Genomic DNA, 112,157 nt, shown 5'->3' on the forward strand with positions numbered 1-112,157 from the left:
AGCATGATGGGACAGTTATCGAGTGGGCAGGAGCGGCTGTTTTACTCGTTCAACCTTGAAGATCACATTCCAGCCAATCACCTTCTACGCAGCATTGATCGGTGTCTCGATCTGAGCGACCTGCGCCATTACCTCGCCGATTTCTATAGCCCGATTGGGCGTCCGTCGATTGATCCTGAACTGATGATTCGCATGCTGATCGTGGGCTACTGCTATGGCATCCGCTCCGAACGGCGGTTGTGCGAAGAGGCCCATTTGAACCTGGCGTATCGCGAATGGCGAGCCTTCAAGAACGAGCGTTCGCACGTCACAAAAGCCAACACCATCATCTTCCGCTCCAGGCAGACCGACTGCGTAGCCTGTCCGATGAAAGCCAAGTGCTGCCCGAACACTTCGATTCGCAAGATCGTCCGCAGCGTCCATGAAGCCGCTCGTGATGTGGCTCGACGCATCGCGGCGACGCCGGAGTACGTGCGCTCTCGCCACGAACGTAAGAAGGTCGAAATGTTGTTTGCCCACCTCAAGCGCATCCTGAGATTGGATCGCTTGCGACTACGTGGCATGAGCGGCGCGACCGATGAGTTCACGCTGGCCGCTGCGGTGTAGAACCTGCGACGGCTGGCCAAACTTACATCTCAAGGTCCGCCAGTTACGGGATAGGTGCGCTTGCACCAAGCAAAAAACCTCAAACTAACCCAATAATAGAGCCGCAAAGGTCAACGAAGGGCCGAAAAACCACTCAATGTGGCGAGTAGGTTCTCCGGTGGCGGTCGTGCCTGAGCTCAGGCGAGCTGAAAATCCGACTTTTTCAACAGAATCGGCCGATTGCGGTCAATCGATCTGAGGCGATGAGCTGGGTGGCGTATACCAGTGAACTCTGGAGGCGACATAAACGTGTTTTTGCTTCTGAGGCGTGAAGGGGGTGTCGAGTGTGCCCAGTGCTATCGAAACCCAATCGGAAAATTCACCTTGTGAGCGTGACCAGAACAAAGTTGAACCACACTGCGCGCAGAACTCGCGCAGCACCGATTCTGAAGAAGAATACCTAGTGATTTGCCCAGCGCCGTTGAGTATCCGTAACGCGCTACGGGGCACGCTACCATACGAAGCGAATGCTGCACCGTGACCTTTACGGCATTGACTACAGTGACAATGACTCACTGCCTTGGGCGTAGTCAGTAGCTGATAACTGATTGCTGTGCAAAGACAGCTTCCCTGGTAGACCTCTGTCATGCGTTCGTCCCTGTCGTTGGAAAAGGCGCCAGCTTAGCCACCTTGATCTGATCAGTCGAACGTCCGCTTCCGGGCCGATTCTTACCTTGCAGGAAGGGCAGAGATCGACCCAAAGCTGACAGTGGCGATAGGCAGAAATTTGCCAAAAGCAGCCCCGTCCCGACCACAGTTGCCGCCATTCCGTTGTTAGTTGCCAGCACTGAATATCAAGTATTTTCCTCTTCCACATAGAGAACCATCCCGGCGTGATAGAGAACCCCGTCACGGAACTCACCGTCGGCGGTGAAGCCTGTGTCGTCCACATACTCGATACGGTTTCCTTCGAGCCAGTAGCTTCCCTGGTAGGCACATTTCTTATCGCCACGGGCCTCGGCATAGCGGCCACCGGTAAGCAGCTCATGACGTATGCGGCCATCCACGGTAACCCACATACCGACATACTTGTTTTGATCGCTTGAAGAACCAGTCATATCGTTGCTCCTTGATAGGGTTAATACGCTGATCGCCTCCCATGGCATTCGGTATTGAAGCCAGTCAAATTGACGAGCTGGAGCGCCAGGCAGCGAGGCCTGCGTGGCAATTGCACATTCCGTTAGAAAGGGCTCGCCGTGGGCCGAACGATCAGTTCGCTTACATCCACATCCGCAGGTTGTTCCACGGCATAGGCAATCGCTCGTGCTATGGCGTCGGCCGAAATCGCGATTTTGCGAAACGCCTTCATTTCTGCGCGACCGCCCTCGTCAGAGATGCTGTCGGCCAACTCGGACTCGGTGACACCCGGCGCGATGACCGTAACCCGAATGTCGCCTCCAACCTCTTGGCGAAGGCCTTCCGAGATGGCCCGGACAGCGTACTTGGTGGCGCAGTAAACGGCCGCAGTCGGACTTACTGCATAGGCACCAATAGACGCTATATTGATGATCTGCCCGGCCCGTTGGCGCTGCATAAGCGGCAACGTAGCGGCGATACCGTGCAGAACTCCGCGAATGTTCACGTCAATCATACGGTCCCACTCATCCACCTTGAGTGCCTCGAGTTTGGAAAGAGGCATCACACCCGCGTTGTTCACTAGCACATCGACCCGATCGAACCGGGTAACGGCGAAGGCGATGAAGTCCTGGACATCCTTTCGGTCGGTGACGTCCAGCGCACGAAATTCCGCCTTGCCGCCGGAGGCATTGATCTCGCCAGCAATGATTTCAAGTCGGTCGGTACGACGAGCGCCGAGCAGCACTTTTGCGCCCTGGCTAGCCAGCAGTCGCGCAGTAGCCTCACCAATACCGCTGCTTGCGCCGGTGATTGCGATGACTTTGTCCTTGATGTTCAACATGATAGGTTTCCTCTGCCGTTTGCCCAGGAAGCGGGCCTCGAAACAAGGTTAGGGACGAGCAACATGTTTGCGTTAGTCGAATACTGCGTAACCCTTGCCCATTTCTGCAGCGGCGACTTCCGCCGCTTACCCCACCCGTTCATAGCGCATTTGTTCCCGGGCAGCTTTCAGGGCTCTAGCCCACCAATTGAGCTGTACCAGCATTCGAGCCATTGAAAGCCTGGCTTGATCAGTCTGAAATATTGCCTCAGCCCCCACGGTTAGCCCCCAGGGATCAGGGAAGGACACGAAATTGCAGATGGGTACCGCGTGCTGTCCGGCCAGGATCTGGCGAAGCTGACTGATCGCGCACAGTCCACCCGATACTCCGCCATAACCGATGAATGCCACCGGCCTTGCGTGCCAGCAATCCGAAACCTGGTCAATGAATGCCTTCAGCGCGCAGTGATGAACATTGCCCTGTTCCGAGGTAATGATCAGGAATGCATCAGCTTCGGCCAATTGGCGCAGAATTTCCCGTCGCTGTACGACTGCCGCATTGTCAGACCTGCCCAGGAAGTTGGCGGGTTCTAGTAACCAAGGTTCGAACTCTGCACGTTGCGCTAACACATCAGTCGCCCACTTCATCAGCGCAGGCTGTGAACCTTGTTCATCCTCACCACTGTGAATCAGGGCCAGTTTTATCTCGCTGTTCATCTCATCCTCCAGACTTGGTATCCAAGTGGTGGCACGTCATTTGCTGAAATTTACCTCCGTCTTTCAGCCTCTGGATTAGAGTATGAGTGGCAACACGGCAGATATAGCCGGGTCTGGGGCATACAACTTGTGACTTGAATTCATATGAGACGGCTGGACATAAACTGCTTCGCTGAAATGAACGTGTTCGTCAGGGTCGTTGAAGACGGCGGCTATACGGCTGCCGCCAAGAACTGTGCACTGACCCCATCAGCGGTCAGCAAGCTGGTCTCAAGGCTGGAAAACCGCCTGGGAGCGCGTTTGCTCAATCGCTCGACAAGGCGACAGTTGCTCACGCCTGAAGGCGCTGCATTCTATGAGCGCAGCCTGACGATCCTGGCGGCGCTTGATGAAGCTGAGCAGGAAGCAGCAGCCAGCTCCGCCCCCCAGGGAACAGTGCGGGTCAACTGCAACGTCGATATCGGGCGTTTGTACCTGCTACCGCTATTGTCGACGTTCCTGCAACATCACCCTGGCGTATCGGTGGAGGTTTTCCTCAGTGACGAAGTCGTCGACCTGATCAGCGCACGAGCTGACGTGGCCATTCGCAGCGGCCCACTCAAAAGCTCCAATCTCGTGGCCAGGCGCTTGGGCGAGACGAGAGGCCTCATCGTGGCATCACCGGCCTACCTTGCGGCACGCGGCACACCAAAAATTCCAGCCGATCTTGCAGACCACAACTGTCTGGGGTTCACCTTCAGTCAGCCGATGATGGAGTGGAGTTTCGTGAGCGATGGCGGCCAACTGACCCCGGTATCCGTTACCGGCAACGCACGGGTCAGTGACGGCAACGGAGTACGAGAACTTGCAATCCTCGGGCTCGGCCTTGCCCGCGTAGGGTTTTGCCAGGTTGAGCAAGATCTGGCGCATGGCCGACTGGTTTCGGTTTTAGAGGGTTTCATGCCCGTCGCGAAGACAGAGGTGCATGCGGTTTACGTAGGGCAAGGAGGAAAATTGCCCACACGTGTCAGAGCCTTCATGGATTTTCTGGCAACGAACCTCAAGATCCACTAATCGCAACGGGCTGATAACGCGCGGCCACTTTCGTGTGCAGGCGGATACGCAAGCGGGATGAGCGCCTCAAGGTGCAGAGCTCGCGGGACATGTCACGCTTGGCGGTAGGCGCTGGGTGTGACACCGACCTCGCGACGAAAAACCTGGGAGAAATGGCTGGGGCTGGAGTAACCCACTTCCAATCCAACATCAATAATGCTGCGATCGGTCTCGCGCAGTAGATGTCGGGCGCGACTCATGCGCAGGCGAATGAAATACTGTGATGGCGACAGTCCCGTGGCGCGCTTGAATATCCGGCTGAAGTGATACTCGCTCAAATCAGCGATATGAGCCAAATCCGCAAGGCGAAAGTCATCGGCCAGGTGCTCGTTCATCGCATCGATGACGCGTCGCAGCTTGTACGCTTGTAGTGCGTTGCCGCGACGGACAGTGCTATGCGGATCGAGATAACGGCGTATCAGGTGGACGGTCAGCGCCTGAGCCAGGCTGTTAACGAACAACAGGCTGGGCTTGCGCTCCTCGATCAACTCGAAGCGCAACTGATTCAACATGAAATTCACCCGCTCATCCTGGGCACCGGAGATATCGAGGAAGGTCACCGCAGCGGTGTGCTCGCCCAGAAGATCACGGGCAGCCCGGTCGATCAGGGGAAGGCCGAGATACAGATGCATCACTTCGAAGGTGTCGCACCCCGTTGTCTGCCAGCGCATTTCGTAGGGCTCGCTTGTGTTGGTGAGAAAGAAGTCGCCAGCCTGCACCTTGACGGCTTTCCATTCCCCACCAAGGGAGCGTTCCTCGACCCTGGCCATGCCTGCCAGGACCAATACCAGCAGAGGCTCCACCACGGCAGGCACCAGTATTGGCTCGACGGTGCTGTGATGGCTGAACAACTGCACCATCACATCCTGCATCTGCGGGAGAAGGGGCACCACCCGTGGTGTTCCCGGCAGATGATGCGGCATCGATTCGGCCGTGATGCGCTGAGCATCGATCGGTGTCAGGTCTTTATGATCAGGATGGTGCACAGGAGGCTCCATCGAAAAGCCCTCAGGCAGGGGCTGGCGTTGATAGAGTAACTTAGCATCGTCGTACTCGAGCATGGTTGCCCGGCGGGTCAGCACCCAAGGCAGTATCGGACGCGTAAAGCTTTATCGCTAGCGCAAAACTCCGACAGGTGCGGCAATCCCGCGAAAGCCCGGTTCTCCCCATTGCGAGACAGTAAAGCCGTCGATAACGACAGCGCCTCACGGGCGCTGAGCCGACGAATATCTCGTCGGCTCGCATGGCAGGAGAGCATCATGACCGAGATCAATCACAGCATTTCCAACGAAGTCGACGGCAAAGTCGCGCTGGTCACCGGCGCAGCAAGTGGCATCGGCAAGGCTATCGCACTGTTGCTGCACGCGCGTGGCGCCAAGGTCATTGCGGAAGACCGCAATCGCGCCGTCGAAGAACTTGCCCGCCCTGGGTTAGTGCCGCTGGTGGCCGACATCACCGAAGACGGCGCCGCGGAGCGCGCAGTGGGTTTGGCCGTCGAAACGTTCGGTCGGCTGGACATTCTGGTGAACAACGCCGGGATCATCATCAACAAGTTAGTCATAGACATGACCCGAGAAGACTGGGAGCGCATCCAGGCGGTCAACGCCACCGCCGCCTTCCTGCATTGCCGCGAAGCGGTCAAGGCGATGATGCCTAATAAATCGGGAGCGATAGTCAACATCGCTTCTTACGCATCCTATTTCGCATTCCCAACCATTGCCGCTTACACCGCGTCCAAAGGCGCATTGGCCCAGTTGACCCGCACGCTGGCGCTCGAGGCGATTGGGCATGGCATTCGCGTCAATGCCATCGGCGTCGGCGACGTGGTGACCAACATACTCAACGACGTGGTTGATGACGGCCCTGGCTTCTTGGCCCAGCACGGCGAAGCCGCCCCCATTGGTCGTGCCGCGCAGCCTGATGAGGTCGCCGAAGTTGTGGCATTTCTCGCTTCGGACCGCGCGAGCTTCATCGTCGGCTCCGTGGTCATGGCCGACGGCGGTATGACCGTCACCGCGGGCTGATCAACTGACTCGGCATTTAGCATTTTGAGCACATTGTCTGAAGCACTTTATGGACAATAGTTGATCAGGATTGCTTGCAGACATTAGGGCGTCTTTTCGGCGCCCCTCTTGTTACCCAAGAGCAGGGTAAGCTGAAATTTAGCTCAAGGGTTGCCAGTTTGATTGTTGAAGAATGATCGGTGAGAAACTGCCTTCGACGATGACTGAAAAGATCCTGGTTTCTTAGAGAGTACCAAGTTGATAGGCCGCTATTGGCCGATTGTTGCCTGTTGCAAAGGGCAGTTACCAACCCATAGCGACCGTTGAGAATGTGGAGCCATGAATTATATAGGCCTGTCTAAGTGAGTCGCCCCCAATTCCGTAAATATGGGCTTAATCAGCGCGAGTTCCTAAAGGCCACCGGCGCCAGCCATTTCGATTGAGATAATCGTGCTTTCTGAAGGGAGCGCTCGTTTCGCAGTCAAATACGAGTAGCGTTCTCGCCAGATGCAAAGATCGCGCGGCACAACACGGCGCAACAATTGCCGGCGAGGCTTATGTGGGGCAGGCCTGTAATCTTGTGCTCAGGGTGCGGCGCTCCCAGCCCCACCTTGCGAATTTCATGCATCAATCAAGGAGCGAGCGATGCACCTCACCGAGCAACAGTTACTCATGATTTTTCCAGGCGCCCGCACTCAAGCAGGGGCGTTCATCCTGGTCCTCAATAACGCCATGGCGCGCCGTAATATCAGTACCCCCGGGCGCATCGCCGCCTTCCTGGCGCAAATCGGCCACGAGTCCGGGCAGTTGCAGCATGTGCGAGAGTTGGGCAACGAGAAGTATTTCGAGAAATACGATACCGGGGACTTGGCCGAGCGCCTGGGCAATTCTCCTGAGCCCGACGGCGACGGACAACGCTATCGGGGTCGTGGCCTGATCCAGGTCACCGGCCGCAGTAATTATCTGCAGTGCAGTCGGGCGCTGTTTGCTGATGAGCGCTTGTTGCAACAACCCGAACTGTTGGAACTGCCACAGTGGGCCGCCGAATCCGCGGCCTGGTTCTGGGAGCGAAACGGCCTCAATGAACTGGCCGACGGCGATGAGTTCAACCGTATTACCCGACGTATCAATGGTGGCTTGAACGGGTTGCAGGATCGTTTGCTGCTGTGGGACCGGGCAAAGGCCGTGTTATGCCCGCCTGCAAGCCCGTGAGGCCTGTGTCAGAGCGCTTGCCCGCGCACATCTAGATAGTCCGTCACTTGCAAGCGCTACTCGCTCGTGTACGTTAGCCTCATTCCGTCCGATCAGGAGTTGACCGTGAAAGAAATCACTCAGCTGGCCGCTGAACTTGGCAGGCGTCTGCAGGTTCTCAATGCCCACGTCACCGCCGCCGAGTCCTGTACGGGCGGCGGTATCAGCGAGGCGATTACCCGGATACCGGGTAGCTCGGCGTGGTTCGAGGCCGGTTATGTCACCTATTCCAACCGCCAGAAGACGCTTCAGCTGAATGTCCCGACCGAGCTGTTTTCAACGGTGGGAGCGGTCAGTCGGGAGGTGGTCGAGGCCATGGTCCGTGGCGCACAGAAAAAAAGCAGTGCGCGTTTTGCCGTGGCGGTCAGCGGGGTGGCAGGGCCGGACGGCGGTTCTCCCAGCAAGCCGGTGGGCACCGTTTGGCTGGCGTGGGGCGTCGACGACCAGGTGTTCAGCGAGGTACAGCACTTCGCCGGTAACCGCGACGAGGTCCGCCGACAAACGGTGAAGGCCGCGCTAGAGGGGCTGCTGCGCCATGCCGCGGGAGAAATCTCAAATCAGGGGTAGGCGATCCGCAAACGCTGTGGAATAATACTGTCTACTTATACAGGTGTTGGCCGTCAGGCCTTATTGATTACGTGAGGACTTTAATGGACGACAACAAGAAGAAAGCCTTGGCTGCGGCCCTGGGTCAGATCGAACGTCAATTCGGCAAGGGTGCCGTAATGCGTATGGGCGATCAGGACCGTCAGGCGATCCCGGCCATCTCCACTGGCTCTCTGGGTCTGGACATCGCTTTGGGCATTGGCGGTCTGCCAAAAGGCCGCATTGTTGAAATCTACGGTCCTGAATCTTCCGGTAAAACCACACTGACCTTGTCCGTGATCGCCCAGGCCCAGAAAGCCGGCGCGACCTGCGCATTCGTCGATGCCGAGCACGCCCTGGACCCTGAGTATGCCGGCAAGCTGGGCGTCAACGTCGACGACCTGCTGGTTTCCCAGCCAGACACCGGTGAGCAAGCCCTGGAAATCACCGACATGCTGGTGCGTTCCAACGCGGTTGACGTGATCATCGTCGACTCCGTGGCAGCGCTGGTGCCAAAAGCTGAAATCGAAGGCGAAATGGGTGACATGCACGTGGGCCTGCAAGCCCGCCTGATGTCCCAGGCGCTGCGTAAAATCACCGGTAACATCAAGAACGCCAACTGCCTGGTGATCTTCATCAACCAGATCCGCATGAAGATCGGCGTGATGTTCGGCAGCCCGGAAACCACTACCGGTGGTAACGCGCTGAAGTTCTACGCCTCGGTTCGTCTGGATATCCGTCGCACGGGTGCGGTGAAAGAAGGTGATGAAGTCGTCGGTAGCGAGACCCGCGTCAAGGTTGTAAAGAACAAGGTGGCTTCGCCGTTCCGTCAGGCCGAGTTCCAAATTCTTTACGGCAAGGGCATCTACCTCAATGGCGAGATGATCGACCTGGGTGTGCTGCACGGTTTCGTTGAAAAGTCCGGTGCCTGGTATGCCTATAACGGCACCAAGATCGGCCAGGGTAAAGCCAACTCGGCCAAGTACCTGGCGGATAACCCGGATATTGCCGCAACGCTCGAGAAACAACTGCGTGACAAGCTGCTGTCGCCGGCTTCGGTAGCGGACGCCAAGGCTTCTGCGGTAAAAGAGACCGAAGACGATCTGGCTGACGCTGATATCTGATTGATCCGATGACCGCCGTACTCGATACCCTCGTCGCGGTGCGGCGAACCGCAATGGACCTGCTCGCGCGACGCGAGCACGGTCGAGTCGAGCTGACGCGTAAACTGCGTCAGCGCGGCGCTCTCCCCGACATGATCGAAACAGCACTCGACCGGTTGACGGAAGAGGGCTTGTTGTCCGAAGCCCGCTACCTTGAAAGCTTTGTTTCCTACCGTGCCCGTTCCGGCTATGGCCCTTTGCGCATTCGTGAAGAGTTGGGGCAGCGCGGCCTGCAACGCAGCGACATCGAACTCGCCTTGCGCGAGAGCGGCATCGACTGGCAGGAGCAGCTGCAGGACACCTGGCGGCGCAAATTCTCCGGGCACTTGCCTATAGACGCTCGGGAGCGTGCCAAGCAAGGCAGGTTCCTGGCGTATCGGGGATACTCCATGGAAATGATCAGCCGCTTGTTCAGCGGCCGAGGGATGGACGATTGACTGAAACGGCCCGCTATTTCGATAGCGGGCCGTTTTTTTTGCCTCACAGGACCTTTACTGGCTCTCGCGTACGCGGCTGCACTGTTGGTTGGTTTTGTGCCCAGTTTTCCGCCAGGTTGATGTAATCCACCAGCTCGCGCAGTCGGCCTTGATTACGGGCGGTGAAGGTGAAGGCCAGTCGCGCCAGGTGACTGAACTGTGCTTCATCGTGCTCTTCGCCGTTGTAGGCATGTTGATGGAATTGATCACTCAGGCACAGGTCGGCGAATGCCTCCTGCATGTGTTCGAGTGCCTGGTCACTGAGCTTGTGGTTCATGCGAATCACGAACTGATGCTTGAGCCAGCGGCTGGAGTGGTAATTGCTGTAGAACTGGTTGATCTGCTCCACCGCTTCTTCGGCACTGTAGACCAGCTTCACCAGCTTCATGTCGGCGGGCAGGATGTAGTGGTTTTCCTCCAGTTGCTGGCGGATGAAGTCCAGCGCGCCCTGCCAGAATTTGCCGCCCGGCGCGTCCAGCAGTACCACGGGCACCAATGGGCTTTTACCTGTCTGGATCAGCGTCAGGACTTCCAGCGCTTCGTCCAGGGTGCCGAAACCACCCGGGCACAACACCAGGGCATCCGCTTCCTTGACGAAGAACAGCTTGCGCGTGAAGAAAAAATGGAAGGGCAGCAGGTTGGTCGTGCCCTGGACGGTGGGGTTGGCATGTTGCTCGAAGGGCAGGGTGATGTTGAATCCCAGGCTGTGCTCAAGGCCAGCCCCTTCGTGGGCCGCGGCCATGATGCCGCCTCCCGCACCCGTGATGACCATCATGTCCGAGCGCGCCAGGGCGGCGCCGAGTTCCCGGGCGAGGCCATACAAGGGATGTTCCACTGGCGTGCGTGCGGAGCCGAAAACAGTGACCTTGCGTCGCCCCTTGAACTGCTCCAGCACCCGGAACGCGTGCTCGAGTTCGCGCAGGGCCTGCAGGGTTATCTTGGCATTCCAGCGGTTGTGGTCTTCCTGGGCCATGCGCAGCACAGTCAGGATCATGTCGCGGTAGATCGGGATGTTCGGGCTATTGGGTGAAACCAGGTTGAGCTGTTCTTCGACCTTGCTGATGAGGTCGTGGCCGCTTTCTTGAAAATGACGGCTCAGGAGGTCATTCGGTTGGTAAGGCATTCAACTTCTCCTTCTGCACAGAGCCATCGGCGTCGACCCTTCAGCGTCTACGCCACGCCACTTCATGTGGCGCTGTCTGCCCAGGCCCATGCCTGGGCGATCCACTTGACCCGACCGGTGATCGAGTCATCCATACCGGCTCTGTTTTTCCCTTGGATGAAAGAAACGTTCACACAGCGCAAGGTGTAACGGGCGGCACCTTTTCATGCCATGACAAATGAACGTGGATACCTGAAATCTAGACCCTCGCGATGATTCGTGCTGCCTTGATCATTGCGCCGCAAAGTCTTTCCTGGCAACCGTTTATTGACGATTTGCAAGGTGGTTTCACCGCTCGTCTGAACCCGCCCCGAGTGTGCTGTGCTCTGATTTACTAAGTTACAGGTACTACACGACAACTTGGCGTCAAGGGCAGGGCGCAAGGTACAAGCGGTTATAGGATTTTTCGTTCATTACGAGCGAAGTGCAGGGAGCCGGTAAGCCATGGCCAGGGTCATTCTGGAGATCGATACGCAACTGTATCGATTGCTGAAGTCATCAGCCGAGATCAATCATTTGAGTCTCGAGGAGGAGTGCTGCCGGCGTCTTATGGGCGCGGAGCGGCGTTCACGCTATTTGCAGGCGCTGGTGGCGGAACTGCGCGCCGAGGATGAACAGCGGCGCGCAAAATCCCACTGACTTACTTTTTCTTCTGGGTCGCTTTCGGGCAATCCGATTCCTGGTAGCTGGCAGAGCCCACCGCACGGTTGGTCTTGACCTCGGTGAAGTCATAACGCATGACCGCGCCCTTGGCCATCAGCTTGCGGAAGGACGGGTTGTTGCAGACCGAGGCGCCAAGCTGGAAGTACACGGCCTTGGGGTCGGCGCGCATTTTGTTGGCGTGACTGCTTTGCACGCTCAGGTGGTTGATCAGCGTATTGCCCTCGACCGTGTAGCCCTGATCGAGAATGTCTTCATTGATCGCCCGTGGAGTGCCGACGCTGCTCTGCGTGGCGACGTTGCGCAGCTCTCTGTTCAGATTCTGCTCACTCAAGGACGCAGCCTGAGCGTTGAAGGACGACGCCAGCAGAATGGCAGCGGTGGGAACGATAAGGCGCAGCATGAAACTCTCCTGGTGCAGTGATGGGGGTTTGACCCATCACATGACTGTGCGTTCAGTGGCGGCGAATTATAGGGGAGCGGGCCTGGACGGTACAGGTTTGCTCTGGTGGGTCTGGTAAACTGCCTGCACTTTCACCCTGCGAGTGCTTTTCGTGTCGATCTCTTTTTTCTGCCGTGGCCTGCGATGAACCATGCCCCCAACGCCGTAGCCCGTCTGCGCGACCAGCGCGAAGAGGAAGGCATCAAGCCGATCCAGGCCCGTGGCTGGCGGGCGACTCGTTGCCGCGCGTGCCGCGTGATCGAGAGTCACTGCCTGTGCGCCTGGCGTCCGCAGGTCGAGACCCGCTCCGGAGTGTGCCTGATCATGACCGGCAAGGAAGTGTTCAAACCCAGCAACACCGGCTGGCTGATTGCCGATGTGGTGCGTGACAACCATGCCTTCATCTGGTCGCGTACCGAGGTCGATCAACAGTTGCTGGCGTTGCTGTCCGACCCGCAATGGCAGCCTTATCTGGTGTTCCCGGGTGAATATGTCGCGCCTGAGCGGGTGACTCACAGCGTGGCAGTCGATGACACCCGGCGACCGCTGTTCATCTTGCTGGACGCGACCTGGACCGAAGCCCGCAAGATTTTCCGCAAGAGCCCTTATTTCGACGCGCTGCCGATCCTTAGCCTGTTGCCCGAGAAGCTCTCGCGCTATCAATTGCGCCGTTCCACCCGCAGCGAACACCTGTGCACCGCGGAAGTCGCGGCGTTGTGTCTCGATCTGGCGGGCGATGGCGAGGCGGCATCGGCACTCGATGCCTATTTCGATGTGTTCAGCCAGCATTACCTCGACGCCAAGCGTCAGCTGGAAATGAATGTTTCGACCCCGGCGCACACCGAGTTGATGGCCTATGTTCAGCCAGCAGTGGTATTGATGGACTGATTGTCGCCGATGCTGCAATAAAGTGTGCCGGCCATGTCGCTTGACCACCCCGGTTTCGCTGGGCATGCTTGGCGCCGATTAGGGTGCGGCCAGAGTTTGAAACGCCGTTTTTTGCGTTGAACGTGCCCTGTTGGTGCAGCTCCGTGGCTGTTACCTCGAGTTGTTTTGGCGATGCCCGAATGCATCGGGCGTCCCATGAAAAACAGGATCATTTGAAAAATGGCCACATACGAAATCCTGATTGCCGATGACCATCCGCTTTTTCGTTCCGCCCTGCATCAAGCGCTGACCCTGGGCCTGGGCCCGGATGTGCGCCTGGTGGAAGTGGCGAGCATTGCCGAGCTGGAGACCCGCCTGACCGAAAAGGCTGACTGGGACCTGGTGCTGCTGGATCTGAACATGCCGGGTGCGTACGGTTTTTCCGGGTTGGTGCTGTTGCGCGGCCAGTATCCGCAAATTCCTGTGGTCATGGTCTCGGCCCAGGAAGAAGCGACGATCATGGTGAAATCCCGGGAATTTGGTGCAAGCGGTTTCATCCCCAAGTCCAGCGACCTGAGTGTCATCCAGAAAGCCGTGCGCGCGGTGCTCGATGGCGATGTGTTCTGGCCACCGCAGGCGTTCGAAGCCGTCAGCGTTTCAGATGAAGCCAAGGCGGCGAGCGAAGGCCTTGCCAGCTTGACGCCGCAACAGTTCCGGGTGCTGACCATGGTCTGCGAAGGGTTGCTGAACAAGCAGATTGCCTACGAACTGAGTGTGTCCGAAGCGACCATCAAGGCCCACGTCACCGCGATTTTTCGTAAGCTGAATGTGCGCACTCGCACCCAGGCGGCGCTGCTGCTGCAACAACTTGAGTCAATTTCAAGCCATTAAGCGCTGGCACCTTCACGCTTTTTTGACTTTGGTTAATCTAGCTTTCCCACTCCCTTTTTTGGTCAGTTCCTACTCTATGTCACCTTTCAAAGGCCAGACCGGCCTGAAACGTATCCTCAATGCTTCCGGCTACTCGCTGGACGGCCTGCGCGCAGCCTTCACCGGCGAGGCGGCTTTTCGGCAACTGGTGTTGCTCAACGTCATCCTGATCCCGCTGTCGTTCTTCTTGAACGTGAGTCGTGTCGAGCAGGCGTTGCTGATTGCGGTCTGCCTGCTGGCGCTGATCGTCGAGTTGCTCAATTCGGCCGTGGAAGCGGCCATCGACCGCATTTCCCTTGAATTGCACCCGTTGTCGAAAAACGCCAAGGACATGGGCAGTGCCGCGCAATTCGTCGCCTTGACCATGATCGCGCTGGTCTGGGCGGTGATCCTGCTTTAAGCGATCGCTGGCAGGACGATCTCGTCGCTGCGCTGCACCCCGGCGGTGAACGCGCGGCACAGGTCGAGGAACTCACGCATCGCCGAGGTCTGGTACTTCTGCTTGTGCCAGATGAAATAGAACTGTCGCGCCAGGTCCAGGTCCGGGGTCTCCACCGCGACCAGGCTGCCGCGACGGAACGCATCCCGCAGCGCCAGCCGCGAGATGCAGCCTATCCCCAGGCCGGACTCCACGGCGCGTTTGATGGCCTCGGTGTGTTCCAGCTCCAGGCGGATGTTCAGCGCGCTACGGTGATGGCGCATGGCCTGGTCGAAGGTCAGGCGCGTACCTGAACCTTGTTCACGCAAGATCCACGCTTCATGGCTCAGTTCCTCCATGGTCGCGGTGCCGCGTTTGGCCAGCGGGTGCTGTGGCGCGCAAAAGACCACCAGCTCATCTTCGACCCAGCTTTGCACTTCGATGTCCGGGTGGCTGCAATCGCCTTCGATCAGACCCAGGTCAATTTCGTAGTGGGCGACCTGTTGCACAATGTTGGCGGTGTTCTGCACATGCAGCTTTACCTGGCTTTCCGGGTGGCGCTGCATGAAACCGCCGATCAACAGGGTCGCAAGGTAGTTGCCAATGGTCAGGGTTGCGCCCACCGCCAATGAGCCGAAACCCGACTTGCCATTGAGCAGGTCCTCGATCTCCTTGGCCTGGTCGAGCAGGGCGACCGCCTGGGGCAGCAGCTGTTTACCCAGGGCGTTGAGGCTCAGGCGTTTGCCGGCGCGATCGAACAGCTGGCAGCTGCACTGGCGCTCCAGCTCGGTGATCGATGTGCTCGCCGCCGACTGCGAGAGGTTGAGCAGGCCCGCAGCACGGGAGACGCTTTCCTGCTGGGCGACGGCGACGAACACTTGAAGTTGACGGAGAGTAAATCGCATATCGATATAACCGATAACCCTTATCTTAATAATCCAGTTAACAGATATTGTCGGCGCTATTAGAATGCGATGCAATTGCGCACCGCCGGTCTCTTCCTGAAAGAGCAAGCGCAGACCCAATCTCCAGGAGTCCCCGTACATGAGCAACATGAACCACGAGCGTGTCCTCAGTGTTCATCACTGGAACGACACTCTGTTCAGCTTCAAGTGCACCCGTGATCCGGGCCTGCGCTTCGAGAACGGTCAGTTCGTGATGATCGGCCTGCAACAGCCCAATGGCCGCCCGCTTATGCGCGCTTACTCGATCGCCAGCCCGAACTGGGAAGAGCATCTCGAGTTCTTCAGCATCAAGGTGCCTGATGGTCCGCTGACTTCCCAGCTGCAGCATCTGAAGGAAGGCGACGAGATCATCATCAGCAAGAAGCCTACCGGCACGCTGGTGCTGGATGACTTGAAGCCTGGCAAACATTTGTACCTGCTCAGCACCGGTACCGGCCTGGCGCCGTTCATGAGCGTCATCCAGGACCCGGAAACCTACGAGCGTTTCGAAAAAGTGATCCTGTGCCACGGCGTACGTTACGTCAATGAAGTCGCCTACCGCGAATTCATCACCGAGCACCTGCCGCAGAACGAGTTCTTCGGCGACGCGCTGCGTGACAAGTTGATCTACTACCCGACCGTGACCCGCGAGCCGTTCGAGAACGAAGGTCGCCTGACCGACCTGATGCGCAGCGGCAAGCTGTTCAGCGACATCGGCCTGCCACCGATCAACCCGCAGGACGACCGCGCCATGCTGTGCGGCAGCCCGAGCATGCTCGACGAGACCAGCGAAGTGTTGAACAGCTTCGGCCTGAAGGTTTCGCCGCGGATGCGCGAGCCGGGTGATTACCTGATCGAGCGTGCATTCGTAGAGAAATAAGCACCAGCAACCGCTTTTGTTTTACCTGTGGGAGCGAGCCTGCTCGCGATGGGGGTGTCAGTCGACATTAATGTTGGCTGTCACACCGCAATCGCGAGCAGGCTCGCTCCCACAGTTGTTTGCGGCGTTCAGGCTTTTGCGGGAATGATTTCAAGGACCCGGATCAGCTCCGGACTCGGATAGTGCCAGCGCACATCCACATCCCAGAACTGCGCACCATATTCCCGTTCCGGCGCAGGCGTCTGGTACGCCGGACGCGGATCTTGCGCCAGGCATTGCTCAATCAGCTCAACCAAGGGCTCTGCAAGGCGCTGAGCATGCCCGTGAGCCTGTTGCAGGGCCGAGTCCGTCCACTGCACGGCGATAAGCGACGGCGCAGCGCTGGCGATACTGTTGCTGGCTGTGTCGATGATGTCTGCATATGGCACGTAGGGTTTGATATCGAGGATCGGTGTGCCATCCAGCAGATCGATCCCGGATATCCACAGGCGATCAGCTTCGACCTTGTCCAGTTTGACCACGGACTGGCCAATGCCATTGGGCCGGTGGGTAGCGCGCGTGGCGAACACGCCCATGGATTTGTTGCCGCCCAGGCGCGGAGGGCGGACTTTGAGTCGTGGCTTTTCCTCCAGGGCATGGTGGAACAGGAACAGCAGCCACACGTGGCTGACCTGCTCCAGGCCCTGTACCGCGTCCCCTTTATCGAATGGTGCCACCAGTTCCAGTACGCCACGGGCGGCCGGGGCCAGTTGCGGCTGGCGAGGAATGGCGAACTTCTCCTTGAAGCAGGAGTGCACGAAGCCGATGGGGGAAACGCTGTAGGTCATGGTTTAGGGTCTAGGCAGAATTAAGGCGCGCATGATAACCCGTTCGACCAGCATTCAGTTGTGCCTGTGCCGGCCCCTTCGCGAGCAAGCCCGCTCCCACATTTGATATAGGGTACACAGGAGATCAGTGTGGGAGCGGGCTTGCTCGCGAAGGCCGTAACGCCGATTTCAGAGGCTGAACCCACCATCCAGCGGAATGATGTTGCCGGTCATGTAGGCCCCGGCCGTACTCGCAAGACTGATGGCCAAAGCCGCCATCTCTTCCTCGCGGCCCCAGCGCTTCATCGGGATCAACGCGGTGTCCTGCGCCAATGCCTGCTCATCATTGCCGATATGCTGGGTCATTTTGCTCGGAAAGCGCCCCGGTGCGATCACATTGACGTTGATGTGCTGGCTCACCAGTTCCCGCGCCAGGATCCGCGACAGTTGATGCAAGGCCGCTTTGCTCGGCCCGTAGGCATAGGCCTGTTCGCCAAAGGATGAAATCCCGGCGACTGAACCGATATTGATGATCCGTGCCGGGTTCGCAGGCGAACCCGCCTTGCGTAACAGCGGCAGAAATTGCTGGATGCAGTTGAATACTGACGTCACGTTCAGTTGCATGACCTTTTCCCAGCCCTTGATCGGGTAGCTCTCCAAGGGTGCCCCCCAGGTGGTCCCGGCGTTGTTGACCAGGATATCTAGGTGGGTCATCTGCTCTCCCAGTCGCGTGGCCAGTTGCTGCACGCCTTCTTCCGTGGCCAGGTTGGCGGCCACCGCGTGACAGCGTCCGAGCGCACCGAGCTCATCGGCGGTTTGCCGGCAGGCTTCGACATCGCGGGCACAAACGTAGACGGTAGCGCCAGCCTCGACATAGGCCTTGGCGATCATTTTGCCGATGCCACGGGTGCCGCCGGTCACCAGTGCGGTGCGGCCTTGCAGGGAGAAGTAGGGATGCATGGCGAATCCTGAGGGCTGAAGGTCATTACACCCTAGTCGTCAGTCGCGGTCAGCGGAGCCATTATTTTTGCGCGGAATGAGGGGTCATACGGCGTCGGCCCTTGTAGGAGCTGGCTTGCCAGCGAAGAGGCCCGAGAGCCTTGCGGCGATCAATCAGCCGCTTTCGCTGGCAAGCCAGCTCCTACAAGGTGTTGCAATCAGCCTTGGGGGTTATTGCGGGCGCACGCGCAGGGTCAGGCCCTTGAGGAAGTTGCGCAGCAACTGGTCGCCGCACGGGCGGTAGTTGGTGTGGCCGAACTTGCGGAACAGCGCGCTCAGCTCAGGCTTGGACACAGGGAACTCGGCGGCCTTGAGGATCGCGTGCATGTCGTCTTCTTTCAGTTCGAAGGCCACGCGCAGCTTTTTCAGGATGATGTTGTTGGTCACCGGCACTTCGATGGGCTGCGGTGGACGGCTTTCGTCCTTGCCGCGCTTGAAGATCACCAGGCCGTCGAGGAAATGCGCCATGACTTCGTCCGGGCAACGTACGAAGCCTTCCTCGTCTTCCTCTTTCTTGTCGAGGTAGGTCAGCAGGTCGGCCAGGGTCACGTCCATGCCGCCGAGCTTGATGATCTCGATGACTTTCTTGTCGCTGATGTCGAGCATGTAGCGCACGCTGCGCAGTACGTCGTTATGAATCATGGTGTGCAATCCTGATATTCAGCAGTGGGCGCCGCACAAGCCGCGGCGCCAAAATGTGTGGCGGCGTGAGAGGCCTTAGAACTTCTCTTTGCCGGACAGGTAGCGCCATTGCCCCAGGGGCACCTTGCCGATGGACACGCCGCCGATGCGGATGCGGCGGATGCCCACGACCTTCAGGCCGACGGCCTGGCAGAACAGGGCGATCACGCCCGGTTGCGGGTTCTTCATGGCGAAGCGCAGGCGGTTTTCGTTCTGCCAGCTGGCCTTGACCGGCGGCAGTTCCTTGCCCTTGTAGGTCAGGCCGTGGTTCAGGCGGTTGAGGCCGTGTGCAACCATCTCGCCTTCAACCTCCACCACATATTCCTGCTCGATCTTGCTGGAGTCGGCGGTGAGCTTGCGCAGGATCTTCCAGTCCTGGGTGAACACCAGCAAACCGCTGGCATTGGCCTGCAGGTCGGTGCTGGCGGTCAGGCGCTGGAAGTGGCCCTTGAGCGGGCGCTTGCCGTAGCGATGCTCTTCGCTCAGGGTTTCGGCGCTGATGGTCGCCATGGCGCTGTCCGCGTCCATGCCCGCGGGCACGTTGAGCAGGATGGTCACCGGCTCCGGCGCGGTGGCCTTGGCGTCCTTGTCGAGCTCGACTTTCTGGGTGCCGACCTTGAACTGCGGCTCGTCGACGACTTCGCCGTCGACGGTGACCCAGCCGCCCTCGATGAACAGCTCAGCCTCCCGACGGGAACAGCCGACGAGTTCGATGAGGCGTTTGGAGAGTCGAATCGGGTCAGTCATGACAGGGCCGTAACAAAAAAGGGGTGGGCATTGTACCTGCGTGGCGCCGGTTAATCGCGATTCCATTTGTACCATGCGTTTTTTTGTAGGAGCTGTGTTGTGTCAGCCGTTGCGCGTCAGCTGTTGAGCCTGCCGCAAACGCATATGCAACAACGGATAAGGCTGCCCCATGCCATCGACCTCCGAACGACCGATGACCTCGAAGCCCTGCTTGAAGTAAAACCCCAGGGCTTGCGGGTTCTGTTCGTTGACGTCCAGTTGATCGGCGTTGAGGTTTTCCAGGGCATAACGCAGTAACCGTTTGCCCAGACCCTGGCCGCGATGCGCCGGGTCGATGAAAAGCATCTCGATCTTGCCCGCCGCGACTCCGGCGAATCCGGTAATTCGTTGCTGCGAGTCCTTGGTGCAGATCAGCATCACCGCGTCGAGGTAGCGGGTCAGCACCAGGTTCTTCAACAGTTCGATATAGCTGTCCGGCAGAAAGTCGTGGGTGGCGCGGACCGAGGCCTCCCAGACCCTGGTCAATTCTTCGTAGTCGCTTTGTTTCGGTGTGTGAATGACCGAATGTTGGCGCATGCCAGCCTGCCCCTTGGGTTGTTGGAGATGAGAATCCGTTCCTCACCAAACGATAGCCGTAAAAAAGCCCCGCATCTCTCAAGAGAGCAGGGCTTTCCGTATTTTTTGCGTTTAGATCTGTTCAGCCCACAGGTCGTATTCGTCGGCATCGGTCACTTTGCACCAGACCTTGTCGCCTGGCTTCAGGTTGCTGCCGTTGTCGATGAACACGTTGCCGTCGATTTCCGGGGCATCGAAGAAGCAGCGGCCGACCGCGCCTTGCTCGTCGACTTCATCAACCAGCACTTCGATTTCACGGCCGATACGCATTTGCAGGCGCGCCGAGCTGATGGCCTGCTGGTGCGCCATGAAGCGCTCCCAACGGTCCTGCTTGACGTCGTCGGGGACCACTTCGAGATCCAGGTCATTGGCTGGTGCACCTTCGACCGGCGAGTACTGGAAGCAGCCGACGCGGTCGAGCTGGGCTTCGGTCAGCCAGTTCAGCAGGTACTGGAAGTCTTCTTCGGTCTCGCCGGGGAAGCCGACGATGAAGGTCGAACGGATGATCAGGTCCGGGCAGATTTCGCGCCAGTTCTTGATCCGCGCCAAGGTCTTGTCTTCGAACGCCGGGCGTTTCATCGACTTGAGCACTTTCGGGCTGGCGTGCTGGAACGGGATGTCCAGGTACGGCAGGATCTTGCCGGCCGCCATCAACGGGATCAGCTCGTCGACGTGCGGGTACGGGTAGACGTAGTGCAGGCGCACCCAGACACCGAGGGAGCTGAGGGCTTCGCAGAGTTCGGTCATGCGGGTTTTCACCGGCGCGCCGTTCCAGAAGCCGGTGCGGTACTTCACGTCGACGCCGTAGGCGCTGGTGTCCTGGGAGATGACCAGCAGTTCCTTGACGCCGGATTTGACCAGGCGCTGGGCCTCGTCGAGCACGTCACCGACCGGACGGCTGACCAGCTTGCCACGCATCGACGGGATGATGCAGAAGCTGCAGCTGTGGTTGCAGCCTTCGGAAATCTTCAGGTAGGCGTAGTGGCGCGGGGTCAGCTTGATGCCTTGCGGCGGCACCAGGTCGATCAGCGGGTTGTGATCCTGACGCGGCGGCACGACTTCGTGCACGGCGTTGACCACCTGCTCGTACTGCTGCGGGCCGGTCACGGCCAGCACGCTCGGGTGCACGTTGCGGATGTTGCCTTCTTCGACGCCCATGCAGCCGGTCACGATGACCTTGCCGTTTTCCTTGATGGCTTCGCCGATCACTTCCAGGGACTCGGCCTTGGCCGAATCGATGAAGCCGCAGGTGTTGACCACCACGACATCGGCGTCCTGATAGGTTGACACCACGTCATAGCCTTCCATGCGCAGCTGGGTGAGGATGCGCTCGGAGTCGACCAGTGCTTTCGGGCAACCCAGTGATACGAAGCCAACCTTTGGATTGGCCGGCGCAGGAGTGGTGGACATGTCTAACCTCGGTGTTTTGTGACGCCGCTTGCCGGGTTGGGCAAAACCGACGGACGGGCGCTTGAACTGCGCCTCTGATCAAAAAGTGCGCAATTCTAGCGATGAGACGTTCACTTGACCAGCTTTATGCAGGGAAATACGACGAGTGCTGCGCTATGCTTCGCGCCGTTGGGCTTTACCGATTTTTTACAGTCAACAAAACGTCTGTAACAGCAAGTAAAACAGCGCATGCTGCATGACAAAGCATAGTGCTTCTTCACAGAAGCCCGGGTCTGGGTAGTAGGAGTGGTGGATGGGTCAGGCAAGTAGTCAGGCTGAGGGTGCCGGTCATACGGCGGCCAAGCCTATTGGCATGCTGGTCGCGGCGGTCGGGGTGGTTTATGGCGATATCGGCACGAGCCCGCTGTACACCCTCAAGGAAGTCTTTTCCGGGGGCTATGGCGTACCGGTCAACCATGACGGCGTGCTGGGGATTCTGGCGCTGATCTTCTGGTCGCTGATCTGGGTCGTGTCGATCAAGTACATGATGTTTGTCCTGCGCGCCGACAACCAGGGTGAAGGCGGGATCATGGCCTTGACCGCGCTGGCCCGGCGGGCGGCAGCAGGGCACGCGAAATTGCGCACGATCCTGGTGGTCTGCGGACTGATCGGTGCGGCGCTGTTCTATGGCGACAGCATGATCACCCCGGCGATTTCTGTACTGTCGGCCATTGAAGGCCTGGGGCTGGCATTCGACGGCATCGACCACTGGGTGGTGCCGCTGTCGTTGATCGTGCTGGTGGCGTTGTTCCTGATCCAGCGCCACGGCACCGCGCGCATCGGCATCCTGTTCGGGCCGATCATGGTCACCTGGTTTGTGGTGCTGGGGGCATTGGGTGTCCATGGGATCATCCAGCACCCGGAAGTGTTGCAGGCGATGAACCCGGCGTGGGGCGTGCGCTTCTTCGTCGTGCACCCGGGCATGGGCGTGGCGATCCTTGGCGCGGTCGTGCTGGCGCTGACCGGTGCCGAAGCGCTGTATGCCGACATGGGCCACTTCGGCCGCAAGCCGATTGCCCGCGCCTGGTTCATCCTGGTGCTGCCGGCGCTGGTGCTCAATTACTTCGGCCAGGGGGCGCTACTGCTGGGCGATCCGGAAGCCGCGCGCAACCCGTTCTATCTGCTGGCGCCGAGCTGGGCATTGATTCCGCTGGTCGGTCTGTCGACCCTGGCCACGGTGATCGCTTCCCAGGCGGTGATTTCCGGAGCGTTCTCTCTGACCCGTCAGGCGATCCAGCTCGGCTACATTCCGCGCATGCACATCCAGCACACCTCCAGCGCCGAACAGGGCCAGATCTACATCGGTGCGGTGAACTGGGCGTTGATGGTTGGCGTGGTGCTATTGGTGTTGGGTTTCGAATCCTCCGGTGCCCTGGCCTCGGCCTATGGCGTAGCGGTGACCGGGACCATGCTGATGACCAGTATCCTGGTGTCGGCGGTGATACTGCTGCTGTGGAAGTGGCCGCCGGTGCTGGCGGTGCCGATCCTGCTGGGTTTCCTGCTGGTGGACGGGGTGTACTTCGCCGCCAATGTGCCGAAAATCGTCCAGGGCGGGGCATTCCCGGTCATCGCCGGTATCGCGCTGTTCGTGCTGATGACTACCTGGAAACGCGGCAAGCAATTGCTGGTGGAGCGTATCGACGAGGGTGGCTTGCCGCTGGAGATTTTCATCAGCAGCATCGCCGTGCAACCACCGCATCGCGTGCAGGGCACGGCCGTGTTCCTCACCGCGCGACCGGACGCTGTGCCCCACGCGCTGTTGCACAACCTGTTGCATAACCAGGTACTGCACGAGCAGGTGGTGTTGCTGACCGTTGTCTACGAGGATATTCCACGCGTGCCGGCGAGCCGGCGCTTCGAGGTCGAATCCTACGGCGAAGGCTTCTTCCGGGTGATCCTGCATTTCGGTTTCACCGACGAGCCTGACGTGCCGAAGGCGCTGAAACTCTGTCATCTCGATGAACTGGATTTCAGCCCGATGCGCACCACGTACTTCCTCAGCCGCGAGACGGTCATCGCCTCCAAGCTCGAAGGCATGGCCCGCTGGCGCGAGGGGTTGTTCGCGTTCATGTTGCAGAACGCCAACGGCAATTTGCGCTTCTTCAATCTGCCGTTGAACCGGGTGATTGAGTTGGGGACGCAGGTGGAGATGTAAGATCAAAAGATCGCAGCCTGCGGCAGCTCCTACAGGTGTACACATTCCCCTGTAGGAGCTGCCGCAGGCTGCGATCTTTTGGGGACATCACGCATCCATAAAAAAGCCCCCGCAACCAAAAGGCTGCGGGGGCTTTTTTGTGCGGCTCAGATCATTCCTGAGCTTCTGTTTCCTGCGCTTGGCGCTTCTGGATCACATCCACCAACCGCTGTGCCAGGGCCGGGTAGTTTTCGTCGAAGTGGTGGCCGCCGGGCAATTTGATGACTTCGCCCACGGCGGTCTTGTCGGTACAGCCGCTTTCATCCACTTCTTCTTCACCGTAGATGCACACCACTTTCGCGGCGGGCAGCTTGGCCATTTCCGGGCCGGTGGCGGCTTCTTTGCCGGCGTTGCCGAGCCAGCCTTCGACTTCGATCTCGAAGCTGCCGGTGCGGGCGAAGGCCAGCAGGATAATGGCGTCGACGCGCTGCTGCTCGGACTCTGCCAGGCGGTTGTAGATCGCTGGCAGCACATCGGCGCCGAACGAGTAGCCGGTCAGGATGAAGCGCTTGGTGCCCCATTTCTGCCGGTAGTGCTGCATCAGCTCGGCGAGGTCCAGGGCGCTTTGCTCGGGGCTCTTGTGCTGCCAGTAGTAGCGCAGGGTGTCGATGCCGACCACGGGGTAGCCGATCTTGGCCATTTCGCCTGCCACGTCGCGGTCGAGGTCGCGCCAGCCGCCATCACCCGACAGGAACAGGGTCACGGTGTCCTTGGCCTGGCCGGCGGGCACTTCTACCACTGGAATCTGCAAGCCGCCCGCGTCCTTGTCGCCACCGACCAGCAGTTTGCGCAGTTCGTTGTTCAGCACTTGCGGCAGGTTGATGTCGTAGTCGCTGATGCTGGTTTCGGCGTTGGGCTGGTCGCGCACGAAACCGGCGCTGGTGTCGTCCGGGTTGTCGTTCCACGCCACTAGCCAATGGCCATGGGCGGCGCTTTTCGGCAGCAGGTGGGTGCAGCCGGGTTTTTCCAGGGCCAGGTCCACCGACACGGCCTGGGCCTTGTCGTTCTTCTGCTCGGACAACCAGCGCCAGGCCAGCACCGCGCCCGGGCCGATGCCGCTGACCAGCGTGGCCGGGCCTTTCAGTTCCCGCAGGCCCGACTGCAAGGCACGGCTTTGCAGCAGGCAGTCCTTGGGCAGGATCACCTGGACAATCTCTGCCGAACCGCTGCGGCTCAGGGTCAGCAATTGCTTGTCGCTGAGTTTCTGTTCTTCATTGACCGCCACCAACACCTGAGCCTTTGCCGTGGTGCCAGGGATAACCCGGGTCATCGCGGCGCCGTCGTTCGGGGTCAATTGCTCAAGGGTCGGTTCCGGTGCCGGGCGTTTGAGGTACCAGTAGCCACCACCGAGAATCAGGGCAACCACTACCAGGGTGCCCAGTACATAGCGCAGGGAGCGTTGAATCATCAGCGTTTCACCAATCCAGTCAAGCCGCCCGCGATCAGGGCGGCAGTGTCGGCCAAGGCAACCAGCGGATCGAGTCCGGCGGGCACGGCCATATAACGGGGTTCCCAGTCAGGCTGGAACTTGTCTTTGAAGCGGCGCAAGCCTTGGAAGTTGTAGAGCTGCTCACCACGGCGGAATACCATCGAGCCCAGTCGCTGGGTCAGCGGTGCACCACGCCGGGGTTGCAACCCCGACAACGGCACCATGCCCAGGCTGAAGCGCGCGTATCCGTGACTCTTATAATGTTGGATCAGGCCGACCATCATGAACTCCATGGTCAGCTTGGGGGCGTCCGGGTGTGCGCGCATCAGGTCGAGGCTGGCCAGGTCATGACCGTAGGTCTCGAGCAGGTTGGCGAACGCCACCGGGCGTCCTTCGAAACGGATCACTGCAATGCGAAAGTGCTTGAGGTAATCGTCGCTGAAGCGGCCGAGAGAGAAGCCTTTCTCGCGCACGTTCTTGCCGGTCAGCCAGGCATCGGAAATCACCTTGAGCTCTTCCATTGGCGCCTGGCCCGGTTCATGGATCTCCAGCGACAGGCCGTCGCGGGTGCCACGGTTCCAGGTGTAGCGCAGGTCCTTCATCTCCTTGCCCTTGGCCTCGAGGTCAAAGCGCACGAGATCGACCCTGGCCTCTTCGCCAAGCTTGATCGCGGTCAGGCCGATGTCCATGTAGTACGGCAGGTTCTCCGCGCGCACTTGATAGAACACGGGGCGGGCGTGATGGATGTCGCACAGGTCGCGGAACTGCCAGATCATTTCCGCCCGTTGCTGCCCCGGACCGATCGGGTCATATAGTGCGACAAGGCTGCGGCCGCGGCGGGCGTACATCAGGAACGCCTCGTCGTTGGGGTGGAACAGCAGCGCCTTGTCGCCGGTCAGGGCCAGGCCGCCATCCGGCTGGGCGGAGGCCATGAGGATCTTGCTCGCGCGCGCAAGCTCATCGGGTGTCGGCAGGTGGATCACCGGGCGAGCGGTGCGCAGCAACCAGGTCAGGGACACCACCACCAGCAGGACCGCCGCGCCGAGCAGCGAGCGCAAGCCACGGGGGGCATCGGCATCCAGGGTGAACTGCCACCAGAGTTGGTGGCTGTACGGAACGTCCTGATAGGCGAACAGCAGCAGCCACATCGAGGCGCCGAGCACGCACACGCTGGCCACCAGGTAAAGGGGCGAGAACGGCAGTTCGGTCAGGCGGCTGGGGCGATAGAACGAGCGGCGGAAAACCCCCAGCAGGCTCGCCGTCAGCACCATCAGAGTGGCTTCCTCCCAGTCGAACCCTTTGAGCAGGGAGAGCAGGGCGCCGACCAGCAGCAGAATGGTGGTCAACATCCACGCCGCCGACAGGCGACGACGCAGGCCCTGGGCCAGCAACAGGCACAACACGCCGATCAGGCTGGCGCCAAAGTGCGAAGCGTCGACCAGGCGGTGCGGGATCAGAAAGCCGATGTGTTCAAGGCGCGTGTCGATTTCCGGAGTCGCGCCGGAGAACAGCAAGACCACGCCGGACAGGAAGACCAGCACCGCCAGGATAGGCGCGGCCAGGCCGGAAGCGGCGCGCAGGGTCTGGCGAGTCTGGAACAGACGCTGGCCTTCGCTGATCAGCAGGAACAGGCAGGCCACCAGCATCGGCAGCACCACATAGATCAGGCGATAGAGCAGCAGGGCGGCAGCCAGTGGTGCGGCGCCGAGTGTGTCGGAGAAGGCCGCGAGCAAGATGGCTTCGAACACGCCGACCCCGCCCGGCACATGGCTGAGCACGCCAGCGGCCAGGGCCAGCAGGTAAACCAGGAGAAACGCGCCGAACGGCGGCGCCTCCGGCAACAACAGATAGAGCACGGTGGCGGCGGCGGCCACGTCCAGTGCGGTAATGATCAGCTGGAGGAAGGTCAGGCGGCGCCCGGGCAGGCGCAAGGTGCGGCGGCCGATCCTGACCAGCAGGTTGTCGGAGTAGGGTTGTTCCGGCAGGCGACGGCGGTAGATGCCGATGGCCAGTACCGTGAACAGCAGCAACACAGCCGTCGCCAGGGTGCCCAGCAAGACTTGCGAAAGCCCCAGGGCGGCGGAAGCGTCGGGCAGGTCGCTGAGTGTTGCCAGCGCGGCGAGCGGGGGCAGGGCGCAGCCGAGCGAGAGGCTGGCGAACAGTGTCATGCGCGCGACTTCGGTCGCCCCAAGGCCATGGCGCGCATACAGGCGATAGCGAACCGAGCCGCCGGACAGCATCGAAAGACCAATGGCATTGCCGATGGCAAAAGCGGTGAAACCGCCCAGTGCCAGGGTTCGCGGGGCCAGGCTCACGCCGGCGTAGCGGCTGGCGGACCATTCGTAACCCAGCAAGATGATGAAACCGACGACGGTAGCGCCCAGCGCGCCCAGCAGTGCCGGTTGCGGAACCTCGAGGATCGAGTCGTGCAACGCGTTCAGGTCGAGTTCGCTCAACAGGTGACGACAGGCAATCAGCGCGATGGTGAACAACAACAGGGTGACCGCCAGGCCGATGGGTTGGCGATATTTGCTGATTCGATCAAGCAAGCGCAGGCGTTGCGCCTTGATCGGTTGTGTCGCTGTGACGGTGTCTTGTGGATCAGACGAGTTGGCGCGCATCAATCACCTCTTGGATTGTGCGCGACAGGATGGGGGTATCCAGCCAAGTTACCAATCCCTGTAGAAAAAAATAATCACAAATATTAACGCCTGGCACCGAGTCCCGGTAACGGTTCGTCGACAGTCGTAGAGGGCTCAGCCTGGGATTGAGCATAGTCGGAACTCAGTGAATCGGTGACCCGGAGGGCTCACTGAAGAGTGACAGGTCATTGTTGCGAAAGGACTTTTTCAACAGATACAAAAAAGGCCACTCTTTCGAGTAGCCTTTTTTGATGTTTGGTTGCGGGAGCCGGATTTGAACCGACGACCTTCGGGTTATGAGCCCGACGAGCTACCAGACTGCTCCATCCCGCGTCTGTGTGGCGGCATTCTATAGAGAATCGCCGGGGTGTCAACCGTTAATACCCAATTGGGTCAAATAAGTGTGAGAAAGGGCAAAACAGGGGAGGAGGTGACTTAAGTTTCGGAATCTGAACGATTTTTGATAATAGCGTGCTGCGAGTTGTGGCATGCCGATGACAAAACTGACGCGCACAAAAAAGGCCACTCTTTCGAGTAGCCTTTTTTGATGTTTGGTTGCGGGAGCCGGATTTGAACCGACGACCTTCGGGTTATGAGCCCGACGAGCTACCAGACTGCTCCATCCCGCGTCTGTGTTGGCCATTCTATAGAAATACGCGGGTGTGTCAACCTGCTATTTTGATAAAACCTGTTCCTGTTCAATCGCTTAGCTGTAAATTGCCGCACTCTGGAGGCCTGAGAGGCAGGCATGGCAAGGGCTGCGGCTCTATTGGAGTGAACTTCTCGATTGAGAAAATAAATTTCTGGCCGGTTCCAACGAATGAAAAAGATCCGTCCGGGTACTGGTGCTATATACAGTTGTCAGTGAGATACTGTTTTTCCTACACCGCGTGACGCTATTTCTACTTCATGAACACCGCGTTGAAATGACCCAGCGAAAGATCATCCACGTCGATTGTGACTGTTTCTACGCCGCCATCGAGATGCGGGACGACCCGCGCCTGGCTGGAAAACCCCTGGCGGTAGGCGGGTCGGCGGACCGGCGCGGGGTGATTGCCACCTGCAACTATGAAGCGCGGGCCTATGGCGTGCGGTCGGCCATGTCCTCCGGGCATGCCTTGAAGCTGTGCCCGGACCTGACGATCGTGAAGCCGCGCATGGAAGCTTATAGAGAAGCGTCCAGGGAAATTCACACGATCTTTCGCGATTACACCGAGATCATCGAGCCGCTTTCCCTGGATGAGGCCTACCTCGATGTGTCGGACAGCGCGCATTTTGGCGGCAGTGCGACGCGCATTGCCCAGGACATTCGCCGGCGCGTCTCCAATCAGTTGCACATCACCGTCTCTGCCGGGGTGGCGCCCAACAAGTTCCTGGCCAAGATCGCCAGCGACTGGAAAAAGCCCAACGGCTTGTTTGTCATCACCCCGGATCAGGTCGAGGCGTTTGTCAGCGGCTTGCCGGTGAGTAAGTTGTACGGGGTGGGTAAAGTCACCGCCGACAGGCTGGGCAAGCTCGGCATCGTCGACTGCTCGCAACTGCGCGAGTGGAACAAGTTGGCGCTGGTGCGCGAATTCGGCAGTTTTGGCGAGCGACTCTGGAGCCTGGCCCGTGGGATCGATGATCGCCTGGTGCATAACGACAGTCGCCGCCAGTCCATCAGTGTCGAAAACACCTACGACGTCGACTTGCCGGACCTGCGCAGCTGCCTGGACAAACTGCCGGAACTGCTGGAAACCCTCGCATCGCGCATGGCGCGAATCGACAGCAGCTATCGGCCGGGCAAACCCTTCGTCAAAGTGAAGTTCCATGATTTCACCCAGACCACGCTGGAGCAGGCCGGGGCAGGGCGGGATCTGGGCAGTTATCAGTTGTTGCTGACCCAGGCGTTCAACCGTGGAGGTAAACCGGTGCGGTTGTTGGGGGTGGGGGTGAGGCTGGAGGATCTGCGGGGTGGGTTCGAGCAAATGGAGTTGTTTGAGCGTTAAAAATCAAAAGATCGCAGCCTGCGGCAGCTCCTACAGGGGAATGTGACCCCCTGTAGGAGCTGCCGAAGGCTGCGATCTTTTAACAGGCGCCTCAGTTCGGTCGCGGATCCGCCGCCACCAGTCGCCCGGCATCCTTGGTCAGGGACTTGAGGAATTCGGTCTGCAACTCCGGATCGTTGCGGGTCAGCTCGATCAGGCTTTGTTCCAGCTCGGTGGCTTCTTCTTCCAGGCCCAGCTCCGACAGGCGCTTGACCCGGTGCACCCACTGGCTCACTTCGTCGTCTTCAAGGTCGTCGTAAATCAACCCGTGGGCTTCGAGCAACTTGCCGCGCAAGGTGCTGCTGACGGCCAGCGACGAATCGCTGTGCACATCGTCCTTGGCGTCCTGGACGTTGATCTGCAGCTTGCTCAGGTGGTTGAGGTCATGTTCGGCGAACGGGCTGTCCAACAGGTTCAGGCGCAATACGCCATTCTTGTCGGTGCTCATCTCGAAGGTTTCCTTGCCGGCCTTGACTTCGACCGGACGCTCGCTCCAGGGCAGGCTCGAATACTCCGTGCGCTTGTCGAGCTGGACTTCGTCGATGCCGGCCAGGTTCTGCTGGGCGCGTCCGTGGGACTGCACGTTCATGAACGGGTTGAGCCCGGCGAAGCCGTAGCTGAACCAGTCCCGGGTCATGCTGTCTGGCAGATTGCCCAGGGCGAACACGTTGGCCACATTGGCGCCGACACCGGCCACCACCGCGACCGCGCCCAGCGGGATCTCATAGACCTCCCGCCAGGGTTGGTACGGGGTGTAGCGATCGTAATGACGGGTGACCTCGAACTCGGTGACTTCAAAAGTCTTCTGCTCGTGGATTTTCACCCGGCGTTGCGGCAGCTCAAGCACCTTGGGCTCGCCAACATCGATCTGCAGGCTGTGATCGAGCAGTTTGCGCTCGACACGTTCCTCGTGCTCGCTGCGTTGTGACATGTGATTGGCACAGCCGCTGACCAGCAGGGCGCCGCACAGGGCGGCACCACCGAGGCCTAAGGTGTTTCGCTTGAACATGACGTCTCTATCTGGTTTCAGCGGCGGATACGGGCCTGAAGGAAAGGCAGCACGTCGGCGACCGGCAGCGCTTGCGGCTCGGCCTCGGTACGGCTCTTGTACTCCAGGTTGCCTTCGGCAAGACCGCGGTCGCTGACCACGATCCGGTGAGGAATGCCGATCAGCTCCATGTCCGCAAACTTGATGCCCGGGCTGGTTTTCTTGTCGCGGTCGTCCAGCAGCACTTCGAAGCCGGCGGCAGTCAGTTCTGCATACAGCTTGTCGGTGGCTTCGCGAACCAGTTCGGTTTCGTAGCGCAGTGGCACCAGGGCGACCTGGAAGGGCGCCAGGGTGTCGCTCCAGATGATGCCCTTGTCGTCGTTGTTCTGCTCGATGGCAGCCGCGACCACGCGGGACACGCCGATGCCGTAGCAACCCATTTCCAGGGTGACCGGCTTGCCGTTTTCGCCCAGCACTTCGCACTTCATCGCCTTGCTGTACTTGTTGCCCAGCTGGAAGATGTGCCCGACTTCGATGCCGCGCTTGATTTCCAGGGTGCCCTTGCCATCCGGGCTTGGGTCGCCGCTGACCACGTTACGCAGGTCGGCCACGGTCGGTACTGGCAGGTCGCGTTCCCAGTTCACGCCGAAGTAGTGCTTGTCGTCGATGTTGGCACCGATGCCGAAATCGCTCATCAGCTCGACGGAGCGGTCGATGATGATTGGCAGCGGCAGGTTCAACGGGCCCAGGGAACCGGCGCCGGCGCCAATGGCGTCACGCAGTTCGGCATCGCTGGCCATGACCAGCGGGCTGGCCACGCCTGGCTGGTTCGCCGCCTTGATTTCGTTAAGTTCGTGATCGCCACGGATGATCAGGGCAATCAGCTTGCCTTCTTCCTCGGCATGCACGATCAGGGTCTTGATGGTCTTCTCAATCGGCAGATTGAATTTTTCCACCAGCGCGGCAATGGTCTTGGTGTCGGGCGTGTCGACCAGGCGCAGTTCTTCGGTCGCAGCGGCGCGCGAGGATTCGCGTGGCACGGCTTCGGCCTTCTCGATGTTCGCCGCGTAGTCGGAACCGTTGCTGAAGACGATATCGTCTTCGCCGGACTCGGCCAGCACGTGGAACTCGTGGGAACCGGCGCCGCCGATGGAGCCGTTGTCGGCTTCCACAGGGCGGAACTTCAGGCCCAGGCGGGTGAACACGTTGCAGTACGCCTGGTGCATGCGGTCGTACGTAACCTGCAGCGAAGGCTGGTCAGCGTGGAACGAATAGGCGTCCTTCATGATGAACTCGCGGCCGCGCATCAAACCGAAGCGTGGACGGATCTCATCACGGAATTTGGTCTGGATCTGATACAGGTTGATCGGCAGCTGCTTGTAGCTGCTCAACTCGTTGCGCATCAGGTCGGTGATGACTTCTTCATGGGTCGGGCCTGCGCAGAAATCGCGACCGTGGCGATCCTTGAAGCGCAGCAATTCAGGGCCGTACTCTTCCCAGCGCCCGGATTCCTGCCACAGCTCAGCCGGTTGAGTGCTCGGCATCAACACTTCGAGCGAGCCGGCGGCGTTCATTTCTTCGCGAACGACGGCTTCGACCTTGCGCATCACTCGCAAGCCCATCGGCAGCCAGGTGTACAGGCCCGAGGCGAGTTTGCGGATCATGCCGGCGCGCAGCATCAGCTGATGGCTGATCACGACCGCGTCGGAAGGCGTTTCTTTCTGTGTGGCAAGCAAAAATTGACTGGTGCGCATGGTTGGCCGTTATCGATTGCTGATGACGAGAAATGACGGAGCATTGTACGGGCGAGTTCCGCTGGCGTACAGGCGTGCGGTCGGTGCGGTGGCAGCAGGACGGAATTGACTCCGTCCTCTGTAGGAATTCTGCGGGTGTTTCCTAGGATTCTTCAACGACCTGGGTCGGAACCGGTTCAGGCGTTGGTGTCGGACCGGCGCGACGGTTCTCCTGGAACCAGTGCAGGGCGATCAGCAGCAGCGTCGGAACGCCCAACAGGGCGGTGATCAGGAAGAAATTGTGATAGCCAAACTTCTCTACCATGACCCCCGAATAACCACCGATCAGGCGCGGCAACAAGAGCATGATCGAACTGAGCAGGGCGTACTGGGTGGCGGAGAACTTGAGGTTGGTCAGGCTCGACAGGTAGGCGACGAACGCCGAGGTCGCCAGGCCCGAGCTGAAGTTGTCCAGGGAAATGGTCAGGATCAGCATGTTCAGGTCGGCGCCCATGTCGGCGAGCATCAGGAACAATATATTGGTGCCCGCCGACGCGACACCGCCGATGAACAGGATCGGCAGGATGCCAAAGCGCACGATCAGCAGGCCGCCCATGCCGGCGCCCACCAGGGTCATGATCAGGCCGAAGATCTTGCTGACGCTGGCGATCTGGTCCTTGGTGAAACCCATGTCGATGTAGAACACGTTGGCCATCACGCCCATCACCGTATCGGACATCCGATAGGTGGCGATCAGCCCCAGCAGCAGCAGCGCTTGCCAGCGATAACGCAGGATGAAGTCGTTGACCGGCGTCAGCACCGGCGCCAGGCCCCGGCGGCCCATGGCCGACAGGCACAGGGCGGTGAGCGTGGTGTAGAGGATGGCGCGCAGGAACGCGCGGTCTTCGAGCAGCAGGTCGAGCAGGCTCACGCCTTCGAACAGCACGCTGGCAAAGTCGGTGTTGTACAGCTGGGTAAACATGGCTGGCACGGACACCAGCAGCACGATCAGGACGAACACCGAGGCCAGTTGATGGACGAAGCTGTAGCGCCCGGCTTGCAGTTGCGTACGCAGCGGTACGGCAGGTTCGCGCATGAACAACGAGGTGAGCAGTGCCGGGACCATCAAGGCGCCGAACAGCAGGTAAGTGCCGGCCCAGGCCGAATGCTTGTAGTTGAAGCCGGTGGAGCCGAAGCCTTCGGCGAAGAACAGCGCGCCGGCCGTGGCCAGCAGCGCCGCGATGCGATAACCGGACATGTAGCTGGCGGCGAGCGCCGCCTGGCGACTGTCGTCGGCGATTTCCAGGCGGTAGGCATCCACTGCAATGTCTTGCGTGGCCGAGGCGAAGGCGACGACCACCGCGATGGCGATCAGCCAGGACAAATGCTTTTGCGGGTCACAGAAGCCCATCCCGACCAGGCCGAGAATCACCAGCCCTTGCGACAACACCAGCCAGGAACGGCGTCGGCCGAGTTTGCCGAGCAACGGCAGGCGCCATTGGTCGAGCAGGGGCGACCAGACCCATTTGAAGGCATACGCCAGGCCGATCAGGCTCGCGTAGCCGATGGTTTCGCGCGCCACACCGGCTTCACGCAACCAGACCGAAAGCGTCGAGAACACCAGCATGTAGGGCAAGCCGGCGGCGAAACCCAGCAATAACAGTACAAGCGTCGAAGGGCTGGCATAGGCAGCAAGCGCGGCGCGCCAGGTTTTACGGGGCATGGGCTGGAGTCTGCCTCAAGAAATACGGAAACAAAGCGCGCACTCTAACCGCTGTGCTCTACCGGGCGCCACCCATGACGCTGAATATCAACACGATTGTTCTGGATACTGATGCCCTCCATGCGCAATCGTGCGCGCTGTTCGTCCCCGGAGGGACTGCCTGCGGGCAGGCTCAGGCGCCCGCCGGCACCGAGTACGCGGTGCCAGGGTAATTTGCTGTCGCCGGGCAGTTGGCTCAGTGTCCTGCCGACCCAGCGAGCGGCGCGTCCCAGTCCCGCCAGTTCGGCGAGTTGACCATAACTCACGACCTTGCCTTCGGGTACTGACGCGAGCGTCAGGTAGAGCGCCGTGCGTCGGATTTGCGCGGGACTGTCGGGTTGTTCTGTCGGCTCGATCACGTTCGCAGTTCCTGAAGTCGTTCGCAGTACCGTCTGTAGGGTAAATGCTGGATCGCCAATTGAGAAATGAACTCAATAGAAATAGTTGGGTCAGTCCTTGCTAGGGTCTTATTCCTGCGGATAATGCCGACTTTTTTTCGCGAACCTGAGCCTTTTATTTGCTTATGTTGTCCAGAACCTTGCTATGCCTCGCTGTCGTCACTGCCTCCACTCCCTTGCTCGCGGATACCGTCTGGTTGAAGAACGGTGACAAGCTGAGCGGCAAGATCATCCTGTTCGATGGCGGCAAGTTGCTGGTCCAGACCGAATATGCCGGTGCGGTGCCGATCGACTGGAAGCAGGTCAAGACCCTGGAAAGTGATCAGCAACTGCTGGTCAAGCAGGACGCCTACACCGGCGAGAAGGCCAAGTCGCTGCACGCGGCGGATGACGGCAAGGTGACCTTGGAAAACGGTGATGGGCCCAAGACGGTAGAGCTGGCGAGTGTCCAGCAAATCCTCAAGCCCAAGCCGGTGGTCGAGGATCTGGTGTGGAAAGGCAATATCGATGCGGCCCTCGATTACCAGCGTGCCGAGAAAGATACCGATGATTACGACATCGACTTCAAGACCACTGCGCGTCATGGCCGCTGGCGGCACATCGCAGAAGGCGAGTACAACCGCGAGTATCAGGATGACGTGACCACCACGGACAATTGGCGGGGAGAGTACTCCCTCGACCGTTTCCTGACGGACAAATGGTTCTGGCAAGGTCGCCTGGTGTACAAGCGTGACAAGGTCGAAGACCTTTCCCGCCAGCGCACCGTCGGTACCGGTCCTGGTTATCAGTTCTGGGATGACGAGCTGGGCGCATTCTCCCTGGGCTCGCTGGTCAATCGCACGGATTACCAGTTCAGCGATGGCAGCAAGGAGAACTTCTATTCTGTCGCGATGAAGTGGGACTACAACCGCTACCTGATTGGCAAGAAAGTGGAGTTCTTCACCAATGGCGAGGTGGGCAAGCCGCTGTCGGGCGTGGCCGAGTATGCGCTGGATGCCGAGATGGGGCTGCGTTACAAGGTGACGGATTGGGCGTCACTGAACCTCAAGGCCGAGCGAGACATCATCGACGGGACTGATGATGCTGACCTGGACAAGACCCGGTACACGGCAGGGTTTGGCGTGACCTGGTAAGACGCAAAAAGATCGCAGTCTGCGGCAGCTCCATGTAGGAGCTGCTGAAGGCTGCGATCTTTTTTTGCCTGTGAAAAACCTGCAGGCACAAAAAAGCCCCGCTGTTGAGGGCGGGGCTTTTTACTAAAGCAAGTACAAGTTAGATAACTTGAACTTCTTCAGCTTGCATGCCTTTCTGACCGCGGGTAGCGATGAAAGAAACCTGTTGGCCTTCTTTCAGGCTTTTGAAGCCGTCGGATTGGATAGCTTTGAAGTGAACGAACAGGTCGTCACCGGATTGTGGAGTGATGAAGCCGAAGCCTTTTTCATCGTTGAACCACTTAACGGTACCGGTTTGGCGATTAGACATGGTGTAACTCCTTGAACAAAGATAACTGCGACTCAGGAAAAACCCTGGCCGAGACTGAGTGCAAAGAGCAGGAAAAATTCTTGTAGATGGTTGGATCGAAATTCAACATATCGTGTAGAGATTCTCAGTGACACAAGCAGCACAGTGACGCCACCTTAACCCTTTTTCCGGAACGTGCCAATGCTTCTTGCGAAGGTTTCTCTGTTTTAAGGATCGACGGTGTGTCGGTTCGTCGCCAACGCAGGTAATTCCTGGATGTCCGGCGAGAATTGCAGCGCGCACTTTGAACCCGGCGGCGCGCCCGGTAAGATGCCGGACAGATTTTTTCCACCTCGCTATTCAGGACACCCGCCATGAGCATCAAATCGGACAAGTGGATTCGCCGCATGGCGCAGGAACACGGCATGATCGACCCTTTCGTCGAGCGCCAGGTGCGTGGCAGCGACGATAGCCGTGTGATCTCCTACGGCGTGTCCAGCTACGGCTACGATGTGCGTTGCACCAACCACTTCAAGGTGTTCACCAACATCAATTCGGCGATCGTCGACCCGAAAAACTTCGATGCGGGCAGCTTCGTCGACATCCACAGCGACGTGTGCATCATTCCACCGAACTCCTTCGCCCTGGCCAGCACCGTCGAATACTTCCGCATCCCGCGTAACGTATTGACCATCTGCCTGGGTAAAAGCACCTACGCCCGCTGCGGCATCATCGTCAACGTGACGCCGCTCGAGCCTGAGTGGGAAGGCCACGTGACCCTGGAATTCTCCAACACCACCAACCTGCCGGCGAAAATCTACGCCAACGAAGGCGTGGCGCAAATGCTGTTCCTTGAGTCGGACGAAGAGTGCGAAGTGTCTTACAAGGACCGTGGCGGCAAGTACCAGGGCCAGCGTGGCGTCACCCTGCCGCGCACCTGAGTCAGCCGTCTGACGAACCGTGGGAATTCCTGGGCGAGCGTACACTCTATGGAGTGTACTGTTCCGATCTGCGCAAGGCGGGTCGGGCCATCGCCCAGGAGTGCTATATGAAGATCGACCCCCGTATCAGTGCCGAACTGGCAAGGCTTGAGCCCAATCAGGTTGGCGTTTTGGCCTGGTCCTTGTTGGCACATCCGCCAATCAGCATGGCCGGTGGCATCCCCGGCCAGCCTGATCCCGATACCCCCAACGAACAACCGACCGAACCCGGTGAGCCGACGCTGCCCGACGAGCCGCCTCCTGCGCCGGTCGCCTGAGATATTCTCCTGTACCTGTGGGAGCGGGCTTGCTCGCGAAGGTCGTTAACGATGACGCGGGCTTCCTGACAATACGCGGTGCCCTTACGTCCATCGCGAGCAAGCTCGCTCCTACAAGGGCAAGGACACTGGCCATACTTCGTTGTCGCCGATGACAAAAATTCTGCAGTCGTCACCCCTTTCAACCTGATAGCCACCGGTGAACGCGCCGAAGGCCGGTAGCAGGCTGATTTCCTCGCCAAGCCTGAAACAGGCCAGCCGCAGGGTCTGCCGACCCCGACCGTGGAGCCGATAGACCGGATGCACGTGACCGGCAAGCACATGCCGATGCGGATGCGGCTCGGGTTCGTGCTGCAAGGCGAATGGCCCCAGCAACAACGGCTCAGGCACCACGCGAATGTTCAACGAGGCCGGCGGATCCCCGGCGCGCTTGTCGTGGTTGCCGCGAATCAGCGTGATGGCCAGCTCGGCGTTGCGTGCTCTCCAGTCAGCCAAGGCTTTCAGCGTGGCGCTCGCATGGGAGCCCGGACCGTGAAGAAAGTCCCCGAGGAAAATCAGCTGGCGGCAGGGCAGGGTGGCCAGTAGTCCATCGAGCACGGCGATATTGCGGCGGGTGGTGCCTTGGGGCACCGGTTGGCCAAGGCTGCGGTAAGCGGCGGCCTTGCCGAAATGCACGTCGGCGATCAACAGGGCTTGTTGCGCGGGCCAGTAGAGGGCTTTTTCCGGCAGCAGCCAGAGCTCCTCGCCGGCCAGTTGCACAGGGTAGGGCGTACTCATCAGGCTTTCCCTGTACTGGCGGTTTTCTCGAGGTCGCTGACCATGCGCCGGATGCGGTCGGCGAGTTTTTCTGAACTCATGCTCTCGCGCATGCGTTCCACCAGCAGTGGAAACCCAAGTGGCGTAGGACGTTTGACGTGATGCAGGTCGAGACTGAGTGAACTGATGTGCGTCAACGTCTGTTCCAGGCGATGAATATCCAGTTCCTCCCGTAGGACTTCTTCGCCGGCCTGGGCCAATAGCAGATTGCCTGCGTCGTACTGTTTGAACACTTCGAAGAACAACCCGCTCGAGGCTTGAACTTGCCGTGTGCTTTTCGGTGCGCCGGGGTAACCGGCGAACACCAGCCCGGCGATCCGGGCGATTTCTCGAAAGCGCCGCAAGGCCAGCTCTCCGGCATTCAGGCTGGCGACTACGTCCGCCAGCAAATGCTCTGGGCTCAACAACCCCGGGTTCAGTGCTTGTACCCAATCCACAGGGGTGGCGCTGAGCAGTTCCAGCCCATAGTCATTGACCGCGATGGAAAACGTCAGAGCCTGCTGCTGGCTGACTCGCCACGCCAGCAAACTCGCCAGGCCCAGGTGCACTTGGCGGCCGGCGAAGGGATACAGGAAAAGGTGCCAGCCCTCACGGGACTTCAGCGCTTCGGCCAGCAACGATTGCGACGTCGGCAAGCCAGACCAGCGTTGCTGCACCTCCAGCAGTGGACGCAATGCCTGCATTTCCGGGCCGCTGAACTCGCCGCGCGCCGCCGCACTGAACCGCTCCACCACCGCTTGCGCCAGTTCATTGGAAAGGGGCATGCGCCCGCCATTCCAGCGCGGTACCGCGGCTTTTTTCACGGTACTGCGCTTGACATAGGCGGTCATGTTTTCCACGCGCACCAACTCCAGCAGGCGACCGGCAAACAGAAAACCGTCACCCGGCTTGAGCCGCGCGATGAAGCCTTCTTCGACACTGCCCAGTTGCTTGCCACCGCCGCCCTTGCTCCAGAACTTCAACTGAATGCTCGCATCGCTGACGATGGTGCCGATGCTCATGCGGTGGCGCCGGGCCAGTCGCGCATCGGGTACACGCCAGATGCCCTGATCATCCGGTTCAACCCGGCGGTAATCCGGGTAGGCTGTCAGGGAAAACCCGCCATGGCGTACGAAAGCCAGGGCCCAGGTCCAGTCCGCCACGCTGAGATCGCGATAAGCCCAGGCTGTGCGGACCTCATCAAACAACTCATCGGGCACAAACCCACCGCCCAGGGCCATGCTGACCAGGTGCTGGACCAGCACATCCAGGGGTTTATGGGGGGAGCTTCGCGGTTCGATCCGGCGCTGCGCTACTGCATCCTGTGCCGCCGCGGCTTCGATCAGCTCCAGGCTGTGGGTCGGCACCAGGGTCACCCGTGAAATTCGCCCCGGCGCATGCCCGGAACGCCCCGCACGCTGCATCAGCCGCGCCACGCCTTTGGCCGAGCCAATTTGCAGCACCCGTTCCACCGGCAGGAAATCCACTCCCAGATCCAGGCTGGAGGTGCAGACCACCGCCTTGAGTTGACCTTCCTTGAGGGCGCGTTCCACCCAGTCGCGGGTTTCCCGGGACAACGAACTGTGATGCAGTGCGATCAGCCCGGCCCAGTCCGGCCGGGCTTCAAGCAAGGCCTGGTACCAGATTTCCGATTGCGCTCGCGTATTGGTGAAGACCAGGCTGCTGGCGCTGGCATCCAGTTGCGCGGCGACCTGCGGCAACATTTTCAGGCCGATATGTCCGGCCCATGGAAAGCGTTCGATCCCGGGCGGCAGCAGCGTGTCCACCTGCAGTTTCTTGGGCGTGCGGCCTTGAACGCTGATGCCGCCGCCCTGTGGGATCAATACCTGTTCGGCGTGGGACTGATTACCCAAGGTCGCGGATACGCCCCACACGATCAATTGCGGATGCCAGCGGCGCAGCCGGGCGAGGGCCAGTTGCAGTTGCACGCCGCGTTTGTTGCCAAGCAATTCGTGCCATTCGTCGACCACCACCATGCGCAAGGTCGAGAGCGCTGTTTGGGCGTCGGCTCGGGCGAGCATCAAGGTCAGGCTTTCCGGGGTGGTAATCAGCGCGGTTGGCAGGCGTCGGCTCTGGCGCGCCCGTTCGCTGCTGCTGGTATCGCCCGTGCGCAGGCCGACACTCCAGGGAATCTGCGAATCCTGCAGGGGTGCCTCCAGTGCGCGGGCCGTGTCGGCGGCCAAGGCGCGCATGGGGGTTATCCACAATACGGTCAGGGGAGCGGCCACAGGTTTGCGTTTGCGAGGTGTTTCAAGCGCAGGCGAAGAGTGGGCGAAGCGATTGAGCGCGCCAAACCAGACCGCGTAGGTTTTGCCGGCGCCGGTGCTGGCGTGCAACAAACCGGACTGTCCTTGTTTTACTGCGGCCCATACCTGTTTCTGAAAGTCGAACGGCTTCCAGTCGCGCGCGGCAAACCAGCGTTTTGCGAAGTCGGTGGTGGTTCCCATGCCGGCGGTGTGCGCTCTGAGAGTGTTCCTTCAGTGACCACGGCGCAGCGCGAAAGGTTTAATGACTGAACGCGATTCAGAATTTCTCATATTCGGAAATAACTGTGTGTTTGGTTGAAACCTATTGGCCGATTGGCCGTGGTTTTATCGCTGCGCTGTTGTCCATGAACATGAAAAGGAACATTCAGATGAAGTCAGTTCGTACGGGGCATTTGCACGCCGATATGATCACGGAGGGTGGGAGGCATCTCGCGTTTCGAGCAGCGCCAATGCTCGAATACTACGAGTTGCCAGGCCTGCACTGCCTTGGGGCGAGCAATGGTAAGGACAAAACGTTTTACATCTATCTGCCGCAGGGTATCGAGAGTGGCGGATTTCCTCTGGGGCTGTGTGAGCGCTCGCCCATGATCATTCATGTGACGGGCGACTCGGAAACGGAGTTGTATCGAGGGTCGCTTGATTTGATGGTAGGGGGCGACGCACAGTTTGCCGGAAGTTTCCGTGGCCTGGACGCCGAAGGTATCGAGGTGGAGAACGGCAGCTTCAGGCTCGAGCACGCCAGTGGCTGAACTTCAAATGAAAGGGAAGCCCGTGCTCCCCTTTCATCGGCGACCGTTACTTCAGGTTGCCGCTGAGGAACTGTTTAAGGCGTTCGCTCTTCGGGTTGCCCAGCACGTCCTCCGGCGCGCCTTCTTCCTCCACCAGGCCCTGGTGCAGGAACAGCACCTGGCTCGACACTTTGCGCGCGAAGCTCATTTCGTGGGTGACCATGATCATGGTCCGGCCTTCTTCGGCCAGGCCCTGGATCACCTTGAGCACTTCGCCCACCAGTTCCGGGTCCAGCGCCGAGGTCGGTTCATCGAACAGCATCACTTCCGGCTCCATCGCCAACGCGCGGGCAATCGCCACCCGTTGTTGCTGGCCGCCGGAGAGGAACGCCGGGTACTGATCCGCTACGCGCGCCGCCAGCCCGACCTTGTCGAGGTAACGCCGGGCACGGTCTTCGGCTTCCTGCTTGCTGCAGCCCAGCACCCGGCGCGGGGCCATGGTGATGTTTTCCAGCACCGTCATGTGGCTCCACAGGTTGAAATGCTGGAACACCATGGCCAGGCGGGTACGGATCCGTTGCAGTTCATCGGCATCGGCCACGTGCATGCCGTGGCGATCCTTGATCATGCGGATAGCCTGGCCGTCGAGGCTCATGGCGCCGTCGTTGGGTTGTTCGAGGAAGTTGATGCAGCGCAGGAAGGTACTTTTCCCGGAGCCGCTGGCACCGATCAGGCTGATGACGTCACCCGTGTTGGCCTTGAGCGAAACGCCCTTGAGCACCTCATGATCGCCATAGCTTTTATGCAGGCCTTCAATGGTCAGTTTGTACATGGAGCATGCATCCTCAAGGCGAAAGTAGGTAGCCGCTGCGATAGGCTTCGGCGCCCGCGACGTGGGCGATCACCATGCCGGCCGTGGCCATGCGGCGCAGCGAACGGGCGTACATCAAGCCGGCGGCGGTGCAATGGACAGGCGTGACGCGGTCGCTGATCGGGTCAATGATTTCGGCGATCAGTTGCCCGGCTTCGAGGTATTGCCCCGGCAGGGCACTGAACACCAGCAAGCCGCCGACCGGGGTCGCCACAGGTTCTACCCCGGCCAGGGGAGTTGCCGGGTAGGGCAGGTCGGGCAATGGCGCCGGTTCTCCGGCAATCGCGCCAAATTGAATCAGGTAATCGATCAGCGCCTGGCTGTCGAGGCTGGCCATTGGGTGACTGACGTCGCCCTGGCCGCGCAGTTCGACGGTGACCGAAAAACTGCCATGGGGAATGTCGAAGTGTTCGCCGAAGCGCTCTTTCAGCTGCCACCAAAGCAGGGTGAAGCATTCATCGAACGACTGGCCGCCGGAATCGGTCGCCAGAAGACTGGCCTGCGCACCAATGTAGCGGGCCAGCGGCTCGACCTGCGGCCAGGCCTCGGGCGTGGTGTACAGGTGGGCGACAGCCTCGAAATCGCAATGCAGGTCCAACACCATGTCGGCGTCGCAGGCCAGCCGTTGCAGGGTCAGGCGCTGGGATTGCAATTGGGTGCTGGCGGTTTGGCGCGCCAAGGCATGGCGCAGGCTGTCGCGGATCAGTTCGAGGTTGCGCTGCGGATCGTCGCCGAGTTGGCCCTCGATGGCGTTGCCGACCTCTTCGCTCAAATCAACGAACCAGCGGTTGAAGTTCTGCCCGCTTTCGAGCTCATAGCGGCCCAGCGGTACATCCATCAGCACCTGTTCCAGGCCGGCCGGGTTGGCCACGGGTACCAGGACGATTTCGCTGCGCAGCCGGCCGGCGGCTTCCAGCTCCGCCAGGCGTTGCTTGAGGTGCCAGGCCACCAGCATGCCGGGCATTTCATCGGCATGCAGGGACGACTGGATGTAGATCTTGCCCTTGGCCGGTTGTGGGCCGAAGTGAAAACTGTGGATCTGTCGTGCGGTCCCCGGCAAGGGGGCCAGCAGGTCGTGTATCTGGTGGCGCATTTTTCTTGTATCCCGAAGCGGGTCCTAGTGGGTCGGCCCGAGGAAGGCCAGCCAGCGGCGTTCGGCGAGGCGGAACAGGCCGACCAGCGCAAAGGTGACGGTCAGGTAGATCAGCGCGGCGATGCCAAACGACTGGAAGGTCAGGAAGGTCGCCGAGTTGGCGTCCCGCGCGACTTTCAGGATGTCCGGGATGGTCGCGGTGAACGCCACGGTGGTCGAGTGCAGCATCAGGATCACTTCGTTGCTGTAGTACGGCAACGAGCGACGCAGCGCCGAAGGCATGATCACGTAGGCATACAGCTTCCAGCCTGTCAGGCCGTAGGCCTTGGCCGCTTCGACTTCACCATGGGCCATGCTGCGGATCGCCCCGGCGAAAATCTCCGTGGTGTAGGCGCAGGTGTTCAGGGCAAACGCCAGGATGGTGCAGTTCATCGCATCGCGGAAGAAACTGTCGAGCACCGGTTGCGCGCGCACGGCGGCCAGGCTGTAGATCCCGGTGTAGCAGATCAGCAACTGGATATACAAAGGCGTGCCGCGGAACAGGTAGGTGTAGAACTGCACCGGCCAGCGGATGTAGGCGTGCGGTGAGACCCGGGCGATCGACAGCGGAATCGAGACGATGAAGCCGATGAAGATCGACGCACTGAGTAACCACAGGGTCATGGCCAGGCCAGTGATGTTCTGGCCGTCGGTGTAGAGGAAGGCTTTCCAGTATTCCTGCAGGAGTTCGATCATCGTACGGCCTCCCGGGTACCGGCGGCGTAGCGACGTTCGAGCCAGCGCAGAATGAAGTTGGAGGCGCTGGTGATCATCAGGTAGATCAGGGCGGCGAGTACCAGGAAGTAGAACAGTTGATAGCTGCTTTTACCCGCATCCTGGGCAGCCTTGACCAGGTCGGCGAGGCCGATGATCGACACCAGTGCAGTGGCCTTGAGCATCACCATCCAGTTGTTGCCGATACCCGGCAGGGCATAGCGCATCATTTGCGGGAACACCACGATGCGAAAACGTTGGCCGCGCTTGAGCCCGTAGGCAGTGGCCGCTTCGACCTGGCCGCGAGGCACGGCGAGGATGGCACCGCGGAAGGTTTCGGTGAAGTACGCGCCGTAAATGAAGCCCAGGGTCAAAACGCCTGCGCTGAACGGGTTGATCTCGATGTATTCCCATTCCATGTAGTCGGTGAGCGACGTCAGCCAGGTTTGCAGGCTGTAGAAGATCAGCAGCATCAGCACCAGGTCCGGTACCCCGCGGATCAGCGTCGTGTAGCACTGGGCAAGCAGGCGCAGCAATTTGACTTTTGACAGCTTGGCACTGGCGCCGAGCAGGCCGAGCAATACGGCCACCAGCAGCGACATCGCCGATAACTTGATGGTCATCCAGGTGCCTTCCATCAGCAGCGGGCCAAAGCCCTTGAGGCTGAAGGCGGAGAGCCCCAGGTTTTGTAAGAGGTTTTCGAACATAAATCAGCAACCTGATCGGATGAAAAAAGCGCCCATCGCGAGATGGGCGCCGGGCATTACTTGCCGCTGTACAGGTTCAGGTCGCCAAAGTGTTTCTTTTGAATGGTGGCGTAGGTGCCATCATCGTGTAACGCTTTGATACCTTTATCCAAAAGGGCTTTCAGCTCGGTGTTACCTTTCTTAATACCGATTGCAGTCTTGGCTGGCAGCAGTTCGCTGTCGACTGGCTTGCTGATTTCGTAGCCTTCGCCTTTTGGCGACTTCAGGAAGCCGAGTTCAGCTTGCAGCATGTCCTGGATCGCGGCATCGAGACGACCGGAAGTCAGGTCGGAATACACCTGGTCCTGGTTCTGATAAGCCTGGGTTTTCACCCCTGCCTTGTCCAGCACGGCCTTGGCGTAGGCTTCCTGGATGGTGCCTTGTTCGTAGCCGACGGTCTTGCCTTTCAGCGAAGCGACGTCTTCGGTCAGGCCAGAACCTTTCTTGAACACGTAGGCGGTCGGACCGGAGAACAGCTCGTTGGAGAAGTCGATGACTTTTTCGCGGGCTGGGGTGACGGTCATCGAAGAGATCACGCCGTCGAATTTATTGGCCTTGAGGCCAGGAATCATGCCGTCGAAATCGCTTTCGACCCATTTGCACTTGACCTTCAGCTCGGCGCAGATCGCGTTCCCCAGGTCGATGTCGAAACCTACCAGGTTGCCGTCGGCCGCTTTCGACTCGAACGGTGCATAGGAAGGGTCAACACCAAAACGCAATTCCTTGTATTCCTTTGCCAGCGCGGAACCGGCTGCCACGCACAACGCCAGTGCAGAAAGGGTCAGCAATGCTTTTTTCATTATTCAATCCCTAAGAACCAATATGAGCGCTTGTGGCGCAGAATTATTGTTACTGGTAAGCGTAAGCCCTGATGAAAGTAGCAATTTCCGAACCATAGTGCCGAACAAGCGTTTAAAAGGTTTTCGGGAAATTGCAGGAGGCGATTAGTGCACGAAATTGGGCGTGATGAAAAGCCCGCACTTTTTTGGTTCTGCGCGGTGCTCGCAAAGATTGGGTTCAGCCGAGCAAATCCTGCAATGTACCCAGGTGATCAGCTTCTTCGACCGACTTGTCCTGGCGCCAGCGCAGCATCCGTGGAAACCGCACGGCAATCCCGCTTTTGTGGCGTTTGGACAAGGCAATACCCTCGAAACCCAGTTCAAACACCAGGCTCGGCTTGACGCTGATCACCGGGCCGAATTTTTCCACCGTGGTTCTGCGCACGATGCTGTCGACCTGGCGCATCTGCTCATCGGTCAACCCCGAATAGGCTTTGGCGAACGGCACCAGCGCGCGCTCGCTGGCGTCCGGTGGCGCGTCCCAGACGGCGAAGGTGTAATCGCTGTAGAGACTGGCCCGGCGGCCATGACCGCGCTGCGCATAAATCAGCACTGCGTCGACACTGAAGGGGTCGACTTTCCATTTCCACCAGACCCCCATGTCCTTGGTGCGACCGACGCCGTAGAGCGCGTCCCGAGCCTTGAGCATCATGCCTTCGACCCCGAGCTTGCGCGATGCTTCCCGCTGCCGGGCGAGGTCGAACCAGTCTTCTCCGGTCAACAGCGGCGAGGCGAGCAGCAGTGGATTGTTGGCCTGGGCGATCACCTGCTCCAGCTGACTGCGCCGTCGGCTTTGCGGTTGGTTGCGCCAGTCCGCGCCTTCCCATTCCAGCAAGTCGTAGGCGAGGATGACTACCGGCACGTCATTGAGAATCTTGCGGGTGAGGTTCTTACGGCCGATCCGCTGCTGCAACAGGGCGAAAGGTTGCACGGCGGGGGCGTCCGGTGGCGGATCGAAGGCATCTTCGGTCGCCGATCGAGTGGTTTTCCAGGCAACGATTTCCCCGTCGATCACGGTGCCGTCGGGCAGGCAGTGGATCAGGCTGTCGAATTCCGGAAAGCGATCGGTGACCAGCTCTTCGCCCCGCGACCAGATCCACAGGCGCCCATCGCGCTTGACGATCTGCGCCCGGATGCCGTCCCACTTCCATTCCACCTGCCAATGGCTGGCGGCACCGAGCAGCGCTTCGAATTGTTCGACCGGTTGCGCCAGGGCATGGGCGAGGAAAAACGGATACGGCTGACCGCCGCGTTGCGCATGCTCGTCGGGCGATTGCGCGGCGATCAACTTCAGGTAGCTGGCGGCACTCGGCCGGTTGGACAGGTCGGTGTAGCCCACCATGCGCTGGGCCACGCGCTTGCTGTCCAGCTGCGCCATGGCGGCCAGGGCCCGGGTCACCAGCAACTTGGAGACGCCGACGCGAAAGCTGCCGGTGATCAATTTGATGCACAGCATCAGGCTGGGACGGTCCAGTTGCGACCAGAGCACCGGCAGGCGTTCGGCGAGCACTTGCGGGGATTCGCCGCGCAATGGCAGCAGTTTTTCTTCGATCCACACCGCGAGGCCGTCGTTGGAGCGGTAGGGCATCTCCGGCAGCACCAGGGAAATGGTTTCCGCCATGTCGCCGACCGCCTGGTAACTCTCTTCGAACAGCCAGGGTGAAAGCCCGGAATACGCGACGGCCAACTCCCGCAGCACGCGCACCGGCACCAACTGCCTGGGGCGACCTCCGGACAAAAAGTACACCGCCCACGCGGCATCTTCCGGTGCAGCCTGGGCAAGGTAATCCTGCATCGCCGCCAGCTTGGCGTTGCTCGACGTCGTGGCGTCGAGCTCGGCGTACAACTGGGCAAACGCCTTCATGGAGACGCCTCGATGGCTTCGGCTGTCGATGCCTCCTCTTCGTCGCCGTACTCGGTACTGAAGCCTTGGGCGTCCAGGCCTTGTTCACGCAAGTGGCGCACCAGTACTGCGACTGAACCGTGGGTGACCATCACCCGTTGCGCACCCGTCTGTTCGATGGCCCAGAGCAAACCGGGCCAGTCAGCGTGATCGGACAGCACGAAGCCGCGATCCACACCGCGTCGCCGACGTGCCCCGCGCAAACGCATCCAGCCGCTGGCGAAGCCGTCGCTGAAGTCACCGAAGCGGCGCATCCAGGTGCTGCCACCGGCGGAGGGTGGAGCGATGACCAGCGCTTTACGCAGGATTGGATCGTTTTTCTGGAAGTCGCCGGCATAGAGCGTCGGTGGCAGGTTTATTCCACTCTCGCGGTAAACACGGTTGAGCGGCTCGACCGCGCCATGGGCCAGGATGGGCCCCAGGCTGGCATCGATGCCGTGGAGGATGCGCTGGGCCTTGCCGAAGGAATAACAGAACAGCACGCTGGTTTTGTCTTGCGCGGCGTTGGCTTGCCACCACTGGTTGATCTCGGCAAACACCTGCGCCTGGGGCTGCCAGCGATAGATCGGCAGGCCGAAGGTCGACTCGGTGATAAAGGTGTGGCAGCGCACTGGCTCGAAGGCGGCGCAGGTGCCATCGGGTTCGATCTTGTAGTCGCCTGACGCCACCCAGACTTCTCCGCCATATTCCAGGCGCACCTGGGCCGAGCCGAGTACGTGGCCGGCGGGGTGGAAACTCAGGGTGACGCCGTGATGCAGCAGCCGCTCGCCATACGCCAGGGTTTGCAGGTCGATGTCCTGGCCCAGTCGCGCACGCAGAATCCCCTCGCCGGGTGCCGCCGCCAGGTAATGCTGGTTGCCAGTACGGGCGTGGTCGCCATGGGCGTGGGTGATGACCGAACGCTCGACCGGCCGCCACGGGTCGATGTAGAAATCGCCAGCAGGGCAGTACAAGCCTTCGGGTCGCGCGATGACAAGGTCCACGTTGTTATCCAGGTGGAGGGGCTTGTTAGCTAGGAGGCTGGCGCGCAGGGAGAAGTTCTATCGGGATTTCCCGGGTAAACCACCTACCCCTGTAGGAGCGAGCTTGCTCGCGAAAGCGGCCTCACATTCAACCTGTATGTTGACTGGTACTCCGCCTTCTCGAGCAAGCCCGCTCCCACATTTTGGCTAGGCGTTATTTGCCAGGCGTCAGGGTCAACCGCTTGGTCCCATACACCCGGTCAAAATTCACCGGCTGCATCGGCAAGCTCTGGTACTGCCCCTTCAGCCACGGCTCGATGCCGTTGAGGTAGTTCGGGCTGGCCGGGTTGCCGGACTGGCCGGTGGCGATCTGGCCCATCAACGGTTCGGGCTGGCCGAAGTCGACGATCAGACGCATGGCCGGTGCCCGCGTGGTGTTGAAGTCCTGGCCCACGGCGAACGCGGCCGTGTTGAGGGTCGTCTGGTCGCCGCCAGCCGGCTGAGGCCCGCGCACAGTCTGGCCACTGGCGTTCTTCCACTCATAGCGGTGAAGTTTGCCCCACTGCCAGGCTTTGTGATCGCCGCCCAACTGACTGTCACCTGCGCTGATCGCTGCTGCGAGGCTGCGGGCGAGGATCGCCGGTTTGTCTTCTTTCTGTGCGGTGTGCACATCGTCCCAGAACGGACTGTCTTCACGCCCCAGCAAGTGATCGGCCTGCGCCGCGTAGGACAGCGAGCCATTGGCGATGAAGGCTTGCCAAGCCGGGCTGCCTTGCGGTCCCAATTCATCGAGGAAAATCTGCCGGGTGCTTTCCTGCAGGAACAGCTGGTAGATCGCCGCTTCGGCAGAAGTCGGGCTGAGTTTGCCGTCAAACGCCATCAGGCGGGTCAAGGCCTCGCGAGCCTTGCCACGATCGGCCACTGGCAAAGCCTCGATGGCCTGCTTGAGCGGCTGGGACATACCCGGTGCCTCGAACATTTTCTTCAGCTTGGCGGCGAAGGTGGTGGTCTGGTCGTACTGCATGGCGATCAGGCTGCGGGTGTCATGTTTGCCCACGCCGGCCAGCTCGGCCAGGCGTTCGCCACGTTCCGGTGCCGACCAGGAATTGGACAGCTGCATGCCATAGCCATGGGGAATGACCCGCTGGTTGGCGGTGCCGAGCCAGCCCTGGGCCGGGTCCTGGTCGTAGGGGTGCAGCATCGGGTCGGCGTAACCGTCCCAATCGTAACGCCCCTCCCAACCCGGCGAGGGCAGCAGGCCTTCGCCTTCGCGGCGGTTCGGATAGCGACCGGTGACCTGCCAGCCAATGTTGCTGGCATCGGCAAACACCAGGTTCAGGGCAATGGCGCGAATTTCGCGGCTGGCGTCCGAGGCTTTCTCGACGTTCTGCGCACGGGACAAGTCAAAGAAGGCGTCCAGGCTCTTGTCGTCGGTAAAGCTTGGCGTTTGCAAGGCCAGGCCGAAACCGCTGCCCTGGGCCAGGCCCTGGGCACTGTTGAGCAGGGGACCGTGGCGGGTTTCGAACACGGCTTCGCGAATCGGCCGCTGGCCTTTGACGAAGTAGGTTTCGTTGCGCACGATCGCCGGCTGCCACTTGCCAGCGGTTTCGTAGGACAGCCCGTTGCCCTGGCGTTTGATTTTTTCCAGGAACAGGTCCTGGTTATCGCCCATGACGGTCGTCATGCTCCAGGCCACTTTGCCGTTGAACCCGTCCAATATCATCGGCAACCCGGCGATGGTCGCCCCGGAAGCCTGATACTTCGGTGCGCGGATCTGCACGTAGCTGAACAGCGACGGCACCCCCATCGGGCCATGGCTGTCGCTGGCCAGCAGGCTTTTACCGCTGCGGCTGCGTTGCGGGGCAATGGCCCAGTTGTTCGATGAAGTGGCGCCCAGCAGATTCAGCCCGGACAGCTGGTCGGTGGCCTTGCTGATGTCAGCCAGCCCCGGTACTTGGCCGTTGAGCTTGATGCCCTGAAGCTTTTCACTTTCGCCCAGGGGCAGTTTTTCATCCGGGGCCGAAGGGGTCAGCCACGGCAGTTTGTCGGTGGTGACGGTCTGGGCCAGCACCAGCGAGGCAATCTCCTCGGGCAGGTTGGCGGACTGGCTGAAGTTGAACAGGCAGAAAATCAGCGCCGAATCTTCCGGCTGCCAGTACTCGGGCTTGTACCCGGTGGCGACGAGGTCGGCTGGCAGCTTGTCGCGGTAGCGGAACAGATAGGCGTTGACCCCGCGGGCATAGACTTCGAAGAAGCGCTTGAGGCGCGCAGAAGAGGCCTTGTACAACTCGCCGGCGTTTTTCTTCAGGTTGACCGCGCGCATATAGCGGTCGGCGTCCAGCACGTCCGAGCCCTGCATCTCGGCCAATCGACCCTGGGCGAGCAAGCGCAGGGTGACCATCTGGGTAATGCGGTCACTGGCGTGCACATAGCCGAGGGCGAACAGCGCATCGTGAAAACTGTTGCTTTCGATCAACGGCATGCCCATGGCATTGCGCCGCACCGAAACGTTCTGCGCCAGCCCTTTGAGCGGCTGTACGCCAGAGGTGGGCGGGAGGGTGTCCTGGGCATTGAAGCTCTGACAACCGGTCAGGCTTAAAATACCCGCCACTGCTGCGGCAACGCCGAACCGGGGTAGAAAATGTGAAAGGGCTGGCGAGGCCATGGCAAAGCTCCTGCGGGGTAGAGGCGGCGGCGCGCAATAAAGGCGCTACGTTAGTGAGCAGGAGGGGCCCGCGCAAGCGGGGCGCGGGGTTATTTCAACAACCCGCCTGATGGTGCCATCCGTCGAGCCTGTTATTTCTGACAGTAGACAATCAATTGTGCCGAAGGGACTCTGGTTTCCTGCTCACGCTGAAGGTGTTCAGCGTTCCAGGCGACGGAGTTTGTGCATGAACAGCAAATGGCTGGTTAGCTTCGTGGCACTCTGCCTCGGTGTCGGCGCACTGTTCTTTTCGGCGAAGCAGGCGACGGTCGAGCGCAGCCCCTATGCCTTGTTTGAGCCGCACATGACGGTTGGGCAAAAAGCCGAGGTGCAACAGCAAATCGACCGACAACTCCTTAGTCAGTCCGGAGGGCATCAAGTCAGTTCGACTCAAGTGATTTACGACAACGGTGCCGTTGTGCTGACCTTTCCGGTACCCGGCGACGAAGGTCAGTCAGATCGCGCCTGTGATTACGGTTACGTGTGTCTGTGGAGCGCTGCGGATTTCGCAGGCAGGAAATTGTCGTTGCTCAGCACTTCGAAAAGCCGGCCGGTCAATCTGTCCGACTACGGTATGAGTGCCCAGGTCGCCTCCTGGCAGCACAACAACAAGGCCCATTCAGTGAAGATCTTCGGCGTGGATGGGCCTGGCGCCAGGGGCAACATGGTGATGAGCAATATCAGGGAGGTGATCCTTGGCAAGGGCTGCTGTCCGTTCAGTATTCCCGAAGATATCCGCATCATCGACACTTGGACGGAGATCACTGCCCAGCGCCGACTGACCGGGCATAACGCTCGGATCGTGAGCATCGCATTCGCCCCCATGTCCATGTTGTTTGCGCAATAGGCGGCCGGACAAAACGTTCACTCGCTGAACCGATTTTGTCCTCAATACTGGCCGACTAGTGGCCTTGCAAGCCCAAGGCCGATGTCTATGCTGACGCGTAACTAACCATGTCGACCGTTATCGGTGGATGTGGTCCCTCGAACCAGACTGTCAGAGTGCGCAACCCAAGGCACCAACACACTTGCAGGACGTTATCCGGAAATGGAGTTCGCTTATGAGCACGTTAGGGCTGGCCCGACCCCGGGCTATCAAGAGAAGGATGTCTTGATGAGAGTGTCGTTATAAGGACCCCCTCCGATCGAACATCACCAATCACCTGATGGGTTCCTCCTCCTTGGAGGAACGCGTGTGCCTGTTCTGTTGAACGTAGTGGTGGATTTGAAAGACCGGCAACTTTCATAAACGCGCAAAGGTGATACGACCATGTTTAACCTGCATCACAAGGCTGACCTGCTGGAAATCGAACGTTTCAGCTGCGCGCTGACCGAAGCCAACGCCAAGCTGGCTGCGGTCAGTCGGTCAATGGCGATGATTGAATTCACCCCCGATGGCATCGTCCTCGAGGCCAACGAGAATTTTTGCAAGGCCATGGGATACAGCGCCGAAGAAGTGCGCGGCAAACATCACCGGATATTCTGTGAAGAGGCGTTTTATCGCAGCGAGGAGTACGCCAGGTTGTGGCGTGATCTCGCCCGGGGGGAACCGATCAGCGGCACTTTCCTGCGCTTGAACAAGAGCGGCAAGGAGATCTGGCTCGAAGCCAGCTACATGCCGGTGCTGGGTCCCGACCGGCAGGTGCGCAGCGTGATCAAGGTGGCTACCGACATTTCCGCCCGGGTCAACCAGGACCACGAAAACCAGAGCAGGCTCGCCGCCATTGGCCGCTCCATGGCGGTGATCGAGTTCACCCCCGAAGGCCGTGTGATCACGGCGAACGACAACTTCCTGAAAACCACGCAATACTCGCTCAATGAAGTCGTCGGTCAGCATCACAGCATGTTCTGCCATCGCGCCGAAGCGGAATCCCAGGGCTACAAGAACTTCTGGGCCTCGCTGAACCGCGGCGAATATCATTCCCATCGTTTCGAACGCAAGAACAAGCAGGGCCAGACGATATTCCTGGAGGCCTCCTACAACCCGTTGTTCGACGCCAAGGGCCGCCTGTACAAGGTGGTCAAGTTCGCCAGCGACATCACCCAACAGATGACCACCCTGCAATCCGCCGCGGATTCGGCCCACAGCACCTCGGTGCAAAACGACGCCTGCGCGCGCAAGGGCTCCGAGGTCGTGCAGCAGACGGTGCAGATCATCCAGGACATCTCCAAGGACTTGAACCAGGCGGCGCTGAGCATCGATGCGGTGAACAAGCAGTCCGAGATCATCGGCACCATCGTCCAGACCATCCGCGGGATTGCCGATCAGACCAACCTGCTGGCGCTCAACGCCGCCATCGAAGCGGCCCGCGCCGGCGAGCACGGGCGCGGATTTGCCGTGGTGGCCGATGAAGTGCGCAGCCTGGCCGCACGCACCAGCCAGGCCACCCTGGAGATTGTCGATGTGGTGCGCAAGAACCACGACCTGTCATTGAGTGCGGTGTCGAGCATGCAGTCGAGCCTGAGTCGAACCGGGCTGGGTGTGGAGCTGGCGAACGAGGCGGGGGAGGTGATCCTGGAGATCCAGCAGGGCTCGCGACATGTGGTGGACGCCATCAGCCAGTTCAACTCGACGTTGCAGTTGAACTGACCGAATTGCAGGAGCCTGCAAGCCGGCTTCTGCAGTTACCGCAAGGTCTTCAGCGATGGGCAATGTTTTCCAGTGCCAGGTTGCGGGTGCGCGGGCCAAACATGCCGATGGTCAACATGACGATCAACATGCTGCTGACGATGAACGCCAGTACGCCCGGGGTGCCGAAGTGTTCGAGGAAAATACCGATCAACAAACTGCTGAAGACAGTCGACAAACGGCTGAACGAGTAGCAGAACCCTACCGCCCGGGCGCGGATGTTGGTAGGGAATAATTCGCTTTGGTACGAGTGATAGCTGAAGCTCAACCAGGCGTTGCAGAAGGTGATCATCACCCCGCAGAAAATCAGGCCGAACGCGCTGGTTTGCAGGGCGAACAATGTGCCGAAGGTCATGGCACCCAGTGCCGAGCCGACGATCTGCCACTTGTTCTCGAAACGGTTGGCAAATTTCACGAAGAGTAACGGCCCCAGCGGATAGGCAAGGGTGATGATGAACGCATACATCAAGCTATGCGTGATGCTTACACCCTGGCCATTGAGCAACGCTGGCAACCAGTTGCCGAAACCGAAGAAACCGATGGCCTGGAACACGTGAAACACGATCAGCATCAAGGCCCGGCGGCGATACGGTGGCTGCCAGATATCGGCGAAACGCCCCTTGCCCTGGATGTCCACCGCTGCCAGTTCCGGCTCGTCCAGCGGTTTGCCCTGATCCTTCACGCAGCGTGTCTCGATGCGGGCGAGAATCTGGTCGGCCTCCTCGAACCGCCCATGCTGCGCCAGCCAGCGCGGCGATTCCGGCAAGCGTGAGCGCAACCACCAGATGAACAACGCAAACACCGCGCTGGCCAAAACCACCCAACGCCAGCCCGACACACCGAACGGCGCCTGGGGTACCAGCCACCATGACATCAGCGCCACTGCCGGTACCGACAGGAATTGCACGAAAAACGCGAAGGCGAATGCCGAGCTGCGCATGCGCTTGGGCACCAGTTCCGAGAGGAAGGCATCAATGGTCACCAGTTCGATGCCCAGGCCGATGCCCACCAGGAAGCGCATGCAGATGATGCCCAACGCCGAACTCTGCACACCCATCAATACGGTGGCGACCGTGTACCAGATCAACGCGAAGGTGAAGATCGCGCGCCGGCCGAAGCGGTCGGCCAAAGGGCTCAACAGGCTGGCGCCGAGGAACAGGCCAAGAAACGTCGCCGAAGCGAAGGCGGCTTGATCGGAGAAACCGAACACACCCTGGTTGCCGGTGGCGAAGATGCCGTCGCTGATCAGGCCGGGGCTGATGTAGGCGGTCTGGAACAGGTCATAGAGCTCGAAGAACCCACCGATTGATAGCAACGCCACCAGGCGCCAGAGAGTGGAGACGGCGGGCAGGCGATCGATGCGGGCGGAAATCTGCGCGGCGCGCAGTGGGTCGATGTCATCTGCCTGGGCAGCAGGGGCGTGAGCAGTCATGGGCTGGTCCAATTTTATGGTGGAGAAGCTTAGCCTGCTATCGGATATCAATGATTGTGAATCCCGGTGCCTGAACACCGAGATTCGCCAAGTTATTGCAATGAATGGTTACATTTTGCTGATTTATAGCGCTCGACCGCTCAAGGCAGGCCGTTACAGCAGTGTTTAAGGAAGCCCGGATGTTGCGCCAGACGTTTGAAATACTCGTCGACGGCCGAATAATCGGGACGCTCCATGGGCGTCATCAGCCAGCGGTTGACCGAGAGGCCGATGACAATGTCGGCCACGGTGAATTTTGCCCCGGCGACATAGGCTTTGGTGGTCGCGAGCTGGTGTTCGAGGATGGCCATTTTCTGGTTCCAGCCACGCACGCCGACTTCGATGCGATGGGCTTCCTGGTACTCCGGATCCTTGCGCACCAGCGCCATGAACGCATAGCTCCAGGACGAATTGAGATCGGTGGCCTGCCAGTCCATCCACTGCTCCACCCGGGCGCGCGCGGCCGGTTCGCTGGGCAGCAGCTCCGTGTGGTGGTGCTGGTGCCTGGCGCTCAGGTAGCGGCAGATGGTGTTGGATTCCCACAGCACACCCGCCTCATCGATGATCACCGGCACCTGTGCGTTGGGGTTGTACCGCAGAAACTCGGGGCTGTGAGTCGAGGCAAAACCGCTGCCCCAATCCTCGCGTTCGTAGGAAAGGCCCAGTTCCTCACAGGTCCACAGGACCTTTCGGACGTTGATCGACGAGGCTTTTCCCAGAATCTTCAGTGTGTGTTCCATCGAACTACTCCAGCGAGAGGCGTATATCCAATTGTAGGAGCTGCCGCAGGCTGCGATCTTTTGATCTTGATTTCAAGAGCGAAGATCAAAAGATCGCAGCCTGCGGCAGCTCCTTGGAAGCGAGTTATAGCATCAGGTACTTTCGCGCACCTTCAACTCAAACCCCATGTCCTGCACCGGTCTGGCCACGGTATTACCGGCCATCAGCGTCAGCATCTGCTCCGCCGCGCGACGGCCGATGGCTTCGCGAGGGGTGTTGATGCTGCTCAGGCGCGGGACCATGTGTTCTGACATCGGCAAATCGTTGAAACCCAGGATCGCCACCTGTTCGGGGATCTTGATCCCGCAGCGCATGGCTTCAAGCAAGGCGCCCTGGGCCAGGTCGTCGTTGCCGAAGAAGATCGCATCGACGTCCGGATGACTGGCCAGCAGTTGCAGGAACAGTTCGCCACCCAGGCCGACGGACGAAGAGCGCGGGGTCAGCACTTCCAGGTCCGGGTCGTAGAGGCCGGCCTTTTTCAGGGCTTTGCGGAAACCTTCACCGCGCAGCAGCGTGCGTTGATCCAGTTGCGCGCCGATGTACGCCAGGCGCTTGCGCCCGCGTGAGAGCAGATGCTCGGCCGCCGTTTCACCCGCCGCCAGTTGCGAAAAGCCAACGCAATTGAGACCGGCCGCGCTGTCCAGTTCCATCATGTACACGCAGGGGATGTTGCTGGCTTCGATCATCCGCCGCGAACTTTCGGTGCGGTCGAATCCGGTCAGCAGCAAGCCCCGTGGCTGATAGGCCATGTAGTTGCGCAGCAGGTTTTCTTCTTCGTCGCGCGAGTAATGGAAGTTGCCGATCAGCACTTCGAAGCCCTTGGGGCGCAACACCTGATGAATGGCTTCCAGGGTGTCGATGAACAGCAGGTTGGACAAGGACGGCACCAACACCACCACCGAATGGCTCTGCGCCGAGGCCAGGGCACGGGCCGCGGGGTTGACCACGTAGTTGAGTTCCAGCGCGGCTTTCTGGACTTTTTCCACGAGTTCCGTGGCCACCGTGCTGACCCCGCGCAGGGCCCGGGAGGCGGTAATCGGACTGACACCGGCCAGGCGTGCCACTTCGTTGAGGGTAGGGCGGCCAGTGGTGCGGGTATTTTTATCGTTTTTAGTTGGAGTCATCGACGGCTTGCCAAACAAAATTCAAGGCACTAAGGTAGCGCTGTCTCGAAGCAGCTGCAAATGCGTGAGCGGGGGTTCGCCTGATCCTCGCTTTTTGGCGTTGGGAACACACATGCTGCAACCCACAAAATGACAAGAAAGGCGTCGGCAACTTCTGCTTTTGGTCTAGTGTCATAACTGGCAAAGGTAGCGCTGTCTGCGCGCTGAGGTGTTACATGAATCATCCCATCACCGCCCTGGTCATCATGGGCGTTGCCGGTTGCGGCAAGACGTGCGTCAGCGAGGCCCTGTGCCAATTGAGCGGCGCCACTGCCATCGAAGGCGACTCTTTCCACCCTGCCGCCAATATCGACAAGATGAGCGCGGGAATCCCCCTGAACGATGAAGACCGTGCCGGCTGGCTCGACAGCCTGTGCGATGAACTGCGCCGGATCGATGCCCAGGGTCAGCGCCCGGTGCTGACCTGCTCGGCGCTCAAGCACATCTACCGCGAACGCCTGCGCAGCGCCTTGCCGGGCCTGGGCTTCGTGTTCCTGGAGTTGACCCCGGAAGTTGCCGCTGAACGCGTCTCCCATCGCCCGGGTCATTTCATGCCGGCCACCTTGATCGAAAGTCAGTTCGCCACCCTCGAGTCTCCCAAGGGCGAGCCGCTGACACTGGCGCTCAATGCCTCGATCCACAGCGTTGAAGAACTGGCCGTTCAGGCCCACACCTGGTGGCAGGCCAACGGCCTGAAGCAGGCGGTATGAACGTGCTTGCAAAGACAGCGCTGTCCACGCGACTTCTGATTAACCCGCTTTAATAACAACAACAACCAGGAGACACCCCTAATGTTTGGCATGTCCCACGAGACGTTCCTGCTGCTCGACGCAGTGGTTACGGTGATCGGGCTTATCGTCCTGATTACCAAGTTCAAGTTGCACCCCTTTCTTGCCCTGATCATTGCCGCCGCCTTCCTCGGCCTGACTTCCGGCATGCCGATCGGCACCATCATCAAGGCGTTCCAGGACGGCTTCGGTGGCGTGCTCGGTTTCGTCGGCATCATCCTCGCGCTGGGTACAATGCTCGGCAAAATGATGGCCGAGTCGGGCGGGGCGGACCAGATCGCCCAGACCCTGATCCGCGCTTTCGGCAAGGACAAAGTGCAGTGGGCAATGATGTTCGCGGCCTTCCTGGTCGGCATTCCGCTGTTCTTCGAAATCGGCTTCGTACTGCTGATTCCACTGGTGTTCATCGTTGCCCGACGCACCGGCGTGTCGATCATCAAGATCGGTATCCCGCTGCTGGCGGGTCTGTCCGCGGTACACGGCCTGGTGCCGCCGCACCCGGGTCCGTTGCTGGCCATTGGCGTATTCGGTGCCGACATCGGCAAGACCATTCTGTACGGCCTGATCGTTGCGCTGCCAACCGCCATCATCGCTGGCCCGATCTTCGGTACGTTCATTGCCAAGCACATTCCCGGTCATCCAAACCAGGAGCTGGTGGATCAACTGGCCCGCGAAACGGATTCGGCTGAACTGCCGAGCTTCGGCATCACTCTGGTGACCGTGCTGTTGCCGGTGTTCCTGATGCTGCTCAAGACCTTTGCCGACGTGGCGCTGCCGGATGGCAACATCTTCCGTTCGTTCATGGACCTGATCGGTCACCCGATTTCGGCGTTGCTGCTGGCATTGCTGCTGTCGCTGTACACCTTCGGCTACAAACAGGGCATCGGTTCCAGCCAAATGATGAAATGGCTGGATGCGAGCCTGGCGCCGACCGCTGCGATCATCCTGATCATCGGTGCCGGCGGTGGCTTCAAGCAGATGCTGGTGACCAGCGGCGTGGGTGACGTGATCGGTCATATGGCGGTCAACGCACAGATCTCGCCGATCCTGCTGGCCTGGCTGGTGGCGGCGGTGATCCGCATCGCGACCGGTTCGGCGACCGTGGCAACCATTACCGGCGCTGGCATCGTGGTGCCGGTGGTGGGGATGATTCCGGGCGTGAACCGTGAGCTGCTGGTGTTGGCGACCGGTGCCGGTTCGTTGATCCTGTCCCACGTTAACGATGCTGGTTTCTGGCTGGTGAAGCAGTACTTCAACATGACCGTGGCCGAAACATTCAAGACCTGGACGGCGATGGAAACCATCCTCTCCGTAGTCGGCCTGGGCTTTATCCTGTTGTTGTCGCTGTTCGTCTAAGCAACACCGCAAGACAAATGTGGGAGCCAGCCTGCTGGCGAAAGCGGTGTGTCAATCAGCATCCATGTTGACTGACACGCCCCCTTCGCGAGCAGGCTCGCTCCCACAGTGCTTTGCATCAGGGGCTAGTTTTTTCGAAGGTCATCAAGACGCGCTTGGAGTTGATTGTCGGCAGAACCATTACTTCTGATGGAGCCTGGATTAGAGCTCGCATAACCTGAATCATTACTGTATTGGCTTATGCTCGAAATGGTGCTGACAGTGCTGGGAGTGGAAGCAGAGCTGGAGTTGCTGCTGATAGAGGGTCTGCGAGAACTGGACTCACTTGGCGCAGCAGGCGTTGTCGTGGTGTGCTTCGAGGTTCCCAAACTATCGGTCTGCGCTGCCCAGTGAACGCGTAGGGTGTTGGAGCGATCGCTGCCTTGTATACCCTTCCATGAGGGGGCGGCGTGTCGTCGGCTTTTTCCCCCAGTCGATATAATTGGGGGGCGTCTATTCTTTTCGGTCATTGCAACAATGCCGCTCGCCACCTCCAAAAAACCGTTTTTTCCCGACCTCGCCGTTACTGGCAACGTATTTCGTAGCGGACCGCTGGAATTATTGTTCAGTGAAAAGAAATCCCAAACCTTGAATACTTTGCCGATGACTGCATTTAAAAAGGATCGTCCCGTCGGATCCGCGCGCATCACCGGCTCACCCCCACAATACATATAAGCATTCAATCCACCTTTTCCGAACGGACTCAATTTGTCCGGGCTGTGAAAGCGCATCAATCGCGGGTTGTAGGTGCGATTACCATTCCCCAAAAAATACCAATCAGTTCTCGCCTCGCGCAGTTCACCGTTGAATCCCAGGTGCGTCCAGGCGTTCCGCAGGGCGGATTGCTGACCATAGGGGGTGTACGCCATGCGATTGATGGCGCCATCCATTTCGGCGAGCACAGAGTTTTTGCAGTCGCTCGCCAACAGCAAGGTTTGTTGCCAGGGGCGGGATGTGTGATTGGCGGGATTGAATGGGGACATGGGAAGCCTCTTTGTTTGACGACGAGTCAATAAAGGCCTTCAGCATTACAGGTTGTTCCAGAGCCGGGAACTGACAGAACTACCAGGGCAAAACCAAATGTGGGAGCGGGCTTGCTCGCGAATGCGGTGTGTCAAACACCATCAATGTTGTCTGATACACCGCTTTCGCGAGCAAGCCCGCTCCCACAGTTGTTATGTGTCAGGCGTTGGATTTGGCGACGAGCCCATCCGCCCGGAACATTCCGCGAATCCCGCGCACGGCCTGGCGAATCCGGTCCTGGTTCTCGATCAGGGCGAAGCGCACGTGATCATCGCCGTACTCGCCAAAACCGACACCCGGCGAGACGCAGACCTTGGCCTCGGCCAGCAGTTTCTTGGCGAACTCCAGCGAGCCCAAGTGCGTGTAGGCCTCGGGAATCTTGGCCCAGACGTACATCGACGCTTTCGGGTTTTCCACCATCCAGCCCAGTTCATGCAGGCCTTTGACCAGCACGTTGCGCCGCTGCCGGTACTGCTCGGCGATGTCGAGCACACATTGCTGATCGCCTTCCAGCGCGGCAATGGCCGCCACTTGCAGCGGGGTGAAGGTGCCGTAGTCGTGGTAGCTCTTGATCCGCGCCAGGGCGTTGACCAGCTCCGGGTTGCCGACCATGAAGCCAATACGCCAGCCCGCCATGTTGTAGCTCTTGGACAGGGTGAAGAACTCCACCGCAATGTCCTTGGCGCCGGGCACCTGCATGATCGACGGGGCTTTCCAGCCGTCGTAGACAATGTCGGCGTAGGCCAGGTCGTGCACCACCAGTACGTCGTATTGCTTGGCGAGGGCGATCACCCGTTCGAAGAAGTCCAGTTCCACGCACTGGGCGGTGGGGTTGGACGGGAAGCCGAGGATCATCATCTTTGGCTTCGGGATCGAACCGCGAATGGCCCGTTCCAGTTCGGCGAAGAAGTCCACGCCCGGCACCAGCGGCACCGAACGCACCTGGGCGCCGGCAATCACGGCACCATAGATGTGGATCGGGTAGCTCGGGTTGGGCACCAGCACGGTGTCGCCCTGGTCGAGGGTGGCCAGCATCAGGTGTGCCAGGCCTTCCTTGGAACCGATGGTGACGATGGCTTCGCTTTCCGGGTCGATGTCGACCTCGTAGCGTTGCTTGTACCAATTGGAAATGGCCCGGCGCAGGCGCGGAATGCCCTTGGACGTGGAGTAGCCGTGGGTGTCTTCGCGCTGGGCGACGGTCACCAGTTTTTCGACGATGTGCGGCGGCGTGGCGCCGTCGGGGTTGCCCATGCTCAAGTCGATGATGTCTTCGCCACGACGACGGGCGGCCATCTTCAGCTCGGCGGTGATGTTGAAAACGTAGGGGGGGAGTCGATCTATGCGCGCAAAGCGGCGCGGCGAACCTTGTTCGGCCATTGTTGCCTCGGATAACGTAAGCGCCCGGAACCGTCCGAGCGACGCTGGTCACTGCGGTGACCTGTGGCGGAATGTAATGGCAGCTGTGGCAGACTGTCCAGCCTCAAAGTAAACAAAATTTTGCGAAGGAAAGGGTTAGATGGAGTTTACCAGTGGCTTCTTGTTGAGCCTGTCGCTGTGCCTGGACATCGGCGTGGCCAATATCGCGATGATCACCCTGGCGATGCAACGCGGATACTTTCAAGGCTTCGCCCTGGGGCTGGGCACCTGCGTCGGCGACCTGATCTACGCCGTGCTGGCGCTGGCCGGCATGACCGTGTTGCTGCAATACGAAACGGTGCGCTGGGTGCTATGGATCGGTGGTTCGGCGCTGTTGGTGTATTTCGCGGCGAAGATGATTTACTCGGCGATCCACCATGAGGCGCTGCTGGCCGAAACCGCCGAGGTCGGCCACAACTCCCATCGCAAGGAGTTTTTCCGTGGGATTTTTCTCGCCATGTCGTCGCCCAGCGCCATTCTCTGGTTCGCCGCGGTTGGTGGCACGTTGATCGCCCGCTCCGGTGGCGGCGGTGCGCTCAGCTCGGCCTTGTTCCTCGGTGGATTCCTCTGCGCCGGGCTGTTGTGGTCCGCTGGCCTGTGCTTCGCGGCGAGTCACGGCGGCAAGTTGCTCGGCGACAAGTTGCTGCGCTATTCCTATATGGCATCGGCGGCGATCTTCTGCTATTTCGCGGTGTACGTGATCCTATCGGGTTACAACGAGTTTGTCGGTGCAGCCGCCGTCGAGCAGTTGCACACCCTGTAACTGGGCGAATCGGGTTTGGCTTCTATACTCCCAGCCGAATCCACTTTTACTTCCAGGAGTCGAGTCATGGATGAGCAAACACGCGTCGAAGTGACGGAACCACGCTTCGAACACGGTCACTTCCTGCTGATTGCGGGGCTTGGCGGACAATTTACCCAGCAAACCGTAAAAGGCATTCCTGATCTCTGGGAAAAATTCATCCCCCACATTGGCAATGTTCCGGGGCAAAAAGGCGAAGTGACCTACGGCGTCTGCTGCAATTTCGACGGCAAGGGCGGCTTTGATTACATCGCTGGCGTCGAGATCAGCAAGCTCGATGATTTGCCTGAACAGTACCGCTGGGTAGAAGTTCAGCCTCAGCAGTATGTGGTGTTCGAACACAAAGGCTCGCTGGACACCTTGCCGCAGACCTTCCAGTACATCCATGGCACCTGGCTGCCGCAGTCCGGGCGCGAGCTGTTGAACGCCCCGGAATTCGAACGCTACAGCGAAGACTTCAACCCCAGGCTCAATACCGGCACGCTGGAACTCTGGCTACCGCTCAAGGCGTGACAAGTGCTTCGGGAGGCGGATCAGCCGGTTCGTCTCTCGATGTTGCGCCGTTGCTGATTTATCATCCCCGGTCTTTCCCTCGCCGATTCCGAGCTGCCATGAACACTGTCATCCGCCACGTCACGCCTGCTGACCTGGACCGCTGCTACGCCATCGAAACCCTTGCCTACGAAGGCGACGAAGCCGCGACCCGGGAGAAAATCGCCACCCGCATCGCCACTTGGCCCGAGGGTTTCATCGTTGCTGAAGTGGACGGCGTGGTCGCCGGTTTCATCAATTCCGGCGCGGCGTTCCAGGTTGAAATGTCCGACGAGGCGTTCAAGGAACTGATCGGCCACGACCCGGCCGGACCGCACGTGGTGATCATGTCGGTGGTGGTGCACCCGGACTATCAGGGCCAGGGCCTGGCGAAGCACTTGATGGGCGAGTTCATCGAGCGCATGCGCGCGATGGGCAAAACCAGCATCGACCTGATGTGCAAGGAGCGGCATATTCCGTTGTATGCAGGCTTTGGCTTTGCCTACGTCAAGCCATCGGCGTCCGACCATGGCGGCATGGCGTGGCACGAGATGGTGCTCAATCTCTGAACCCGACGCAGACCCCGTGTAGGAGCGAGCTTGCTCGCGAAGAACCCAGGCACACCGCGTTTATCCAGAATGCACGCGTTATCGTTGACGACCTTCGCGAGCAAGCTCGCTCCTACAGGGGACATGTGTGTCAGTCAGAACACGAGGCCCATCCGCCGCTCATACCCGATCCGCCCCTTGTACGCCTCGCCACTGTCGACGAAACCATACCTGGCATACAGCGCAATGGCGGCATCGTTATCGGCATCCACCGACAATTCCAGCCCGCGGATTTCCGGCCACGCCAGGCGCGCCGCTTCGGGCAGCGCTTGCAGGCAAGCCTTGCCATAACCCTTGCCCTGGGCGCGTTGATCGACCTGCAAAGCGTGCAGCGTAGCGCTGTGTTCGTCAGCCCAGGCGGGCAACACCGGTGGGCGTTTGAGCAGCAGAAAGGCAACCGGCACCGCATCAGCCAGCAAGGCAAAGCCTTTGACGCCGGGGCCGGGCTTCGATAGCAGGGTGTGCAATGCACCGTGAATGTCGCCGGAAAACCTGATCTGTTCCGGATGCACTTCGATGGCCTCCACCTGCTGGCGCTGCAGCGCATTCAGGCTTTCGTAAGGCACGAGTCGGGCTGTCACTGGAGTGTCCTTTTTCCAATAGAAATGAGCCTCGGATTCTAGCGAGTTTGCGCTCGTGGATTATTTTTATTTCGACTGTCGATCTGGCGGATCGCCGGACGACTAAGGGTGTCTTTTAAGAAAAACCACGGAGAACCACCATGAGTGATACCAATGAAATCCAGACCCTGATCGCCAATTACCGTGAGGCGGTCATCTCGAAGGACGTCGATAAAATCATGGCCCTGTACGCCGACGACATCGTCTCCTACGACGCCGTCAAGGCCCTGCAATTTCGCGGCAAGGCGGCCTATCGCGCGCATTGGCTGGAATGCATGGAAATGTGCCAGGGCCAGCACAAGTTTGATTTCGACCACATGAACATCGTGGCCGACGAGCACATCGCCTTCGCCCATTGGCTGGCCCATTGCGGCGGCACCAACGAGAAGGGCGAAACCCAGGCCTGCTGGATGCGCGTGACCGCCTGCTACCGGCGCGAGGCCGGGCAATGGCGCATCGTCCACGAACACTGGTCGGCCCCGTTCGACATGATGAGCGGCACGACCTTGTTCAACCTGGAACCCTGATCGTCGGCAAGCCGTGCGAAACGGCCCATCTGCGACCATAGTTGATCCGTTCAATCGGGAGAGCGCGATGAAGTATTTATGCCTGGTCTACAGCGATGAGCGCCTGCTGCATTCGCTGCCGGAAAGTCCCAAGGACGAGGAGTGCATGGCCTACGCCGAGGCAATCCAGGGCAGCGGCCGGATGGTTGCCGCCGAGGCGCTGGAGTCGGTGCAGACCGCCACCACGGTGCGCATGCGCAACGGCAAGTTGTCGATCACCGATGGCCCGTTCGCCGAAACAAAGGAGCAGTTGGCCGGCTTCTACCTGATCGATGCCAAGGACCTCAACGAAGCCCTGCAGGTCGCCGGGAACATCCCGGCGGCACGAGTCGGCAGTGTCGAAGTGCGCCCCGTCCGGCAGTTGAATACTTAAGATGCCGGGGCTGCCGGTACAGGCCAGGGTCGAGCAGGTTTATCGCCAGGAGTCGCGACGGATCCTGGCGACCCTGATTCGCCTGCTCGGCGATTTCGACCTGGCCGAGGAGGCCTTGCACGAAGCGTTTTTCGTTGCCGTGGAACGTTGGCAGCAGGACGGCGTGCCAGACAATCCGCGTACCTGGCTGGTGTCCACCGGGCGTTTCAAGGCCATTGATGTGCTGCGCCGGCGCGCGCGGTTCAATGCTTCGCGGCCATTGTTACAGGCGCAGCTGGAGGCGCTGGAGCAGGCCGACTGGAGTGAAGAAGACGTGGAAGACGATCGCCTGCGCCTGATCTTCACCTGTTGTCACCCGGCACTGGCGGCAGACGCCCAGGTGCCGTTGACCCTGCGTGAAGTCTGCGACCTGACCACGGAAGAAATCGCCCGGGCCTTTCTCTCGGCACCCGCCACCATCGCCCAGCGCATCGTGCGCGCCAAGGCGAAAATCCGTGATGCGAAAATCCCCTATCAGGTGCCATCCCTGGCGGAACTGCCCGAGCGCCTCGACAGCGTGCTGCGGGTGATTTACCTGGTGTTCAACGAAGGCTATTCGGCGTCCGGCGGCGCGCAAGTGACCCGCGAAGACCTGACCCGCGAAGCGATTCGCCTGGGGCGTTTGTTGCTGGAGTTGCTGCCGGAGCCGGAGGTCATGGGCTTGCTCGCTTTGATGTTGTTGCACGAGTCCCGACGCCTGGCCAGGACCTGCGCGGACGGCGACCTGATTTTGCTGGATGACCAGGACCGCTCGCTGTGGGACGCGCAGATGATCGCCGAAGGCTGTGCGCTGGTGGAGCGGGCATTGGGTACTCGGCGATTCGGCCCGTATTGCCTGCAAGCGGCGATTGCCGCGGTGCATGCCGAAGCGCCGTCGATCGAGGAAACCGACTGGGTGCAGATCGTCGGGCTGTATGACGTGTTGCTGCGAGCGTGGCCGTCGCCGGTGATCGAATTGAACCGGGCGGCGGCGATATCCAGGCGCGATGGGCCGTTGGCGGGGCTGACGCTGGTCGAGGCGATTCTGGCGCGGGGGGATTTGCTCGATTACCACTTGGCGCATTCGGCGCGGGCGGAGTTTTGTCGGCAGTTGGGCAGGGTGGAGCAGGCGCGGGCGGCCTATGAGCGGGCGCTGGAGTTGACGCAGCAGGCGCCGGAGCGGCGGTTTATCGAGGCTCGGTTGCGGGCGTTGGAGTGATGTGATTTTCGCTGGCCCCTTCGCGAGCAAGCCCGCTCCCACAGGGTAATGAGTCGACCACAAATTTTGTGTACAGCAGTGATCACTGTGGGAGCGGGCTTGCTCGCGAAGAGGCCAGTAGCCGCACCCCTATTCCAGCATCTTGCCCAGCAACCAGCTGCCCGCCGGCCCCGGCGGATGCAAGCGCGACCACAAGGCATCCACCGACACCGTTTTCGGCCAACCGCGCACCTCCAACTCCTGCAACGTCCCCGCGCCAAAACGCCCTACCAACCAGCGTGGCAGTGGCGCCCAGCCGAATCCGCCCTGGGCCATTTCCAGCAGCATCAGGTAACTCGGTGCCGACCAGACCCTGCCCTTGGCGCGGCTTTCATAGGGATTGACGATGGTCGCCAGGCGTAGCTCGCGATGCTGTTGCAGCGTGTCCTGGTCAATATTTTTCTGCTTGGCCAGTGGATGTTTACGCGACACGAACAGGGCGAATTCCGTGCGTTCGTCCACGGTCGAGCTGACCAGGTCAGGCGGGTAGCTGTCCTGCATTTCGGCGAAGGCGACGTGGGCCCGACCGCTTTGCACCAGTGCCACCAGGTCCTCGCATTCGGCAATCAGGCATTCGAGTTCCAGGTCTGGATAACGCTGCTCGAAGGCACTGAGTGCCACTTCGAAACGATCGGACTGGTAGGTGTCGGAAAGCGCCACGGTCAGCTTCGCCTCTACGCCCTGGGACAATTGGCTGGCGGTCATCTCCAGCCGGCTGGTGGCGGCCAGGATATCTTCGGCCCGTTGCAGCATGACATGCCCGGCGGGGGTCAGGCTGGGCTTGCGGCTGCTGCGGTCAAACAGGGTCAGGTTCAGATCGATTTCCAGGCTGGCCACGGCGGCGCTGATGGTCGACTGGCTACGGCCCAATTTGCGTGCCGCCGCGGAAAACGAGCCTTGGGTCGCGGCCTGGACGAACGCCTGCAACACTTCCTGGGATGCCATGAACTATCGCCTTGATCGATGGTTATTGGTTATGAAGTATCGGTAAGAAGATGGATGATGGCAACCATCGTCACTCAAGGAGTCGGGCCATGAGCGCCAATAAATCCATTACCGAACGTATTTTCCAGGCCATTGGTTTCGAACTGCTGGCCATCCTGATCTGTACGCCATTGCTGGCCTGGATCATGGACAAACCGATGCTGGAAATGGGCGCTGTCACAGTGGTCATTGCCGTGTTGGCCCTGGCGTGGAACGTGGTCTTCAACGGTCTGTTCGACCGCGTGCTCAAGCGTTTCGCCATTGCGCACAACGCCTGGATCCGCGTGGTCCACGCGCTGTTGTTCGAAGGCGGGCTGGTCGCCCTAGGCGTACCGTTGATTGCGTGGTGGCTGAAAGTCAGTCTGTGGCAAGCGTTCCTGCTGGATATCGGCGTGCTGCTGTTTTTCCTGCCGTACACCTACGTTTACCACTGGGTGTATGACGTGGTGCGGGAGCGGTTGGTCATTCGCTCTACCTGTAACGCGTAACCTGTAGGAGCCCGGCTTGCCGGCGAAGGCGTCCTCCAACATGGCGTTGGTCTTTCGGATGCCTTCGCCGGCAAGCCGGGCTCCTGCAAGGGCTGCTTTATTCAGAAAATCTGGGTGAACAACCAGTACAAACTGCCCGACAACACTATCGCCGCCGGCAAGGTCAGCACCCAGGCCATCAACAGGTTGCGGATGGTCTTCATCTGCAAGCCGCCGCCATTGGCGACCATGGTCCCGGCCACCCCTGACGACAACACGTGGGTGGTCGAGACCGGCAAGCCGAACATGTCGGCGGCGCCAATGGTCAACATCGCAACGGTTTCCGCCGAGGCGCCTTGGGCGTAGGTCAGGTGGGTCTTGCCGATTTTCTCTCCCACGGTTACCACGATGCGCTTCCAGCCGACCATGGTGCCCAGGCCCAGCGCAATTGCTACGGCGATCTTCACCCACAACGGAATGAAGCGCGTGGCGTTGTCGATCTGCTGCTTGAACAGCTGCAGTTTGCCGTTGGTATCGGCGTCGAAGTTACCCACCTTGTTCTTGTCCATCAGGCGGATGGTTTCGCTGGTCAGGTACATGTCATTGCGCACGTTGCCCATGGCTTCGGCCGGGACTTTGGACAGCGAACCATAGCCCTTCACTTCATTACCGATGTTGCCGGCCAGTGCCGCGAGGGCGGGGATCAGTTGCGGCGTGACCTCCTTGCTGCGCACGTAATCGGAGAGGATCGGTCGCGGATCGGCCGGTGCCGGCAACGGCGCACTCTTGACCAGCGCCTGTTGGGTCACTTCGGCCACGGCGGCGAACTGCAACGCCTGGTCTGCAGGCATGGTGCGGTTCAGTGCATAGGCCATCGGCAAGGTCCCGACCAGGATCAGCATGATCAGCCCCATGCCTTTCTGACCGTCATTGGAACCGTGGGCGAAGGACACGCCGGTGCAGGTCAGGATCAACATGCCGCGAATCCACCATGGCGGCGGGGTGTTGCCCTTGGGCTCCTTGTACAGCGCGCGGTTCTTGACGAAGGCCCGCAGGGCCAACAGCAACAGCGCGGCGCAGCCGAAGCCGACCAGCGGCGAGAGCAATAGGGCGTATCCCACCTTGGTCGCCTGCGCCCAGTCCACGCCGCTGGTGCCGTCACGCCCGTGCATCAGCGCATTGGCCACGCCGACACCGATGATCGAGCCGATCAGGGTGTGCGACGACGAGGCCGGCAGGCCCAGCCACCAGGTGCCGAGGTTCCACAGGATCGCGGCGATCAGCAGGGCGAAGATCATCGCGAAACCGGCGGATGAACCGACTTGCAGGATCAACTCCACAGGCAGCAGCGCGATGATGCCGAACGCCACCGCGCCACTGGACAGCAGCACCCCGAGGAAGTTGAAGAACCCGGACCAGACCACCGCGAAATTCGGTGGCAGCGAGTGTGTGTAGATCACGGTGGCGACGGCGTTGGCGGTGTCGTGGAAACCGTTGACGAACTCGAAGCCCAAGGCAATCAGCAAGGCCACGCCCAGCAGGATGAATGGCGTCCAGGTGGTCACCTCCGTGCCGAGTTCGTTCATGTCGTGCATCAGGCTGTAGGCGGTGAACAGCAGCCCGATGCCCAGCACTGCAAAAAACACCACGAGGGTGAGCACACCGGGTTTTTTATCGAATTGCGGTTTGGCGCTGCTGGCGGGCGCCGGGGCGGCGGTAAAGGAGGGGGTAGCCATGCCGGACATTCCTGAGGAGGGAAGGAGTGTCGTTGATGATCGTTGCAAAATGTTACAGAGAGACTGCCCTGTGTCAGTGTTTGGATTTGTATGATTCTTGAAAGATCGCAGCCTGCGGCAGCTCCTACAGGGGCTGCGATCTTTTGATCTTAATAATCCTGGCGCTTGCGAAAGGCCCAACGTCCCGCAATCAAGGTAAAGGTCGCCACCAGCGCCACCAGGATCCAGAACCCTTCAGGGTCCTGGGACAGCGGCACCCCACCCACGTTCATGCCGAAGAAACCGGCAATGATGTTGATCGGCAGGGCCAGCACCGTCACCACCGTCAGGGTGAACAGGGTGCGGTTGCTCTGTTCGTTGAGGTTGGCGGCGATTTCCTCCTGCAACAGCTTGATCCGTTCCCCCAGCGCCGTGAGGTCGTTGATGATCAAGGCAAACTCCTCGGTGGACTTGCGCAGTTCCTTGACGTCCTCCTTCTGCAGCCAGGGTGGCGGGCGATTGAGCAGGCGCAGCAACGACCCCGGCTCCAGCGCCAGCAGGCGTTGCAGGCGCACCAGCACCCGGCGATTGGCCCCCAGTTCCGCGCGGTTGGTCGACAGGCGCGAGGACAGGAGTTCATCTTCGATCTGATCCACGCTCAGGCTGGTCTTGCGCACGATCTGGGTCAGCACTTCGCCCTGGTCGCGCAGCAGATGCACCAGCAACTCCAGCGGCGAGCGGAAGCATTCACCGGCCTTGACCGACGAGCGCAGCTTGTCCACCGAATGCAGCGGTTGCAGGCGCGCGCTGATGATCAGTCGACTGCGGGCACAGACCCACAGGGTCGAGACATCGGAGGAGGTCATGCTGCTGAGGTTGAACACCACGTCGTTGACCACCGCCAGCAACGCCGAATCGACATGTTCGATGCGCGTCGATCGTGAACCTTCATGCAAGGCTTCGAAAAATTCGTCGGGCAGTTCCAGGTGGCTCTTCATCCAGCGCTCGCACGCGGCATGGGCGAGGTTCAGGTGCAGCCAGAGAAATTGCTCGGCGTCCTGCGGGTGTTGCAGGTACTGCAAGGCCCTGGCCGAATCGATTTCCTGGCCGCGCTCACCGGGGCGAAAACTGAAACCGTAAAGCAGGCCGAACAGATCCGGATCGCGATGGCTGTGATCGATGCTGTGGTTCATGAGGGCTCGCATGGGGGGGCGCCTGTCGCGTGTTTTACAGGTTCACGAGAGCGGCATCATCGCAAGGCTGGATGACGGATTTGTGACCTCGGCCTGATCGGTCACCCAAACGCAAAAAAGCCGCACGATGGGGAGCATCGTGCGGCTTTTTTTCGGGTGCATCAGTCGTCTTTCTTGTTCTTCAGGACTTCGCCGGTGGCGGCGTTCACGTCCACGTCCCATTCAACGTTGTTGGCGTCGCGCAGTTCCACTTCGTACTCGTAGCTATTGAAGTGGTTATCCAGGTCACTGTCGGTAATCGTGGCACCCGGGTGCAGCTTCAGCACGATCTGGTTCAGTTCCTCCAGTGGCTTGATCTTGCCGTCCTTGACCAACTGAGGGATCTGGTCGACGGGAACATCAGCCTGGGCCAGGCCAGCGGTGAGGGTCAGGGTTGCGGCGGCGAACAGGGCAGTCAGGGTTTTCATAAGCTTCTTTCCTTGGATGAGCTGTTTAAGTGGGATCAGAATAACTGTGGCAACTTAATTCAGACTTAAATTCCCTTGAATCGAATAATCAATAGCCGTTATTGCGTATCACCTGCGCCACACTCGCCGCCGCCGGGCGCTTATAGAACTTCAGAAGCTCGCTGGCGCGGTTGGTGAAGATACCGTCGACGCCAGCCGCCATGACCTTCTGGTAATCCACCGCTTCATCGATGGTGTAGACGTGGACCAGCAGGCCCTGATCGTGGGTGTACTGGTTCATCCACGGTTGTACCAGGTCGGCGTAGCTCTGATCGCCACCCTGGGTCAGCGCGGCGGACGGGCCGGTACCGATCGCGCCCTGGGCCTTGGCGTAGTCGACCCAGCGCTGGAACTCGGCTTTGTCCTTGGGTTGCTGTTTGGCGTAGTAAGCGGCTTTGTCCTTGTCGCCGGATTGAGCAAAGGTCACTGTCGATTTTGGCTCGATGTTGCCTTCACCGACCCACAACAACAGAATCTTCGGCACCTGTGGCATTTCCTTTTGCAGCAATTCGAGGCTGCTCTTCTCGAACGTTTGCAGCACCACCTTGCCTTTGCCCTGGCCGACGGACAGCTCGCTTTTAGCCAGTTTCGACCCCGCGGGGCTCAGCCAGCCGCGATCCTGGAGTTTTTCCTTGAGGTCGTGTTCTATGCCCGGAAACTGCTTGGGCTCCTTGGTCTCGATGTACAGGCCGGGCTTGTGCAGCGGATTGCCCTGGGCGATGTCGATGATTTCATCGAGGGTGAGGATTTTCAGGCCGGCAAACGCAGGACGCGCGCGATCCGGGTAGGCCGCGTTGAACCAGCTGCCGGCATCCAGGGTTTTCAGCTCGGCCATGGTGAAGGCATTGGCCGGGCTGTCCTTGCGCTCGGGGAATTTGCTGGCGACGTCGGTGGTGCGTTGCAGGTTATTGTCGTGCAGGGCGAACAGCACGCCATCCTTGCTGCGCTGCAGGTCCAGCTCCAGGTAATCGGCGCCGAGGTCGCGGGCCAGTTTGTAGGCGGCGGCGGTGGATTCCGGTGCATCGAAAGATGCGCCACGGTGGGCGATCACCGCCGGGTGCGGAATGCCCATTCGGGTGGCCAGCGCGGCGGGGCCGGGCTCGCTGGCGGCCTGGGCCTGGCCGAGGCCAAGCAGCAAACTCAGGAGCAGGGCGCTGTGGGTGACGGTGGCCGGCATGGTCGAGATCCTTTCGTGACAGGTTTCAAAGAGGTCTCTTTTAACAACTGAGCGTTGCCAGCGCTATCGCGAGACCGACATAAACGTGTTGAAAGCTGATGTCGGTCAGCGTTTTTGTGTTCTTGTCTGCATTATTCTTCGTCCCGGCAACTTCCCCGGCAGAGGGAAAACCATTCGCTGGCCATGCGTGTAAACCATCGATCACTTCTTGTGAGGTTTCCATGCGCATTACTTCCCAGCTCATCTGCCAGGCCGCCGACCAGCTCCAGGGCTTCGTCGGCCTCAATCGCAAGACTGGCCACTACATCGTGCGTTTCAGCGAAGACTCGTTCGGCATGGACGTGGCTGACGACGGCATCATCCCCACCAGCGAATTCGTCTGGGTGCCGGGCCCGGAGCAGACCATGACGCTCAAGCGCGAGTTGATCCAGTTGTTGCTGGATCAAAATATTGATGAGCGAATCAACATCACCGAGCCGTTGCGGGTGTACATGGACAGGCGGGAAGTGCCGGAGATTTCGGCGGTGAGGAGTCTGGTGCGGGGTTAGTGGGCTTTCTCGCTGTTGCTGTTGCTGTTGCTTTGGCTTTTGATCTTGATCTTCTTGTCCCATCGAGAGGTTTCGTTCCGGTTCTGTCCAGCGCGGCGGGCCCCTGTAGGAGCGAGCTTGCTCGCGAAAAACCTGAGAGCACCGTGGGGTGTCAGGCTTCCCGCGTCATCGTTGACCTCCATCGCGAGCAAGCTCGCTCCCACAGGTATCGCGTACAGCCGCAAAATGTCAGGCCGTCATCGCTGGCAAGCCCGCTCCTGCAGGGGGTGGGGTGAACTCATAAGCCCGCTCAACAAGGCAAACCCGGGTATGACACTGCGCATACCAGGTCGATCGCCCGCGCTCACTAATTGCCCGGTGCTCGGGATGCTGCTTCCACGCCAGGATCGCCGCCTCACTGGTCCAATACGACACCGTAATCCCCAGCCCATCATCGCCCCGCGCCGACTCTACACCGAGGAACCCCGGCTGCTCACGCGCCAGCGCCACCATCCGTTCGGCCGCTTCGGCGTACCCCTGGTCACCATCGGTTCGTAGCGAAGTGAAGATCACTGCGTAATAGGGCGCAGCAATCATGACCGCCGCTCCACGCACGCTGCGATCAAGGCCCGCACCAGCGGTGGCAGGGTACCCTCGAGGGCAGCGCGTTCCGGCTGGAACAGCGTGGCGACATAGAACGGATGACCGCTGAGCTCGACCGCGCGCAAACCGTGTTCGGCATCATGGCCGACGGCATGAAGCGCGTGCTTGAGCAGTTCCCGTTCGAACTCGGGATTCACTCCGTAGCGGCAGCGATAGCCCTCACGAATTTCACAGGTTTCATATGCCCTGGCGATCAGCGAGCCTTCCCGCAAATGAATAATGTCGACAGCCTCAACCAGTGAACACGCCAGCGGCGTGAGCAATGCCCGCGATGCATCGGGAGCCGTCTCGCCATGTTCGGCATCCGCCCAGCCGAGCACGTTGCGCGCATATTCCAGCACCGCATGTTGAAACCCGCCGCAGGTGCCGAGGAAAGGTCGCCGCTGTTCACGGGCAAAGCGAATCGCCCGCAAGGCACCTTCCATGCTGCGATACGGGCTGGCGGGCACGCACCAGAAACCGTCGAACCCGGCGAGCGGCGTGTTGGCATGCAAGCTATCGGTGGCCAGCCACTGCCCTTGCACGTTTCGGCCGCTGTGTTCGGCGGCCAGGCCGAGCGCCACCGGGATGGCCTGGTGGGCGGTGACTTGAGGGTCTTGATCACCGATCAGGGCGATGCGAATGACGCGGTTTTCCATGGGTGACCTCGGCGCTTGTTGATTCCTGGCAGCCACTATAGATTGGCGTTCACGCACTCAATATTGGCGTTATCCCAAGTGATCAATGCAGCGACGCACTATCGACTGGACTACCCAGACCTGGCCCTGGTGCTCGCATTGGTGCGCGGCGGCTCTCTGGCCCGGGCCGCGCAGCTGATGAAAGTGGATGTCTCGACGGTGTTTCGCGCCGTGCGTCGACTGGAAGCCGCACTGGGCCAGCCGTTGTTCGAAAAAAGCCGCGCCGGTTACCTGCCCACGAGCCTGGCGCAGGCCCTGGCGGAACAGGCCGAGCGCGCCGAACAGGCATTGGAAGCCGCAAGGGTCGGTGTGGAGCAGGGCGGTGAAGTGGTCAGCGGCACCGTGCGCCTGACCTGCACCGATTCGGTCCTGCAAGGCTTACTGCTGCCGGCGCTGGCGCAGTTCATGCCGAACTATCCAGCGTTGATCCTTGAGCTCAGTACGTCCAACGACTTTGCCAACCTCAGCCGCCGCGATGCCGACATCGCCTTGCGCCTGACCCGTACGCCACCGGAACACCTGGTGGGGCGACGCCTTGCAGGGATTGGCTACCGGGTGTGTGCCAGCGCCGGTTATCTGCAAGGGGTCGATGCGACCGATCTGGTGTCACTGACCTGGATCGCCCCTGACGACTTCCTGCCTGATCACCCGACAGTGGCCTGGCGTCGTCAGGCAATGCCTGGGGTGATGCCGGGTTATCGCTGCAACAGCATGCTGTCGGTCACCGAACTGGTGCGGGCGGGGTTGGGCGTGGCGGCGTTGCCAGACTTTCTGATCGGTGATGGATTACAGCCACTGGGCGAGCCGTTGCACGGATACGACACCGCGCTGTGGCTGCTGACCCGCCCGGATTGCCGCGCCTTGCGCTCGGTGGTGACGCTGTTTGACGAGTTGGGGCGGGCGCTCAAGTTGCCCTAGGCCGTTCAGGCCTTAGGTTGGTCCTTGTGCACGAAGTGCTGATGCATTTCCGTGGTCAGGTTTTCGATGCGCTCGGTGAGGGCCTTGGTCATTTCCGTGAGGCGGGTGTTTTGCTCAAGCAGCGCCAGCAGTTGCGCGCTGTTTTTCGCCGCTTCCGCCTGTCGCTCACTGTTGGCGATCGCCAGCGCTTCGCGGTGTTGCGCATCGGCATCGGATTGGGCTTTGTCCCGCGCGGCCTGACGGCTCTGGGCCAACAGGATCAGGGGGGCGGCATAGGCCGATTGCAGGCTGAAAGCCAGGTTGAGCAGGATGAACGGGTAGGCATCGAAGTGGGCGACGCCGAACAGGTTCAGGCACACCCAGATCACCACGATCAGTGTTTGTGCGCCTAGAAAGGTCGGTGTACCGAAGAACCGCGCAAAAGCCTCGGCACGCAGGGCGAATTTGTCATTGCCGAAGGTCGGCGCCAGGTGGGCATGACGGCGATGGAAACGCAGGTGATCGACGGGGGCGGTGGTTTCATTGCTCGTGGAATTCATGATGCTCTCTGCAGGCGCTGGGACTGAGGCTCACTATAGCCTCGGCACGAGTTTCATTCTGAAACACATTCTGCCGTACACATTGAAGCGATCAGTTCTTCGACGCCGCTGTCGAGATTGTCAATTATTGCACCTGATAGCAGGCCAGGAACATGTCCAGCGCCGATTCCACCACGGTGCCTTGCATCTCGGTCGACAAAGCCGGCAAGCCCAGGGAAATCTGCGGCCAGAAGGCAAAGGATTTGAGCATGCCATGCAGCTGTTGCGCGGCAAATTCCGGGGCGACCGCTTTCAGGCGTCCATCGGCCTGGGCGGCTCGAATCCATATAGTGAGGTTTTCTTCGCGCTCCCCCATACGCGTCACCATGCTTTGCGCGCGCTCGGGAGAATGGATGGTGGCGGCGATGGCCACCCGCGCCAGATCGAGCAGATTTTCATCGCTCAGTACCGAAAGCTTTACCGTCAGCATATGACGCATCTGGTCACGCAGGGGCAGGTCGGGACGGTAAGGCACTTCCTGTTCCGCCGTGACCCGGACCCACAATTGATTGAGGATTTCAGCGAACAACTCTTCCTTGCTGGGGAAATGGTTGTACACCGTGCGCTTGGACACACCGGCGGTGGCGGCAATCCTGTCCATGCTGGTGATGTCGAATCCATTAGCACGGAATTCGACAATCGCCGCCTGAATGATGGCTTCGCGTTTGCGGTCGGTGAGGCGCTGTGGAGCTGTCATAAATACGCTTCGGCAGGAAGAAAGGAAAATTACACTCGGTAGTTTACTTGTGATCGGCTTTGATGCAACCTTGAAACTACACTGTGCAGTGTAATGTTTTGTTAATCCTGCCCGGTAAAACTAGAGTGCTCGGCTGATGCGTGCGTGTCTCGGCCATTTATCGTCCCAAAAACGGAAAACCGTGAAGCCTGCGGTTTTCCTGGAGTCATTGCCCCATGGCCAAATCAACTTCCGCGGCGAACAGCGCCTCCCAACCTGAAGCTTCCCGACAGGCTCAAGGACAGTTTCAAAACCACAGGCCGATTCAGCGTTTAAGCCTTGGCAAAACCTTGCGCATCCTCTGGAACGCGATGTTCCACAAACCGCGCAACACCCGGCCGACGGCGCCTGTACCGATGCAACCCCTGACGCAAGCGGCGTTGCTGGCAGCGCCAAACCACAGCGTCTATCGCCTCGGTCATTCCACGGTATTGCTCAAGCTGCGGGACAAATTCTGGATCACCGACCCGGTCTTCGCCGAACGCGCCTCCCCCGTGCAATGGGCCGGCCCCAAGCGTTTTCACCAACCGCCGATCAGCCTCGAGCAATTGCCGCCGATTGAAGCGGTGATACTGTCCCACGATCACTACGATCACCTGGACTATCACGCGGTGCTCAAGCTTGCCGACAAGGCCAGGTACTTCCTGACCCCGCTGGGCGTGGGTGACACCCTGATCGAGTGGGGGATAGACGCCAGCAAAATCCGCCAGCTGGACTGGTGGCAGGGTACCGAGGTCGAGGGCATCCAGTTCGTCGCCACCCCCTCGCAGCACTTTTCCGGTCGCGGCCTGTTCGACGGCAACAGCACCCTCTGGGCCTCGTGGGTGATGATCGATGGCGATACGCGGATCTTTTTCAGTGGCGACAGCGGCTACTTCGATGGCTTCAAACGCATTGGTGAACAATACGGCCCTTTCGACCTGACCCTCATGGAAACCGGCGCCTACAACGTCGACTGGCCCCATGTGCACATGCAGCCTGAGCAAACCCTGCAAGCCCACCTCGACCTCAAGGGGCGCTGGCTGCTGCCGATTCACAACGGCACCTTCGATTTGTCGACGCATGCCTGGTACGAACCCTTCGACCGCATCCTGGCCCTGGCCTGGGAGCGCAATGTCTCGATCACCACGCCGCGGATGGGCGAGGCGTTCAATATGCAGGCGGCGCAGCGCGGTACGGCGTGGTGGTATGAAGTCGAACGGCAGGTCTACCAGGATCAGCAAAGCCTGGTGTGAAGCACTACAGGTCAAGGCGAGTTTTCCTATGTGACCCGTGGGCAAGTGATGACGGACATTTCCGGCCATGTCTGTAGGCTGGAAAGCGAGTGAGCTCATTCACTCGCTACCACAAGGATGTCATTCACATGGATGTAAGGATAAGAGGCTGCATGACGCGGCTGGCCCAAGTTGTTCTGCTTTCGATCGCAAGCTACGCCAACGCACAACCATTGGAGTACTTGAGTGTCGATGAAATCAGCAAGGAAATGCAGCGCGGCCAGCTGAGTGCCGAGGCGCTGGTGCAACACCTGCAACAACGCATCGACAGGCTCGATAAAAACGGACCCACGATCAATTCGGTCATCGAGCTCAACCCCGATGCGCTGGCGATTGCCAGGTCGCTGGATCGGGAGCGAGAACGCGGGCATGTTCGCGGCCCCATGCACGGTATTCCGCTGTTGTTGAAAGACAACATCGATACGTCTGACCAGATGCAGACCAGCGCCGGATCATTGGCCATGATCGGGCAACCCGCCGCCGAGGATGCCTTTATCGTGCAACGGCTAAGGGCCGCAGGCGCGATCATTCTGGGCAAGACCAACCTCAGCGAGTGGGCAAACTTTCGTGACCCCGCGGTCCCCGACGGCTGGAGTGGCCGAGGCGGGCAAACCAGGAACCCGCATCTGTTAAGCCAGACGCCCTGCGGTTCAAGCTCCGGGTCCGGTGCGGCAGTGGCCGCAGGTTTTGCACCCTTGAGCGTAGGGACGGAAACCGCCGGCTCGATTATCTGTCCGGCATCGCTCAATGGGGTGGTGGGGGTCAAGCCCACCGTGGGGTTGTTGAGTCGCAGTGGCATTGTCGCTGTGACACACAAACTCGACACCCCTGGGCCGATGGCTCGCAGCGTTCGCGATGCGGCACTGCTGCTCAACGCCATGACGGGCAATGACGCCGCCGATCCGGTCAGTAAACCCCGAGCCCTCGATGGCGTGGACTACACGGCATTGCTGCGACCTGGTTCGCTGGTGGGGCGACGCCTCGGTTACCCACTCAAGTTCGATGTGAGCGGCGAGGCCGCGCAGAGCGATCCTCAGTTTTCCCGGGCGCTGGAAGTCATGCAGGCCGCCGGCGCAAAATTGATACCCATCGAGCTCAAAGACCCGCAGTCGGCGCAGGTGGAGGAGGCCCTGTCCATGGGAATCAAACGACACCTGCCTGAATACCTCGCGCAACGCACCGGCCTGCCCATCAAGAGCCTGGAAGACCTTGTCCGTTTCAATCAACGCACACCTGGGGTCGAAGACCATGGGCAAAGCGTGTTGATCGCGGCCAACAACCTGGTGTTTGACCCGCTTACCTACGAGCAACTGTGGCAGACCATCCAGAGTGAAAACGCCGCCGCCATCGATGACGTCCTGGTGCAGCACCAACTGGATGCCGTGGTGCTCGATGTCGGCTCACCGGGGTTGAATGTCGTTCCGCTGGCGGGCTACCCCAGCATCATGGTGCCTACCGGAGCGGATGAAGACGGGCTGCCCACGTCGGCATTATTCTTCGGTGCACGCTGGAGCGAAGCCAGCCTCCTGGCATTGGCGTATGGCTATGAACAAGCCTCCCATGCGCGGCCAATACCTGCATTCAGGCCCTAGTTTCAGTTCCATGCACATCTGGTCGTAGCGCAAGTGATGGCGCTGCGACCTCATTCAACCATCGCAAAATCCGCCCGCGCCACCGGATTCGGCGTAGGGCCTTTCACGTTCATCCCTCTACCCGGCGCAAACCCCGGGAAAAACACCAGCCCCTCAGCTTCAAGCCTGTATGCCAAGGCCAGACGAGTGACATCCAGCACCTCCTGCCGCGCCTCGAAGCGCTCGATGGCCTGCACGGAAACCCCGGCTTCGCGGGACAAGACTTCCACGCTCCAGCCCAGCATCGCTCGGGCCTGGGCGCAGTGGGCCGGGGTGAATTGGAAAAGGGCGATACGTTCCAGGGTGATTTTCATCGCTTGAGAGGCCATGGGTGTTCTCCGGGCTCGAGAGTACTGGTTTTAAATATACTGTGTTTTTGTACAGTTGTTTTCGATCCGGATCAAACGCATTTTTCGATTTTTCTGTTTCCTACCCCCATGGCCAGACGGAAGGTCACTGCCTTTATGGCTTGGATGACTCATCCAACCCCGGCGCCTCGCGTACGATAAAGTGATCCAGATTCTCGATATTGGCGCTGAACACCCCGAACGTCTGCTCGGGGTTTTTCTTGCTGGGCACCTGCCGCAACGCAGGCTGGACGCCATAAAAGAAGCAATACAATGGCTTCCCGCTCTCGATGGCGTGCTTGATTTCCTCCAGGAACGCCTTGCGTTTGCGGTAGCTGTCGATCAGCTTCTTGTTCAGGTAAACGTTGACCGAGTAGGGCGTCTTCTCGAACCAGACCTTCTTTTCGAAGTCGATGCGAAAGCTCTGGGTGTAGTCCTTGATCTGCTTGATCCTGCCCCAGTAAATCAGTCCCGGGTTGTCTTGCAGGTACTCGATCTTCTTGAAAAACGAGGCATAGGGCGCGGTGTGCTGGCCAATCTTCAGCGGCATGCGCTTGAGCAGCGCCTTGTCCTCGAAGTTCGACACGAAACATTCCACCGGATGGGCGAAGACACTGGTCTTGTCCGGCGCCGACTCGCGGCCGGATTGCTCGACGCTGCTGATCGTCGATGCCGCTGCTGGCTCAGCTCCTTGCAGATCGGCAGCCACCGTCGGGTGCGACGGCTTGCGCACATACTCTCGCCGACTGAGTAACAATTCCGACGGGAAATGTTCCTCGCGACTGTCATCCGTTTCCTCGCCGACCGAAGCCGGGGTTTTCAGGCTTGCATAAGGACAACCCGCGACATGCCGCGTACTCGGCAGATTCTTGAAGTGCGGCGTGCGCACGTAGTTGACGTTTTTGGCGTTGAACGTGCCCAAACCGTTCGCCGCATCAAACGCCAGGCGACAGGCATCGTTGGGGCACTGGAAATGTTCCTGTGCGGAATCGAACGCCATCGACTCGTCGAAATTCAGGTCGCGCACGTCATAGATCGACAGTTTTTCCTCGAGGCCGAGGCAATAGGCGAGGTCGAATTTCATGGGGTTACCACTGCGCCCGATGGGAACCCAGTTCAGACGCTGCAAGCGTCCACTGCACGGGCGTCCCGGTGATCTTGAGCGGCACATGCAGGCGATGTGCCGGGCCCCATGGCGTCTGTTCGACCAGCATGCCCTGATCCTGTTCGTCTTCAGCCCGCAATGGCTCGGCGCTACCGGGACCCTGGTCGATCAACAGCTTCGCCGTACGCGCCAACGACAGCCGCGCCGAACCACCCAGGCCGTTGTTCAAGCGTTCTGCCAACAAGCGGATCGCACTGGCCGCCATCAGATACCCGGTGGCGTGATCGAGCGCCTGCAGTGGCAAGGGCGTCGGTTTGTCCGCCTGCTGGCTGAGCATGCCCGCGTGCGCGATGCCGCTGCTCATCTGCACCAGGCTGTCGAAGCCGCGACGGTTCTGCCACGGACCGCTCCAGCCGTAGGCGTTGAGGCAAACGTCGATCAGGCCGGGGATCCGCTGCTGTCGTTCGGCGGCACCATACCCCAGGCGCTCCAGGGCATCGGCGCGGTAACCGTGGAGCACGATGTCGGCGTCCTTGAGCAGGCTTTCGAATACCTGGCGATCGGTTTGGTCGTGCAGATCCAGGCGTGCACAACGCTTGCCCAGCGTCATCTCCGGCACCACGCCCGGCTCGTTCCAGGAGGGTGGGTCGATGCGCAATACATCGGCGCCAAGGCCCGCGAGAAAGCGGCTGGCGACCGGGCCTGCGAGTACGCGGGTCAGGTCCAGCACCTTGATTCCGGCCAAGGGGCGCGCCACCGAACCTTGCCAGATTGTGTTCTGCGGAGTGTGGCCGGCGCTGAACTGAACCAGCGGTTCGGCGTTGACCGCGAGCCCTTGCGGATGGGCCTGCCACTGTTCCCACGTGCGCATTTCGGCGGCACAGCCACCGGCATCGACCACGGCCTGTTCCAGGTCAGTCCTGGCCCATTGCGCCACTTTAGCTGCCATCGACTTGCGGTCGATGCAAGCGCCCAGCACGGCTTCAGCGGCGGCGCGGTGATGGGGCGCATTGGTGTGCAGACGAATCCAGCCGTCCTTCGTGGCGTAGTCGCCAGCAATCGGGTCCCACAGTGGCGGGACCTTCCAGCCCAGCGGGCGGATCGAACTGGAAAACCAGAAGGAGGCCAGGCGCCGGTCGACTTCAAGGCCGGGCAAGCGTCCGGTTTGTTGATGCAGCAATTCGCTGACCGCCTGGCCGGCGGCGGCGATGCTGGCGCACGCCAGGTCGGTGACGGCGAACGCCGAGGGCAGGGCGCCGCTGGAGGTGAATGTCAGGGGGGTGAGCGGCAAGCCGAGTTCGGCTTGAATGGACGTGAGTAGATCAGTCATCGAAGGGCTCTCCGGAACGAGAGCCCGAGCATAAAACAAAAAAACCTCAGAGCTGATGAAAACCCCGTAGGAGCTGCCGAAGGCTGCGATCTTTTGATCTTGAAAAATCAAAAGATCGCAGCCTTCGGCAGCTCCTACAGGTAAGGATCACACCCGGAACTGATCCATCAGTTTCATCTGCTGGGTGGTCAGGGCATTGAGCTGGCTGCTGATCTGCGCCGATTCGGTGGCCTGGCCGGTCAGGGTTTCGGTGACGGTACGGATCGCCGAGACGTTGCGGTTGACCTCTTCGGCCACGGCACTTTGCTGTTCGGCGGCGCTGGCGATCTGCAGGTTCATGTCGCTGATCACCGTGACCGCGTCGCTGATCTTGCCCAAGGCCTGCACCGCTTGCTGGATCTGCCCGGCGTTGCTGTGGGCCTGGGTCTGGCTCGAGTGCATGGTGGCGACCACACCGCGGGTGCCGCTCTGGATGCGCTCGATCACCAGGCGAATCTCTTCCACCGAGTCCTGGGTGCGCTTGGCCAGGTTGCGCACTTCGTCGGCGACCACCGCAAAGCCGCGACCGCTCTCGCCGGCCCGGGCAGCTTCGATCGCCGCGTTGAGCGCCAGCAGGTTGGTCTGTTCGGCGATGCTGCGGATCACCTCCAGTACCGAGCCGATCTGCTCGCTGTTGACCGCCAGTGCCTCGACTTCAGTCACGGCCTTGCTGACTTCGTCGGCCAGTTGATTGATGTCGCGGGTGCTGCGCTCGATGATCTGCATGCCATCGCGGGCCGACTGATCGGCGCCCTTTGCCGCACTGGCGGCGTTCGATGCGCTGTTGGCGACGTCGTGGGCGGTGGCGCTCATTTCATTGGAGGCGGTGGCGACCTGGTCTATTTCGCGAAATTGCACCTGCATGCCTTCGCTGGTCTGGCGGGCGATTTCCAAAGACTGGTCGGCGGTGCCGCGGGCATCGGTAATGCTCTGCTTGATCTGCGCGATGGTCGGCTGCAGCTTGTCGAGGAAACGGTTGAACCAGCTGACCAGCTCACCCAGTTCATCCTTCTTGCTGTAATGCAGGCGCTGGGTCAGGTCGCCGTCGCCACTGGCAATCGCCTTGAGCATCACGGCCACGCTATTGATCGGCCGGGTCACGCCTGACGCGGTCAGCCACATCAGCAGCAGGCCGAGCAGGCCGGCAACGACGGCGACCAGGATCGCCTTGAGCGTGCCGCTTTGCTGGGCATCGTCGAGCACCGCTTGCAACTTCACCGAATCGGCCAGCAGCACTTGCTTGGGCAAGTCGATCACCACGCCCCAGGGCTTGGCGTCGGCAATCGGGCTGACCGGGTACACCGCGCGGATCAGGTCGCCCTGTTGAAGAATCTTCGGCGCACCGCCGGCCAGCGATTGCTGGATGTCCTTACCCTCTGCGCCCAGGGTGTCGCCGATGCTTTTGCCGACCTTGCCAGCGTCGACACTGTAGGCGGCGAGCACGCCGGTGCCGGAGACGATCAGCATGTGCCCGGCGTTGTTGAACAGCTCGCGCTGGGAGTCGACGGCCGCGGCCTGCAGGGTGTCGAGGGCGATGTCGATACCGACTACGCCGATGACCTTGCCGTCCACCAGCAGCGGCAGGGAAATGGTGGTCATCAACACTTCCTTGTCCGCGACGGTGTCGGCGTACGGGTCCAGCAGGCAGGTACGCTTGCTGTCCCGGGGGCAGGTGTACCACACGTTGTAGGGTGTGCCGCTGAGGTTCAGGGTGGTCTTGGTCATGTCTTCTTCGACCATGATCGTGTTGAGTGCGGTCCCTGCGCTACGGCTCCAGTAAGAGGCGAAACGACCGATTTCGTTGGACTGGCGGGCGGCGTCTCCGACGAATTCGCTGTCCTTGCCGTCCAGGCCATTGGGTTCGAACGCCAGCCAGATCCCCAGCACCTTGCCGTTGCGCTCGAAGGCGGTCTTCAGGCTCTGGTTGAGCTCCTCGCGCAGGGTGCCGGCGTCCAGCGAACGCTTGGCGGCCATGGTGCGCAGGTCCTTGATCTGGTCCGCCAGGGCGGTCACCACCGTCAGGGTTTCACCGAACGTCTTCTGCACCCGCACCGCTTGCTCGGCGGCCTTGGCCTGGAGCAGGTCCTGCACGCTGTCGGTGAGCATTGTGCTGCTGGAAGCGCTGACCAGCTCATCGTTCTGATTGGTCTGGTAGAAATTCATGCCCACGATCGAAGCGACCACGCCAAGCAGGCACAGACCGGACAGCAGGACGATTTTCAGGCGGATGGACAGTGAGTCGAACATGGGGCGAGCTCGCGAATGGATGAGAGGTTGGCTGTGAGCCATGGCGGCTCGACACGCCAAATCCATTTAGCGCCATTCCAGCACATCGGCGGGGGGTACAGATTGCATGAGTGGGCTGCCGACGAACGGTCATGTTTGAACGTTTGCGCGGGGGAATGTGCCGAAAAGCTGGTGAAAAACGGGGAAGTTTGTCGGCGTTATGCCAGTGATTCCGGTCGCGACCAGATCCACAGGTTGCCCAGGCTCATGCCGGCAATCGCCAGGTAGATCGGCCAGCCATGATCGAGCATCACCAGCATGAGCCCGGCACATACCAGCATGCTGACACTGGCGCTGACCTTGGCCCGGCGCGCAATGATTTTGCCGTTGCGCCAGTTACTGAGAATGGGGCCGAACAGCCGATGGTTTTCCAGCCAGGCACTCAGGCGCGGTGAGCTTCGGGTGGCAGCCCAGGCGGCCAGCAGGATGAATTCGGTGGTCGGCAGGCCGGGTATGACAATGGCGACCAGGCCGATGCCGAGGCTGACGTAGGCCAGCAGGCCGAAGAGGAAGCGGGCGAGTTTGGAGGAGGCAGGCATGGGGCGCTTGATCAGAATTCTTTGGACTGACTCGGTCCCCTGTGGGAGCGGGCTTGCTCGCGAAGGCGGTGTGTCAGGCGACATTGATATCACTGACACGACGCCTTCGCGAGCAAGCCCGCTCCCACAGGGGAGGGGTGGGGTGTCAGGCGATTTCCGGGGTGGTGGCGTACGCTTGTTCCAGCAATACCGTGAAGCGGTTGAAGGCGTCGATGGCGCCTTTGTCCAGTTCGGCTTCTTCCTCTGCGCTGAGTTTCAGTTCATCGAGGGTCTTGACGAAATTTTTCCAGCCTTGCGCGCGGCCACCTTCAGGTTCGCCAAGGTGGCGGGCGCCGAAGGTTTCGCTCAGGCCTAGGCCCACGGCACGCTTGATCAGGAACGCTGCGCCCAGCTTCGAGCCTTCGGAGACGAAAAGCCAGCCCAGGGCCTGGGCCTTGCTCGGGTTTTGCAGCGCACCGGCCACGGGCGCCGGAACTTCGGTGTCGAGGTCTGCCAGGTCGGCCTTGGCTGCATCGGCACGGCATCGGGCCGGCAGGTCCGGGACGATGGCTGTCAGTTCTGCATCGTTGTACAGCGCCACCAGCTCCGATTGGAACAGGTATTGCGCCACCACAAAACGGGCGAAGTTGGCCTGGGTTTCAAAGGGTGCGTGGGCTTTGACCAGTGCATCGAGCTTGCTGTGGGGCTCGTTGGTGACCTGGTTCAAGCGTTGCGAGCGCAGGGTGGGGCGTTGGGCGGTGTCCTGGGTGGTCATGGCAAATCCTTGAAAAGAAGAGGCGCTTGGTAACGAGACGAATGAGCAGGCGTGTGACAGTAAAAAATCCTCACCGGGCGGCTATCAGAGCGCCGCCCGGTGTGCACAGGTTCAGATGTCCCAGACCAGATTGATCGCGAAGTTGCGTCCAGGCTGAGTCAGGCGATCGAGGTTGGCCGGTTGCGTCACCGACGCTTCGCCGACGTTGTCGTAGCCACGCACGTCATCCCACAGCCAGTACTTCTTGTCGGTCAGGTTGTAGACGCCGCCGCTGACGGTCACGTCGTCGGTGACCTTGTAGTAGGCGCTCAGGTCGAGAATGCCGAAGCCCGGGGTCTTGAACTGGCTGCTGACGCCGTCCGGAGACTTGAAGTTGCTGTCGTCGACGCGGTCCTTCTTTTTCACCAGGGTCCAGCTGAGCAGGCCGCCGTAATGGTCCTGGTCATAACCGAGGCCGAACACGCCGGTCAGTGGATTGACACTGTTGATCGGCTCGCCGTTGTCGTTGTTGCGACCGTAGGCGTAGGCCACCGAGCCCTGGGTATAGAGGCCTTGGGGGACGCCAAAGGCGTCGAGGTTCAGGCGGCCCTTGACCTCCGCACCCTTGATGGTGGCGTGCTTGATGTTGGCGCTCTGGAAGGTCGGTTCGTCGTAGCCCGGGGTGACCGCGTCTTCGTTGATGAAGTCGCGGTACTTGTTATAGAACACCGCCACATCGAAGGAGCCCTGCTCGAAGTTGCCCCGCAGGCCGGTCTCGTAGCTCTGGCTTTTTTCCGGGTCCAGGTCCGGGTTCGGTTCCACCCGGTAGCCGGTAGCGGAGTTTTCAAAGCGCCCGTACAGCGCCTTGGCGGTCGGGGTGCGGAACCCTTCGGCGTACTGGCCATACCAGGTGTAGTTTTCCGTCAGGGCATAGGTCAGGCCGAATTTGGGCGAGACTTTGTGCCAGGTCTTGTTGCCGTCGCTGACGGTACCAAGGCCGTCCGGGTCCACGGTGTTGAGGAACTCCTGGGTGATGTCCGGCTTGAGTTCGGTGTAGTCGTAGCGCAGGCCGGGCAGGAAGGTCCAGTCGTTCCAGCTGATCTGGTCCTGTGCGAACAGGCTGTAGGTGTTGATGGTCGGGTCCGGGAAGTCGCTGGATTTCTTCAGCACGTCCGCCGGGCTGGGAGCACCGATGGCGGTGCAGCCGCGACCGACCGCCAGGCAGGTGGCGTTGCCGCTGCGTGAGCCGGTGACTTTCTGCTGCTTGAGGGTAGTGCCGTAGGTCAGAAGGTGTTCGGTGTCGGCAATGCTGAAGCCCTTCTCAAATTGAGCGTCGAAGACCCACTGCTTTTCTTCGTAGACCGTGTCCCGGGTACGCAACACCTTGCGGGTGATCGGGAAGTAGACCTCGTCAGTGCTCTGGTCGGTCTTGGCGATCTGGTGGTTCAGGCTCCACTTGACGTTATCCACCAACAGGCTGTCGAGCGCGAAGCTGTGCTCCAGGCCGAAGCGTTCACGGGTAATGGTGTCGTTGCCGGTACGCGACTGGTACATGCCGCCGGGCAGGATGCTGTCGGGAATGGTCGGCGCGCCTGCAAAGTAAGGACCGCCATAGGCGCTTTTCTGATCGGTGTCGCGATCGTCCTTGTATTTCTCGTAGGTCAGGCCCAGGCGTGCATCGTCCTTGTAGTTCCAGCCGAGCTTGGCCAGCACGTTGGTGGCGCGCACATCTTCAGGGTTGGCGGCGGTGCGGGTCAGGCCGGTGCTGTTGTTGCTGCCGTAGGATTCGGTTTCATGACCGTCGCGCTGGCTGTAGTGCAGCAGGCCGTCGAACTGGTCGGCGCGACCGGCCACGGTGGCGGATTTCAGCCAGCTTTCGTCGGCGGAGCTGTAGCCGGTCTTCAGGCGGGCACCGACGTCCTGGCCTGGCTTGATGATGTCGTCCGGGTCCAGGGTGTAGTAGCTGACGGCACCACCGATGGCGTTGCTGCCGTAGAGCACCGAAGCCGGACCGCGAAGGATTTCCACGCGCTTGATGATCTCGGGGTCGACGTAGTTGCGCTGGGTCTTGGCGTAAGGACCGTTGAAGAAACCGTTGGGAATCTCGACACCGTCGATCTGGGTCAGAACTCGGTTACCGTCGATGCCGCGGATGTTGTAGCCGCTGATCCCGCCACGGGTACCGGCACCGCCCACCGAAACGCCTGGCTCGTAGCGCACCAGGTCCTTGATGGTGTTGACGTTGTTGCGGTCCAGCTCTTCGCGGGTGTGGACGGTGACGGTGCTGGGGACGCTGTTCACGTCCTGCTCGTTACGCGTGGCGCTGATCGTCACCTGTTGCAGGTTCAGGGTGCCGGCATTGCTGCGGCGCTCCAGCACGATGTTGTTGCTGCCCAGTTTTCGATAGCTCAGGTTGGTCCCCACCAACAGGCGATCCAGGGCTTTTTCCGGCGGCAGCGAGCCACGCACGCCCGGCGAGCTCATGCCTTGCGCCAGTTCGGCGGAAAAGCCCACCTGCCAGCCTGTCACGGCGGTAAAGGCATTGAGTGCCGAGACCAGCGGCTGTGGCGCAATGGTGAACGCGTAATCGCCCATTTTGCGCGACGGCTGCTCGGCTGCAGTGGCGGCCATGACCGGTGCAGTACCGGCCATCAGGATGGCGGCGGTCAGCAGCGACAGTACGCGGGAAGGTGAAGAGGCTGGGCGGGTAAGGCGAGAGGACATCGATAGCGCTCCGTGTCGCACGAATCTTTATAGGTGCTGATTGGCATCAAGGATGCGAATCAATTGCATTGGCTATAACGAGACGTACGAGCTTCGGCTATCGAGTAAAAATAATTCTCATTCAGTTCAAGATGACCAGTGCCGGGAATTCCTGGAGCCGGGCCGATGTGATGTGCGCCAGGGAGCGGACCACGTCCAGCGGCTGGTCGAGACGGTAGTTTCCGGTCACGGCGACATCAGCCAACTGCTCGTTGTTGTTGATGATCCAGCCCGGATAGTAGCGACGCAATTCCGCCAGCACCTGGCTCAGCGGGCAGTTTTCAAACACCAGGCGGCCCTGGACCCAGGCCAGGTCGGTGGCTGCATCCAGTTTGGCCGGGCGGTCGAAACCGTTGGGGCCGATGCGGATGCTTTCCCCAGCGGTCAGGCGTACCAGGGCGTTGTCGCCGCTGGCGCGCAAGTCGACATCCCCTCGCTGCACCCGAACCTGAGTCACGCCGTCGAGGTAACGCACGGCAAACGCGGTATCGCGGACACTCGCCGTAACTCGCCCGGCGTCGATTTCCAGCGGCAGGCCGCGATGGGGCTGCACGTCGAAAAACGCCTCGCCCTGATACAGGCGGGCCACGCGCTTCTGATCGTTGATGGTGCTGGAAAAGGCCGAGTTGGTGTTGAGCAGGACTTGCGAGCCGTCTTCCAGTTGCAGGCGCTGGCGCTCACCGACCACGGTCAGGTGATCGGCCTGCAGGCGCATGGGCAGATTGCTGAAACTGAACAAACCGAGGATCAGCACGGCGGCCGTGGCCAGGGGTTTCCAGTGCGGACGCAGGCGCGACAGCACGCTGACTTTTGTGGGCTGCGTTGCCAGGGTTTGCGCGCATTGGGTGACTGGCGCACCGTTCCAGATCGCCTGGGCCCTGGCAAACGCTTCGGCGTGCGCCGGGTCGGCCGCGAGCCATTGGTGGAACTGGCGGGTCTGTTCTTCGCTCGGGCTGTCCAGCACGATCAGCCAGTCCAGGGCCTGGTCCATCGCCTCGGCTGTAGCCTGCGCCGGGGCAGGCGAAGGGGCGCGGTGGGTGTCCGTCACGGTGTTTACTCGGAAGGTTGAGAGATGCAGTTTCAAGCTTCAAGCTACATGCTGCAAGCTCGGTTCGGCGGTGGAGCTTGCAGCTTAAAGCTTGCCGCTGCTGTTCTCTGCGACAGCCATACATATCGTCATGATCAGTTTCAGCTCTTTCTGCACGGTACTGAGCGAGACGCCGAGTTTCTCGGCGATCTCCAGGTAGCTGTGGCCGTGCAGGCGGCTGAGGATGAAAATTTGCTGCTGGCGGGCACTGAGTTGACTGAGGCGCACGTTCAAACGCTCGAGCAGTTGTTCGGCATGGGCGGCGTCTTCGGCACTGCTGGCGGGGGCGGCGACGCTTTCCACCACCTCCAGTGGCACGTCGTCGACCATGGTGCGCGAGTGGATGCGCCGCGCACGCAGGTGGTCCAGCGCCAGGTTGCGGGCGGTCTGGAAAACGAAGGGTTCGAGGTGATCGATGGCCCGCTCGCCGAGCGCCCGGGTCACGCGCAGGTAGGTCTCCTGCAGGAGGTCTTCGGCGGTGCTGTGATTGTTGACCATCCGCTCCAGCGTGCGCAGCAGGGAGACTCGCTGGGTGATGAAGACGTCGTTGAAGCGCGATTGACTCACGGGAGGACCTGATCCATTTTAAGCGAATGATAATGCTTATCATCTACTTGAATGGTCAAGTCCTGATTTGTGAAGGTTTACGCACGACCCTGCAAATACGTCGCGTAATCGGGAATCCTATGGGCGTGTGCCTGATCCATCAGCGGGCTGCTGAGCAGGTAGTCGGCGCTGCATTCGTTGCATGCCACCGGGATGTTCCAGACCGCCGCGACCCGCAGCAATGCCTTGATGTCGGGGTCGTGTGGCTGTGGTTCGAACGGGTCCCAGAAGAACACCAGCATGTCGACCCTTTGCTCGGCGATGCGTGCGCCGAGCTGTTGGTCGCCGCCCAGGGGGCCGCTGATCATGCTCTCCACGGGCAGGTCCAGGCGTTGTTGCAACAACAACCCGGTGGTGCCGGTGGCGACCAGTTCATGTTGGGCCAGGCGGTCTTTCTGACGTGCCGCCCAGTCCAGCAAAAACACCTTGCAGTGGTCGTGGGCGACCAGGGCGATGCGCTTGCGCGCGGCGATGGATTTTTGGGTGAAGCTGATACCGATCATGGAGTGTTCCACAGGCGATTTGCGAGGGTGATTCTGAGGACGCCATCGCCAGCAAGCCGGCTCCTACAAGGCGCGTCGTATGCGATTCCTGTAGGAGCCGGCTTGCTGGCGATGGCGATCATGCAGGCGCCGAATTATTCGGCGTGGCATAGCGCCAGGCAGTTATCGAGCATGCGGTTGGAGAAGCCCCATTCGTTGTCGTACCAGGCCAGCACCTTGAGCAGCTTGCCGCTGGACTTGGTGTGGTTGGCGTCGAAGATCGACGACAGCGGGTTGTGGTTGAAGTCGCTGGAAACCAGCGGCAAGGTGTTGTAGCCGAGGATTTTCGAGTGCTGGGCGGCTTGCTTGAGCAGTTCGTTGACTTCTTCCTTCGACGCTTCGCGCTTGAGCTGCACGGTCAGGTCGACCAGGGAGACGTTGATCACCGGCACGCGCACGGCCATGCCGGTCAGTTTGCCCGCCAGTTCCGGCAGCACCAGGCCGACCGCTTCGGCAGCACCGGTCTTGCTCGGGATCATGTTCTGGGTGGCCGAACGGGCGCGGTACGGGTCGCTGTGGTAGACGTCGGTCAGGTTCTGGTCGTTGGTGTAGGCATGGATGGTGGTCATCAGGCCGCTTTCGATGCCCAGTTCGCGGTGCAGTACCTGAGCCACCGGGGCCAGGCAGTTGGTGGTGCACGAGGCGTTGGAAATAATCTGGTGCGACTGGCGCAGAATGTCGTGGTTGACTCCATATACCACGGTGGCGTCGGCGCCTGCGGCCGGGGCCGAGATGATCACTTTGCGTGCGCCGGCCGTAATATGCGCGGCGGCTTTGGCGCGGTCGGTGAACAGACCGGTGCATTCGAACACCACATCGATCTTTTCCGCAGCCCAGGGCAGGTCGGCCGGATTGCGAATGGCGCTGACCGAAATGCGGTCGCCGTTGACGGTCAGACTTTCCTGGTCATGCTGGACATCGGCTTCGAACGTGCCGTGAACCGTGTCGTACTTGAGCAAGTGCGCATTGATAGCGCTGTCTCCCAGGTCGTTGATGGCGACGATCTGCAAATCCTGGCGATAGCCTTGGGTATAGAGTGCTCGGAGGACGTTACGACCAATGCGGCCAAAACCATTGATTGCGATTCGTAGAGTCATTTATCAGCGCCGCCGTCGTTTTGTTGTTGGAATTACAAGATTATTCGCAAAAAAATAGAAAACAAGCCTTTTTAATGGCAATATTTTATTCAATCTACAACGAGTGACCTGAATCAACTGGTCCAACCGATCAAGAAAACCGTCTGTCATCCCATCGACACCGGCCTTTGATCAGCATAGACAATCAGGTCGCCACATCCGTTAGCCTGGAGTTCTACACATGCATCCCCGCGTCCTTGAGGTCACCGAACGGCTTATCGCCCGCAGTCGCGCCACGCGTGAGGCTTACCTTGCACTGATTCGCGATGCCGCCAGCGACGGTCCTATGCGCGGCAAGCTGCAATGCGCCAACTTCGCCCACGGCGTGGCCGGTTGCGGCAGCGACGACAAGAACAGCCTGCGGATGATGAACTCCGCCAATATCGCAATTGTTTCGTCATATAACGACATGCTCTCGGCGCACCAGCCGTACGAAGTCTTCCCCGAACTGATCAAGAAGGCCCTGCGCGAAATCGGCTCCGTCGGCCAGTTCGCCGGCGGTACCCCGGCCATGTGCGATGGCGTGACCCAGGGCGAGCCGGGCATGGAGCTGAGCCTGCCGAGCCGCGAAGTCATCGCGCTGTCCACCGCCGTGGCGCTGTCCCACAACATGTTCGATGGCGCGCTGATGCTCGGCATCTGCGACAAGATCGTCCCGGGCCTGATGATGGGCGCGCTGCGCTTCGGCCACCTGCCGATGATCTTCGTCCCGGGCGGGCCGATGGTGTCGGGTATTTCCAACAAGCAGAAAGCCGACGTGCGCCAGCGCTACGCCGAAGGCAAGGCCAGCCGCGAAGAGCTGCTGGAGTCGGAAATGAACTCCTACCACAGCCCCGGCACCTGCACCTTCTACGGCACCGCCAACACCAACCAGCTGTTGATGGAAGTCATGGGCCTGCACTTGCCGGGCGCTTCCTTCGTCAACCCGAACACGCCGTTGCGCGACGCCCTGACCCGCGAAGCGGCGCACCAGGTGACGCGCATCACCAAGCAGAACGGCGACTACCTGCCGATCGGCGAAATCGTCGACGAGCGTTCGCTGGTCAACTCCATCGTCGCCCTGCACGCCACCGGCGGCTCGACCAACCACACCTTGCACATGCCGGCGATCGCCATGGCGGCGGGCATCCAGCTGACCTGGCAGGACATGGCCGACCTCTCCGAGGTGGTGCCGACCCTGAGCCACGTCTACCCGAACGGCAAGGCCGACATCAACCACTTCCAGGCCGCGGGCGGCATGTCGTTCCTGATTCGCGAACTGCTGGACGCCGGGCTGCTCCACGAAAACGTCAACACCGTGCTCGGTCACGGCCTGCGCCGTTACACCATGGAGCCGTTCCTCGACAACGGTGAACTGGTCTGGCGCGAAGGCATTACCGAAAGCCTCGATGAAAGCATCCTGCGTCCGGTCGCCCGCGCATTCTCGCCGGAAGGTGGTCTGCGGGTGATGGAAGGCAACCTCGGTCGCGGCGTCATGAAAGTTTCCGCCGTAGCACTGGAAAACCAGATCGTCGAAGCGCCCGCCATGGTGTTCCAGGATCAGCAGGACCTGGCCGATGCGTTCAAGGCCGGTTTGCTGGAGAAGGATTTTGTCGCGGTGATGCGCTTCCAGGGCCCGCGTTCCAACGGCATGCCGGAACTGCACAAGATGACGCCATTCCTTGGCGTGCTGCAGGATCGCGGCTTCAAGGTGGCCCTGGTGACCGACGGGCGCATGTCCGGTGCGTCGGGGAAAATCCCGGCGGCCATCCATGTCAGCCCCGAAGCTTATGTGGGCGGCGCTTTGGCACGGGTGCAAGAGGGCGATATCATCCGCGTCGATGGCGTCAAAGGCACCCTGGAGCTTAAGGTGGACGCCGAAGAATTTGCAGCGCGCACACCAGCCAAGGGTTTGTTGGGCAACAACATCGGCACCGGTCGCGAACTGTTTGGTTTCATGCGCATGGCCTTCAGCTCGGCGGAGCAGGGGGCCAGCGCCTTCACTTCTGCCCTGGAGACGCTTAATTGAAACTGGCTTTGGTCGGTGACATCGGAGGCACCAACGCACGTTTCGCGTTGTGGAAAAACCAGCAATTGGAAAGCGTCCAGGTGCTGGCGACGGCCGATCACGCCAGCCCGGAAGAGGCGATCAGCCTCTACCTGAGCGGACTCGGCTTGGCGCCGGGTTCCATCGGCTCGGTATGCCTGTCGGTGGCAGGCCCCGTGAGCGGCGACGAATTCAAATTCACCAACAATCACTGGCGTTTGAGCCGCAAGGGTTTCTGCAAGACCTTGCAGGTCGATCAGCTGCTGCTGGTCAACGATTTCTCGGCCATGGCCCTGGGCATGACCCGCCTGCAACCCGGCGAATTTCGCGTGGTGTGCGAAGGCACGCCGGAGCCGTTGCGCCCGGCGGTGGTGATTGGCCCGGGTACGGGGCTGGGCGTTGGCACGTTGCTCGATCTGGGCGACGGGCGTTTTGCCGCGTTGCCGGGGGAGGGCGGTCACGTCGATCTGCCGCTGAGCAGTCCGCGCGAGACTCAACTGTGGCAGCACATCTTCAACGAGATCGGCCATGTCAGCGCTGAAACGGCGTTGAGTGGCGGCGGCTTACCCCGAGTTTATCGGGCGATCTGTGCGGTGGACGGTCACACGCCGGTACTCGAAACCCCGGAGGCGATTACGGCTGCCGGGTTGGCGGGCGATCCGATTGCCCTGGAAGTGCTCGAACAATTCTGCAGCTGGCTCGGTCGCGTGGCCGGCAACAATGTGCTGACCACCGGTGCGCGTGGTGGTGTGTTCATCGTTGGCGGGGTGATCCCGCGCTTCGCCGATTTCTTCCTCGAAAGCGGCTTCGCTCGATGCTTTGCCGACAAGGGTTGCATGAGCGATTACTTCAAGGGGATTCCGGTGTGGCTGGTGACGGCGCCATATTCCGGGTTGATGGGGGCAGGGGTAGCACTGGAACAATCTGTCCCAGTGTGAAATGCGATCAAAAATGTGGGAGCGGGCTTGCTCGCGAAAACGGTTTTACATTCAACACATTCGTTGACTGACACACCGCTTTCGCGAGCAAGCCCGCTCCCACAATTGTTTCTGTGGTGTTTGTAGAAATGGTGCTTAAGGCATAATCCGCCCAATTCAAATAACAAGGACGCCTTCCTGTGAGCTCAGTCAACAAGTCGATTTTGTTGGTCGATGACGATCAAGAGATACGCGAGTTGCTGGACACCTACCTGACCCGCGCGGGTTTCCAGGTGCGTACCACGCCCGATGGCGCCGGCTTTCGCCAGGCCCTCAACGACGCCCCCAGCGACCTGGTGATCCTCGACGTGATGCTGCCGGACGAAGACGGTTTCAGCCTGTGCCGCTGGATTCGCCAGCACCCGCGTCAGTCACAGGTGCCGATCATCATGCTCACCGCCAGCTCCGACGAGGCCGACCGGGTCATCGGCCTGGAGCTGGGGGCCGACGACTACCTGGGCAAGCCCTTCAGCCCCCGGGAATTGCAGGCACGCATCAAGGCCTTGCTGCGCCGGGCCCAGTTCGGCCAGGAGCGCTCCGGCAACGAAGTGCTGGCCTTCGATGACTGGCGCCTGGACATGGTCAGTCATCGCCTGTTCCACATCGATGGCGAAGAGGTGATTCTGTCCGGTGCCGATTTCGCCCTGTTGAAGCTGTTCCTCGATCACCCCCAGGAAATCCTCGACCGCGACACCATCGGCAACGCCACCCGTGGCCGGGATCTGATGCCCCTGGACCGCATCGTCGACATGGCGGTCAGTCGTCTGCGCCAGCGTCTGCGCGATACGGAAAAACCACCGCGGCTGATTCGCACCGTACGGGGTAGCGGCTATCAGCTGGCAGCCAGTGTGGTTGCCGCCAATGGTCACTGATTTTTTGCGTAAGCTCGCCGGCCGCGTGCCGGTGCCACGCTCGCTGCTCGGGCGCATGTTGTTGCTGACGTTACTCGCGGTGTTGTTTGCCCAGACCTTGTCGAGCGTGATCTGGGTTTCCCAGTTACGTGCGACCCAGCTGGAAGGCCTGGTCACCAGCGCGCGCAGCCTCGCTCACTCGATGAACGCCAGCGTCAGTTACCTGCGCTCGTTGCCGGTGGCCTATCGCCCGCTGGTGCTCGACCAGCTGCGCAGCATGGGCGGTACGCGGTTCGTGGTGACGCTCAATGACAAACCCCTGGGCATGGAAGTGTTGCCGATCACGCCCCGCAAGGAAGCGGTGATCAAGGCGGTGGACCAGGTGCTACGCCAGTCCCTCGGGCAGGACACCGACATCTCGGTAACCTTTGTCAGCCCCGAAGACCTGCGCATCTTCAACGCTGGTCTCAAGCTCGACGAACTGCCACGTTCCTGGGCGCACTACGCGCTGACCCTGGAGCCGGTGAACCCGCCGGTGCTGGTCACGCAGATCCAGATGGCGCCGGGCGAATGGCTGTACATCGCCTCGCTGTTGCCTGAGCCCTACACCAGTCTTGAAGAACAAGGCCTGCCGGCGCAGCAGGTGTGGTTCATCGTCCTCACCAGCGGCTTCCTGCTGTTGTTCATCGGCCTGTTGGTGCACTGGCAAAGCCGGCCGCTCAAGCGCCTGGCGCGGGCGGCGCGGGATTTGTCGCTGGGCGCCGACGTCGAGCCGGTGGCCGAAGGCGGCGGCAGTGAAGTGGTCGAAGTCGGCCGCGCCTTCAACACCATGCGCGAGCGCATCAGCCGTTACCTGACCGAACGCAGCCAGTTGTTCAGCGCGATTTCCCACGACTTGCGCACCCCGATCACCCGTTTGCGCCTGCGGGTCGAATTGCTCGAAGACGAACAGCTGCAAGCCAAGTTCGGGCGTGACCTGGATGAGCTGGAGCTGCTGGTCAAGGGCGCACTGCAATGTGTGAAAGACACCGACATCCACGAGAACATCGAGCAGGTCGACCTCAACCATGTGCTCGAGTGCCTGGTCGAACCGTACCTGTCACCCAATGGTAACGGCCGCGTGACCCAGCAAGGCCGCGCCCTGGCGGCCTATCCGGGCAAACCACTGGCGCTCAAGCGTTGCATCGGCAACCTGATCGACAACGCCCTGAAGTACGGCCAGAACGCCCACCTGCACATCGATGACGACGACAGCGCGTTTGTCCTGCATGTCGATGATGAAGGGCCAGGGGTTCCCGAGCAGCGACTGGAGCAGGTGTTCGAGCCGCACTTTCGTCTGGCCGGGCAGCAGCAGGGATATGGGTTGGGGTTGGGGATTGCGCGCAATATTGCCCATAGTCATGGGGGTGAAGTGAGTTTGCAGAATTTGCGTGAGGGGGGGTTGCGGGTGACCCTGCAACTGCCCCGCAGTGTTGATTAGTAATACCGCGTTATCGTTCTTCGCGAGCAAGCCCGCTCCCACAGTTGGAATGCATTCCAACTGTGGGAGATTCTATGTTTGGGGGGAAGCCCCCAAGACTGGATTTGGCTGATACTCGCTCTGGTTCTTCATCAGGGCGAACGCCACTCGTGCCAGCTTTCGAGCCAGGATGACCAGCACTTGAGTCGTCTTTAATCCTCGCTCCAGATAGCGTTCGTAAAACGGCTTCCAGGTCTTCGAGCGACTGGCAGCCATCGCGGCGTTATGCAGCAGACGCCGTATTTCTGAGTCACCTTTCTTGGTCAGCTTTCGACGTCCGTTCATTTGCCCCGAATCAGAGACTCTCAAATCCATTCCAAGGAACGCGATATAGGCGTCACCACTGGCGAAGTCGCCACGTTGAAATGCCATCGTCAGTGCGGTGGCGGTAAGAAAACCGACCCCCTCTACGGCCTGGCAGCGTTTGACTTGATCCAACAGACCCGCCTCTTTGACGACTTCCAACAGCTTCTTCTGGATGAGTAAATCCAATCGACCCATGGCAGCTATCTGTTGTTTGAATGCCGCTTTCAGCAGCGGCTCGTCGTTCCAGCTTTGAGTCAGGCTGACACGCGCCTGGACCAATGTCGCTCGTCTTCGAAGCAGGCTTTGAAGCTTGGTATAGACCTTCGGCGGCGGGCTCCAAGGACGTAGCTCTTCCTCTTCGTTCTTCAAGTAACGCGCCAGTAAACGCGCGTCGCTGGCATCTGTTTTGGCGCGGCCACCCACTCCTTTGCGGTAGTTACTCAAACGGAAACCGTCGATGACATAGACGGCATGTCCCATTGCATGAGCCAGCTCAACCGTATCCAGGTGATAGATATTGGTGGCTTCAATCGCGATGGCGCTGTTTGCAGGTAACGTTTTCAGCCACTTTGTAAGAGACGGTTTATCGTTTGACACGGGTAACAGCAGATCCGTGTCGGCCTGATAGACCACCACTTCGGCCTTGGCGACATCCACTCCGACTACAGAACGCGAGACACTCATTGCCACAAAGAAAGCTCCGGGTTAGGGTTTAAAGGCTTGTCGGGGCTTCACCATTGCGCTGGCTTGCTTCTATCGTCGGTCATGGCCGATGCATTCCTTATCGGCGCTTTGGTGAAGGGGTGGGGCGAAGTCTCCCACGGTCTGTACTGGCTAGAGTCAGATGCTGGCTTTTAGTCCCACCACCCCTACAAGTCTAAACATACAAGCGGGCTTGCTCGCGAAGGCGTCAGTGCATTCAACGCAATTTCAAAAGGGAAATGTCACAGCTTGGTGACATAACACGCCCCCTTCGTTACAAGCCCACCACCGCCCGTTGTTTAGACTGCCCCTCAGTCATAACAACAAAAAAGGCACCCCATGGACTCCTCTCAACCCGCCTTCAGCAGCTGGCTGAACGCACCGGCCCATCAGCAATGGCTCGCCGCCGAAGGCTTGCGCCTGCTGGCATTCGCCAAGGCATCAAGACTGCCTGAAGGCTTCGGCAATCTCGACGAAAAAGGTCGTCTGCCGGCCGACGCCCAAGCCCACACCATGAACACCGCGCGTATGACCCACAGCTTCGCCATGGCGCATATCCAGGGCCTGCCAGGATTTGCCGACCTGGTGGATCACGGCATCCAGGCCCTGCGTGGGCCGCTGCGCGATGCCGTGCACGGTGGCTGGTTCGCGCTCGCCCAACACCGTGACGGTAACACCGGCAAGAACGCCTACCTGCATGCCTTCGTGGCCCTGGCCGCGAGTTCCGCGGTGGTCGCGCAACGGCCCGGTGCGCAGGCTTTGCTCGATGACGCGATCGACATCATCGACAGCTGTTTCTGGAGCGAAGAAGAAGGTGCCATGCGCGAAGCCTTCAATCGCGACTGGAGCGAGGAGGAGGCGTACCGCGGTGCCAACAGCAACATGCACGCCACCGAAGCTTTCCTCGCCCTGGCCGATGTCACCGACGACAAGCGCTGGTTAAACCGCGCCCAGCGCATCGTCGAGCGAGTGATTCATGGTCACGCCGCCGCCAATGACTATCTGGTGATCGAGCATTTCGACCGCGACTGGCACTCGCTGCGCGAGTACAACCACGACAACCCGGCCGATGGTTTTCGCCCCTACGGCACCACGCCGGGACACGGTTTCGAATGGGCTCGATTGCTCTTGCATCTCGAGGCTGCGCGAGTACGCGCCGGCATGCTCACCCCAGGCTGGCTGGCCACCGACGCGCAAAAACTCTTCGAGCACAACTGCCGCCACGGCTGGAGCATCGACGGCGCGCCGGGCCTGGTCTACACCCTCGACTGGGACAACAAGGCAGTGGTTCGCCATCGCCTGCACTGGACCCATTGCGAAGCCAGCGCCGCCGCCAGTGCCTTGCTCAAGCGCACCGGCGATGCGCAATACGAATACTGGTACCGACTGTTCTGGGAATTCTGTGACAGTCATTTCATCGACCGATGCGATGGCAGTTGGCATCACGAACTCGACCCCTTGAACCGCCCAAGTGCCGATATCTGGCCCGGAAAACCCGACCTCTATCACGCCTGGCAAGCGGTGCTGATCCCGCGCCTGCCGTTGGCGCCGAGCATGGCCAGTGCGCTGGCAGCATTGTCCCAGAGCGGTTCTGTGTAACCATGCGGTGACATTCGCGCGTCCCTTCGTTACCTGCGAAGGGCCGTCCCCTGTTTAAAATCCTCTGCAGCGCAAGCACCAGACTTGCATGCATAACAACAAGAAAGGTACTTCTCGATGAATGCGATTTCTCGCCTCGCTACTGTCATTTCCCTCGTCTCCCTGTCTGCGCTCCCGCTCAGTGTGCTTGCCGCCGAATCCAAAGGTTCCGTGGAAGTCGTTCACTGGTGGACCTCCGGTGGCGAAAAGGCAGCGGTCGATGTGCTCAAGGCTCAAGTCGAAAAAGACGGCTTTACCTGGAAGGACGGCGCAGTCGCCGGTGGTGGCGGTGCGACGGCCATGACCGTGCTGAAAAGCCGTGCCGTAGCGGGTAACCCGCCGGGCGTTGCCCAAATCAAGGGCCCGGACATTCAGGAGTGGGCGTCGACCGGTCTGCTCGACACCGACGTCCTCAAGGACGTTGCCAAAGAAGAGAAGTGGGACAGCCTGCTCGACAAGAAAGTCTCCGATACCGTGAAGTTCGAAGGTGATTACGTGGCCGTTCCGGTGAACATCCACCGGGTGAACTGGCTGTGGATCAACCCGGAAGTCTTCAAGAAAGCCGGTATCACCAAGAACCCGACCACCCTCGAAGAATTCTACGCGGCAGGCGACAAGCTCAAGGCTGCCGGCTTCATTGCGCTCGCCCACGGCGGCCAGCCTTGGCAGGACAGCACCGTATTCGAAGCCGTTGTGCTTTCGGTCATGGGTGTCGATGGTTACAAGAAAGCCCTGGTTGATCTCGACAACGGCGCGCTGACCGGTCCGGAAATGGTCAAGGCGCTGACCGAACTGAAGAAAGTAGCGACCTACATGGACGCCGACGGCAAAGGTCAGGACTGGAACCTGGAAGCGGCCAAGGTCATCAACGGCAAGGCCGGCATGCAGATCATGGGTGACTGGGCCAAGTCCGAGTGGACCGCCGCCAAGAAGGTCGCCGGCAAGGACTACGAGTGCGTAGCGTTCCCGGGTACCGACAAGGCCTTCACCTACAACATCGACTCGCTGGCAGTGTTCAAGCAAAAAGACAAAGGCACTGCAGCCGGTCAGCAGGACATCGCCAAAGTCGTATTGGGTGAGAACTTCCAGAAAGTCTTCAGCATCAACAAGGGCTCGATCCCGGTGCGCAACGACATGCTGGCGGACATGGGCAAGTACGGTTTCGATGCGTGCGCCCAGACCGCGGCCAAGGACTTCCTGACTGACGCCAAGTCCGGCGGCCTGCAACCGAGCATGGCGCACAACATGGCGACCACGCTGGCGGTACAGGGTGCGTTCTTCGACGTAGTGACCAACTACATCAACGACCCGAAAGCCGACCCGGCTGATGCGGCCAAAAAACTCGGCGCGGCGGTTCAGTCGGCCAAGTAATGCTTGGCCCTGTAGGAGCGAGCCTGCTCGCGATAGCGGAGTGTCAGACACCGGATGTATCAACTGACCCACCGCAATCGCCAGCAGGCTGGCTCCCACAGGAAACGCACTTGTACTCCTAATTCCCTCGTACTGGATTTCCCCATGAGTTCTGTTGCTGTGTTCAGCAAGGCCTCGCCGTTCGATGCATTGCAACGCTGGCTGCCAAAACTGGTGCTGGCGCCGAGCATGTTCATCGTGCTGGTGGGCTTCTATGGCTACATCCTGTGGACGTTCGTTCTGTCGTTCACCACATCGACCTTCCTGCCCAACTACAAGTGGGCGGGCCTGGCGCAATATGCCCGGCTGTTCGACAACGACCGCTGGTGGGTGGCGAGCAAGAACCTGGCACTGTTCGGTGGCATGTTCATCGGCATCACCCTGGTGATCGGCGTGCTGCTGGCGGTTTTCCTCGACCAGCGCATCCGTCGAGAAGGCTTCATCCGCACCATTTACCTGTACCCGATGGCGCTCTCGATGATCGTCACCGGTACTGCATGGAAATGGCTGCTCAACCCGGGCATGGGCCTGGATAAATTGTTGCGTGACTGGGGCTGGGAAGGCTTCCGCCTGGACTGGCTGATCGACCCGGATCGCGTGGTCTATTGCCTGGTGATTGCCGCTGTCTGGCAAGCCTCGGGCTTCATCATGGCGATGTTCCTCGCCGGCCTGCGCGGCGTTGATCAATCGATCATCCGTGCCGCGCAGATCGATGGGGCGAGCATGCCGCGCATCTACTGGAAAGTGGTGCTGCCAAGCCTGCGCCCGGTGTTCTTCAGCGCGGTGATGATCCTGGCGCACATCGCGATCAAGAGTTTCGACCTGGTGGCGGCGATGACCGCCGGTGGCCCGGGCTACTCCTCGGACCTGCCAGCGATGTTCATGTACTCCTTCACCTTCAGTCGCGGCCAGATGGGCATGGGTTCGGCCAGTGCGATTCTGATGCTCGGTGCGATTCTCGCAATCATCGTGCCTTACCTGTACTCCGAGCTGAGGACCAAGCGTCATGACTAGTCTCGCTGCCAAACCTGCCATCAGCTTGAGTCGCATCGCGATCTACGCCGTGCTGATCCTCGCCGTGATGCTCTACCTGATTCCGCTGGTGGTCATGCTGTTGACCAGTTTCAAGACCCCGGAAGACATCAGCACCGGCAACCTGCTGAGCTGGCCGACCGTGGTCAGCGGCATCGGCTGGGTCAAGGCCTGGGCCACGGTTGACGGTTATTTCTGGAACTCGATCAAGATCACCGTTCCGGCGGTGCTGATCTCCACGGCCATCGGTGCCTTGAACGGCTACGTGCTGTCGATGTGGCGTTTCCGTGGTTCGCAGCTGTTTTTCGGCCTGTTGCTGTTCGGTTGCTTCCTGCCGTTCCAGACCGTCCTGCTGCCGGCCTCGTTCACCCTCGGCAAGATGGGCCTGGCGAGCACCACCACGGGCCTGGTGTTCGTGCACGTGGTCTATGGCCTGGCGTTCACCACGCTGTTCTTCCGTAACTACTACATCAGCATTCCCGATGCGCTGGTGAAAGCGGCGCGCCTCGACGGTGCGGGTTTCTTCACCATCTTCCGCCGGATCATCCTGCCGATGTCGACGCCGATCATCATGGTCTGCCTGATCTGGCAGTTCACTCAGATCTGGAACGACTTCCTGTTCGGGGTGGTGTTCTCCAGCGGGGATTCACAACCGATCACGGTGGCGCTGAACAACTTGGTCAACACCAGTACCGGGGCCAAGGAATACAACGTTGATATGGCCGCGGCGATGATCGCCGGGCTGCCGACCCTGCTGGTCTATGTGGTCGCAGGCAAGTATTTCGTGCGCGGGCTGACGGCCGGCGCAGTCAAGGGGTAATCATGGCTACGCTCGAACTTCGCAATGTAAACAAGACCTATGGCGCCGGCCTGCCGGACACCCTGAAGAACATCGAACTGTCGATCAAGGACGGTGAGTTCCTGATCCTTGTCGGCCCGTCGGGCTGCGGCAAGTCGACCCTGATGAATTGCATCGCCGGTCTCGAGACCATCACCGGCGGCGCAATCATGATCGGCGACCAGGACGTCAGCGGCATGAGCCCCAAGGATCGCGACATCGCCATGGTGTTCCAGTCCTACGCGCTGTACCCGACCATGAGCGTGCGCGAGAACATCGAGTTCGGCCTGAAAATCCGCAAGATGAGCCAGTCGGCCATCGATGAGGAAGTCACTCGCGTCGCCAAGCTGCTGCAGATCGAACACCTGCTCAATCGCAAGCCCGGCCAGCTCTCCGGTGGTCAGCAACAGCGCGTGGCGATGGGCCGTGCCCTGGCGCGGCGGCCGAAGATCTATCTGTTCGACGAACCGCTGTCCAACCTCGACGCCAAGCTGCGGGTCGAGATGCGCACCGAAATGAAGCTGATGCACCAGCGCCTGAAAACCACCACGGTGTACGTGACCCACGACCAGATCGAGGCCATGACCCTGGGGGACAAAGTGGCGGTGATGAAGGACGGGATCATCCAGCAGTTCGGCACGCCGAAAGACATCTATAACAACCCGGCCAACCTGTTCGTGGCGAGCTTCATCGGTTCGCCGCCGATGAACTTCATTCCCCTGCGCCTGCAGCGCAAGGACGGTCGCCTGCTGGCGCTGCTCGACAGCGGCCAGGCCCGTTGCGAGCTGCCGCTGGGCATGCAGGACGCCGGGCTCGAAGACCGCGAAGTGATCCTTGGCATGCGCCCTGAGCAGATCGTGCTGGCCAGCGGCGAGCCCAATGGCTTGCCGAGCATTCGCGCCGAAGTCCAGGTCACCGAACCGACGGGGCCGGACACCCTGGTGTTCGTCAACCTCAACGACACCAAGGTCTGCTGCCGCCTGGCGCCGGACGTGGCGCCGCAGGTTGGCGAGACCCTGACGTTGCAATTCGATCCGGCGAAAGTGCTGCTGTTCGATGCCAAGACAGGTGAGCGGCTGGGGGTGGCTGGCTTGCCGAAAACCGAAGCTCACGCCGCCAACGTGGCCCAATTCAAAGGCCGCTGAAGATCAAAAAATGTGGGAGCGGGGTCGTGTGGGAGCTGGCCCTGCCGGCGATGCGGACAACTCGGTTTAACCTCGAACCGAGTTGACGCTATCGCCGGCAGGCCAGCTCCCACAAAAGCCCGCTCCCACAGGGGATGTAACCGCGTTAGATAAAAACAGTTAATAACAATAAGACGAGGATGTAGGGATGAAGAAGAACAACAACGCTCAGCTTATCTGCCAGTTATCGGCAATTGCGGCAATGATGCTGGCCGGTAGCGTGCACGCGGCTGATGCGTTCAGTGCCGATTCCGAATGGATGACGGGCGACTGGGGTGGTGAGCGGACCAGGCTGATCGAGCAGGGCATCGACATCAAGATGGACTACGTCGGTGAAGTGGGCGGCAACCTCGACGGCGGTTTCAACGATGACAAGACCGCACGCTACAGTGACCAGTTCGGCCTGGGGGCGGCGCTGGACCTGGAGAAACTGTTCGGCTGGGACAACACCCAGGCCAAGATCCAGCTTACCAACCGTAACGGTGAGAACATCTCCAACGACCGTATCGGCGACCCGCGTGCCGGCACCTTGAGTTCCTCCCAGGAAGTCTATGGTCGTGGGCACATGGTCCGGCTGACCCAACTGTGGATCAAGCATCAGTTCTTCGACAACAAACTCGACATCAAGGCCGGTTACTTCGGTGAAGGTGAAGACTTCAACACCTTCCCCTGCGAATTCCAGAACCTGGCGTTCTGCGGCTCCCAGGTGGGCAACTGGGCCACCAACATCTGGTACAACTGGCCGGTCAGTCAGGCGGCGATCCGCGTGAAGTACAACTTCTCGCCTGAGTGGTATGCGCAGATCGGCGCGTACAACCAGAACCCGTCGCAACTGGAGCACGGCAACGGCTTCAAGCTCAGCGGCAGCGGTACCGAAGGCACCGTCCTGCCGGTGGAACTGGTGTGGTTGCCCAACCCAGGCAAGTTGCCGGGCGAATACCGTGTTGGTTACTACAAAAGCACCGCCAGCGCCGATGACGTGCTTGAAGACGACAACGGCAACAACGCGGCCACCAGCGGCAACGCCTATCGCAGCCACAGCAGCAAGCACGGCTACTGGTTCGTGGCGCAACAGCAACTCACCAGCCATAACGGTGATGCGACCCGCGGTCTGAACATCGCCGCCAACGCGACGTTCCACGACAAGGACACCAACATCGTCGACAACTACCAGTCGCTGATGTTCGTCTACAAAGGCCCGTTCGATGCACGTCCGAAAGATGACATGGGGATCGGTTTCGCCCGCATCCATGTCAACGATGACGTGAAGAAAAATGCCGAGCTGGTCAACGCCTCCAATAACGTCAGCGACTACAACGATCCGCTGTTCTCGCCGCTGCGCGACACCGAATACAACTACGAACTCAACTACGGCTTCCACGTGACCAACTGGCTGACCGTGCGTCCCAACCTGCAATACATCACTCACCCGGGCGGTGTGGATGAAGTCGATGACGCTTTGGTCGCCGGCCTGAAAATTCAGTCGGTGTTCTAACGCGACTGCGATAAGCTCCTCTCCATGTGCGCATTTTGCGGACGGCCAAGGCTGTCCGCTTTTTTTTGCCGGCGGCGCACCCCGGTAACAGACGATTTTCAGGACCGTGGCACATGCTTGAGCATCCGCTACAACGCTTCTTCAAATCCTTGCGCGAACGGCCGGTGTTTGCGTGGGAGCGCTATCAGAAGCGCGACGTGCTGGTGATCGATCATCCGCTGTGTCAGGCGGTGTTCAGTCGCCAGGGTGCGCAGTTGCTGCACTTCCAGCCCAAGGGCCAGAAACCCTGGCTGTGGTGCGCGGCGAAGTGGCCGCAGGTCGGGGCCATTCGCGGTGGTGTGCCGGTGTGCTGGCCATGGTACGGCCGTCACCCCAGCGAAAACGCCTGGCCGTCCCACGGTTGGGCGCGTTTACTCGACTGGAAACTGATCGACAGCAGCAACGATGACGATGGCGTGCGCCTGCACTGGCAGCTGGAGCTGTGCGACTGGCAGGTAGACCTGCATGCGCACTTGGGGGAACGCATGGATTTGCGCCTGAGCACCGAGCATCAGGACGACATGCCGTGCCAGTTGAGCCAGGCTTTGCACGCTTACTGGCGTATTGGTGATGTCGGTGAGGTAGCGCTGTCTGGGCTCGATGGCGCGCAAGGTTACGACCAGTTGAACCGACAGATTTGCCAGCAGGAAGGCGAGTTGCGCGTCGAAGGCGGCTGCCAGCGGGTGTTCCAGCATGACGGTGAGTTACAGCTTAACGATCACGCCTGGGAGCGGGCGTTGTGCATCGATACGGGCGCCAGCGCTGATACCGTTGTGTGGCATCCGGGTTCGCGGCCGTTGCTGGGGGTGAGTTGGAGCGAGATATCCGAATTCGTTTGTGTAGAGGCGGCGAGTGGCGGCACCGACAGCCTGTGCCTGAAGCCTGGGGAGCGGGCGCATTTGAGTTTGCAGGCGCGGGTGGGGGTTTAGCTCTGGATATTGCGGTGTCTCGGCTGGCCCTATCGCTGGCAAGCCAGCTCCTACAGTGTCCGCGTCGAGCACAAAAACTGCGACCGCCGCTTAACCTGTAGGAGCTGGCTTGCCAGCGATGAGGCCGGACCGGTCAGCCGGGATTTCGGATCAGTTGAACTCGTCGCCCACCGGATACCGGCTGGCATTCAAGCTCTCCTTGATCTTGCGCAAATGCGGCTGGAAATCCACCCCGCGCCTCAAGGTCATGCCAGTGGCGAGCACATCGAGCACGGTCAGCTGGATGATCCGCGAAGTCATCGGCATGTAGATGTCGGTGTCTTCCGGCAGCGGAATGTTCAGGCTCAAGGTGCTGGCCTTGGCCAAGGGCGAGTTCTCTGCAGTCAGGCCCAGCACCGAGGCGCCATTCTCCCGGGCAATGCGCGCCACTTCCACCAGTTCGCGGGTGCGGCCGGTGTAGGAAATGATCACGAACAACTCGCCGGTATGCGCCACCGAGGCAATCATGCGCTGCATCAGCACATCGGCATGGGCGGTCACGGCGAGGTTGAAGCGGAAGAACTTGTGCTGGGCATCCAGCGCCACCGGGGCCGAGGCGCCGAGGCCGAAGAAGTGGATCTGCCGGGCCTGGATCAACAGATCGACGGCGCGGCTGATCAAGTTCGGGTCCAGCGCCTGCAGGGCACTGTCCAGGGAGGCGATGGCGCTGCCGAAAATCTTCTTGGTATAGGCTTCAGGATTGTCATCCGCCTCGACCGCACGGCTGACATAGGCCGCGCCACTGGCCAGGCTCTGGGCCAACTGAAGCTTGAGCTCGGGGTAACCGCTGACGCCGAACGAACGGCAGAAACGGTTGACCGTCGGTTCGCTGACGGACGCCGCCTGGGCGAGGGCGGCGATGCTGAAGCGGGTGGCCTGCTGTGGATTGAGCAGGATCACCTCGGCCACTTTGCGTTCGGCCTTGTTCAGCTCTTCAAGGCGACTCTGGATTTGCTCCAGTAAATTTCGCACGCGGTCCATATAAGTATCCTTTACACCTGCGCCGATAAGCGCGCGGCTAATGCAAAAAGGGCCTTTGGTGTGGCCCATAACGGTGGCCTATCCTACTGATGGCTCCGACCGACCACCACACGGAATCTGTATTTTGCGAAAATGTTGTGGTTATTACTACATTTTCCCTTGAGTGATGCCTTGAAAAAAGGTATTTGTAGCTTAACTTGATAAAAGAACAAACATCATGCCTTCGATTACGGTTGAACCGTGCACCTTCGCCTTGTTCGGCGCCCTGGGCGATCTGGCCCTGCGCAAGCTGTTTCCTGCCCTTTATCAACTCGATGGCGCAGGCCTCTTGCACGAGGACACGCGTGTCATCGCGCTGGCCCGTGAGCCTGGCAGCGAGCAGGAGCACCTGGCGTTCATCACGTCCGAACTGCGCCGCTACGTCGGTGCCAAGGAGCTGGACGAAGCCGTACTCGAGCGCTTCCTCGCACGCCTGAGCTACCTGCACGTCGACTTCCTCAAGTCCGAAGACTATGTGGCCCTGGCTGAAGTGGCCGGCAGCGCGCAACGGGTCATCGCCTATTTCGCCACACCGGCAGCCGTCTACGGGGCGATCTGCGAAAACCTGGCCAAGGTCGGCCTGGCGGAAAACACCCGCGTGGTACTGGAAAAACCCATCGGTTCGGACCTGGAGTCCTCGCGCAAGGTCAATGACGCCGTGGCGCAGTTCTTCCCGGAGAACCGCACCTATCGCATCGACCACTACCTGGGCAAAGAGACTGTCCAGAACCTGATCGCCCTGCGTTTCGCCAACAGCCTGTTCGAAACCCAGTGGAACCAGAACTACATCTCCCACGTGGAAATCACCGTGGCCGAGAAGGTCGGCATCGAAGGCCGCTGGGGCTACTTCGACAAGGCCGGCCAGCTGCGGGACATGATCCAGAACCACCTGCTGCAACTGCTCTGCCTGATCGCCATGGACCCGCCGGCCGACCTGTCCGCCGACAGTATCCGTGACGAGAAGGTCAAAGTGCTCAAGGCGCTGGCACCGATCAGCCCGGAAGGCCTGACCACCCAGGTGGTGCGTGGCCAGTACATCGCCGGCTACAGCGAAGGCAAACCGGTGCCCGGATACCTGGAAGAACCCAATTCCAACACCCAGAGCGACACCGAGACGTTCGTCGCCCTGCGTGCCGACATTCGCAACTGGCGCTGGGCCGGCGTGCCGTTTTACCTGCGTACCGGCAAACGCATGCCGCAGAAGCTGTCGCAGATCGTCATCCACTTCAAGGAACCGTCGCACTACATCTTCGCTCCCGAGCAGCGCCTGCAGATCAGCAACAAGCTGATTATCCGCCTGCAACCGGACGAAGGCATTTCTTTGCGGGTGATGACCAAGGAACAAGGCCTGGACAAGGGCATGCAGCTGCGCAGCGGTCCGTTGCAGCTGAATTTTTCCGACACCTGGCGCAGCGCACGGATTCCCGATGCCTACGAGCGGTTGTTGCTGGAAGTGATGCGCGGCAATCAGAACCTGTTTGTCCGTAAAGATGAAATCGAAGCTGCGTGGAAGTGGTGTGACCAGTTGATCGCCGGGTGGAAAAAATCCGGTGATGCGCCCAAGCCGTACGCGGCCGGGTCCTGGGGACCGATGAGCTCCATTGCTCTGATCACGCGGGATGGGAGGTCGTGGTATGGCGATATCTGATTTGAAACTGCCGCAGGGCGTCAGCGCCCATGCGTTCAAGAGCCCGGTGCTGCTGGCTGAAAGCCTGGCACTGAATGTGGCCAAGCACCTGAGCGATGCCATTGAAGCCCAGGGCACGGCGACCCTGGTGGTCTCCGGTGGCCGCAGCCCGGTGGCGTTTTTCCAGCACCTGGCCAAGCAGGCGCTGGACTGGTCGAACGTGGTGGTCAGCCTCGCCGATGAACGCTGGGTGCCGGTCGAGCACGCCGACAGCAATGCCGGCCTGCTGAAGAAATATCTGTTGCAAGGGCCAGCGGCCAAGGCGCAGTTCCTGAGCCTGTACAGCGCCAGCGCCAACCTTGAACAGGCCGCCGATCACGCCGACCGTTTGCTTTCCGAGCTGCCGGTGATCGACGTGCTGGTGCTGGGCATGGGCGATGACGGCCACACCGCGTCGCTGTTCCCCGGCAGCCCGAACCTGGCCGAAGCCTTGAAGGCTGACGGGACCCGTCGTTGTTACCCGATGCTGGCACCCACCGTGCCGCGTCAGCGCCTGACCATGAGTCGTGCGCTGCTGGCCTCGGCCAAACACAAGATTCTGTCGATTTCCGGTCAGTCCAAGCTGACCACCCTGGATACCGCACTGGCCGGTGACGATGTCGCCGCACTGCCGATTCGCGCGTTTTTGCAACCCACGTTAGAGATTTACTGGTGCCCATGAGCCAAGGAACAGCCGCTATGACAAACCCATCCCCGACCGTTTCCATGGCGGACAAAGTTGCCCTGATCGACAGCCTCTGCGCCAAGGCGCGGATCCTGCCGGTCATTACCATTGCCCGCGAGCAGGACATCCTGCCGCTGGCCGATGCCCTCGCGGCCGGTGGCCTGACCGCCCTGGAAGTGACCCTGCGCTCGCAGTTCGGCCTCAAGGCCATCCAGGTGCTGCGTGAGCAGCGTCCGGAGCTGGTGACCGGTGCCGGCACCGTGCTGGATCGGCACATGCTGGCCGCGGCCGAAGCTGCGGGTTCGCAGTTCATCGTCACGCCAGGCATCACCCGTGACCTGCTCGAAGCCAGCGTCGCCAGCCCGATTCCATTGTTGCCAGGCATCAGCAATGCCTCGGGCATCATGGAAGGCTACGGCCTGGGCTATCGCCGCTTCAAACTGTTCCCGGCCGAAGTCAGCGGCGGCGTCGCGGCCATCAAGGCCCTGGGCGGCCCGTTCGGCGAAGTGAAATTCTGCCCGACCGGCGGCGTGGGTCCGGCCAACATCAAGAGCTACATGGCATTGAAAAACGTCATGTGCGTGGGCGGTAGCTGGATGCTTGATCCGGAGTGGATCAAGAACGGCGACTGGGCCCGCATTCAGGAATGCACCGCCGAGGCCTTGGCGCTGCTGGACTGATCAGCTTCACCCCAACACTTCGTTGTGTGCTTTACGGCTTTACGGTGCGCTTGGTCGGTGCACCGTTTTTTTTGCCCGCAAAAAAACCTTTGTAGGAGCGAGCTTGCTCGCGAAAAACCTGAGAACAACGCGGGGCATCAGGCAACCCGCGTTATCGTTAACGTCCATCGCGAGCAAGCCCGCTCCCACAGTAATCTCAGCGCAACTCAGTCAACGCCGAAGTCAACACCATCATATCCGCCGCCGTAGTCGTCAGCCCCGGCGTGATACGAATACACGGCCCACACGCCGCCCCGCTGCGCACCACGGTGAACAGGTTGTAGTCCTTGAGCAGGCGCTCGACCATCGGCTGTTGATCGGCATGTGCAGTAAAACGCATCGACGTGATGCCGCAATACAACCGTGGGTCATCCGGCGTCATCACTTCGATGCCCGGCAGCTCCCGTGCCGGTCTCACCCACAGGTTGCGCAAGTAGTTGAGTCGCGCACCCTTGGCGGCGGCACCGCCCATCGCATGATGCTCCTCGATGACCAGCGGCAGGGTGAGCAAGGCCGGAATGTTGGGCGTGCTGTACGGCGTGCGGGCGCGGATGTCGGTGACCGGGAAATGCATCTCGCCCATGTCCGTGTCGATGTCGGCCAGGCGCTCGGGGGCGATATGGACGAAGCCCAGGGTCAGCGGCGCACCGATCCACTTGTGCAGGTTGTAGGCGGCGAAGTCGATGCCCAGCTCAGCGAGGTCGAACTCGAACTGGCCCAGCGCATGGGCGCCGTCGAGAATCACGTCGATGCCATGTTCTTTGGCGGCGGCGGCAATCGCCTGGACCGGCATCACCAGGCCCGTGCGGTGGGTGACGTGGGTCAGGGCCATCAGCTTGAGTCGCGGATAACGCGCGAAGGCTTCGCGATAAGTGCCTAGCAGGCTGTCGAAACTGGCGGGATGCCGGTGTTCGATCTCGACCACTTCAACGCCGCGGTGGCGCGCCAGCCAGCGCATGGCGCCCTTGACAGTGTCGTACTCCAGATCGCTGAACAGTACCTGGTCGCCTGGTTGAAGTAGGTTGTAGTTGCGGATCAATGATTGCAAACCGTCCGTCGCGTTGCGGGTGAGGGCGACG

107 protein-coding genes, 2 tRNA genes and 3 pseudogenes (1 of these 112 running past the window's edge) are annotated in these 112,157 nt (G+C 60.4%); 48 read left to right on the forward strand and 64 right to left on the reverse strand.

Annotated elements, in window-relative coordinates:
• Nucleotides 1-3: 3 nt before the first annotated feature.
• The gene (locus ACM6I6_RS09290; RefSeq protein ID WP_274073304.1) at nt 4-606 is read left to right on the forward strand and encodes a transposase; all 603 of its coding nucleotides are present in this window, start codon (nt 4-6) and stop codon (nt 604-606) included.
• 225 nt (nt 607-831) lie between these two features.
• Here the strand turns inward: ACM6I6_RS09290 and ACM6I6_RS09295 are convergent, their stop codons facing one another.
• The 4 genes from ACM6I6_RS09295 to ACM6I6_RS09310 all read right to left on the reverse strand — a co-directional run bounded on the left by ACM6I6_RS09295 (nt 832) and on the right by ACM6I6_RS09310 (nt 3,259).
• Nucleotides 832-1,233, reverse strand: a complete 402-nt coding sequence (locus tag ACM6I6_RS09295; RefSeq protein ID WP_274073305.1) for a GFA family protein — start codon at nt 1,231-1,233, stop codon at nt 832-834.
• A 206-nt stretch (nt 1,234-1,439) separates the two neighbouring features.
• Nucleotides 1,440-1,703, reverse strand: a complete 264-nt coding sequence (locus tag ACM6I6_RS09300; RefSeq protein WP_323607283.1) for an Atu4866 domain-containing protein — start codon at nt 1,701-1,703, stop codon at nt 1,440-1,442.
• 122 nt (nt 1,704-1,825) lie between these two features.
• Complete coding sequence (locus tag ACM6I6_RS09305) at nt 1,826-2,563, reverse strand: SDR family oxidoreductase (protein ID WP_323607282.1); 738 nt, start codon at nt 2,561-2,563, stop codon at nt 1,826-1,828.
• Nucleotides 2,564-2,689: 126 nt separating this feature from the next.
• A complete protein-coding gene (locus tag ACM6I6_RS09310; RefSeq protein ID WP_323607281.1) occupies nt 2,690-3,259 on the reverse strand; it encodes an NAD(P)H-dependent oxidoreductase in 570 nt (189 codons plus the stop codon).
• A gap of 144 nt (nt 3,260-3,403) precedes the next feature.
• Here ACM6I6_RS09310 and ACM6I6_RS09315 point away from each other — a divergent pair, with 144 nt between their 5' ends.
• Complete coding sequence (locus ACM6I6_RS09315) at nt 3,404-4,312, forward strand: LysR family transcriptional regulator (protein WP_414919791.1); 909 nt, start codon at nt 3,404-3,406, stop codon at nt 4,310-4,312.
• Nucleotides 4,313-4,404: 92 nt separating this feature from the next.
• Here ACM6I6_RS09315 and ACM6I6_RS09320 read toward each other — a convergent pair whose 3' ends face one another.
• Entirely contained in the window at nt 4,405-5,349 is a 945-nt protein-coding gene (locus ACM6I6_RS09320) for a helix-turn-helix domain-containing protein (protein WP_323607297.1), read from the reverse strand.
• 261 nt (nt 5,350-5,610) lie between these two features.
• Here ACM6I6_RS09320 and ACM6I6_RS09325 point away from each other — a divergent pair, with 261 nt between their 5' ends.
• The 5 genes from ACM6I6_RS09325 (at nt 5,611) to recX (ending at nt 9,790) form a co-directional block, all read left to right on the forward strand.
• The gene (locus ACM6I6_RS09325; protein WP_414919792.1) at nt 5,611-6,375 is read left to right on the forward strand and encodes an SDR family NAD(P)-dependent oxidoreductase; all 765 of its coding nucleotides are present in this window, start codon (nt 5,611-5,613) and stop codon (nt 6,373-6,375) included.
• 624 nt (nt 6,376-6,999) lie between these two features.
• The gene (locus ACM6I6_RS09330; protein WP_274073308.1) at nt 7,000-7,566 is read left to right on the forward strand and encodes a glycoside hydrolase family 19 protein; all 567 of its coding nucleotides are present in this window, start codon (nt 7,000-7,002) and stop codon (nt 7,564-7,566) included.
• Nucleotides 7,567-7,671: 105 nt separating this feature from the next.
• Nucleotides 7,672-8,172, forward strand: a complete 501-nt coding sequence (locus tag ACM6I6_RS09335) for a CinA family protein (protein WP_274073309.1) — start codon at nt 7,672-7,674, stop codon at nt 8,170-8,172.
• 83 nt (nt 8,173-8,255) lie between these two features.
• Nucleotides 8,256-9,314, forward strand: a complete 1,059-nt coding sequence (gene recA / locus ACM6I6_RS09340) for a recombinase RecA (protein WP_008060630.1) — start codon at nt 8,256-8,258, stop codon at nt 9,312-9,314.
• A gap of 8 nt (nt 9,315-9,322) precedes the next feature.
• Nucleotides 9,323-9,790, forward strand: coding sequence for a recombination regulator RecX (recX, locus tag ACM6I6_RS09345; RefSeq protein ID WP_414919793.1), 468 nt, complete (start codon nt 9,323-9,325; stop codon nt 9,788-9,790).
• 43 nt (nt 9,791-9,833) lie between these two features.
• Here the strand turns inward: recX and ACM6I6_RS09350 are convergent, their stop codons facing one another.
• Complete coding sequence (locus ACM6I6_RS09350; protein ID WP_414919794.1) at nt 9,834-10,952, reverse strand: TIGR00730 family Rossman fold protein; 1,119 nt, start codon at nt 10,950-10,952, stop codon at nt 9,834-9,836.
• Nucleotides 10,953-11,435: 483 nt separating this feature from the next.
• Here ACM6I6_RS09350 and ACM6I6_RS09355 point away from each other — a divergent pair, with 483 nt between their 5' ends.
• Nucleotides 11,436-11,630: a hypothetical protein gene (locus tag ACM6I6_RS09355; protein ID WP_180203236.1), complete on the forward strand. Its 195-nt coding sequence runs from the start codon at nt 11,436-11,438 to the stop codon at nt 11,628-11,630.
• Between the two features lies 1 nt (nt 11,631).
• On the opposite strand, the gene ACM6I6_RS09360 is transcribed toward ACM6I6_RS09355, so the two are convergent.
• Nucleotides 11,632-12,054, reverse strand: coding sequence for a PA3611 family quorum-sensing-regulated virulence factor (locus ACM6I6_RS09360; protein ID WP_274073312.1), 423 nt, complete (start codon nt 12,052-12,054; stop codon nt 11,632-11,634).
• Nucleotides 12,055-12,237: 183 nt separating this feature from the next.
• Between ACM6I6_RS09360 and ACM6I6_RS09365 the strand changes: the two genes are divergently transcribed.
• The 3 genes from ACM6I6_RS09365 (at nt 12,238) to ACM6I6_RS09375 (ending at nt 14,290) form a co-directional block, all read left to right on the forward strand.
• Nucleotides 12,238-12,981: a tRNA-uridine aminocarboxypropyltransferase gene (locus tag ACM6I6_RS09365; protein ID WP_274073313.1), complete on the forward strand. Its 744-nt coding sequence runs from the start codon at nt 12,238-12,240 to the stop codon at nt 12,979-12,981.
• A gap of 219 nt (nt 12,982-13,200) precedes the next feature.
• Nucleotides 13,201-13,851, forward strand: a complete 651-nt coding sequence (gene erdR / locus ACM6I6_RS09370; protein ID WP_034149864.1) for a response regulator transcription factor ErdR — start codon at nt 13,201-13,203, stop codon at nt 13,849-13,851.
• Nucleotides 13,852-13,927: 76 nt separating this feature from the next.
• Nucleotides 13,928-14,290: a diacylglycerol kinase gene (locus ACM6I6_RS09375; protein WP_034149863.1), complete on the forward strand. Its 363-nt coding sequence runs from the start codon at nt 13,928-13,930 to the stop codon at nt 14,288-14,290.
• On the opposite strand, the gene ACM6I6_RS09380 is transcribed toward ACM6I6_RS09375, so the two are convergent.
• On the reverse strand, nt 14,287-15,213 hold the full coding sequence (locus ACM6I6_RS09380; RefSeq protein ID WP_274073314.1) for a LysR family transcriptional regulator: 927 nt from the start codon (nt 15,211-15,213) through the stop codon (nt 14,287-14,289). The two genes, ACM6I6_RS09375 and ACM6I6_RS09380, sit on opposite strands and share 4 nt — an antisense overlap.
• Nucleotides 15,214-15,352: 139 nt before the next feature.
• Between ACM6I6_RS09380 and fpr the strand changes: the two genes are divergently transcribed.
• Entirely contained in the window at nt 15,353-16,132 is a 780-nt protein-coding gene (fpr, locus tag ACM6I6_RS09385; protein ID WP_008054100.1) for a ferredoxin-NADP reductase, read from the forward strand.
• Between the two features lie 128 nt (nt 16,133-16,260).
• Here the strand turns inward: fpr and tsaA are convergent, their stop codons facing one another.
• The 6 genes from tsaA to rimO form a co-directional block, all read right to left on the reverse strand.
• The gene (gene tsaA / locus ACM6I6_RS09390; protein WP_414919795.1) at nt 16,261-16,959 is read right to left on the reverse strand and encodes a tRNA (N6-threonylcarbamoyladenosine(37)-N6)-methyltransferase TrmO; all 699 of its coding nucleotides are present in this window, start codon (nt 16,957-16,959) and stop codon (nt 16,261-16,263) included.
• 168 nt (nt 16,960-17,127) lie between these two features.
• Complete coding sequence (locus ACM6I6_RS09395; protein WP_274073316.1) at nt 17,128-17,898, reverse strand: SDR family oxidoreductase; 771 nt, start codon at nt 17,896-17,898, stop codon at nt 17,128-17,130.
• A 210-nt stretch (nt 17,899-18,108) separates the two neighbouring features.
• The gene (locus ACM6I6_RS09400; protein ID WP_103394455.1) at nt 18,109-18,579 is read right to left on the reverse strand and encodes a DUF1456 family protein; all 471 of its coding nucleotides are present in this window, start codon (nt 18,577-18,579) and stop codon (nt 18,109-18,111) included.
• 75 nt (nt 18,580-18,654) lie between these two features.
• Nucleotides 18,655-19,365 carry an rRNA pseudouridine synthase gene (locus ACM6I6_RS09405; RefSeq protein WP_274073317.1) on the reverse strand — a complete coding sequence of 237 codons (711 nt, stop codon included), beginning with the start codon at nt 19,363-19,365 and terminating at the stop codon, nt 18,655-18,657.
• A 102-nt stretch (nt 19,366-19,467) separates the two neighbouring features.
• Complete coding sequence (locus ACM6I6_RS09410) at nt 19,468-19,941, reverse strand: acetyltransferase (RefSeq protein ID WP_274073318.1); 474 nt, start codon at nt 19,939-19,941, stop codon at nt 19,468-19,470.
• 111 nt (nt 19,942-20,052) lie between these two features.
• Nucleotides 20,053-21,390 carry a 30S ribosomal protein S12 methylthiotransferase RimO gene (gene rimO / locus ACM6I6_RS09415; protein ID WP_414919796.1) on the reverse strand — a complete coding sequence of 446 codons (1,338 nt, stop codon included), beginning with the start codon at nt 21,388-21,390 and terminating at the stop codon, nt 20,053-20,055.
• Nucleotides 21,391-21,682: 292 nt separating this feature from the next.
• Between rimO and ACM6I6_RS09420 the strand changes: the two genes are divergently transcribed.
• Nucleotides 21,683-23,584 (forward strand): potassium transporter Kup, encoded by a 1,902-nt coding sequence (locus tag ACM6I6_RS09420; protein WP_274073319.1) that lies wholly within the window; start codon nt 21,683-21,685, stop codon nt 23,582-23,584.
• 151 nt (nt 23,585-23,735) lie between these two features.
• On the opposite strand, the gene ACM6I6_RS09425 is transcribed toward ACM6I6_RS09420, so the two are convergent.
• The 4 genes from ACM6I6_RS09425 to ACM6I6_RS09440 all read right to left on the reverse strand — a co-directional run bounded on the left by ACM6I6_RS09425 (nt 23,736) and on the right by ACM6I6_RS09440 (nt 28,323).
• Nucleotides 23,736-25,031: an AcvB/VirJ family lysyl-phosphatidylglycerol hydrolase gene (locus ACM6I6_RS09425; protein ID WP_414919797.1), complete on the reverse strand. Its 1,296-nt coding sequence runs from the start codon at nt 25,029-25,031 to the stop codon at nt 23,736-23,738.
• Entirely contained in the window at nt 25,031-27,673 is a 2,643-nt protein-coding gene (mprF, locus tag ACM6I6_RS09430) for a bifunctional lysylphosphatidylglycerol flippase/synthetase MprF (RefSeq protein WP_414919798.1), read from the reverse strand. The genes ACM6I6_RS09425 and mprF overlap by 1 nt, the downstream gene beginning before the upstream one ends.
• A 277-nt stretch (nt 27,674-27,950) precedes the next feature.
• A tRNA-Met gene (locus tag ACM6I6_RS09435) sits at nt 27,951-28,027 on the reverse strand.
• A 219-nt stretch (nt 28,028-28,246) separates the two neighbouring features.
• Nucleotides 28,247-28,323: transfer RNA gene (locus ACM6I6_RS09440), tRNA-Met, on the reverse strand.
• A gap of 297 nt (nt 28,324-28,620) precedes the next feature.
• Here ACM6I6_RS09440 and dinB point away from each other — a divergent pair.
• Entirely contained in the window at nt 28,621-29,682 is a 1,062-nt protein-coding gene (gene dinB, locus ACM6I6_RS09445; protein ID WP_414919799.1) for a DNA polymerase IV, read from the forward strand.
• A 91-nt stretch (nt 29,683-29,773) separates the two neighbouring features.
• Here dinB and ACM6I6_RS09450 read toward each other — a convergent pair whose 3' ends face one another.
• The 4 genes from ACM6I6_RS09450 to ACM6I6_RS09465 form a co-directional block, all read right to left on the reverse strand.
• A complete protein-coding gene (locus tag ACM6I6_RS09450) occupies nt 29,774-30,730 on the reverse strand; it encodes a hypothetical protein (protein ID WP_274073323.1) in 957 nt (318 codons plus the stop codon).
• 17 nt (nt 30,731-30,747) lie between these two features.
• Nucleotides 30,748-32,463 carry a proline--tRNA ligase gene (locus ACM6I6_RS09455; protein WP_274073324.1) on the reverse strand — a complete coding sequence of 572 codons (1,716 nt, stop codon included), beginning with the start codon at nt 32,461-32,463 and terminating at the stop codon, nt 30,748-30,750.
• Between the two features lie 142 nt (nt 32,464-32,605).
• Nucleotides 32,606-34,165 carry an AmpG family muropeptide MFS transporter gene (locus tag ACM6I6_RS09460; protein WP_274073325.1) on the reverse strand — a complete coding sequence of 520 codons (1,560 nt, stop codon included), beginning with the start codon at nt 34,163-34,165 and terminating at the stop codon, nt 32,606-32,608.
• Between the two features lie 44 nt (nt 34,166-34,209).
• Nucleotides 34,210-34,590 carry an MGMT family protein gene (locus tag ACM6I6_RS09465; RefSeq protein WP_408601062.1) on the reverse strand — a complete coding sequence of 127 codons (381 nt, stop codon included), beginning with the start codon at nt 34,588-34,590 and terminating at the stop codon, nt 34,210-34,212.
• A gap of 137 nt (nt 34,591-34,727) precedes the next feature.
• On the opposite strand from ACM6I6_RS09465, the gene ACM6I6_RS09470 reads away from it, so the two are divergent.
• Nucleotides 34,728-35,735: a DUF481 domain-containing protein gene (locus ACM6I6_RS09470; RefSeq protein ID WP_274073327.1), complete on the forward strand. Its 1,008-nt coding sequence runs from the start codon at nt 34,728-34,730 to the stop codon at nt 35,733-35,735.
• A 139-nt stretch (nt 35,736-35,874) separates the two neighbouring features.
• On the opposite strand, the gene ACM6I6_RS09475 is transcribed toward ACM6I6_RS09470, so the two are convergent.
• Complete coding sequence (locus ACM6I6_RS09475; protein WP_002554837.1) at nt 35,875-36,084, reverse strand: cold-shock protein; 210 nt, start codon at nt 36,082-36,084, stop codon at nt 35,875-35,877.
• Nucleotides 36,085-36,437: 353 nt separating this feature from the next.
• Here ACM6I6_RS09475 and dcd point away from each other — a divergent pair, with 353 nt between their 5' ends.
• Nucleotides 36,438-37,004, forward strand: a complete 567-nt coding sequence (gene dcd / locus ACM6I6_RS09480) for a dCTP deaminase (RefSeq protein WP_046816561.1) — start codon at nt 36,438-36,440, stop codon at nt 37,002-37,004.
• 107 nt (nt 37,005-37,111) lie between these two features.
• Nucleotides 37,112-37,321: a hypothetical protein gene (locus tag ACM6I6_RS09485; protein ID WP_017336784.1), complete on the forward strand. Its 210-nt coding sequence runs from the start codon at nt 37,112-37,114 to the stop codon at nt 37,319-37,321.
• A 111-nt stretch (nt 37,322-37,432) separates the two neighbouring features.
• Here ACM6I6_RS09485 and pdeM read toward each other — a convergent pair whose 3' ends face one another.
• Nucleotides 37,433-38,098: a ligase-associated DNA damage response endonuclease PdeM gene (gene pdeM / locus ACM6I6_RS09490; RefSeq protein WP_414919800.1), complete on the reverse strand. Its 666-nt coding sequence runs from the start codon at nt 38,096-38,098 to the stop codon at nt 37,433-37,435.
• On the reverse strand, nt 38,098-40,584 hold the full coding sequence (locus tag ACM6I6_RS09495) for a ligase-associated DNA damage response DEXH box helicase (protein WP_414919801.1): 2,487 nt from the start codon (nt 40,582-40,584) through the stop codon (nt 38,098-38,100). Before ACM6I6_RS09495 ends, pdeM begins: the two co-directional genes overlap by 1 nt.
• Before the next feature lie 188 nt (nt 40,585-40,772).
• Between ACM6I6_RS09495 and ACM6I6_RS09500 the strand changes: the two genes are divergently transcribed.
• Entirely contained in the window at nt 40,773-41,153 is a 381-nt protein-coding gene (locus ACM6I6_RS09500) for a hypothetical protein (protein ID WP_274073330.1), read from the forward strand.
• Between the two features lie 46 nt (nt 41,154-41,199).
• Here ACM6I6_RS09500 and ACM6I6_RS09505 read toward each other — a convergent pair whose 3' ends face one another.
• The 8 genes from ACM6I6_RS09505 to ACM6I6_RS09540 form a co-directional block, all read right to left on the reverse strand.
• On the reverse strand, nt 41,200-41,964 hold the full coding sequence (locus ACM6I6_RS09505) for an ABC transporter ATP-binding protein (protein WP_020797089.1): 765 nt from the start codon (nt 41,962-41,964) through the stop codon (nt 41,200-41,202).
• A 13-nt stretch (nt 41,965-41,977) separates the two neighbouring features.
• On the reverse strand, nt 41,978-43,096 hold the full coding sequence (locus ACM6I6_RS09510) for a succinylglutamate desuccinylase/aspartoacylase family protein (protein WP_274073331.1): 1,119 nt from the start codon (nt 43,094-43,096) through the stop codon (nt 41,978-41,980).
• Between the two features lie 24 nt (nt 43,097-43,120).
• Complete coding sequence (locus tag ACM6I6_RS09515; protein ID WP_274073332.1) at nt 43,121-43,831, reverse strand: ABC transporter permease; 711 nt, start codon at nt 43,829-43,831, stop codon at nt 43,121-43,123.
• The gene (locus ACM6I6_RS09520) at nt 43,828-44,556 is read right to left on the reverse strand and encodes an ABC transporter permease (RefSeq protein ID WP_274073333.1); all 729 of its coding nucleotides are present in this window, start codon (nt 44,554-44,556) and stop codon (nt 43,828-43,830) included. Before ACM6I6_RS09520 ends, ACM6I6_RS09515 begins: the two co-directional genes overlap by 4 nt.
• 56 nt (nt 44,557-44,612) lie before the next feature.
• Entirely contained in the window at nt 44,613-45,395 is a 783-nt protein-coding gene (locus ACM6I6_RS09525) for a transporter substrate-binding domain-containing protein (protein ID WP_274073334.1), read from the reverse strand.
• A 217-nt stretch (nt 45,396-45,612) separates the two neighbouring features.
• The gene (locus ACM6I6_RS09530; protein WP_414919802.1) at nt 45,613-47,298 is read right to left on the reverse strand and encodes an ATP-dependent DNA ligase; all 1,686 of its coding nucleotides are present in this window, start codon (nt 47,296-47,298) and stop codon (nt 45,613-45,615) included.
• Nucleotides 47,295-48,320: a ligase-associated DNA damage response exonuclease gene (locus tag ACM6I6_RS09535; RefSeq protein WP_274073336.1), complete on the reverse strand. Its 1,026-nt coding sequence runs from the start codon at nt 48,318-48,320 to the stop codon at nt 47,295-47,297. The genes ACM6I6_RS09530 and ACM6I6_RS09535 overlap by 4 nt, the downstream gene beginning before the upstream one ends.
• A gap of 193 nt (nt 48,321-48,513) precedes the next feature.
• Nucleotides 48,514-50,964, reverse strand: a complete 2,451-nt coding sequence (locus ACM6I6_RS09540; protein ID WP_414919803.1) for a penicillin acylase family protein — start codon at nt 50,962-50,964, stop codon at nt 48,514-48,516.
• A 226-nt stretch (nt 50,965-51,190) separates the two neighbouring features.
• Here ACM6I6_RS09540 and ACM6I6_RS09545 point away from each other — a divergent pair, with 226 nt between their 5' ends.
• The 3 genes and pseudogenes from ACM6I6_RS09545 to ACM6I6_RS09555 all read left to right on the forward strand — a co-directional run.
• On the forward strand, nt 51,191-51,850 hold the full coding sequence (locus ACM6I6_RS09545; RefSeq protein ID WP_323627427.1) for a peptidase inhibitor family I36 protein: 660 nt from the start codon (nt 51,191-51,193) through the stop codon (nt 51,848-51,850).
• 528 nt (nt 51,851-52,378) lie between these two features.
• Nucleotides 52,379-53,047 (forward strand): annotated as a pseudogene (locus ACM6I6_RS09550) (PAS domain-containing protein); the annotation flags it as partial.
• A 129-nt stretch (nt 53,048-53,176) separates the two neighbouring features.
• A pseudogene (locus tag ACM6I6_RS09555) lies at nt 53,177-53,593 on the forward strand (methyl-accepting chemotaxis protein); the annotation flags it as partial.
• A gap of 49 nt (nt 53,594-53,642) precedes the next feature.
• Here the strand turns inward: ACM6I6_RS09555 and ACM6I6_RS09560 are convergent.
• From ACM6I6_RS09560 to ACM6I6_RS09570, 3 genes are all read right to left on the reverse strand, one after another.
• The gene (locus tag ACM6I6_RS09560) at nt 53,643-55,064 is read right to left on the reverse strand and encodes an MFS transporter (RefSeq protein ID WP_414919804.1); all 1,422 of its coding nucleotides are present in this window, start codon (nt 55,062-55,064) and stop codon (nt 53,643-53,645) included.
• A gap of 140 nt (nt 55,065-55,204) precedes the next feature.
• Nucleotides 55,205-55,843: a glutathione S-transferase family protein gene (locus ACM6I6_RS09565; RefSeq protein WP_414919805.1), complete on the reverse strand. Its 639-nt coding sequence runs from the start codon at nt 55,841-55,843 to the stop codon at nt 55,205-55,207.
• A 132-nt stretch (nt 55,844-55,975) separates the two neighbouring features.
• A complete protein-coding gene (locus tag ACM6I6_RS09570; protein WP_046816578.1) occupies nt 55,976-57,007 on the reverse strand; it encodes a LacI family DNA-binding transcriptional regulator in 1,032 nt (343 codons plus the stop codon).
• A 215-nt stretch (nt 57,008-57,222) separates the two neighbouring features.
• Here ACM6I6_RS09570 and ACM6I6_RS09575 point away from each other — a divergent pair, with 215 nt between their 5' ends.
• On the forward strand, nt 57,223-57,756 hold the full coding sequence (locus tag ACM6I6_RS09575; protein WP_274073343.1) for a gluconokinase: 534 nt from the start codon (nt 57,223-57,225) through the stop codon (nt 57,754-57,756).
• An 81-nt stretch (nt 57,757-57,837) separates the two neighbouring features.
• A complete protein-coding gene (locus ACM6I6_RS09580) occupies nt 57,838-59,190 on the forward strand; it encodes a GntP family permease (RefSeq protein WP_274073344.1) in 1,353 nt (450 codons plus the stop codon).
• Between the two features lie 125 nt (nt 59,191-59,315).
• Here the strand turns inward: ACM6I6_RS09580 and ACM6I6_RS09585 are convergent, their stop codons facing one another.
• Nucleotides 59,316-60,212, reverse strand: a complete 897-nt coding sequence (locus ACM6I6_RS09585) for an RHS repeat-associated core domain-containing protein (protein ID WP_406592411.1) — start codon at nt 60,210-60,212, stop codon at nt 59,316-59,318.
• Nucleotides 60,213-60,411: 199 nt separating this feature from the next.
• On the reverse strand, nt 60,412-61,629 hold the full coding sequence (alaC, locus tag ACM6I6_RS09590) for an alanine transaminase (protein ID WP_414919806.1): 1,218 nt from the start codon (nt 61,627-61,629) through the stop codon (nt 60,412-60,414).
• A gap of 139 nt (nt 61,630-61,768) precedes the next feature.
• Between alaC and ACM6I6_RS09595 the strand changes: the two genes are divergently transcribed.
• The 3 genes from ACM6I6_RS09595 to ACM6I6_RS09605 all read left to right on the forward strand — a co-directional run bounded on the left by ACM6I6_RS09595 (nt 61,769) and on the right by ACM6I6_RS09605 (nt 63,570).
• The gene (locus tag ACM6I6_RS09595) at nt 61,769-62,431 is read left to right on the forward strand and encodes a LysE family translocator (protein WP_414919807.1); all 663 of its coding nucleotides are present in this window, start codon (nt 61,769-61,771) and stop codon (nt 62,429-62,431) included.
• A gap of 66 nt (nt 62,432-62,497) precedes the next feature.
• Complete coding sequence (locus tag ACM6I6_RS09600) at nt 62,498-62,983, forward strand: GyrI-like domain-containing protein (protein ID WP_408599913.1); 486 nt, start codon at nt 62,498-62,500, stop codon at nt 62,981-62,983.
• A 98-nt stretch (nt 62,984-63,081) separates the two neighbouring features.
• Entirely contained in the window at nt 63,082-63,570 is a 489-nt protein-coding gene (locus ACM6I6_RS09605) for a GNAT family N-acetyltransferase (RefSeq protein ID WP_274073349.1), read from the forward strand.
• A gap of 134 nt (nt 63,571-63,704) precedes the next feature.
• Here the strand turns inward: ACM6I6_RS09605 and ACM6I6_RS09610 are convergent, their stop codons facing one another.
• Nucleotides 63,705-64,190, reverse strand: a complete 486-nt coding sequence (locus tag ACM6I6_RS09610) for a GNAT family N-acetyltransferase (RefSeq protein WP_323607268.1) — start codon at nt 64,188-64,190, stop codon at nt 63,705-63,707.
• Nucleotides 64,191-64,330: 140 nt separating this feature from the next.
• Between ACM6I6_RS09610 and ACM6I6_RS09615 the strand changes: the two genes are divergently transcribed.
• The 3 genes from ACM6I6_RS09615 (at nt 64,331) to ACM6I6_RS09625 (ending at nt 66,405) form a co-directional block, all read left to right on the forward strand.
• Entirely contained in the window at nt 64,331-64,756 is a 426-nt protein-coding gene (locus tag ACM6I6_RS09615) for a YybH family protein (RefSeq protein WP_274073351.1), read from the forward strand.
• 67 nt (nt 64,757-64,823) lie between these two features.
• Entirely contained in the window at nt 64,824-65,168 is a 345-nt protein-coding gene (locus tag ACM6I6_RS09620) for a YciI family protein (protein WP_274073352.1), read from the forward strand.
• A 1-nt stretch (nt 65,169) separates the two neighbouring features.
• Nucleotides 65,170-66,405: an RNA polymerase sigma factor gene (locus ACM6I6_RS09625; protein WP_414919808.1), complete on the forward strand. Its 1,236-nt coding sequence runs from the start codon at nt 65,170-65,172 to the stop codon at nt 66,403-66,405.
• A gap of 129 nt (nt 66,406-66,534) precedes the next feature.
• Here ACM6I6_RS09625 and ACM6I6_RS09630 read toward each other — a convergent pair whose 3' ends face one another.
• Entirely contained in the window at nt 66,535-67,389 is an 855-nt protein-coding gene (locus ACM6I6_RS09630) for a LysR family transcriptional regulator (RefSeq protein WP_414919809.1), read from the reverse strand.
• Nucleotides 67,390-67,478: 89 nt separating this feature from the next.
• Between ACM6I6_RS09630 and ACM6I6_RS09635 the strand changes: the two genes are divergently transcribed.
• Complete coding sequence (locus tag ACM6I6_RS09635) at nt 67,479-67,916, forward strand: multidrug/biocide efflux PACE transporter (RefSeq protein WP_414919810.1); 438 nt, start codon at nt 67,479-67,481, stop codon at nt 67,914-67,916.
• Between the two features lie 101 nt (nt 67,917-68,017).
• Here the strand turns inward: ACM6I6_RS09635 and ACM6I6_RS09640 are convergent, their stop codons facing one another.
• The 5 genes from ACM6I6_RS09640 to ACM6I6_RS09660 all read right to left on the reverse strand — a co-directional run bounded on the left by ACM6I6_RS09640 (nt 68,018) and on the right by ACM6I6_RS09660 (nt 72,709).
• Nucleotides 68,018-69,631 (reverse strand): inorganic phosphate transporter, encoded by a 1,614-nt coding sequence (locus ACM6I6_RS09640; protein ID WP_414919811.1) that lies wholly within the window; start codon nt 69,629-69,631, stop codon nt 68,018-68,020.
• 149 nt (nt 69,632-69,780) lie between these two features.
• Nucleotides 69,781-70,803 (reverse strand): transporter, encoded by a 1,023-nt coding sequence (locus ACM6I6_RS09645; protein ID WP_274073598.1) that lies wholly within the window; start codon nt 70,801-70,803, stop codon nt 69,781-69,783.
• Nucleotides 70,804-70,964: 161 nt separating this feature from the next.
• On the reverse strand, nt 70,965-71,270 hold the full coding sequence (locus ACM6I6_RS09650; RefSeq protein WP_274073357.1) for a PepSY domain-containing protein: 306 nt from the start codon (nt 71,268-71,270) through the stop codon (nt 70,965-70,967).
• A gap of 88 nt (nt 71,271-71,358) precedes the next feature.
• Nucleotides 71,359-72,486 (reverse strand): glycerophosphodiester phosphodiesterase, encoded by a 1,128-nt coding sequence (locus ACM6I6_RS09655; protein ID WP_414919812.1) that lies wholly within the window; start codon nt 72,484-72,486, stop codon nt 71,359-71,361.
• A 40-nt stretch (nt 72,487-72,526) separates the two neighbouring features.
• Nucleotides 72,527-72,709 carry a hypothetical protein gene (locus ACM6I6_RS09660; RefSeq protein WP_274073359.1) on the reverse strand — a complete coding sequence of 61 codons (183 nt, stop codon included), beginning with the start codon at nt 72,707-72,709 and terminating at the stop codon, nt 72,527-72,529.
• On the opposite strand from ACM6I6_RS09660, the gene ACM6I6_RS09665 reads away from it, so the two are divergent.
• Nucleotides 72,708-73,034 carry a DUF2025 family protein gene (locus ACM6I6_RS09665; RefSeq protein ID WP_323627409.1) on the forward strand — a complete coding sequence of 109 codons (327 nt, stop codon included), beginning with the start codon at nt 72,708-72,710 and terminating at the stop codon, nt 73,032-73,034. The two genes, ACM6I6_RS09660 and ACM6I6_RS09665, sit on opposite strands and share 2 nt — an antisense overlap.
• A 228-nt stretch (nt 73,035-73,262) precedes the next feature.
• On the opposite strand, the gene ACM6I6_RS09670 is transcribed toward ACM6I6_RS09665, so the two are convergent.
• Both ACM6I6_RS09670 and ACM6I6_RS09675 read right to left on the reverse strand, forming a co-directional pair.
• On the reverse strand, nt 73,263-73,610 hold the full coding sequence (locus ACM6I6_RS09670; protein WP_323607261.1) for an antibiotic biosynthesis monooxygenase: 348 nt from the start codon (nt 73,608-73,610) through the stop codon (nt 73,263-73,265).
• Entirely contained in the window at nt 73,607-74,314 is a 708-nt protein-coding gene (locus ACM6I6_RS09675) for a CTP synthase (protein WP_414919813.1), read from the reverse strand. The genes ACM6I6_RS09670 and ACM6I6_RS09675 overlap by 4 nt, the downstream gene beginning before the upstream one ends.
• 15 nt (nt 74,315-74,329) lie before the next feature.
• Between ACM6I6_RS09675 and ACM6I6_RS09680 the strand changes: the two genes are divergently transcribed.
• Nucleotides 74,330-75,271 carry a LysR family transcriptional regulator gene (locus ACM6I6_RS09680; protein ID WP_414919814.1) on the forward strand — a complete coding sequence of 314 codons (942 nt, stop codon included), beginning with the start codon at nt 74,330-74,332 and terminating at the stop codon, nt 75,269-75,271.
• Nucleotides 75,272-75,276: 5 nt separating this feature from the next.
• Here ACM6I6_RS09680 and ACM6I6_RS09685 read toward each other — a convergent pair whose 3' ends face one another.
• Both ACM6I6_RS09685 and ACM6I6_RS09690 read right to left on the reverse strand, forming a co-directional pair.
• Nucleotides 75,277-75,810, reverse strand: coding sequence for a DUF1003 domain-containing protein (locus tag ACM6I6_RS09685; RefSeq protein WP_414919815.1), 534 nt, complete (start codon nt 75,808-75,810; stop codon nt 75,277-75,279).
• A gap of 124 nt (nt 75,811-75,934) precedes the next feature.
• On the reverse strand, nt 75,935-76,546 hold the full coding sequence (locus tag ACM6I6_RS09690) for a TetR/AcrR family transcriptional regulator (RefSeq protein WP_323607256.1): 612 nt from the start codon (nt 76,544-76,546) through the stop codon (nt 75,935-75,937).
• A gap of 215 nt (nt 76,547-76,761) precedes the next feature.
• Here ACM6I6_RS09690 and ACM6I6_RS09695 point away from each other — a divergent pair, with 215 nt between their 5' ends.
• Together ACM6I6_RS09695 and ACM6I6_RS09700 are read left to right on the forward strand one after the other, a co-directional pair.
• Complete coding sequence (locus ACM6I6_RS09695) at nt 76,762-77,820, forward strand: MBL fold metallo-hydrolase (protein ID WP_414919816.1); 1,059 nt, start codon at nt 76,762-76,764, stop codon at nt 77,818-77,820.
• A gap of 152 nt (nt 77,821-77,972) precedes the next feature.
• The gene (locus ACM6I6_RS09700; protein ID WP_414919817.1) at nt 77,973-79,451 is read left to right on the forward strand and encodes an amidase family protein; all 1,479 of its coding nucleotides are present in this window, start codon (nt 77,973-77,975) and stop codon (nt 79,449-79,451) included.
• Nucleotides 79,452-79,501: 50 nt separating this feature from the next.
• Here ACM6I6_RS09700 and ACM6I6_RS09705 read toward each other — a convergent pair whose 3' ends face one another.
• From ACM6I6_RS09705 to gap, 12 genes and pseudogenes are all read right to left on the reverse strand, one after another.
• Nucleotides 79,502-79,819, reverse strand: a complete 318-nt coding sequence (locus ACM6I6_RS09705; RefSeq protein ID WP_323607252.1) for a helix-turn-helix transcriptional regulator — start codon at nt 79,817-79,819, stop codon at nt 79,502-79,504.
• Nucleotides 79,820-79,952: 133 nt separating this feature from the next.
• Nucleotides 79,953-80,921: a hypothetical protein gene (locus ACM6I6_RS09710; RefSeq protein ID WP_414919818.1), complete on the reverse strand. Its 969-nt coding sequence runs from the start codon at nt 80,919-80,921 to the stop codon at nt 79,953-79,955.
• Nucleotides 80,922-80,925: 4 nt separating this feature from the next.
• Nucleotides 80,926-82,272, reverse strand: coding sequence for a CoA transferase (locus ACM6I6_RS09715; RefSeq protein ID WP_274073370.1), 1,347 nt, complete (start codon nt 82,270-82,272; stop codon nt 80,926-80,928).
• A gap of 147 nt (nt 82,273-82,419) precedes the next feature.
• Nucleotides 82,420-83,175 carry a methyl-accepting chemotaxis protein gene (locus tag ACM6I6_RS09720; protein ID WP_408601063.1) on the reverse strand — a complete coding sequence of 252 codons (756 nt, stop codon included), beginning with the start codon at nt 83,173-83,175 and terminating at the stop codon, nt 82,420-82,422.
• Nucleotides 83,176-83,325: 150 nt separating this feature from the next.
• Nucleotides 83,326-84,624, reverse strand: a pseudogene (locus tag ACM6I6_RS09725) (chemotaxis protein); the annotation flags it as partial.
• 131 nt (nt 84,625-84,755) lie between these two features.
• Nucleotides 84,756-85,136 (reverse strand): YbaN family protein, encoded by a 381-nt coding sequence (locus ACM6I6_RS09730; RefSeq protein ID WP_414919819.1) that lies wholly within the window; start codon nt 85,134-85,136, stop codon nt 84,756-84,758.
• 145 nt (nt 85,137-85,281) lie between these two features.
• A complete protein-coding gene (locus ACM6I6_RS09735; RefSeq protein ID WP_274073373.1) occupies nt 85,282-85,890 on the reverse strand; it encodes a biliverdin-producing heme oxygenase in 609 nt (202 codons plus the stop codon).
• Nucleotides 85,891-86,001: 111 nt separating this feature from the next.
• Nucleotides 86,002-88,593 (reverse strand): TonB-dependent receptor, encoded by a 2,592-nt coding sequence (locus ACM6I6_RS09740; RefSeq protein WP_414919820.1) that lies wholly within the window; start codon nt 88,591-88,593, stop codon nt 86,002-86,004.
• 121 nt (nt 88,594-88,714) lie between these two features.
• Nucleotides 88,715-89,680 (reverse strand): FecR family protein, encoded by a 966-nt coding sequence (locus tag ACM6I6_RS09745; RefSeq protein ID WP_323607245.1) that lies wholly within the window; start codon nt 89,678-89,680, stop codon nt 88,715-88,717.
• Nucleotides 89,681-89,764: 84 nt separating this feature from the next.
• Nucleotides 89,765-90,286 carry an RNA polymerase sigma factor gene (locus ACM6I6_RS09750; protein WP_274073376.1) on the reverse strand — a complete coding sequence of 174 codons (522 nt, stop codon included), beginning with the start codon at nt 90,284-90,286 and terminating at the stop codon, nt 89,765-89,767.
• A gap of 77 nt (nt 90,287-90,363) precedes the next feature.
• Complete coding sequence (locus tag ACM6I6_RS09755) at nt 90,364-90,828, reverse strand: methylglyoxal synthase (protein ID WP_323607244.1); 465 nt, start codon at nt 90,826-90,828, stop codon at nt 90,364-90,366.
• 134 nt (nt 90,829-90,962) lie between these two features.
• Entirely contained in the window at nt 90,963-91,964 is a 1,002-nt protein-coding gene (gene gap / locus ACM6I6_RS09760; RefSeq protein WP_274073378.1) for a type I glyceraldehyde-3-phosphate dehydrogenase, read from the reverse strand.
• A gap of 220 nt (nt 91,965-92,184) precedes the next feature.
• Here gap and edd point away from each other — a divergent pair, with 220 nt between their 5' ends.
• From edd to ACM6I6_RS09780, 4 genes are all read left to right on the forward strand, one after another.
• Entirely contained in the window at nt 92,185-94,011 is a 1,827-nt protein-coding gene (edd, locus tag ACM6I6_RS09765; RefSeq protein WP_008056761.1) for a phosphogluconate dehydratase, read from the forward strand.
• Nucleotides 94,008-94,967 (forward strand): glucokinase, encoded by a 960-nt coding sequence (locus tag ACM6I6_RS09770; RefSeq protein WP_274073379.1) that lies wholly within the window; start codon nt 94,008-94,010, stop codon nt 94,965-94,967. The genes edd and ACM6I6_RS09770 overlap by 4 nt, the downstream gene beginning before the upstream one ends.
• A 179-nt stretch (nt 94,968-95,146) precedes the next feature.
• Entirely contained in the window at nt 95,147-95,878 is a 732-nt protein-coding gene (locus ACM6I6_RS09775) for a response regulator (RefSeq protein WP_274073380.1), read from the forward strand.
• Entirely contained in the window at nt 95,868-97,337 is a 1,470-nt protein-coding gene (locus ACM6I6_RS09780; protein WP_323607242.1) for an ATP-binding protein, read from the forward strand. The genes ACM6I6_RS09775 and ACM6I6_RS09780 overlap by 11 nt, the downstream gene beginning before the upstream one ends.
• Nucleotides 97,338-97,409: 72 nt before the next feature.
• Here ACM6I6_RS09780 and ACM6I6_RS09785 read toward each other — a convergent pair whose 3' ends face one another.
• A complete protein-coding gene (locus ACM6I6_RS09785) occupies nt 97,410-98,372 on the reverse strand; it encodes an IS110 family transposase (RefSeq protein WP_274073711.1) in 963 nt (320 codons plus the stop codon).
• Nucleotides 98,373-98,723: 351 nt separating this feature from the next.
• Here ACM6I6_RS09785 and ACM6I6_RS09790 point away from each other — a divergent pair, with 351 nt between their 5' ends.
• The 7 genes from ACM6I6_RS09790 to ACM6I6_RS09820 all read left to right on the forward strand — a co-directional run bounded on the left by ACM6I6_RS09790 (nt 98,724) and on the right by ACM6I6_RS09820 (nt 106,949).
• Nucleotides 98,724-99,983: an AGE family epimerase/isomerase gene (locus ACM6I6_RS09790; RefSeq protein ID WP_414919821.1), complete on the forward strand. Its 1,260-nt coding sequence runs from the start codon at nt 98,724-98,726 to the stop codon at nt 99,981-99,983.
• Nucleotides 99,984-100,100: 117 nt separating this feature from the next.
• On the forward strand, nt 100,101-101,393 hold the full coding sequence (locus ACM6I6_RS09795; RefSeq protein ID WP_406591736.1) for an ABC transporter substrate-binding protein: 1,293 nt from the start codon (nt 100,101-100,103) through the stop codon (nt 101,391-101,393).
• A gap of 144 nt (nt 101,394-101,537) precedes the next feature.
• On the forward strand, nt 101,538-102,446 hold the full coding sequence (locus tag ACM6I6_RS09800) for a carbohydrate ABC transporter permease (RefSeq protein ID WP_034149180.1): 909 nt from the start codon (nt 101,538-101,540) through the stop codon (nt 102,444-102,446).
• Nucleotides 102,439-103,284, forward strand: coding sequence for a carbohydrate ABC transporter permease (locus ACM6I6_RS09805; protein WP_047532453.1), 846 nt, complete (start codon nt 102,439-102,441; stop codon nt 103,282-103,284). Before ACM6I6_RS09800 ends, ACM6I6_RS09805 begins: the two co-directional genes overlap by 8 nt.
• 2 nt (nt 103,285-103,286) lie before the next feature.
• Entirely contained in the window at nt 103,287-104,447 is a 1,161-nt protein-coding gene (locus ACM6I6_RS09810; RefSeq protein ID WP_274073384.1) for an ABC transporter ATP-binding protein, read from the forward strand.
• A gap of 187 nt (nt 104,448-104,634) precedes the next feature.
• Nucleotides 104,635-105,981, forward strand: a complete 1,347-nt coding sequence (locus ACM6I6_RS09815) for a carbohydrate porin (protein WP_406591733.1) — start codon at nt 104,635-104,637, stop codon at nt 105,979-105,981.
• 113 nt (nt 105,982-106,094) lie between these two features.
• Nucleotides 106,095-106,949, forward strand: coding sequence for a D-hexose-6-phosphate mutarotase (locus ACM6I6_RS09820; protein WP_323607239.1), 855 nt, complete (start codon nt 106,095-106,097; stop codon nt 106,947-106,949).
• 150 nt (nt 106,950-107,099) lie between these two features.
• Here the strand turns inward: ACM6I6_RS09820 and ACM6I6_RS09825 are convergent, their stop codons facing one another.
• Nucleotides 107,100-107,960 carry a MurR/RpiR family transcriptional regulator gene (locus tag ACM6I6_RS09825; protein ID WP_173668879.1) on the reverse strand — a complete coding sequence of 287 codons (861 nt, stop codon included), beginning with the start codon at nt 107,958-107,960 and terminating at the stop codon, nt 107,100-107,102.
• Nucleotides 107,961-108,186: 226 nt separating this feature from the next.
• On the opposite strand from ACM6I6_RS09825, the gene zwf reads away from it, so the two are divergent.
• From zwf to ACM6I6_RS09840, 3 genes are read left to right on the forward strand one after another with little or no spacing between them, the layout of a single operon-like run.
• Complete coding sequence (gene zwf / locus ACM6I6_RS09830) at nt 108,187-109,656, forward strand: glucose-6-phosphate dehydrogenase (RefSeq protein ID WP_274073387.1); 1,470 nt, start codon at nt 108,187-108,189, stop codon at nt 109,654-109,656.
• The gene (gene pgl, locus ACM6I6_RS09835; RefSeq protein ID WP_323607238.1) at nt 109,643-110,356 is read left to right on the forward strand and encodes a 6-phosphogluconolactonase; all 714 of its coding nucleotides are present in this window, start codon (nt 109,643-109,645) and stop codon (nt 110,354-110,356) included. The genes zwf and pgl overlap by 14 nt, the downstream gene beginning before the upstream one ends.
• A 17-nt stretch (nt 110,357-110,373) precedes the next feature.
• Nucleotides 110,374-111,039 carry a bifunctional 4-hydroxy-2-oxoglutarate aldolase/2-dehydro-3-deoxy-phosphogluconate aldolase gene (locus ACM6I6_RS09840; RefSeq protein WP_020797030.1) on the forward strand — a complete coding sequence of 222 codons (666 nt, stop codon included), beginning with the start codon at nt 110,374-110,376 and terminating at the stop codon, nt 111,037-111,039.
• Between the two features lie 196 nt (nt 111,040-111,235).
• On the opposite strand, the gene ACM6I6_RS09845 is transcribed toward ACM6I6_RS09840, so the two are convergent.
• Nucleotides 111,236-112,157, reverse strand: partial view of an aminotransferase class V-fold PLP-dependent enzyme gene (locus tag ACM6I6_RS09845; protein WP_414919822.1) — the 3' portion only. Its footprint extends 260 nt past the window's final position; only the last 922 of its 1,182 coding nucleotides appear in the window; the start codon falls outside the window, past its right edge; the stop codon is at nt 111,236-111,238.

The sequence above is a fragment of the Pseudomonas sp. IT-P218 genome (assembly GCF_949767605.1).
Lineage (GTDB): Bacteria > Pseudomonadota > Gammaproteobacteria > Pseudomonadales > Pseudomonadaceae > Aquipseudomonas > Aquipseudomonas putida_AE.

Bases quoted from the DNA above. Each gene is read 5' to 3' on its own strand.
- ACM6I6_RS09290 (WP_274073304.1), top strand. From the start codon at position 4: ATGATGGGACAGTTATCGAGTGGGCAGGAGCGGCTGTTTTACTCGTTC.
- ACM6I6_RS09295 (WP_274073305.1), bottom strand. From the start codon at position 1,233: ATGACAGAGGTCTACCAGGGAAGCTGTCTTTGCACAGCAATCAGTTAT.
- ACM6I6_RS09300 (WP_323607283.1), bottom strand. From the start codon at position 1,703: ATGACTGGTTCTTCAAGCGATCAAAACAAGTATGTCGGTATGTGGGTT.
- ACM6I6_RS09305 (WP_323607282.1), bottom strand. From the start codon at position 2,563: ATGTTGAACATCAAGGACAAAGTCATCGCAATCACCGGCGCAAGCAGC.
- ACM6I6_RS09310 (WP_323607281.1), bottom strand. From the start codon at position 3,259: ATGAACAGCGAGATAAAACTGGCCCTGATTCACAGTGGTGAGGATGAA.
- ACM6I6_RS09315 (WP_414919791.1), top strand. From the start codon at position 3,404: ATGAGACGGCTGGACATAAACTGCTTCGCTGAAATGAACGTGTTCGTC.
- ACM6I6_RS09320 (WP_323607297.1), bottom strand. From the start codon at position 5,349: ATGGAGCCTCCTGTGCACCATCCTGATCATAAAGACCTGACACCGATC.
- ACM6I6_RS09325 (WP_414919792.1), top strand. From the start codon at position 5,611: ATGACCGAGATCAATCACAGCATTTCCAACGAAGTCGACGGCAAAGTC.
- ACM6I6_RS09330 (WP_274073308.1), top strand. From the start codon at position 7,000: ATGCACCTCACCGAGCAACAGTTACTCATGATTTTTCCAGGCGCCCGC.
- recA (WP_008060630.1), top strand. From the start codon at position 8,256: ATGGACGACAACAAGAAGAAAGCCTTGGCTGCGGCCCTGGGTCAGATC.
- recX (WP_414919793.1), top strand. From the start codon at position 9,323: ATGACCGCCGTACTCGATACCCTCGTCGCGGTGCGGCGAACCGCAATG.
- ACM6I6_RS09350 (WP_414919794.1), bottom strand. From the start codon at position 10,952: ATGCCTTACCAACCGAATGACCTCCTGAGCCGTCATTTTCAAGAAAGC.
- ACM6I6_RS09355 (WP_180203236.1), top strand. From the start codon at position 11,436: ATGGCCAGGGTCATTCTGGAGATCGATACGCAACTGTATCGATTGCTG.
- ACM6I6_RS09360 (WP_274073312.1), bottom strand. From the start codon at position 12,054: ATGCTGCGCCTTATCGTTCCCACCGCTGCCATTCTGCTGGCGTCGTCC.
- ACM6I6_RS09365 (WP_274073313.1), top strand. From the start codon at position 12,238: ATGAACCATGCCCCCAACGCCGTAGCCCGTCTGCGCGACCAGCGCGAA.
- erdR (WP_034149864.1), top strand. From the start codon at position 13,201: ATGGCCACATACGAAATCCTGATTGCCGATGACCATCCGCTTTTTCGT.
- ACM6I6_RS09375 (WP_034149863.1), top strand. From the start codon at position 13,928: ATGTCACCTTTCAAAGGCCAGACCGGCCTGAAACGTATCCTCAATGCT.
- ACM6I6_RS09380 (WP_274073314.1), bottom strand. From the start codon at position 15,213: ATGCGATTTACTCTCCGTCAACTTCAAGTGTTCGTCGCCGTCGCCCAG.
- fpr (WP_008054100.1), top strand. From the start codon at position 15,353: ATGAGCAACATGAACCACGAGCGTGTCCTCAGTGTTCATCACTGGAAC.
- tsaA (WP_414919795.1), bottom strand. From the start codon at position 16,959: ATGACCTACAGCGTTTCCCCCATCGGCTTCGTGCACTCCTGCTTCAAG.
- ACM6I6_RS09395 (WP_274073316.1), bottom strand. From the start codon at position 17,898: ATGCATCCCTACTTCTCCCTGCAAGGCCGCACCGCACTGGTGACCGGC.
- ACM6I6_RS09400 (WP_103394455.1), bottom strand. From the start codon at position 18,579: ATGATTCATAACGACGTACTGCGCAGCGTGCGCTACATGCTCGACATC.
- ACM6I6_RS09405 (WP_274073317.1), bottom strand. From the start codon at position 19,365: ATGACTGACCCGATTCGACTCTCCAAACGCCTCATCGAACTCGTCGGC.
- ACM6I6_RS09410 (WP_274073318.1), bottom strand. From the start codon at position 19,941: ATGCGCCAACATTCGGTCATTCACACACCGAAACAAAGCGACTACGAA.
- rimO (WP_414919796.1), bottom strand. From the start codon at position 21,390: ATGTCCACCACTCCTGCGCCGGCCAATCCAAAGGTTGGCTTCGTATCA.
- ACM6I6_RS09420 (WP_274073319.1), top strand. From the start codon at position 21,683: ATGGGTCAGGCAAGTAGTCAGGCTGAGGGTGCCGGTCATACGGCGGCC.
- ACM6I6_RS09425 (WP_414919797.1), bottom strand. From the start codon at position 25,031: ATGATTCAACGCTCCCTGCGCTATGTACTGGGCACCCTGGTAGTGGTT.
- mprF (WP_414919798.1), bottom strand. From the start codon at position 27,673: ATGCGCGCCAACTCGTCTGATCCACAAGACACCGTCACAGCGACACAA.
- dinB (WP_414919799.1), top strand. From the start codon at position 28,621: ATGACCCAGCGAAAGATCATCCACGTCGATTGTGACTGTTTCTACGCC.
- ACM6I6_RS09450 (WP_274073323.1), bottom strand. From the start codon at position 30,730: ATGTTCAAGCGAAACACCTTAGGCCTCGGTGGTGCCGCCCTGTGCGGC.
- ACM6I6_RS09455 (WP_274073324.1), bottom strand. From the start codon at position 32,463: ATGCGCACCAGTCAATTTTTGCTTGCCACACAGAAAGAAACGCCTTCC.
- ACM6I6_RS09460 (WP_274073325.1), bottom strand. From the start codon at position 34,165: ATGCCCCGTAAAACCTGGCGCGCCGCGCTTGCTGCCTATGCCAGCCCT.
- ACM6I6_RS09470 (WP_274073327.1), top strand. From the start codon at position 34,728: ATGTTGTCCAGAACCTTGCTATGCCTCGCTGTCGTCACTGCCTCCACT.
- ACM6I6_RS09475 (WP_002554837.1), bottom strand. From the start codon at position 36,084: ATGTCTAATCGCCAAACCGGTACCGTTAAGTGGTTCAACGATGAAAAA.
- dcd (WP_046816561.1), top strand. From the start codon at position 36,438: ATGAGCATCAAATCGGACAAGTGGATTCGCCGCATGGCGCAGGAACAC.
- ACM6I6_RS09485 (WP_017336784.1), top strand. From the start codon at position 37,112: ATGAAGATCGACCCCCGTATCAGTGCCGAACTGGCAAGGCTTGAGCCC.
- pdeM (WP_414919800.1), bottom strand. From the start codon at position 38,098: ATGAGTACGCCCTACCCTGTGCAACTGGCCGGCGAGGAGCTCTGGCTG.
- ACM6I6_RS09495 (WP_414919801.1), bottom strand. From the start codon at position 40,584: ATGGGAACCACCACCGACTTCGCAAAACGCTGGTTTGCCGCGCGCGAC.
- ACM6I6_RS09500 (WP_274073330.1), top strand. From the start codon at position 40,773: ATGAAGTCAGTTCGTACGGGGCATTTGCACGCCGATATGATCACGGAG.
- ACM6I6_RS09505 (WP_020797089.1), bottom strand. From the start codon at position 41,964: ATGTACAAACTGACCATTGAAGGCCTGCATAAAAGCTATGGCGATCAT.
- ACM6I6_RS09510 (WP_274073331.1), bottom strand. From the start codon at position 43,096: ATGCGCCACCAGATACACGACCTGCTGGCCCCCTTGCCGGGGACCGCA.
- ACM6I6_RS09515 (WP_274073332.1), bottom strand. From the start codon at position 43,831: ATGATCGAACTCCTGCAGGAATACTGGAAAGCCTTCCTCTACACCGAC.
- ACM6I6_RS09520 (WP_274073333.1), bottom strand. From the start codon at position 44,556: ATGTTCGAAAACCTCTTACAAAACCTGGGGCTCTCCGCCTTCAGCCTC.
- ACM6I6_RS09525 (WP_274073334.1), bottom strand. From the start codon at position 45,395: ATGAAAAAAGCATTGCTGACCCTTTCTGCACTGGCGTTGTGCGTGGCA.
- ACM6I6_RS09530 (WP_414919802.1), bottom strand. From the start codon at position 47,298: ATGAAGGCGTTTGCCCAGTTGTACGCCGAGCTCGACGCCACGACGTCG.
- ACM6I6_RS09540 (WP_414919803.1), bottom strand. From the start codon at position 50,964: ATGGCCTCGCCAGCCCTTTCACATTTTCTACCCCGGTTCGGCGTTGCC.
- ACM6I6_RS09545 (WP_323627427.1), top strand. From the start codon at position 51,191: ATGAACAGCAAATGGCTGGTTAGCTTCGTGGCACTCTGCCTCGGTGTC.
- ACM6I6_RS09560 (WP_414919804.1), bottom strand. From the start codon at position 55,064: ATGACTGCTCACGCCCCTGCTGCCCAGGCAGATGACATCGACCCACTG.
- ACM6I6_RS09565 (WP_414919805.1), bottom strand. From the start codon at position 55,843: ATGGAACACACACTGAAGATTCTGGGAAAAGCCTCGTCGATCAACGTC.
- ACM6I6_RS09570 (WP_046816578.1), bottom strand. From the start codon at position 57,007: ATGACTCCAACTAAAAACGATAAAAATACCCGCACCACTGGCCGCCCT.
- ACM6I6_RS09575 (WP_274073343.1), top strand. From the start codon at position 57,223: ATGAATCATCCCATCACCGCCCTGGTCATCATGGGCGTTGCCGGTTGC.
- ACM6I6_RS09580 (WP_274073344.1), top strand. From the start codon at position 57,838: ATGTTTGGCATGTCCCACGAGACGTTCCTGCTGCTCGACGCAGTGGTT.
- ACM6I6_RS09585 (WP_406592411.1), bottom strand. From the start codon at position 60,212: ATGTCCCCATTCAATCCCGCCAATCACACATCCCGCCCCTGGCAACAA.
- alaC (WP_414919806.1), bottom strand. From the start codon at position 61,629: ATGGCCGAACAAGGTTCGCCGCGCCGCTTTGCGCGCATAGATCGACTC.
- ACM6I6_RS09595 (WP_414919807.1), top strand. From the start codon at position 61,769: ATGGAGTTTACCAGTGGCTTCTTGTTGAGCCTGTCGCTGTGCCTGGAC.
- ACM6I6_RS09600 (WP_408599913.1), top strand. From the start codon at position 62,498: ATGGATGAGCAAACACGCGTCGAAGTGACGGAACCACGCTTCGAACAC.
- ACM6I6_RS09605 (WP_274073349.1), top strand. From the start codon at position 63,082: ATGAACACTGTCATCCGCCACGTCACGCCTGCTGACCTGGACCGCTGC.
- ACM6I6_RS09615 (WP_274073351.1), top strand. From the start codon at position 64,331: ATGAGTGATACCAATGAAATCCAGACCCTGATCGCCAATTACCGTGAG.
- ACM6I6_RS09620 (WP_274073352.1), top strand. From the start codon at position 64,824: ATGAAGTATTTATGCCTGGTCTACAGCGATGAGCGCCTGCTGCATTCG.
- ACM6I6_RS09625 (WP_414919808.1), top strand. From the start codon at position 65,170: ATGCCGGGGCTGCCGGTACAGGCCAGGGTCGAGCAGGTTTATCGCCAG.
- ACM6I6_RS09630 (WP_414919809.1), bottom strand. From the start codon at position 67,389: ATGGCATCCCAGGAAGTGTTGCAGGCGTTCGTCCAGGCCGCGACCCAA.
- ACM6I6_RS09635 (WP_414919810.1), top strand. From the start codon at position 67,479: ATGAGCGCCAATAAATCCATTACCGAACGTATTTTCCAGGCCATTGGT.
- ACM6I6_RS09640 (WP_414919811.1), bottom strand. From the start codon at position 69,631: ATGGCTACCCCCTCCTTTACCGCCGCCCCGGCGCCCGCCAGCAGCGCC.
- ACM6I6_RS09645 (WP_274073598.1), bottom strand. From the start codon at position 70,803: ATGAACCACAGCATCGATCACAGCCATCGCGATCCGGATCTGTTCGGC.
- ACM6I6_RS09650 (WP_274073357.1), bottom strand. From the start codon at position 71,270: ATGAAAACCCTGACTGCCCTGTTCGCCGCCGCAACCCTGACCCTCACC.
- ACM6I6_RS09655 (WP_414919812.1), bottom strand. From the start codon at position 72,486: ATGCCGGCCACCGTCACCCACAGCGCCCTGCTCCTGAGTTTGCTGCTT.
- ACM6I6_RS09665 (WP_323627409.1), top strand. From the start codon at position 72,708: ATGCGCATTACTTCCCAGCTCATCTGCCAGGCCGCCGACCAGCTCCAG.
- ACM6I6_RS09660 (WP_274073359.1), bottom strand. From the start codon at position 72,709: ATGGAAACCTCACAAGAAGTGATCGATGGTTTACACGCATGGCCAGCG.
- ACM6I6_RS09670 (WP_323607261.1), bottom strand. From the start codon at position 73,610: ATGATTGCTGCGCCCTATTACGCAGTGATCTTCACTTCGCTACGAACC.
- ACM6I6_RS09675 (WP_414919813.1), bottom strand. From the start codon at position 74,314: ATGGAAAACCGCGTCATTCGCATCGCCCTGATCGGTGATCAAGACCCT.
- ACM6I6_RS09685 (WP_414919815.1), bottom strand. From the start codon at position 75,810: ATGAATTCCACGAGCAATGAAACCACCGCCCCCGTCGATCACCTGCGT.
- ACM6I6_RS09690 (WP_323607256.1), bottom strand. From the start codon at position 76,546: ATGACAGCTCCACAGCGCCTCACCGACCGCAAACGCGAAGCCATCATT.
- ACM6I6_RS09695 (WP_414919816.1), top strand. From the start codon at position 76,762: ATGGCCAAATCAACTTCCGCGGCGAACAGCGCCTCCCAACCTGAAGCT.
- ACM6I6_RS09700 (WP_414919817.1), top strand. From the start codon at position 77,973: ATGACGCGGCTGGCCCAAGTTGTTCTGCTTTCGATCGCAAGCTACGCC.
- ACM6I6_RS09705 (WP_323607252.1), bottom strand. From the start codon at position 79,819: ATGGCCTCTCAAGCGATGAAAATCACCCTGGAACGTATCGCCCTTTTC.
- ACM6I6_RS09710 (WP_414919818.1), bottom strand. From the start codon at position 80,921: ATGAAATTCGACCTCGCCTATTGCCTCGGCCTCGAGGAAAAACTGTCG.
- ACM6I6_RS09715 (WP_274073370.1), bottom strand. From the start codon at position 82,272: ATGACTGATCTACTCACGTCCATTCAAGCCGAACTCGGCTTGCCGCTC.
- ACM6I6_RS09720 (WP_408601063.1), bottom strand. From the start codon at position 83,175: ATGCAGGTGCAATTTCGCGAAATAGACCAGGTCGCCACCGCCTCCAAT.
- ACM6I6_RS09730 (WP_414919819.1), bottom strand. From the start codon at position 85,136: ATGCCTGCCTCCTCCAAACTCGCCCGCTTCCTCTTCGGCCTGCTGGCC.
- ACM6I6_RS09735 (WP_274073373.1), bottom strand. From the start codon at position 85,890: ATGACCACCCAGGACACCGCCCAACGCCCCACCCTGCGCTCGCAACGC.
- ACM6I6_RS09740 (WP_414919820.1), bottom strand. From the start codon at position 88,593: ATGTCCTCTCGCCTTACCCGCCCAGCCTCTTCACCTTCCCGCGTACTG.
- ACM6I6_RS09755 (WP_323607244.1), bottom strand. From the start codon at position 90,828: ATGATCGGTATCAGCTTCACCCAAAAATCCATCGCCGCGCGCAAGCGC.
- gap (WP_274073378.1), bottom strand. From the start codon at position 91,964: ATGACTCTACGAATCGCAATCAATGGTTTTGGCCGCATTGGTCGTAAC.
- edd (WP_008056761.1), top strand. From the start codon at position 92,185: ATGCATCCCCGCGTCCTTGAGGTCACCGAACGGCTTATCGCCCGCAGT.
- ACM6I6_RS09780 (WP_323607242.1), top strand. From the start codon at position 95,868: ATGGTCACTGATTTTTTGCGTAAGCTCGCCGGCCGCGTGCCGGTGCCA.
- ACM6I6_RS09790 (WP_414919821.1), top strand. From the start codon at position 98,724: ATGGACTCCTCTCAACCCGCCTTCAGCAGCTGGCTGAACGCACCGGCC.
- ACM6I6_RS09795 (WP_406591736.1), top strand. From the start codon at position 100,101: ATGAATGCGATTTCTCGCCTCGCTACTGTCATTTCCCTCGTCTCCCTG.
- ACM6I6_RS09800 (WP_034149180.1), top strand. From the start codon at position 101,538: ATGAGTTCTGTTGCTGTGTTCAGCAAGGCCTCGCCGTTCGATGCATTG.
- ACM6I6_RS09805 (WP_047532453.1), top strand. From the start codon at position 102,439: ATGACTAGTCTCGCTGCCAAACCTGCCATCAGCTTGAGTCGCATCGCG.
- ACM6I6_RS09810 (WP_274073384.1), top strand. From the start codon at position 103,287: ATGGCTACGCTCGAACTTCGCAATGTAAACAAGACCTATGGCGCCGGC.
- ACM6I6_RS09815 (WP_406591733.1), top strand. From the start codon at position 104,635: ATGAAGAAGAACAACAACGCTCAGCTTATCTGCCAGTTATCGGCAATT.
- ACM6I6_RS09820 (WP_323607239.1), top strand. From the start codon at position 106,095: ATGCTTGAGCATCCGCTACAACGCTTCTTCAAATCCTTGCGCGAACGG.
- zwf (WP_274073387.1), top strand. From the start codon at position 108,187: ATGCCTTCGATTACGGTTGAACCGTGCACCTTCGCCTTGTTCGGCGCC.
- pgl (WP_323607238.1), top strand. From the start codon at position 109,643: ATGGCGATATCTGATTTGAAACTGCCGCAGGGCGTCAGCGCCCATGCG.
- ACM6I6_RS09840 (WP_020797030.1), top strand. From the start codon at position 110,374: ATGACAAACCCATCCCCGACCGTTTCCATGGCGGACAAAGTTGCCCTG.